This is a genomic window from Paenibacillus sp. J31R98 (assembly GCF_056269245.1).
This window is the reverse complement of record NZ_JBWDNO010000004.1, coordinates 287,234-402,576: the sequence shown is the minus strand read 5'-3', so window position 1 is coordinate 402,576 and position 115,343 is coordinate 287,234. Positions and strand designations below refer to the sequence as shown.

At 49.9% G+C, this 115,343-nt stretch carries 87 protein-coding genes and 2 riboswitches (2 of these 89 running past the window's edge); of the genes, 24 read left to right on the top strand and 63 right to left on the bottom strand.

Going from position 1 to position 115,343, the window contains the following annotated elements; genetic code table 11:
• A protein-coding gene (locus AC0YNX_RS18230; RefSeq protein WP_475817129.1) for a DUF4011 domain-containing protein crosses the window boundary here: on the bottom strand, positions 1-4,607 show its 5' portion. The gene continues 313 nt to the left of window position 1, outside the view; 4,607 of the gene's 4,920 nt are visible here — the first part of the coding sequence; its start codon is at positions 4,605-4,607; its stop codon lies beyond the left edge, outside the window.
• Positions 4,608-4,883: 276 nt separating this feature from the next.
• Between AC0YNX_RS18230 and AC0YNX_RS18225 the strand changes: the two genes are divergently transcribed.
• From AC0YNX_RS18225 to AC0YNX_RS18205, 5 genes are all read left to right on the top strand, one after another.
• A complete protein-coding gene (locus AC0YNX_RS18225; RefSeq protein WP_475817128.1) occupies positions 4,884-5,024 on the top strand; it encodes a hypothetical protein in 141 nt (46 codons plus the stop codon).
• 45 nt (positions 5,025-5,069) lie between these two features.
• Positions 5,070-6,431 carry a cytochrome ubiquinol oxidase subunit I gene (locus tag AC0YNX_RS18220; RefSeq protein ID WP_475817127.1) on the top strand — a complete coding sequence of 454 codons (1,362 nt, stop codon included), beginning with the start codon at positions 5,070-5,072 and terminating at the stop codon, positions 6,429-6,431.
• Complete coding sequence (locus AC0YNX_RS18215; protein WP_475817126.1) at positions 6,428-7,453, top strand: cytochrome d ubiquinol oxidase subunit II; 1,026 nt, start codon at positions 6,428-6,430, stop codon at positions 7,451-7,453. The genes AC0YNX_RS18220 and AC0YNX_RS18215 overlap by 4 nt, the downstream gene beginning before the upstream one ends.
• A gap of 21 nt (positions 7,454-7,474) precedes the next feature.
• On the top strand, positions 7,475-7,576 hold the full coding sequence (gene cydS, locus AC0YNX_RS18210) for a cytochrome bd oxidase small subunit CydS family protein (protein WP_475817125.1): 102 nt from the start codon (positions 7,475-7,477) through the stop codon (positions 7,574-7,576).
• Between the two features lie 81 nt (positions 7,577-7,657).
• Positions 7,658-7,798: a DUF6254 family protein gene (locus AC0YNX_RS18205; RefSeq protein ID WP_475817124.1), complete on the top strand. Its 141-nt coding sequence runs from the start codon at positions 7,658-7,660 to the stop codon at positions 7,796-7,798.
• Between the two features lie 310 nt (positions 7,799-8,108).
• On the opposite strand, the gene AC0YNX_RS18200 is transcribed toward AC0YNX_RS18205, so the two are convergent.
• The 3 genes from AC0YNX_RS18200 to AC0YNX_RS18190 form a co-directional block, all read right to left on the bottom strand.
• Positions 8,109-10,892, bottom strand: a complete 2,784-nt coding sequence (locus AC0YNX_RS18200) for a bifunctional diguanylate cyclase/phosphodiesterase (protein ID WP_475817123.1) — start codon at positions 10,890-10,892, stop codon at positions 8,109-8,111.
• Positions 10,882-12,651 carry an ATP-binding protein gene (locus tag AC0YNX_RS18195; protein ID WP_475817122.1) on the bottom strand — a complete coding sequence of 590 codons (1,770 nt, stop codon included), beginning with the start codon at positions 12,649-12,651 and terminating at the stop codon, positions 10,882-10,884. The genes AC0YNX_RS18200 and AC0YNX_RS18195 overlap by 11 nt, the downstream gene beginning before the upstream one ends.
• An 85-nt stretch (positions 12,652-12,736) precedes the next feature.
• Positions 12,737-12,825: riboswitch (cyclic di-GMP riboswitch) on the bottom strand.
• A gap of 188 nt (positions 12,826-13,013) precedes the next feature.
• Positions 13,014-14,093 carry a Gfo/Idh/MocA family protein gene (locus AC0YNX_RS18190; protein ID WP_475817121.1) on the bottom strand — a complete coding sequence of 360 codons (1,080 nt, stop codon included), beginning with the start codon at positions 14,091-14,093 and terminating at the stop codon, positions 13,014-13,016.
• A gap of 219 nt (positions 14,094-14,312) precedes the next feature.
• On the opposite strand from AC0YNX_RS18190, the gene AC0YNX_RS18185 reads away from it, so the two are divergent.
• Positions 14,313-15,128, top strand: coding sequence for a helix-turn-helix domain-containing protein (locus AC0YNX_RS18185; protein WP_475817120.1), 816 nt, complete (start codon positions 14,313-14,315; stop codon positions 15,126-15,128).
• Between the two features lie 9 nt (positions 15,129-15,137).
• Here AC0YNX_RS18185 and AC0YNX_RS18180 read toward each other — a convergent pair whose 3' ends face one another.
• From AC0YNX_RS18180 to AC0YNX_RS18160, 5 genes are all read right to left on the bottom strand, one after another.
• A complete protein-coding gene (locus AC0YNX_RS18180; RefSeq protein ID WP_475817119.1) occupies positions 15,138-15,902 on the bottom strand; it encodes a sugar phosphate isomerase/epimerase family protein in 765 nt (254 codons plus the stop codon).
• Between the two features lie 84 nt (positions 15,903-15,986).
• Positions 15,987-16,706: a response regulator transcription factor gene (locus AC0YNX_RS18175; protein WP_475817118.1), complete on the bottom strand. Its 720-nt coding sequence runs from the start codon at positions 16,704-16,706 to the stop codon at positions 15,987-15,989.
• 128 nt (positions 16,707-16,834) lie between these two features.
• Positions 16,835-18,643 (bottom strand): two-component system histidine kinase PnpS, encoded by a 1,809-nt coding sequence (pnpS, locus tag AC0YNX_RS18170; protein ID WP_475817117.1) that lies wholly within the window; start codon positions 18,641-18,643, stop codon positions 16,835-16,837.
• A gap of 47 nt (positions 18,644-18,690) precedes the next feature.
• Positions 18,691-19,512 (bottom strand): bile acid:sodium symporter family protein, encoded by an 822-nt coding sequence (locus tag AC0YNX_RS18165; protein ID WP_475817116.1) that lies wholly within the window; start codon positions 19,510-19,512, stop codon positions 18,691-18,693.
• 417 nt (positions 19,513-19,929) lie between these two features.
• Positions 19,930-21,474: a fumarate hydratase gene (locus AC0YNX_RS18160; RefSeq protein WP_475817115.1), complete on the bottom strand. Its 1,545-nt coding sequence runs from the start codon at positions 21,472-21,474 to the stop codon at positions 19,930-19,932.
• A 163-nt stretch (positions 21,475-21,637) separates the two neighbouring features.
• Here AC0YNX_RS18160 and yfbR point away from each other — a divergent pair, with 163 nt between their 5' ends.
• Positions 21,638-22,243 (top strand): 5'-deoxynucleotidase, encoded by a 606-nt coding sequence (yfbR, locus tag AC0YNX_RS18155; RefSeq protein ID WP_475817114.1) that lies wholly within the window; start codon positions 21,638-21,640, stop codon positions 22,241-22,243.
• Positions 22,244-22,342: 99 nt separating this feature from the next.
• Here yfbR and AC0YNX_RS18150 read toward each other — a convergent pair whose 3' ends face one another.
• Together AC0YNX_RS18150 and AC0YNX_RS18145 are read right to left on the bottom strand one after the other, a co-directional pair.
• Positions 22,343-22,903, bottom strand: coding sequence for a WGxxGxxG family protein (locus AC0YNX_RS18150; RefSeq protein ID WP_475817113.1), 561 nt, complete (start codon positions 22,901-22,903; stop codon positions 22,343-22,345).
• Positions 22,904-23,052: 149 nt separating this feature from the next.
• Positions 23,053-23,235, bottom strand: a complete 183-nt coding sequence (locus AC0YNX_RS18145; RefSeq protein WP_475817112.1) for a hypothetical protein — start codon at positions 23,233-23,235, stop codon at positions 23,053-23,055.
• Positions 23,236-23,414: 179 nt separating this feature from the next.
• Between AC0YNX_RS18145 and AC0YNX_RS18140 the strand changes: the two genes are divergently transcribed.
• Positions 23,415-24,614 (top strand): oxalate decarboxylase family bicupin, encoded by a 1,200-nt coding sequence (locus AC0YNX_RS18140; protein ID WP_475817232.1) that lies wholly within the window; start codon positions 23,415-23,417, stop codon positions 24,612-24,614.
• A gap of 296 nt (positions 24,615-24,910) precedes the next feature.
• On the opposite strand, the gene AC0YNX_RS18135 is transcribed toward AC0YNX_RS18140, so the two are convergent.
• The 3 genes from AC0YNX_RS18135 to AC0YNX_RS18125 all read right to left on the bottom strand — a co-directional run bounded on the left by AC0YNX_RS18135 (position 24,911) and on the right by AC0YNX_RS18125 (position 29,277).
• Complete coding sequence (locus AC0YNX_RS18135; RefSeq protein ID WP_475817111.1) at positions 24,911-26,140, bottom strand: MFS transporter; 1,230 nt, start codon at positions 26,138-26,140, stop codon at positions 24,911-24,913.
• Between the two features lie 42 nt (positions 26,141-26,182).
• Positions 26,183-28,141, bottom strand: coding sequence for a GTP-binding protein (locus AC0YNX_RS18130; protein ID WP_475817110.1), 1,959 nt, complete (start codon positions 28,139-28,141; stop codon positions 26,183-26,185).
• Between the two features lie 155 nt (positions 28,142-28,296).
• Entirely contained in the window at positions 28,297-29,277 is a 981-nt protein-coding gene (locus tag AC0YNX_RS18125; protein ID WP_475817109.1) for a diaminopimelate dehydrogenase, read from the bottom strand.
• A 244-nt stretch (positions 29,278-29,521) separates the two neighbouring features.
• Between AC0YNX_RS18125 and gdhA the strand changes: the two genes are divergently transcribed.
• A complete protein-coding gene (gdhA, locus tag AC0YNX_RS18120) occupies positions 29,522-30,898 on the top strand; it encodes an NADP-specific glutamate dehydrogenase (protein WP_475817108.1) in 1,377 nt (458 codons plus the stop codon).
• 552 nt (positions 30,899-31,450) lie between these two features.
• Here gdhA and AC0YNX_RS18115 read toward each other — a convergent pair.
• The 6 genes from AC0YNX_RS18115 to AC0YNX_RS18090 form a co-directional block, all read right to left on the bottom strand.
• A complete protein-coding gene (locus tag AC0YNX_RS18115; protein ID WP_475817107.1) occupies positions 31,451-32,197 on the bottom strand; it encodes an ECF transporter S component in 747 nt (248 codons plus the stop codon).
• Positions 32,179-33,873 carry an ABC transporter ATP-binding protein gene (locus AC0YNX_RS18110; RefSeq protein WP_475817106.1) on the bottom strand — a complete coding sequence of 565 codons (1,695 nt, stop codon included), beginning with the start codon at positions 33,871-33,873 and terminating at the stop codon, positions 32,179-32,181. Before AC0YNX_RS18110 ends, AC0YNX_RS18115 begins: the two co-directional genes overlap by 19 nt.
• Positions 33,846-34,739, bottom strand: a complete 894-nt coding sequence (locus tag AC0YNX_RS18105) for an energy-coupling factor transporter transmembrane component T (RefSeq protein ID WP_475817105.1) — start codon at positions 34,737-34,739, stop codon at positions 33,846-33,848. Before AC0YNX_RS18105 ends, AC0YNX_RS18110 begins: the two co-directional genes overlap by 28 nt.
• The gene (locus tag AC0YNX_RS18100) at positions 34,736-35,758 is read right to left on the bottom strand and encodes a DUF4430 domain-containing protein (protein ID WP_475817104.1); all 1,023 of its coding nucleotides are present in this window, start codon (positions 35,756-35,758) and stop codon (positions 34,736-34,738) included. The genes AC0YNX_RS18105 and AC0YNX_RS18100 overlap by 4 nt, the downstream gene beginning before the upstream one ends.
• Positions 35,755-40,869 carry an S-layer homology domain-containing protein gene (locus tag AC0YNX_RS18095; RefSeq protein WP_475817103.1) on the bottom strand — a complete coding sequence of 1,705 codons (5,115 nt, stop codon included), beginning with the start codon at positions 40,867-40,869 and terminating at the stop codon, positions 35,755-35,757. The genes AC0YNX_RS18100 and AC0YNX_RS18095 overlap by 4 nt, the downstream gene beginning before the upstream one ends.
• Before the next feature lie 208 nt (positions 40,870-41,077).
• Positions 41,078-41,277: riboswitch (cobalamin riboswitch) on the bottom strand.
• Positions 41,278-41,432: 155 nt separating this feature from the next.
• Positions 41,433-42,014 (bottom strand): ATP-binding protein, encoded by a 582-nt coding sequence (locus AC0YNX_RS18090; RefSeq protein WP_475817102.1) that lies wholly within the window; start codon positions 42,012-42,014, stop codon positions 41,433-41,435.
• A gap of 183 nt (positions 42,015-42,197) precedes the next feature.
• Between AC0YNX_RS18090 and AC0YNX_RS18085 the strand changes: the two genes are divergently transcribed.
• Complete coding sequence (locus AC0YNX_RS18085; protein ID WP_475817101.1) at positions 42,198-42,620, top strand: cupin domain-containing protein; 423 nt, start codon at positions 42,198-42,200, stop codon at positions 42,618-42,620.
• Positions 42,621-43,216: 596 nt separating this feature from the next.
• On the opposite strand, the gene AC0YNX_RS18080 is transcribed toward AC0YNX_RS18085, so the two are convergent.
• Positions 43,217-45,043 carry an ABC transporter substrate-binding protein gene (locus tag AC0YNX_RS18080; protein WP_475817100.1) on the bottom strand — a complete coding sequence of 609 codons (1,827 nt, stop codon included), beginning with the start codon at positions 45,041-45,043 and terminating at the stop codon, positions 43,217-43,219.
• A 114-nt stretch (positions 45,044-45,157) separates the two neighbouring features.
• On the opposite strand from AC0YNX_RS18080, the gene AC0YNX_RS18075 reads away from it, so the two are divergent.
• Positions 45,158-45,424 (top strand): hypothetical protein, encoded by a 267-nt coding sequence (locus AC0YNX_RS18075; RefSeq protein WP_475817099.1) that lies wholly within the window; start codon positions 45,158-45,160, stop codon positions 45,422-45,424.
• Between the two features lie 56 nt (positions 45,425-45,480).
• On the opposite strand, the gene AC0YNX_RS18070 is transcribed toward AC0YNX_RS18075, so the two are convergent.
• Together AC0YNX_RS18070 and AC0YNX_RS18065 are read right to left on the bottom strand one after the other, a co-directional pair.
• The gene (locus tag AC0YNX_RS18070; RefSeq protein ID WP_475817098.1) at positions 45,481-47,238 is read right to left on the bottom strand and encodes a Rieske (2Fe-2S) protein; all 1,758 of its coding nucleotides are present in this window, start codon (positions 47,236-47,238) and stop codon (positions 45,481-45,483) included.
• Between the two features lie 21 nt (positions 47,239-47,259).
• A complete protein-coding gene (locus AC0YNX_RS18065) occupies positions 47,260-48,492 on the bottom strand; it encodes an MFS transporter (RefSeq protein ID WP_475817097.1) in 1,233 nt (410 codons plus the stop codon).
• Positions 48,493-48,840: 348 nt separating this feature from the next.
• Between AC0YNX_RS18065 and AC0YNX_RS18060 the strand changes: the two genes are divergently transcribed.
• Together AC0YNX_RS18060 and AC0YNX_RS18055 are read left to right on the top strand one after the other, a co-directional pair.
• Entirely contained in the window at positions 48,841-51,750 is a 2,910-nt protein-coding gene (locus AC0YNX_RS18060) for a family 78 glycoside hydrolase catalytic domain (protein ID WP_475817096.1), read from the top strand.
• A 514-nt stretch (positions 51,751-52,264) separates the two neighbouring features.
• Positions 52,265-53,188: a phosphotransferase family protein gene (locus tag AC0YNX_RS18055; RefSeq protein WP_475817095.1), complete on the top strand. Its 924-nt coding sequence runs from the start codon at positions 52,265-52,267 to the stop codon at positions 53,186-53,188.
• Positions 53,189-53,247: 59 nt separating this feature from the next.
• On the opposite strand, the gene AC0YNX_RS18050 is transcribed toward AC0YNX_RS18055, so the two are convergent.
• The 5 genes from AC0YNX_RS18050 to AC0YNX_RS18030 form a co-directional block, all read right to left on the bottom strand.
• Entirely contained in the window at positions 53,248-54,288 is a 1,041-nt protein-coding gene (locus AC0YNX_RS18050) for an aminoglycoside phosphotransferase/kinase family protein (protein WP_475817094.1), read from the bottom strand.
• Between the two features lie 45 nt (positions 54,289-54,333).
• Positions 54,334-56,799, bottom strand: a complete 2,466-nt coding sequence (locus tag AC0YNX_RS18045) for a GH116 family glycosyl-hydrolase (protein ID WP_475817093.1) — start codon at positions 56,797-56,799, stop codon at positions 54,334-54,336.
• A gap of 219 nt (positions 56,800-57,018) precedes the next feature.
• Positions 57,019-58,062: a DUF4037 domain-containing protein gene (locus AC0YNX_RS18040; protein WP_475817092.1), complete on the bottom strand. Its 1,044-nt coding sequence runs from the start codon at positions 58,060-58,062 to the stop codon at positions 57,019-57,021.
• 64 nt (positions 58,063-58,126) lie between these two features.
• Complete coding sequence (locus AC0YNX_RS18035) at positions 58,127-59,050, bottom strand: RNA polymerase sigma-70 factor (RefSeq protein WP_475817091.1); 924 nt, start codon at positions 59,048-59,050, stop codon at positions 58,127-58,129.
• Between the two features lie 31 nt (positions 59,051-59,081).
• Positions 59,082-60,359 carry a phytoene desaturase family protein gene (locus AC0YNX_RS18030; RefSeq protein ID WP_475817090.1) on the bottom strand — a complete coding sequence of 426 codons (1,278 nt, stop codon included), beginning with the start codon at positions 60,357-60,359 and terminating at the stop codon, positions 59,082-59,084.
• A gap of 214 nt (positions 60,360-60,573) precedes the next feature.
• Here AC0YNX_RS18030 and AC0YNX_RS18025 point away from each other — a divergent pair, with 214 nt between their 5' ends.
• Positions 60,574-61,380, top strand: coding sequence for a methyl-accepting chemotaxis protein (locus AC0YNX_RS18025; RefSeq protein WP_475817089.1), 807 nt, complete (start codon positions 60,574-60,576; stop codon positions 61,378-61,380).
• A gap of 64 nt (positions 61,381-61,444) precedes the next feature.
• Here the strand turns inward: AC0YNX_RS18025 and AC0YNX_RS18020 are convergent, their stop codons facing one another.
• Positions 61,445-61,969 carry a P-loop NTPase family protein gene (locus AC0YNX_RS18020; protein ID WP_475817088.1) on the bottom strand — a complete coding sequence of 175 codons (525 nt, stop codon included), beginning with the start codon at positions 61,967-61,969 and terminating at the stop codon, positions 61,445-61,447.
• Positions 61,970-61,987: 18 nt separating this feature from the next.
• The gene (locus AC0YNX_RS18015) at positions 61,988-62,743 is read right to left on the bottom strand and encodes a DUF429 domain-containing protein (protein ID WP_475817087.1); all 756 of its coding nucleotides are present in this window, start codon (positions 62,741-62,743) and stop codon (positions 61,988-61,990) included.
• A gap of 100 nt (positions 62,744-62,843) precedes the next feature.
• Here AC0YNX_RS18015 and AC0YNX_RS18010 point away from each other — a divergent pair, with 100 nt between their 5' ends.
• Positions 62,844-63,107, top strand: coding sequence for a hypothetical protein (locus tag AC0YNX_RS18010; RefSeq protein WP_475817086.1), 264 nt, complete (start codon positions 62,844-62,846; stop codon positions 63,105-63,107).
• A gap of 96 nt (positions 63,108-63,203) precedes the next feature.
• On the opposite strand, the gene AC0YNX_RS18005 is transcribed toward AC0YNX_RS18010, so the two are convergent.
• From AC0YNX_RS18005 to AC0YNX_RS17985, 5 genes are all read right to left on the bottom strand, one after another.
• Complete coding sequence (locus AC0YNX_RS18005; protein ID WP_475817085.1) at positions 63,204-63,617, bottom strand: cupin domain-containing protein; 414 nt, start codon at positions 63,615-63,617, stop codon at positions 63,204-63,206.
• Entirely contained in the window at positions 63,605-64,873 is a 1,269-nt protein-coding gene (gene alr, locus AC0YNX_RS18000; protein ID WP_475817084.1) for an alanine racemase, read from the bottom strand. Before alr ends, AC0YNX_RS18005 begins: the two co-directional genes overlap by 13 nt.
• A 14-nt stretch (positions 64,874-64,887) precedes the next feature.
• Positions 64,888-65,964, bottom strand: a complete 1,077-nt coding sequence (locus AC0YNX_RS17995) for a D-alanine--D-alanine ligase family protein (RefSeq protein ID WP_475817083.1) — start codon at positions 65,962-65,964, stop codon at positions 64,888-64,890.
• Between the two features lie 94 nt (positions 65,965-66,058).
• Complete coding sequence (locus tag AC0YNX_RS17990) at positions 66,059-67,111, bottom strand: acyltransferase (protein ID WP_475817082.1); 1,053 nt, start codon at positions 67,109-67,111, stop codon at positions 66,059-66,061.
• Positions 67,104-67,982, bottom strand: a complete 879-nt coding sequence (locus tag AC0YNX_RS17985; RefSeq protein WP_475817081.1) for a D-alanyl-D-alanine carboxypeptidase family protein — start codon at positions 67,980-67,982, stop codon at positions 67,104-67,106. Before AC0YNX_RS17985 ends, AC0YNX_RS17990 begins: the two co-directional genes overlap by 8 nt.
• A 202-nt stretch (positions 67,983-68,184) precedes the next feature.
• Here AC0YNX_RS17985 and AC0YNX_RS17980 point away from each other — a divergent pair, with 202 nt between their 5' ends.
• Positions 68,185-68,886, top strand: coding sequence for a response regulator transcription factor (locus AC0YNX_RS17980; protein WP_475817080.1), 702 nt, complete (start codon positions 68,185-68,187; stop codon positions 68,884-68,886).
• 25 nt (positions 68,887-68,911) lie between these two features.
• Entirely contained in the window at positions 68,912-69,967 is a 1,056-nt protein-coding gene (locus AC0YNX_RS17975; protein ID WP_475817079.1) for a sensor histidine kinase, read from the top strand.
• A gap of 475 nt (positions 69,968-70,442) precedes the next feature.
• On the opposite strand, the gene AC0YNX_RS17970 is transcribed toward AC0YNX_RS17975, so the two are convergent.
• From AC0YNX_RS17970 to AC0YNX_RS17915, 12 genes are all read right to left on the bottom strand, one after another.
• Entirely contained in the window at positions 70,443-71,429 is a 987-nt protein-coding gene (locus AC0YNX_RS17970) for an ABC transporter permease (protein WP_475817078.1), read from the bottom strand.
• The gene (locus tag AC0YNX_RS17965; protein ID WP_475817077.1) at positions 71,426-72,958 is read right to left on the bottom strand and encodes a sugar ABC transporter ATP-binding protein; all 1,533 of its coding nucleotides are present in this window, start codon (positions 72,956-72,958) and stop codon (positions 71,426-71,428) included. The genes AC0YNX_RS17970 and AC0YNX_RS17965 overlap by 4 nt, the downstream gene beginning before the upstream one ends.
• A 119-nt stretch (positions 72,959-73,077) precedes the next feature.
• Entirely contained in the window at positions 73,078-74,187 is a 1,110-nt protein-coding gene (locus tag AC0YNX_RS17960) for a sugar ABC transporter substrate-binding protein (RefSeq protein WP_475817076.1), read from the bottom strand.
• Positions 74,188-74,463: 276 nt separating this feature from the next.
• Positions 74,464-79,731 (bottom strand): S-layer homology domain-containing protein, encoded by a 5,268-nt coding sequence (locus AC0YNX_RS17955; RefSeq protein ID WP_475817075.1) that lies wholly within the window; start codon positions 79,729-79,731, stop codon positions 74,464-74,466.
• A gap of 520 nt (positions 79,732-80,251) precedes the next feature.
• Positions 80,252-81,874, bottom strand: coding sequence for a glycoside hydrolase family 140 protein (locus AC0YNX_RS17950; protein ID WP_475817074.1), 1,623 nt, complete (start codon positions 81,872-81,874; stop codon positions 80,252-80,254).
• 42 nt (positions 81,875-81,916) lie between these two features.
• Positions 81,917-82,807 carry a carbohydrate ABC transporter permease gene (locus tag AC0YNX_RS17945; protein ID WP_475817073.1) on the bottom strand — a complete coding sequence of 297 codons (891 nt, stop codon included), beginning with the start codon at positions 82,805-82,807 and terminating at the stop codon, positions 81,917-81,919.
• 34 nt (positions 82,808-82,841) lie between these two features.
• On the bottom strand, positions 82,842-83,741 hold the full coding sequence (locus AC0YNX_RS17940) for an ABC transporter permease (protein WP_475817072.1): 900 nt from the start codon (positions 83,739-83,741) through the stop codon (positions 82,842-82,844).
• A 100-nt stretch (positions 83,742-83,841) separates the two neighbouring features.
• Complete coding sequence (locus AC0YNX_RS17935) at positions 83,842-85,542, bottom strand: extracellular solute-binding protein (RefSeq protein ID WP_475817071.1); 1,701 nt, start codon at positions 85,540-85,542, stop codon at positions 83,842-83,844.
• A 111-nt stretch (positions 85,543-85,653) separates the two neighbouring features.
• The gene (locus AC0YNX_RS17930) at positions 85,654-87,318 is read right to left on the bottom strand and encodes a response regulator transcription factor (RefSeq protein WP_475817070.1); all 1,665 of its coding nucleotides are present in this window, start codon (positions 87,316-87,318) and stop codon (positions 85,654-85,656) included.
• Positions 87,319-89,040, bottom strand: coding sequence for a sensor histidine kinase (locus AC0YNX_RS17925; RefSeq protein ID WP_475817069.1), 1,722 nt, complete (start codon positions 89,038-89,040; stop codon positions 87,319-87,321).
• A gap of 1,096 nt (positions 89,041-90,136) precedes the next feature.
• Positions 90,137-90,457, bottom strand: coding sequence for an HIT domain-containing protein (locus AC0YNX_RS17920; RefSeq protein ID WP_475817068.1), 321 nt, complete (start codon positions 90,455-90,457; stop codon positions 90,137-90,139).
• 1,082 nt (positions 90,458-91,539) lie between these two features.
• Positions 91,540-92,184: a DUF6199 family natural product biosynthesis protein gene (locus AC0YNX_RS17915; RefSeq protein ID WP_475817067.1), complete on the bottom strand. Its 645-nt coding sequence runs from the start codon at positions 92,182-92,184 to the stop codon at positions 91,540-91,542.
• 331 nt (positions 92,185-92,515) lie between these two features.
• Between AC0YNX_RS17915 and AC0YNX_RS17910 the strand changes: the two genes are divergently transcribed.
• The gene (locus AC0YNX_RS17910; RefSeq protein WP_475817066.1) at positions 92,516-93,046 is read left to right on the top strand and encodes a GNAT family N-acetyltransferase; all 531 of its coding nucleotides are present in this window, start codon (positions 92,516-92,518) and stop codon (positions 93,044-93,046) included.
• A gap of 804 nt (positions 93,047-93,850) precedes the next feature.
• Here the strand turns inward: AC0YNX_RS17910 and AC0YNX_RS17905 are convergent.
• Positions 93,851-95,347 (bottom strand): amidase family protein, encoded by a 1,497-nt coding sequence (locus tag AC0YNX_RS17905; protein ID WP_475817065.1) that lies wholly within the window; start codon positions 95,345-95,347, stop codon positions 93,851-93,853.
• Positions 95,348-95,481: 134 nt separating this feature from the next.
• Entirely contained in the window at positions 95,482-96,309 is an 828-nt protein-coding gene (locus tag AC0YNX_RS17900; RefSeq protein ID WP_475817064.1) for a PPK2 family polyphosphate kinase, read from the bottom strand.
• 591 nt (positions 96,310-96,900) lie between these two features.
• On the opposite strand from AC0YNX_RS17900, the gene AC0YNX_RS17895 reads away from it, so the two are divergent.
• The 3 genes from AC0YNX_RS17895 to AC0YNX_RS17885 all read left to right on the top strand — a co-directional run bounded on the left by AC0YNX_RS17895 (position 96,901) and on the right by AC0YNX_RS17885 (position 100,101).
• A complete protein-coding gene (locus AC0YNX_RS17895; RefSeq protein ID WP_475817063.1) occupies positions 96,901-97,923 on the top strand; it encodes an ABC transporter substrate-binding protein in 1,023 nt (340 codons plus the stop codon).
• Between the two features lie 70 nt (positions 97,924-97,993).
• Positions 97,994-99,046, top strand: coding sequence for a FecCD family ABC transporter permease (locus tag AC0YNX_RS17890; protein WP_475817062.1), 1,053 nt, complete (start codon positions 97,994-97,996; stop codon positions 99,044-99,046).
• Positions 99,046-100,101 (top strand): FecCD family ABC transporter permease, encoded by a 1,056-nt coding sequence (locus tag AC0YNX_RS17885; protein ID WP_475817061.1) that lies wholly within the window; start codon positions 99,046-99,048, stop codon positions 100,099-100,101. The genes AC0YNX_RS17890 and AC0YNX_RS17885 overlap by 1 nt, the downstream gene beginning before the upstream one ends.
• A gap of 85 nt (positions 100,102-100,186) precedes the next feature.
• Here the strand turns inward: AC0YNX_RS17885 and AC0YNX_RS17880 are convergent, their stop codons facing one another.
• The 8 genes from AC0YNX_RS17880 to AC0YNX_RS17845 form a co-directional block, all read right to left on the bottom strand.
• Positions 100,187-100,588 carry a hypothetical protein gene (locus AC0YNX_RS17880; RefSeq protein WP_475817060.1) on the bottom strand — a complete coding sequence of 134 codons (402 nt, stop codon included), beginning with the start codon at positions 100,586-100,588 and terminating at the stop codon, positions 100,187-100,189.
• Positions 100,589-100,711: 123 nt separating this feature from the next.
• Entirely contained in the window at positions 100,712-101,731 is a 1,020-nt protein-coding gene (locus AC0YNX_RS17875; protein WP_475817059.1) for a potassium channel family protein, read from the bottom strand.
• An 81-nt stretch (positions 101,732-101,812) separates the two neighbouring features.
• On the bottom strand, positions 101,813-102,040 hold the full coding sequence (locus AC0YNX_RS17870) for a GNAT family N-acetyltransferase (RefSeq protein ID WP_475817058.1): 228 nt from the start codon (positions 102,038-102,040) through the stop codon (positions 101,813-101,815).
• Between the two features lie 6 nt (positions 102,041-102,046).
• Complete coding sequence (locus tag AC0YNX_RS17865) at positions 102,047-102,529, bottom strand: DinB family protein (RefSeq protein ID WP_475817057.1); 483 nt, start codon at positions 102,527-102,529, stop codon at positions 102,047-102,049.
• 30 nt (positions 102,530-102,559) lie between these two features.
• Positions 102,560-103,432, bottom strand: coding sequence for a YwqG family protein (locus AC0YNX_RS17860; protein ID WP_475817056.1), 873 nt, complete (start codon positions 103,430-103,432; stop codon positions 102,560-102,562).
• Between the two features lie 61 nt (positions 103,433-103,493).
• Complete coding sequence (locus tag AC0YNX_RS17855) at positions 103,494-104,309, bottom strand: EcsC family protein (RefSeq protein WP_475817231.1); 816 nt, start codon at positions 104,307-104,309, stop codon at positions 103,494-103,496.
• Between the two features lie 425 nt (positions 104,310-104,734).
• Positions 104,735-104,959, bottom strand: coding sequence for a hypothetical protein (locus tag AC0YNX_RS17850; protein ID WP_475817055.1), 225 nt, complete (start codon positions 104,957-104,959; stop codon positions 104,735-104,737).
• Positions 104,960-105,184: 225 nt separating this feature from the next.
• Complete coding sequence (locus AC0YNX_RS17845) at positions 105,185-106,627, bottom strand: MFS transporter (protein ID WP_475817054.1); 1,443 nt, start codon at positions 106,625-106,627, stop codon at positions 105,185-105,187.
• 186 nt (positions 106,628-106,813) lie between these two features.
• On the opposite strand from AC0YNX_RS17845, the gene AC0YNX_RS17840 reads away from it, so the two are divergent.
• Complete coding sequence (locus AC0YNX_RS17840) at positions 106,814-107,731, top strand: AraC family transcriptional regulator (RefSeq protein WP_475817053.1); 918 nt, start codon at positions 106,814-106,816, stop codon at positions 107,729-107,731.
• 225 nt (positions 107,732-107,956) lie between these two features.
• Here AC0YNX_RS17840 and AC0YNX_RS17835 read toward each other — a convergent pair whose 3' ends face one another.
• A complete protein-coding gene (locus AC0YNX_RS17835; protein ID WP_475817052.1) occupies positions 107,957-108,328 on the bottom strand; it encodes a hypothetical protein in 372 nt (123 codons plus the stop codon).
• A gap of 349 nt (positions 108,329-108,677) precedes the next feature.
• Here AC0YNX_RS17835 and AC0YNX_RS17830 point away from each other — a divergent pair, with 349 nt between their 5' ends.
• Positions 108,678-108,827: a glycine zipper domain-containing protein gene (locus tag AC0YNX_RS17830; protein ID WP_475817051.1), complete on the top strand. Its 150-nt coding sequence runs from the start codon at positions 108,678-108,680 to the stop codon at positions 108,825-108,827.
• A gap of 123 nt (positions 108,828-108,950) precedes the next feature.
• Here the strand turns inward: AC0YNX_RS17830 and AC0YNX_RS17825 are convergent, their stop codons facing one another.
• From AC0YNX_RS17825 to AC0YNX_RS17810, 4 genes are all read right to left on the bottom strand, one after another.
• Positions 108,951-109,550, bottom strand: coding sequence for a hypothetical protein (locus tag AC0YNX_RS17825; protein ID WP_475817050.1), 600 nt, complete (start codon positions 109,548-109,550; stop codon positions 108,951-108,953).
• A 218-nt stretch (positions 109,551-109,768) separates the two neighbouring features.
• On the bottom strand, positions 109,769-110,569 hold the full coding sequence (locus AC0YNX_RS17820; RefSeq protein ID WP_475817049.1) for a hypothetical protein: 801 nt from the start codon (positions 110,567-110,569) through the stop codon (positions 109,769-109,771).
• Positions 110,570-110,589: 20 nt separating this feature from the next.
• Entirely contained in the window at positions 110,590-111,615 is a 1,026-nt protein-coding gene (locus tag AC0YNX_RS17815) for an ABC transporter substrate-binding protein (RefSeq protein ID WP_475817048.1), read from the bottom strand.
• Between the two features lie 130 nt (positions 111,616-111,745).
• Positions 111,746-113,290, bottom strand: coding sequence for an AraC family transcriptional regulator (locus AC0YNX_RS17810; protein WP_475817047.1), 1,545 nt, complete (start codon positions 113,288-113,290; stop codon positions 111,746-111,748).
• Between the two features lie 687 nt (positions 113,291-113,977).
• On the opposite strand from AC0YNX_RS17810, the gene AC0YNX_RS17805 reads away from it, so the two are divergent.
• The gene (locus AC0YNX_RS17805) at positions 113,978-114,811 is read left to right on the top strand and encodes an imm11 family protein (protein ID WP_475817046.1); all 834 of its coding nucleotides are present in this window, start codon (positions 113,978-113,980) and stop codon (positions 114,809-114,811) included.
• 108 nt (positions 114,812-114,919) lie between these two features.
• On the opposite strand, the gene AC0YNX_RS17800 is transcribed toward AC0YNX_RS17805, so the two are convergent.
• Positions 114,920-115,343, bottom strand: the end of a protein-coding gene (locus AC0YNX_RS17800) for an NADH:flavin oxidoreductase (protein ID WP_475817045.1). 698 nt of this gene lie beyond the right edge of the window; the window shows 424 of its 1,122 coding nt (coding positions 699-1,122); its start codon lies off the right edge, out of view; its stop codon occupies positions 114,920-114,922.

Sequence of the window (115,343 nt, the reverse complement as noted above, 5' to 3'; positions counted from 1 at the left end):
AATTCACCATCATTTTGAATCCCAGTATTCGAATTGAACTCACCACCGGTATGGGCATAGTATAAATAGGCTTTCAGTAATTGCGGTCCCTTCTTGTTCAACTTCGCATCATCCAGATCAGAATGTAGGATACTGGATACTAGCTTTATTTCATATCTCGCACGAGTCACAGCCACATTCAAACGACGTTCTCCGCCCGGTTTATTCAGTGGTCCAAAGTTATAATGAATGTTTCCATTCAGATCTTTACCATAACCAACACTAAAGAATATCGTGTCACGCTCATCGCCCTGAACATTCTCCAAGTTTTTAACGAAGAAATAGTCACTTTTACTATCGTCAAAGAATGATTCAATTCTAGAATCCTTGTATTGCTTACGTAATGAATGGATATGATCTAATATAGCTTGCTGCTGTGCTTCACTAAAAGCAATAACACCAAGGCTGCGTTCAGGTGACCGCCTAATATGATCAAACACCAGTTGTGCAACGGTCTTGGCTTCATTCAAATTACGACGGCTGGTGCTTCGTTCATACACGCCATCAGGAACATAAACCATAGATACACCATCATCCTTGGCATTGCTGGAACTCGGGAAGGTGTATAGCTCGTTATCGTAAATTTCACTGTTCGAGAACGCTATGAGCGATTCGTGTTTACTGCGGTAGTGCCAAAGAAGCGGCTTAACCCTCATGAATATAGATGCTTCTTCCAACACACTTTCGTAAGAATCATTGCTTTCATCATCTTCATCCATAAATTCCTCATCTTCTTCAATGGACGTTCCGAAGAATTTGGTTGGAGGCAGCTGCTTTTTATCACCCGCAATAATAATTTGTTTTCCCCTGAAAATCGCGCCTACTGCGTCTTCAGTACATAGTTGTGAAGCCTCATCGAAGATTACAGTATCAAACGAAATATTTGAAGGATCAATGAACTGGCTTACTGACATAGGACTCATCATTAAGCATGGCTTTAATGCAAATATTACTTCCGAAATTTCAGCGAATAACTTTCGAATCGGCTTATGTTTGGATTTTTTTGAAATCTCTCGTTTAAGAATTCCAACTTCATAAGTCAATTCAGAACTTGAAATCCGAGTTCTTTTGTTATTATTCAATATCGCATGGACACGTGATCCATTGGACTCCAGCTGCGATTTATCAAGTGATTTAAACTGTGTGATTAACTTGCCATGTTGATCAGCATTAAAGTGCTGTAATGCGGGTAATAAATCATAAGCATAGTCCAACCACAGCTTATAAAAGCGTTTCAGAAACACAGCTGAAAAATCTGTATGTTCGTTTATTTCCATTCTTTTAACTTCTTCTATAAACTCTTGAATCCCTAATTTATCCGCATCGGACAGAATTTGCTGAACAGCTGTCCATTCTTCTAATTTATACGAATCATTAGCCCAATTCTCCAAGCGTATTGAACAAGCCTTATAATCCACTTCTTTTAAGGTCTTCCCACCGAAGACAGTCGCTTCAGCTGGGAAGACAGATTGGAAGAATTGCAACAACGTCAAGCTATCGTAAATTCGCTTGCTAACTTTTTCTATTGTTTGGTTTGAGAATTCATATGATAGCTTACTTCTCGACTGAATGGCTTGTACGAGCTCTTCGGGAATCGTATCATCTACAACTTCCCTTAAACTTGTTGTCCATTCTAATGATTTAAGGATATTATCCCAATCAGTATCATAATCAGTAAACAAATCACCAAAGATAGATTTGAATAATGATTTATTCTCTTCAATTACATGCTTCGATTCCTTGTATTTATGAATGGATTGAAGATCATTGACCATCTCTTCATAGTTGTTAAACATCGTTTTGGTCGAATAAGAAAGTAAGGCTGACTTAGCATTTATAAACAAATTTGAAGGAACAATTGCTTTACCAATGACATTTCTCAATTCCACTATCGGAGCTTTATCGATTTCGCTCACAACATTCTTACTTAGCAAGCCTTTGGTATTTGAAGATACTTCTCTTACTACAGACATCGCACGATTTATCTTGTTATGGAGTGTAGATATTTGCTCCATTTCACTCATCGTTGCTTGCATCAACAGCAATTTGATCTTTTCTCCAGGTATGCGATTGACTGTAAGACAATGATTTAAATCTTCCATGAGAGCAATATTTGCTTCGAGTTCTGTCCAATCCGTATCCAAACCTTTATAGTTATCACCTAGCAACGAAACAATTCGAAGATGCTCTGAATCGATCCATTTTTTCTTTTTAAGAACTCGATCGATTAATTTTACATCTTGAAGCAAATCATTAAATTTCCGCTTTGCCGGTGATTTCAAATGGAAATTAAGAACCTTTTGATCGTTTCGGTACGAGCTTTTCAAAATTCTAAATACACTCGAATAACTCAACATAAAACGATCAAGCATCCCATTTAGCTCCATGCGATCTAATAGGTGACGTTCATATTTCTGATTGAAGAAGTTTATATCTGATTGATACTCCTCGATTATTGCCCGTGTTTCTAATAATGCGTCTTTAACTTTGTTAAATGAATCTACATCAAACCAATGCTCCGTAGGTCTAATACGTAGAGCAATTTTCTCTAAAATGGAATTAAATAAGCTCATACGCTCTAGATTAAAAGCATCCACATCAAATCCTAAAGTTTGAGACAAATCATTATTCATTTCTGCTAATTCACCTAGTGTGACGTTTAGCGAATTAAAATCAAATAATGTAGGCTGTGAATCCATAGTTAATTCATTTAAATAGCTTTCGTCAAGTAACTTAATTATTTCATCCCTAGTGTCCGCAAGCTCCGATACAACTTGATCAGAATCCAATTTCCAAACTTCTTCTTTATAATCAATTGCAATATTTTGTTTGGCTGAACGATAAATATCAAATTTCTCTATTGCTTCATTACATAATGTGTTTCTATACGTGAGATGCCCATCTTTCTTTAACCAATCCTCAGGTACAATCGGAATATGCTCAAGAAGATTGTTTAGCAATTGTAAATTAATAAAGTTATTTGGGCTTGCGTTCCATTTCAATCCCAAACGCTCAAAAAGACCGGTTAGCTCTTCGTTAATCGAGCCAAAAACACTGGCTAATCTCTTGAATTTAACGGTAATATCACTTTGTAACTCAAGAGTAAATTTCTTTACTTGCGAGCCGCTCCAAATATGGGTTCCGCTTCCTTTTAACACATAAGCATATTGACGCAAGCGTCCTAATAAGTCGTATAACTCATTAAGATTTGCGTTTGTAATGTTTCCTACCCCGTTAATTGCAAATGTAAGTTCTAAAACATCAACCATCTTGGAGAGCTCACCATGTGCCTGAAAAGCAGTTAATTGTAATGGTGGAACTTGTTTATGTAGTGCCTCCGTATACGAATTTAAATGCATTTTAATTTTATCAAATTGCTCAAAATTATTTTGTCCGGACTTAGGAGAAATTCTTTGGGTTAAAGTCCGATCCAACTCAGCGAGCACCGTCTTTTTATTCGTTGTATTACTATGAAGCTCTAAGCAAAAATCACCCAAATGTTTATCATCCAGGCGTTTTTTAACTACTTCTAATGCAGCTTTTTTTTCGCTGACAAATAGGACTTTTTTACCTTTAGCTAAACTCTCTGCAATAATGTTTGAAATTGTTTGGCTTTTGCCCGTTCCAGGAGGTCCGCTAATAATAAAACTTTTCCCGTTATTAGCAGCAAGGACTGCTTCTTGTTGACTGGAATCTGCGTCTAATATTTGAAACGATTCGACTGATTTTAAGTTTCGATCATGATACTCAATTTGATCTGCTTCTTTATTATCGTCACGATCATTTTCTTTCAACACTCCTGCTAATTTCTGTACGATCGGATGATTACTTATTTCCGATGTGAATTGTTCAAAATCCTTGTACATGACAAGTTTGCTAAAAGAGAATAAACCTAAATACGAGTCCGCAGTTACAGACCAGTCTTTATTCCCTTTAATTATTTCTTTTACATTATTTAAATACCCGATAATATCTATCTCGTTTTCATCCTCAATCGGAGGAAGTACAATCCCAAAATCACTTTTAATTTTATGGACAAGTGTTGGATTTAAGGTTAAGTCATCATCAAATCTCTCAAGAAAATATGGCCGATCTGAACTTTCTCTCCTTAAAGTAACCGGAAATAATAATAATGGCGATTTCATCTCAATGGTACTATCACGTGACTCTTTCCAGATCAATTGCCCGAAAGTTATGTATAAGGTGTTAACGCCTTTCTCATCAAGTGATGATTTTGCTTTTAGGCGTATACTTTGCAGTGCATTTTCTAATTTCTCAAATACAAATTGTTCAATGTCCTCATACTCGCCAACTTGTAACTCGTCCACTGCTGCTTTCTTTGCACGAGCCTTTTTTTCTTTATCAATAAATTTTTGAAGATCAACAATAGATCGGACCATTAACGCTTTATCATTAGATAAAGATTGATACATCATGTTTATATCGGTTTTAAACCTAATAACCGAAGCTACATTATCTTTAAAATTAATTAGTCTATTGCGTTTTGAGAGATCAATTAAATTAGTTTTCCATTTATGTATTTTTTTATTAAACGTTTCCGTTTTCACTCCATAAACTCCTTTTTGGTCACATATCCCCGATTATATCGATTGTCTATTCGACATTTTACTCATTTATTCCTCTGTTTCTAAGAATTCAATAGACCTGAAGATAGAGAGTACCTATGGAAGAAGATCAGGTACTCTAAAATAATTATGTTTCACCCTCCTGTCACAACTCAGAAATAAACAATTCAAACCTTCGTCACAACTATTGTGAAAATAATCACAACCGTTGATTATAATGAAAGCATAACTAAATTGAGACGAAGGAAGGGATGCGCTATGAGCAGCAATGACCTGGAACTGAAAGACCAAAATCAAAGCCGCAGACGTGTTGACAAACAAGAGAAGAGACTCATCCTGCTTTGCATCGGCGTAGCTGTCATTATGCTGCTGTCGCTGTCCCGCTACATTTTTGAATAGATGATCTTTATATACTTAGCACTATTATCTTGGGAGGGATAGCACATGCACACGCTGCTTAGCAGTTACGATCCGGTTATGTACAGCCGCATATTGACGGGGCTAACGCTCGCTTTCCACATTATCTTCGCAACTATTGGCGTTGGGGTGCCGCTGATGATCGCACTTGCCGAGTGGATCGGCATTCGGCGAAATGATGAGCATTATCTGCTCATGGCTAGGCGCTGGGCGCGCGGCTTCGTCATTACGGTAGCCGTCGGCGTCGTGACGGGAACGGCCATCGGGCTGCAGCTTAGCTTGCTCTGGCCAAGCTTCATGCGGGTCGCGGGCCAGTCGATCGCGCTGCCGCTGTTTATGGAAACATTCGCTTTCTTCTTTGAAGCGATTTTCCTCGGGATCTATCTGTACACTTGGGATCGGTTCAAGAACAAGCTGACTCACTTCTGGCTGCTCATCCCCGTCGTCATCGGTTCGTCCGCATCGGCATTCTTCATTACAGTCGTGAACGCGTTCATGAATGCGCCGGCTGGAGTAACTGTCAAGGATGGCAAAATCATCGATATTTCGCCGTTCGGCGCTATGCTAAGCCCAGCGATGCCAACGAAAGTATCGCATGTACTCGTCACTTGCTACCTCACTTGCGCGTTCGTTCTTGCTGCTATCGCCGCATGGTCGCTCTTGAAGGGCCGGAATCATGTGTACTATAAGAAAGCGCTCAAGCTGACGATGGTTTCCGCGTTCGTCTTCCTGATTGCAAGCGCCGTGATCGGTGACTTGTCGGGCAAATATCTGGCGAAATACCAGCCGGAGAAGCTTGCTGCAATGGAATGGCATTTCGATACGACGAAGGAAGCTCCGCTCGTGCTTGGCGGAATATTAACCAAAGACAACGAAATCAAATATGGGCTCAAGATCCCTTACGCCCTCAGCATCTTGGCTCACGGCGTGCCGAATGCGGAAGTGACCGGACTGAACGATATTCCGGCTGACGAACAGCCGCCGCTCTATATTCACTATCTATTCGATCTGAAAATGGGCTTCGTCGCGCTCATGGTCCTCATCGCAGGAGGATTCATGTTTGTATTGTGGCGCTGGCGCGAACGAGCTTTCCAGAACAAGTGGCTGCTGCGCGGTATTATCCTTGCTGCTCCGCTTGCGATGATGACGATTGAGCATGGCTGGATCTTCTCGGAGGTCGGCCGCCAGCCTTGGCTGCTCCGCGGCATTATGCGCACTGAGGATGGTGCAACCGTATCGGAACATGTGGATACGATGCTCTATGTATTCGCAGCACTCTACGTTGTACTAGCTTTCTCCTCCGTGACGGTGCTAATTCGCATGTTCCGCAGCAATCGGGCCGAGGATGAAATCGCCGCCAAAGGCATCAAAGGAGGCAGCGAGCTATGAGCTATGAAGTGCTTGGAATCACTGTATTGTGGATCTTCCTGTTCGGTTACTTGATTATCGCATCGATTGATTTTGGCGCCGGATTCTTCAGCTACTACAGCACGGTTACGGGCAAACGCCATCTGATCAACAACATCATCGAACGCTACCTGTCGCCGGTTTGGGAAGTAACGAACGTCTTTCTAGTGTTCTTCTTCGTCGGTATCGTCGGATTCTTCCCGGATACTGCCTATTATTACGGCACTGCCCTGCTCGTTCCGGGCAGCATCGCCGTCATACTGCTTGCAATCCGTGGCTCCTACTATGCCTTCAACACCTATGGCACGAACAAAAATAACCGCTTCTACATGCTGCTCTACGGTGCCAGCGGACTACTCATTCCAGCTGCACTATCGACGGTTATGACGATTTCCGAAGGTGGCTACATTGAGGTGAGCGAGTCGGGCAAATTGACGTTCCTCGTAGGAAAATTGTTCACGAGCACCTACTCATGGACCGTCGTTCTGCTCGCGCTCGTCAGCGTTCTGTACATCTCAGCGATGTTTCTCAGCTACTATGCGGACCGTGCAAATGACCGCGGCGCTTTCGAAGTTGTACGCAAATATGCGCTCGCTTGGAGCGGTCCGACCATACTGAGCAGTCTGCTCGTCTTCTTCGCGATCCGTGGTCATAACGCGGAGCATTTCAACCGGATGACTGAGCATGCACCTATGTTTGTAATCTCGTTCGCATGCTTCCTTGTCGCTGTTTATCATGTATGGACGCGCAAAAGGCTTGGCCTGTCGTTTATATTCGTCATCCTGCAGTTCGGCTTCGCGTTCTTCGGTTACGGGTCGGCGCATTTACCTTATATTCTGTACCCATATCTAACGATTCATGATAATTTCACCAGCCAGCCGATGGCGATTGCGCTTGTGTCGGTCTTCATCCTCGGCTTGCTGCTGCTCATTCCGTCGCTATATCTGCTGCTCCGTCTCTTCCTCTTCGATACGAAGTATGTACAAGGCAAACGGGGCAAATAATCCGCCAGGGAGGCATGCTTAATGGAAAACTTTCTGATCTTCGTCGCACCGCTGCTCGTGGTCGTTCTATCCGTGGGCTTCCTGTTCTGGTGGGGCGGGAAGACTCCGAAGAAGAAGTCATAACAATTGGCTTAATCGCACACGCTAACCAGGCAGTCTTAAGGCAACTCGGACTGTGACTTGTTAGCAAAGGAGCAATTAACGATGACATCCTCTAAGAATCGCCGTGAGAACGCCTGGAAAAGCCGCAAGCAGAACCAGAAGCCGCACGGAGAAGTGAAGTCACTCGCCGAGCTCGATCAAGAAAGCGGCCAGAGCACGACCGGCTACAGCAAGCCGGAGTAGTGGTAGCTTAGGGCTGTACCGTTGTTTCAGCACAGTGAAAAACCGACCTTGCACCCGTAGGCGCAAGGTCGGTTTTCTGCTTCTCTTTTCAAAAGGGGCTTGAGCGGAGAGGGAGGTATCGATTGTGGAGAAACGTTAGTGGTCGCCTAGGCGAAATGATATTCGTTGTCTACACTACGCATATCATTTGCGCCTTTGTCCCCGTGATACTACCGCTTCTACTTTTACATAATCAAAGTATCACGGGGACAACAGCGATCGAAACAACGATACCGAACTCGCAGCGGGAACGCCATCTTTAATGTAAATCCTATCCGATACGGTTCATCTCCCCCGTATACAGCGACTCAATCTGAGCCGCCGTGAGCGGATGAGACAGCCAGTAGCCCTGCATGTCCGTGCAGCCCTTCTGCGATAGAATCTGCAGCTGCTGCTCCGTCTCGACGCCTTCGGCAAGGACATGCAGCTTCAAGCTCTGCGCCAGCGCGATGATCGCTTCCACTATCGCCGTATCGCTGCCCGATAGGCTCAGGTCCTGCACGAATGACTTGTCGATCTTCAACGTATCGACCGGGAATCGCCGCAAATAACTGAGCGACGAATAACCAGTTCCGAAGTCATCAATAGAGATGCCGATTCCGAGCGCTTTCAACCGTTGCAGCTTATGAATGATGGAGTGATTGTTGTTCATGGCCATGCTCTCGGTAATCTCAATAACGAGATATTCCGGTGCGAGGCTTGTATCTTCCAGCGTCTTCCTGATCATCTCGACGATAGATTCTTGATTGAATTGCACCGCGGACAAGTTGACCGCAACGGGCACATGAACCATCCCATCCCGGTGCCACTGTCGAAGCTGGCCGCATGCCTTCTCTAATATCCATTCGCCAAGCGGAATAATGTGGCCGGTGCACTCCGCAACCGGAATAAATTCATCCGGTCCGATCAAGCCCATTGTCGGATGCGTCCAGCGCACCAGCGCCTCAAGGCCAATCATCTGTCGTGACCTCGCGTCAAAGATCGGCTGATACAGAAGATGGAATTGCCGCTCCTCCAGCGCTGCGGGCAGCGCCTGTTCAATTGCCAAGCGGCGGCTCTTCGCCTGCGTCATTTTCCATTCGAAGAACTGGAACTGATTCTTCCCGTTCTCCTTCGCCGCATACATAGCCGAGTCCGCATGCTTTAGCAGCACTTCAGGCGACTCGCCGTCGTCCGGATACTGTGCAATCCCGATGCTAGTCGTAATGAAGATCGTTTGACCATCCAGATCAATCGGAGCTGCCGCCTGGCAAATAATCGTCTCCGCAATCTTCACCACTTCGCCTCGGCTGCTGTTTGGCATAATAATTACGAATTCATCGCCGCTTAACCGCGACACAAGCTGATTCTCGCCGCCACCGCACGCGGAGAGGAGCTTCGAGAAATGCTGCAGCAGCCGATCGCCCATGAGATGCCCCATCGTGTCATTAATCAGCTTGAAACGGTCCAGATCAAGGAACATAACCGCAACCGACTGACCTTCTTCCTTCGCTTCGTGCAGAATCTCCGGGAAAAACATATTGAACCAGTTCCGATTCGGCAGTCCTGTCAACATATCATAATAAGCGAGCTTCTTAATCGTATTCTCATTGCGCTTCTTGTCCGTAACGTCCCGGGCAATCGTCTGAATCAACGTTTGTCCGCCATACTGCACCAGAATGGATTTCGCTTCGACATCGATCGGATTCCCGCACGCTTGAACCATTTTGAGCTCCATGGAATCCATTCTCGCTACACCGGCCTCTATCTCTTCCATCCACTGACGCGCCGCCTCACGATAATCGGCCTGAATCAAGTCCATGATTGGCTTGCCAATCATCGCCTGCTGTTCCACGCCGCCTAACATCTGCAGCCCCGCATCATTAATGAAAGTAATGAGCCCGTCCTTATGGACGATAATCGGCTCCGGCGAGAAGTCGATCAGCTTGCGGTAACGTTCCTCGCTTTCGCGCAGCGCTTCCTCCACCAGCTTGCGTGCGGTCAGATCGCGCAGATACATCGTGTACACCGGCAGCTTGTCCTTCTTAATACGGGTCACCGTAATCTCCACAGGAAACTCGCTTCGATCACAGCGCGAGAGAATCGTTTCAATCCGGGCGCCAAGCACCGACTTATCGCCCTTCGCCAGCAATCGATTCACAGGCTCATGCTCTTCGATATGCGCCGGCAGAAGAAACATGCTGATTGGCTTGCCAATGACTTCGCACCGCTCGACTTCAAACATGCGTTCAGCTGCAGGATTGAACTCGAAGACTAGCCCCCTATGATCAAACATAATGAGACAATCGATTGCCGACTCCAGTATCGAGCCCTTCAGCATCATCTGCTCGGACAGCTTCTTATCCGCGTTCATTGAACCGATCAAGCTGACCGCGAAGATGACGATTGTTCCAAACGCGACATAAATGGCAATCTCAAGGAAATTAACCGCTTGGAGCTCCGAGCTCATGTCCATCATATTCATCGGCATCGACATATGCGCTGCAGACATGCCCGTGTAGTGCATGCCGGTAATGGCAATGCCCATAATGAAACCGCTCATCCAATAACGGGTATTTTTGCGAAAGGCAAACCTTAGCGCAGTAATCGACGCTAACACCGCGATGATGATCGAGAGCGAGAACAGCATCGGATTGTAGGAAATAGCGATGCCAGTGAGCGCATACATGCCAATATAGTGCATCCCGCTAATCGCAAGCCCCATGAATATGCCGCCCGCAATAAGCATTGCTGGTCTCTGCCTCCCCTGACTGGCAAAGCCGAAGCCAACCAACGAACCGATAAAGGAGATTGCAATGGAGACCAGCACGGTGACTAGATCATAGGTTACCCCGACGGGCAGCTTGAACGCCAGCATCGCAATGAAATGCATCGACCAGATGCCGACTCCCATAATGAACGCTCCGCTTGCGAGCCATACTCTGCGCATCCAGCCTTCGGATAACAGTACTCGTCTTGCCAGATTGAGAGCTGTATACGAAGCAAACAATGCAATTATGAAAGACAAACAGACCAAGAACCAGTTGTAGCTGCCATGTATATCATTATGTGCCACTCGGATTCCCTCCCGGAAGAATAACCTGGAATGTTGTACCTTCGCCCTCTTTGCTATCTATTTGGATCGAACCTCCGTGATTCGTAATGATTTTGTTGCTAATCATCAGTCCTAGACCGGTACCTTGTACTTTGGTCGAGAAGAATGGCCGGCCAATCTGATCGAGCAATTCCTTCGGAATGCCGCAACCATTGTCTTGAATTGTGGTCACTATGCGATCACCGCTTTGTTCAGCAGCAACGATAATCTCCCCGCCTTTATTACTCGCTTCGATGGCATTCTTAATCAGATTGATGAACACTTGCTTAATCTCGCCGCCATCGCATTCAATATATAAGGGCTTGTCCCCAAGTTGACGCTCTATGCGGACGCTGCTCAGAATGGCTTGCGATTCGAGCAAAGTATACACATCGTTCAGAAGCTGGCATAAATCAATGCTCTGGCTGCGGTTCACTTGCGGCTTGGCCAGCAGCAGAAGTTCATTAATGATCGCCTCCATCCGGGTAATTTCTGAAGTAATGATTGAAATATATTCCGCCTTATTGACACCATTCTGAAATAGCTTCATAAATCCTTTAATCGCAGTAAGCGGATTTCGAATCTCATGCGCAATACCAGCAGCAAGCTGGCCGGCGAGTGAAAGCTTCTCAGATTCCAGAATAAACAGCTCATTCTTCTTACGCTGCGAGATGTCTGTAAAATTGACGACAGCTCCCGCCGTACGCCCCTTCTCGTACATGGGCGTAACATGGTACTCCACTGGAAACGCCGTTCCATCCTTCCTCAGAAACTGCTCCTCCGCTACATAGGTATATTCTCCATTACGAACCGCATCCTCTACCCGGCTATCCGTGCTTGCGCCTTGAGCGAATCGCTTCCGAATCGGCGTATCTAGCACTTCAGACGACTTGTAACCGGTTAGCTGTTCGGCAGCGACATTCCAGAATACAATATGGCTCTGTTCATCAAGCCGGAAGATCCCTTCCGCGACGGAATCGAGAATAAGCGAGTACGTAATATTCATTCGGCGAAGCTGCTCTTCGCTCTGCTTGAGCCGATTATCGATGAGAAGAACGACGATCGAGTACAAGAAAATAATGGTCACGACCGTACTAATGCTGATCGCTAGAAAGAATTGATTTTGTGTCGGTACGAGCCCTATACCGTGGTGTGCGAGTGAGAAGGTGTGCATGACGGGCATGTTGCTATAGTGTAGAAATTCGATCGATGAGGAGATCAGAAGGGCACATAGAAGCTGACGTTTCCAATTCTTATAGAAATGATGCATTTTATGGAAAATAAATCCAAACATAGCGGCAAGTACGAGTACGGAGAGTAATGAGAATGGTGAGTGGTAATGCTGACTCGCATCGGCTCTTATCGCTCGCATTCCGATGAAGTGCATAACGACAACACCGGCCGTCTGCACGAGACTCGCAATGACATACCAGAACAGACGCTTGCCATACACCGCCGCATAGCGGAACAGACATAAGGCTACGAAAGTGATCACAATCATAGCAGCCATCGAGAGGAACACATAACCAAACTGGTACATGACCTTCACTGGGAAGCGGTACGCCAGCAGAGCGACAAAGTGCATCGACCAAACGCCGATTCCGAATACAAACGCTGCGCTGGTAAGCCAGAATAGCTGACTTCGGCTCTCCGTATGCATTCGCTGGTAGAGATGCGTCACAATTAAGGTGGAGACGAATACGAGAAAGAACGAGATAATGACGAGTACGAGTGAAGCCATAGTTCCTCCAGAGCCAGTAACGACATATAAACATGAAAAATGACAATAAAAAAACCCACCCTGAATAATGGATGGATTCCATTACCCTGGCAGCCTTGTCTACCTTAGCATCGTATGATGCCTTAGGCCACGGCTTTGCGTCCTACTGTTTCCAGTAGTTTGCCTTTGTCAAGAGCATTAAGTTTTAATTGATCTAGGCTTCAACTTCCAATATCTTCAATATCATTTTATATTCTTTTTAAATAAATTGTATATAGCGAAAGAAGTAGAATGGGCGCTCATTTTGTCGAATGCAAAGAAATGTCGAATAAGAAAAAAGAAGCCAAGGATGCTGACCATCCTTGGCTTCTTGATGTCTAAACCTATTCGAAGTATACAGCCTTACCAGTTTGGGAAGACTCGTAAATTGCTTCAAGAATTTCGGAAACAACGAGCGCTTGCTCAGGCTTCACGAAAGTTTCTTTATCGTTCAGAACAGCGTCGATCCACATCGAAGCTTCAAGCACTTCTGCTGTTTCGGATGCGCCTTCGTAGAAAGCTACACCGCCACTGTTCAGTTCAATATTGTTTACATACAGACGGCTGTTTTTCTCGCCGTTGATGCGAAGACCGTCTTTCATGTCAGCGCCAGCTTTAGTACCGCTGAGGGATACTTTAGCTTCGTCCACTTCAAGAGTGTTAAGCGCCCAGCTGGATTCAAGGATAACAGTTGCACCGTTCTCCATTGTGATCATCGCGAAAGCGGAATCTTCAACTGTGAACTTCGCTGGATCCCATGGGCCCCAAGCGTTAGCTGCGTTCTCAGTTTGGGACAGTTTGTGGTATGCACGGCCAAGCACGACTTTCGGCTTGTAGTTGTCCATCATCCACAATACAAGGTCAAGTGCGTGAGTACCGATATCGATAAGCGGTCCGCCGCCTTGTTTCTCTTCGTCGAGGAATACGCCCCAAGTTGGAACGGCACGGCGACGAATCGCGTGTGCTTTCGCGAAGTAGATTTCACCAAGCTCACCTTCAGCGCAAAGCTGTCTCAGGTAGCGGCTGTCAGCGCGGTAACGGTTGTTGTAACCGATGCTAAGCTTCTTGCCAGTACGTTGTGCAGCTTCGAGCATCAAACGAGCGTCAGCAGCTGTTTTAGCCATTGGCTTCTCGCAAAGAACGTGCTTGCCAGCTTCCAGAGCGTCGATGGAAATCACCGCGTGGGAATCGTTTGGCGTACAAACGTGGATCACGTCGATTGTGCCGTCTTTAAGAAGTTCTTTATAGTCTGTGTATACTTTTGCTTCTTCAGTTCCGTATTTCGCTTTCGCTTGCTCAGCTTTCTCTACGATAATATCGCAGAATGCTACGATTTCAGCTTCTTTAACTTGAGCCAAGCTAGGGAGATGTTTGCCGTTAGCGATACCGCCGCAGCCAATAATACCAATACGTGCCTTTGCCATTAATTTTCTACCTCCATGAGCCGTGAAATGATATAATTTGAGTATGCATGTCCACACAGATAGAGTGGCACACAATAATAATAGTATAGTTCAACAGTTCCCCTAAAGTATAGTTGCCAAATAGGTAAGCTTTTATGTGATTTTGCTATTGGAAGGATGGAAACCGTGGAGTTCTATAATGAGAAGGTTGTCTATGAAAACCCTCTATTGTCTATAAAGGTGTATCAATCCAGCCGAGACAACGATTTATTCATCAATTGGCACTATCATCGCGAGATCGAATTGCTGCTTGTATTGAACGGCGAGCTCGATGTCAATATCGAGGATGACTGCATAAAACTTCAAAGTGGCGACATCGCGCTCATCGGAGCCAGACAGCTTCACCGTGATCGCAGTTTGGGCGGGCCGCTCAACTATATCGTACTGCAATTTGACCTGGAGCAATTTATTGACCAGAGCTCGATGCCATACATGAGATTCTTCTCCGAAACAAAGAACCCGCTTAGCCGTGCGAATTACATTTTCCAAGAGAATGAAGCGGCCAAAGAGGAAGCAGCCGATAGTATCCGTACTGTTCTGCAGGAAGTAACCACGAAGCAGAACGGCTACGAGCTCGCCGTCAGCATGCTGATCAAGAAACTGCTGCTCATCCTCATACGAGGAGATTCTCGCAAGGTGCTGGCCGATCACGTAGACTTCGACCGGGCTCGTCTGCGCGGCGTCATTGATTATGTCGAAGAGCATCTGGAAGGCCGCATTCAAGTCGAAGAAGTGTCCAAGCTTGCCAATATGAGCTACTACTACTTCGTGAAGTTCTTCAAGAAGGCGATTGGCCTGTCATTCACTGAATATGTAAACTACCGCAAGATTAAGTGGGCAGAACGCATCCTGCTGACGAAGGATCTCAGCGTCTCCGAAGTTGGCGACCGTATCGGAATGCCGAATATGGCGCACTTCTATAAGATGTTCAAGAAGTATAATGATTGCTCGCCGAAGCAGTTCCAGAAGCGCATGCTTGAGTGGAACCGAGCCTAGCTGGCTGACTTACAAGAACATCTTCTTCATGAAAGCAAGGCTTGCTGGCAGTTCTTTCTCCGGCTGATGAACCGTACACTCTGCAGAGATCATGCCGCTGTAGCCAGCTGCCTTCAACTGCTGCTCGAACGCCGCATACGGATATTCCCCTGTTCCTGGGGACAATCGGCCTGTATCCGCGATATGGATGTGCGCAAGCCAATCTTTGTGCAAGGTGATTGTCTCCAGCGGCTCTCCTTCTTCATCCATATGATAGAAGTCAGCAAGTACCCGCACAGACGGATGGTTGATTAGCTTGGCGAAGCTGACGGCTTCGGCGACGCTGTTCATCAGATTCGTCTCTTTCTTGTTCAGCGGCTCAATTGCAAGCGTTACGCCAGTGCCGGCAAATTCCTCGGCGATCCAGCTTAGCACATGCAGCATCTGATCCTCTGCTCTTGCCTGTTCGTAGCCTTCGGGAATGTGACGGGACCTACCGCTGCCTAGCACCGCAATGCTCGCACCGATCCGATTCATCGCCTCTGCACCGCGGTGGATATATCGGCGTACCCGCTCCGGGTCCAGCTCCGCACCTACGATACGCATATCTCCCGGAAAGAACAGATTAAATGCCCGTACAGGCAGCGGACTGTTCAAATAAGCAGGCAGCTTCTCGCGATATAACGCCTCGTTCTCTAACTGAAGCTGTTGAAGCCCGCATTCGATGTAATCAAATCCATATTCCCCCAGAAGCTCTGCATCCTCAATTCCTCTGCACCAACCGAAAGCAACCACTCTCTTGCACCTCCAAACCGTATTTAAGGTCATATTACCACTATTTGCTATCCATTGGGTGCAAAAAAAAAAAGCCCGGTCACCTTATTTCGGTGATCCGAGCTTTCTTGGCATGACTAGCTTGTAGCCGACGCCGCGGATAGATTCAATCTCAACGGATTGCTGACCGAGCTCCAGCTTCTTGCGCAGCGAGCTGACGTGCACGTCAACGGTACGCTGGCCGCCGATGTAATCGAACCCCCAGACGACATTCATGAGATCATCGCGTGTCACGACAACGCCGGGACGCTGCACCAGATAGAGCAGCACCTCGAATTCCTTCGGACGAAGCGGTACCGTCTCGCCGTTCAGAATGACCTCGTACCGTTCCGGATAGATGGACAAGTCGCCGGCAGTGATGACTTTGTCATTCGATTCCGTCAGCTGCCCTTCATCCGCACCGGTTCTGCGAAGCACAGCCGATACACGCGCCAGCAGCTCAGCAACACCGAACGGCTTCGTCATGTAATCGTCAGCACCGCGCTTTAACCCTTGTACAACTTCCTCTTCCGCATTACGTGCAGTCAGCACGATGACCGGAGTACGATTACCGCTTTGGCGCAATCGCGACAAGATTTCAAATCCATTCATTCCAGGCAGCATAATATCGAGAATAATAAGATCAAACGACCGTTGCAGCGCGACCTGCAAGCCTTCAGCCCCATGATCAATGACCGTCGTATCATAACCTTCCTGCGACAGGTTGTAGGATAACAACCTGGCCAATGTCGGCTCGTCTTCGATGACCAACACTTTCTGTGACATGTTGACCCCCAAACTACCATGCCCGCAACATGACCCTGGCATGGTTTCACGTTCTACAATTTCTTTTTTATCATAGCACTGTTTCTATTGAAGGGTAAACCCCTAAGGTAGAACTACCAGCCATCCCATTATTGGATAACCGGCAGTTCAATCGTAAAGGTAGAACCGATTCCGACTTTACTATCAACAGTAATTGTTCCTTTGTGAAGCTCCACGAGATGCTTGACGATGGACAAGCCGAGGCCGGTACCGCCTGAGCTGCGCGATCTTGCTTTATCGACCCGGTAGAATCGCTCGAAGATGCGCGGCAAATCTTTCTTCGGAATGCCCATACCCGTATCCGAAATATGAATGCGAATATGCTCATAATTATCTTCCAGCGTCTGCCCTGGTCCAAGAACCGGTTCGACCGTGATGGAGACAGAGCCGCCATCTGATGTGTAGTTTATGCCATTGGCTAACAAATTCATCATGATCTGCCGCAAACGATCCTCATCCACCTCAACATAGACGCCAGGATCCACTTTCGTCGACAACCTGATGTGCTTGCGCATCGCTTCAGCGCTCATGAGCTCCATCGTTTTCTCCATGAACGAAGACAGCTCAACAGGCGAGTACTGCAGCGGCACACGGCGCGACTCGATCTTCGACAGTTCCAGAATGTCGCCGATCAGACGATTCAGTCGATCGCTCTCATCATAGATAATCTGGAGGAAGGAACGCGCCGTCTCCGGATCGTTCACTGCTCCACCCATCAGCGTCTCAGCGAAGCCTTTGACCGCAGTAACCGGCGTCTTCAGCTCGTGAGAGACATTCGCGACGAATTCGCTGCGCATCCGCTCCAGCCTGCGAATAGCGGTCACGTCCTGCAGGACAAGCAGCACGCCCTCGAACTTGTTGTCCTCTTCCTCATCGAAGATCGGCACAAGGTTCAAGTCAAGCAGCCGCTCCTCTGGAAAATAGAACGTGATCTCATCGCGCAGATGCTCTCTGCGCTCCAGCGCTTCTTGAATAATCTGCGAAAGCTCATACTGCTGCTTCGCGGAAGCAAAGTGATGGCCGACCAGCTCTTTGGCAGAGAAGCCGAGGAACTCTTCAGCCCTGCGATTGAGCAGGAGGATCTTGCCGCTGCTGTTAATGCTTACAACACCGTTGATCATATTATCAAGTACGCTTGCCAGTTGGCCCTCATTCTGATGAATGCGTGACATCTGCTCTTGCAAGCTTTCCGCCATCGCATTAATGGCTTGCCCCAGCTCGCCGATCTCGTCCTGCCGCGTTACTTCGACACGCGCGCGGTAATCCAGGTTCTTAATCCGCTTGGAAACGCGCGTGATCTGCTCAAGCGGCCGCGTTAAGCCTTGTGCGACACGGAAGCTGATGAGCGCTGCGGCAATGAACAGAATGACAAGACCAACGATGAGCGCCGCCCATACGCGCTGAATGCTCTCATCAACCTTCTTCAAGCTAAGCGCCATCCGGATAATATCCGAATGCTCCGCATTGTTCGGATTAACCAGCATCGCCACATAAAGCAAGTTCTCATTAACCGTATCGCTGTGGCGCGTCGTCCAGCCAACGCCGCTCTTCTTCGCCTCAACAATTTCCTCACGCGTCAGATGGTTATCCATCGTCTTCGGATCGTGGTCGGAATCACCGAGCACGACGCCGTCGCTCCTGATGAAGGTGATACGGGTATCCGTGATGGTTTTCAGGCGCTGCGCTTTGCCTGTGTAATACATGAACAACGAATCCGGATCGCCGGATCGCCATTCCATCTGGTCCAGAATGATCTTCATCTCGCGCGTCATATTATCACGCAATGCGTCGAGATGGTTGTCCCGATACGTCTTGCCCATAAATAAACCGGCTGCCAATACTGCAAGTCCGATCATCGCGATCAGAATGAGGGTGAGCCGCATGCGAAAGCTGTTCATCTTCTTACCTCCAAAGCCGAATCGTTCATTCTCCATCCTACCTGTCCTTAGCTCCCTGCGCCAGCCGCCTTATTATTAAGTTTTTGTAAAACGTAGTGATGTAATGTAGCGAGCGGCTGTTGAATTAATATCGACAGGACGACCGGAACGGCGGCAAGTGGGCTGAAATAGCTCATCGCAAGCACGACTCCAAGCGAGATATTGCGCATGCCCGTTGCATAGGAGACCGTCACCTGCACCTCGCGGCTGCGGTAGTGCGATGTCCCAAAGTAGCCAACGGCATAACAGATGCCAACAAGCACAAGCGCCGAAGGGATGACACGGAACAGATCGCCGCGCAGCGCTTCGGTCGACGGTGCGATTGCCGCGGCATTCAGCATGACCACTGCGGTAAAGCACAGCTTCGACACAGGGGCAGCATAGGGCTGCACCGCTTTCTGTATGCGACCCTTCGACCATTCATGGAGCAAGACCCCTACAATGGTCGGCGCAACGATAATCAGGAGCAAATCGCCTATCATCGCTGTCGTATTCGCTTCCACAGATGTATGGAATAAGAGCTGGATGCCCGACGGAACGACGATCGGACTGAGCGCCGAATCGACGACGACCATCGCCAGCATGAGCGGCACACTGCCCTCGGACATGCCAACCCACAGCACCGTTGAGACGCCAAGCGGTATGATGGTGAACAGCACAAGTCCGACGACATATGGGGAATCGAATCCAAAGAACAAGCCGCCAAACCCGTATGCGATCAGCGGCGATATGATATGAGCGAGTGCGAATGTCCAGAGCATCACGCCGGGACGCTTCAGTACCGTCTTCAGCTGCTGCAGTCCGCAGCCGATCGCCATGGTGAGCGTCACGAAAGCGAAGCAGTACGGCACTGCCGGCACGAGCCGCTGAAGGTGCCCAGAAAAAAAGAATCCCAGGACAAGGCATCCCGGGATAATGAGAAACATCCATTGTTCAAACCTTCGATTGAAGGCGAGACCGAAGCTGCGTATAACGCATCCCTCGCTTTTTTTGTGCAAGATAAAAATACAAGGAAATAGCCGAGAGAACAACGCTGCGCGTGCTGATCATTTTTCCGATCGCTGTTGTCCTCGGATATCTTTGATTGTATACCGCTAGCGGTTGATATCCGAGGACAAAGGCGCAAATGATCTGCATAGCTTAAGCAACGCAAATCATTTCGCCTAGGCGAACGCTGACGCTTCTTCAAAACAATCGCACGCTACGCTTTTGTTCTTAGCTATTCTTTAATTTTACTTGCACATTTTTTATTTAAATACAGGCTCCTTAAACTGGGCAAGCTTAGCAAAGGAGTCTTTATCGACATCAGCATGCAAGCTGTTGCCATGCGAATCCATCGTTACGACAGCCGCGAAGCCTTCTGTTTGCAGGTGCCACATCGCTTCCGGAATACCGAATTCCATGAAGTCGACGCCATTGACGTTCTTGAAGCATTCCGCATAGTACTGCGCTGCGCCGCCGATTGCGTTCAAGTATACGCCGCCATGCTCTTGCAGGGCAGCAAGCGTCTTGGGTCCCATTCCGCCTTTGCCGATAACGGCGCGGATGCCGAACTTCTTCATGATGTCGCCTTGGTACGGCTCCTCGCGGGCGCTTGTCGTCGGGCCAGCGGCTTTTACCTTCCAGCCGTTCTCGTCCTTCAACATAACCGGACCGCAGTGATAAATAACGGCGCCGTTCAAGTCGATCGGAGCGTCATGATCCATCAAGTGATGGTGTATCGCATCGCGTCCCGTATGCATTTCGCCGTTAATGATAACAATATCGCCAACTTTCAAGCTGCGCACTTGCTCTTCCGTGAGCGGGGTGTTCAGCACAACTTCACGGCGCTCATCGTTCTCTGTTACCGCATTTGCCGCTTCATCAGCCGCTTGCGATTTCATCGGAGTATCCGAGCCGCTTGGGTAGATCCACGATTTGATCTCGCCTGTATCTGCTGCGAGCAGAACGCCTTGGCGGCGGTACGCCCAGCAGTTGTAAGCTACGGATACGAAGTAGCTAGCTGGCAGACGGTTCATGACGCCGACTTTGCAGCCGAGCAGCGTTACTTGGCCGCCGAAACCCATCGTACCGATACCGAGCTTGTTCGCGTTCTCCATTACATACTCTTCCAGCTTCGCAAGCTCTGGAATCGTATTGGTGTCGTCCGTATGACGGAACAACTGCTGCTTCGCAAGCTCATAGCCCGTCGTGCGGTCGCCGCCGATGCCAACGCCAATGAAGCCAGCGCTGCAGCCTTGACCTTGAGCCTGATAAACCGCGTGCATAATACATTTGCGGATGCCGTCAAGATCGCGGCCGGCTTTGCCAAGCCCCGGAACTTCCATCGGCAAGCTGTACTGAATGTTCTTGTTCTCGCAGCCGCCGCCTTTCAGAATAAGACGAACGTCGATATCGTCCTTCTCCCATTGCTCAAAGTGAATAACCGGCGTTCCCGGTCCGAGGTTATCGCCTGTATTCGCGCCAGTCAGCGAGTCTACGGAGTTCGTCCGCAGCTTGCCGTCTTTGGTCGCGCGTGCGATCGCACTGCGGATCTGCTGCTTCATGATGAGCTGGTTCGCGCCAACAGGCGTGTGCACGACGAATGTCGGCATCCCTGTATCTTGGCAGATTGGCGATACATTGCACTCCGCCATCTCAATATTATTAGCAATCGTCGATAGCGATAGGCCAGCGCGCGTTGCGCGGTCCTCTGCTTCCTGTGCCGCTTGAATGATCTTGCGGACGTCACCTGGTAGATTCGTAGATGTCTCAACGATGAGATTATAAACACTTTGTTCAAAATGCTGCATAACGCCTTATTGGCTCCTCTCTCTAGTCGCTTTTCGTCTTTCGATTTATAATAATAATTACAATATACTCACTATCATACCATATCCTCTCCCGCCGGGCATCCCGCATTCGGAAGGTATCGCATCCTACTATTACTAGAAGTGTAAAGGAGTAAGAGAGATAATGGACAGTCCTTTCATCGCTTATATGTACCGTCTACGATACATCGAACGCTGGAGCCTCATGCGCAATACGACACGCGAAAATGTAGCTGAACACTCGTACCATGTCGGCCTGCTCGCCCATATGCTATGCGAGATCGGCAATGCGGTGTTCGGCCGATCGCTGAACGCCGATCGGGCCGTCACGATGGCGTTGTTCCACGACGCCACCGAAGTGTTCACCGGCGATATTCCGACGCCGGTCAAGCATCATAACCCGAAGATGCTCGCGAATTTCCGCGAGATCGAGGCGCTGGCGGCCGAGCGGCTGCTTAGCATGGTGCCGGAGCCGCTGGCTGCTGCGTATGAGCCGCTTATAATCGGCTCGCAAGCGGCAGGCAGCGAACATGCGGATCTGCTCGCAATGGTTAAAGCGGCAGACCTGCTCGACGCGTACATGAAATGCCTGTCCGAACTATCCTCGGGCAACCGTGAATTCACTGTCGCCAAAGGGCAGATCGAGCTGAAGCTGGCGAGCCTCCAAATGCCGGAGGTCGACTGGTTCCTGACCCATATGGCGGATAGCTTCACCAAGACGCTGGATGAACTGTCCGAGAATGAGGCTTGAGCTGCATAAAAAAGCCCTTTGGGGCAAGAGTAAAGTCATCTAGATTTAATGACTTTACCCTTGCGCCCAAAGGAGCATTTTATTTTTTCAATTCATTAATTATGCTCGTTCGCGGTCCCGGTCATGATCCCTGCTCCGGCTGCGCATGCCTGCCAAGCCAAGCAGACCAAGCAAGCCAAGCCAGCCCCAATTCATGCCTTTATCATCGTCTACAGCTGTCGCACGAAGAGTGTTCGCCCGGGTTGTGCTTGTAGCGTTAAATTTATTTACTGTTGGATTATACGAATATGGGGTCAAATTCCCGTGTGCTGGTGTGCCGTACGAGTAGGAGTTCATGTTCCCATAGCCTCTCGTACCAAGGGAATTCGTGTTCATATTCCCGTTTCCATATCGATAATAGGCGTTCGTTCCATAAGAACCCGTTCTGTCATTTGAATCGCTATACTGTTTAGTGGTGCCCGGTATTCCATAAATATCAGGCGTGCCTGTTACTCCTGGCGTACTGAATACTCTGCTGCTGGTTCCGTTATTCGTCACCGTTGGTTGGCCATTAACGCCGCTGCCGGTACCGTTCATTGCGGTATCAGCCATTGCAGGAACAATGAGCAGTGTCGACAAGGATAACCCCACAACAGCACTTGCGATTGTTTTCTTCTTCAAATCGTCAACCTCCAAAGGATGTGATGATTGCGAAGTACTCCTATGGTTTCTCCGATAAGCCGCTTCTTCATCCTAGCTTTCAAGTGGTAATCGGAGCAGCTGTTTCTTTAAAAGCAAAAATCCGCGAAAGGTCCGCGGATTTTGCGCTCTTATTCAGTATGAACTTCGATAATATCATCTAATGCGGATGAATGCTCCTGACTTGCTGCGAGCACCTCTTGATCGGTATGATTCACGCCTTGTATTTCCGCAGCAGCCTGTGCTTGTCGATTGAGCTGCTTCTCCACTTGACCAATTCCATGCGCGCCTTGATGCCCACTGCTGGATGTCATCTGAATCCTCTCCTTTCTCGCTTCGCGATAACCTCAGTTGTCCCTTAAATGATTCCCCGAACGGTTTTTGGTTTATGCGTAATCGGACGAAACCAGCGAAATTGCTTGTTTATGAAGACATACATTCCATTCATATGAATACATTTAAGATGATTCTTTCACGAGAGGAAGATCATCTGATGGTATACGATCCACAAAATCCGCAACACCAGCAGTACTTACGCAATCAATCGGGACAAACGCACATTCCGCAGCCGATTCGGAATGACGGTACCGGCTGGTGGGACCTTGGCCCGCGCGACGTTATGCGTGATCTCGAGAATCCCGACTTGCTCGTGCCGCCTACTACCGATAACGGCACCATGCCGAACCTGAAATTCTCTTTCTCCGATACGCATATGCAGCTTAATCGCGGAGGCTGGTCCCGCGAGATCACCGTGAGGGAGCTGCCGATCGCGACAACCTTAGCCGGGGTGAACATGGCGCTCACGCCAGGCGGCGTCCGCGAGCTGCACTGGCACCAGCAGTCGGAATGGGCGATCATGCTGGTTGGTCGGGCACGAGTGACCGTTGTCGACCAGAACGGCAAGAACTACATCGCGGATATCGGCGTCGGAGACTTGTGGTTCTTCCCGCCAGGTATCCCGCATTCCATCCAAGGGCTCGAAGGCGGCTGCGAGTTTCTGCTCGTGTTCGACGACGGAAGCTTCTCGGATCTCAACACGCTCACAATCTCCGACTGGTTCGCTCATACGCCGAAGGATGTTCTGTCCTGCAATTTCGGCGTGCCGATGACCGCATTCTCCCAGATTCCGAAGGAACAGGTGTACATCTTCCAAGGCAGCATGCCAGGCTCCATCGAGAGTCAGCAGGTGCCGGATCCTAACGGCACCGTACCGAATCCGCTCACTTATAAGCTGCTGGCCCAGAAGCCAATCGTTACGCCGGGCGGTACCGTGCGCATCGTCGATTCCACGAACTTCCCGGCGTCGACCAGTATTGCAGCAGCGCTTGTCGAAGTCAAACCAGGCGGCATGCGGGAGATGCACTGGCATCCGAACAACGACGAGTGGCAATATTACATCTCGGGCACTGGCCGGATGACGGTATTCGCCGGCGAAGGTACAGCCCGCACGTTCGATTACCGCGCAGGCGACGTCGGCTATGTTCCTTTTGCATTCGGGCACTATATCCAGAACACCGGCAATACGAGCCTATGGTTTCTGGAGATGTTCAAGAGCAGCCGCTTCGAGGATGTGTCGCTTAATCAATGGATGGCTCTCACTCCTCACCAGATCGTGCAGGAGAACTTGAATGTCGGGCCGGAGCTCATGAATGCGCTAAGGAAAGAGAAGTGGCCGGTAGTCAAGTATCGTTAGGCAGGCGAATAACAAAGAAGAAGGCACCTCATCGATGAACCCATCGAAGGTGCCTTCTTCTTATGCTTATGCTAATGCTGAGAATCTAACGGATCTTAAACACTCTATTTGTCCATTTCCGACGCTCAAATATTTCTAACGGACTCCAGCGACGTTATTGACCACTTTTGCGACCGGAAAAGTCTAATTTCATCGAAATAACGTCTCTGAGATCTGTTACATTCCGAAAACCAGCGAAATTAGCCAAATAACGACTCTGGAGACCGTTAGCGCAAATAAGCGGATAACGAGATGGTCTATGCCCGGACCCGGTCATCCTTCGGCAGCAAGATCGCCAATATGCCCAGCAGCGGTAAGTAAGCCGTCAGCTTCATCATATGCTCGATGCTCGTGGAATCCGCAATCCAGCCGAGAACGGCCGAACCAAGGCCGCCGATACCGAACGCAAGGCCGAAGAACAGGCCGGATACGAGACCGACTTTGCCAGGCAACAGCTCTTGCGCGAAGACGACGATAATCGAGAACGCCGACGACAGCACGAACCCTGCGCAGACACACATGACACCGGACATTGCCAGGCTGCTATACGGAAGCAGAATGGAGAACGGCGCCGTACCGAGAATCGAGAACCAGATAATGTTTCGGCGCCCGTAACGGTCTGCGAGCGGTCCGCCGAAGAACGTGCCCGCCGCCGATGCTGCAAGGAAAGCGAACAGGAATAGCTGTGAATTCTGAACGCTGACTCCGAAATGATCAATTAAATAGAAGCTATAATAGCTCGAAATACTCGACATATAGATATGCTTCGTGAATACGAGAAACACCAGTACCGAGATCGCTGCAATGACTTGATTGCGCGTTAAAGCCGACGCCTTCTTCGCAGAGCCTGCTGTGGCTCTGGACTTTGATGCCACAGGACGCGGCTGCAGCGTATTCTGGCTGTACCAGCGAGCGACATAGGTCTGAATAATCATCGCGGCGATGGCAGCGATCGTGAACCAGAGCACGCTGATCTGCCCGAGCGGCACGAAGATCGCGGCACTCATAATCGGTCCGAGCGCACCGCCGATATTGCCGCCAACCTGGAAGATCGACTGCGCCAGCCCTCTTTTGCCCCCTGCAGCCATGTAAGCGACACGGGACGATTCCGGATGGAAGATCGCAGAGCCGATCCCGATCATCATTACCGACATGACGAGATACGCATATGCAGGTGCAAGCGCGAGCGCAATGACGCCGATCAGTGTAAAAGCAACCCCAACCGGCAAAATATACGGTCTCGGACGACGATCCGCAAGCAAGCCGACAAGCGGCTGAATAACGGCTGCGGTAACGTTCATTGCAAAAGCTATGAACCCGATCTGTTTATAGCTCAGATGCATCGAATCCCTCAGGATCGGGAAGAGCGCCGTCACGGTCGACTGCATCGTATCATTGAGCAAATGGACGATACTAATTGCGAATAGAATTGGAAATACGGTCGCCGCTCCAATCGGAACTGCTGATTTTGCTAATGCTTTTGCCAAGTTAATTCCTCCTTCAGCCTATCAATTCCTGTAATAAAGGCTCTATAATAAATGCATTTTCGCTTCCGCTTCTTCCCATGGAACCGAGTAACCGGCCCCCTTCGCGCAGAAGATCGAAGATGATGTGTAGAGCGGATCTGCATCCTTCTGATAGGCTTTGCGTTCAATGACTTTCTGCTCGTTGTGGCATCGGTCATAGCCGGCGAAGGCCAGATGAAGAATGCCTCTGCCATGCGTGTACGAAGCAAGCTCCGTACTGTAGTCCATGAAGGTTGCTACCGGAACTTTCCCCGTAACAACAGCATGCGTCGCGGTCGTGTGAGGCGGATCGAATTGCCCGGAAGCGCGCTGAATATCGGACAGCACTTTGCCCAGATAATCAATTTCCACTTTGATTTTGTACTCGTAGATGGGTTCCAGCAGTACGTTCTCCGCCTTCTCCAGCCCCTGCCTCAGCGCACGGAAGGTCGCCTCGCGGAAATCCCCGCCATGCGTATGCTCATTATGAGCGGCTCCTATCAGCAGCGTCACCAACAAATCAGTCAGCGGCATTCCGGTCAGCAAGCCGTGATGTTCGCGCTCGAAGAGATGCGTCTTAATCAGATTCTGATTGCCTATGGTGAGCACATTCGGATGGCACACCGTTTCGAACGCAATGCCGCTGCCCCGCTCTCCCGGCTCCATCAGCAGATGAACCTCCGCATAATGACGAAGCGGCTCGAAATGCCCATATCCTCGCATGGCTCCGGCAATCGTTTCTTTGTACAGAATTTCCGGACTGCCGAACGTGACATCGAGCTGGAATCGCTCCTTCACAAGCTGCTGCAGCACTTCCAGCTGAATGAGACCCATGACGTGAATATGGATTTCTTGCAGGCTCTCCTCCCAGACGACGTTCAGCGACGGATCCTCCGCGTTCAGCAGTTGGAATGCCTTTAGGACATCCTTCACATTCAATGCTGCTGCAAAATTCACCTTCGACGTCAGCGTCGGCACCATATCATACATGAGCTGATCCGTTAAACTGCCCAAGCCTTGGCCCGCATCAGCGGCAGACAGCCCGACAGCAGCAAACAGATCGCCTGCGCGGATCTGATCCACTGCCTGCATCTTCGTGCCGTTCACAAGCAAGAGACGCGTGATCTTCTCACATACCTGCTCGTCCCCGCTCCCGTAACATACCTCATCTCGAACCTTCAACTTGCCGCTCAATGCTTTGATATACGTGAGCCGCATGCCGCTCTGATCGTGGCGAATCTTATAGACGCGCCCGCCGAACGGAGCATCCATATCGATGTAAGGCGAGCTGGTCAATTCGTGCAGTTGCTCCAGAAAAGGCAAGACGCCGACGTCCTGCAAGGCCGATCCGCTCGCACATGGGAACAACCGATGCTCGCGTATCATCTCCTGCAGCTCTCGCAGCCATAAAGCCTGGTCGCCAGATCCTGCCAGGAACGTCTCCAGCAGCTCATCATCCCGCTCCGCCATCATCTCGATTAACGCCTCGTCAAGGTGTCCATCCGACAATCGATCCGTTATGAGGCACGCATCCGGGGTCAGATGCATGTGAATTTCTTCGAGTACCCGATTTACATCAGCGCCGGTCCGGTCGATTTTGTTGATGAAGAAGAACGTTGGAATGCGATGCTTATGCAGCAGCTGCCACACCGTTTCCGTATGTCCCTGCACACCTTCCACTGCGCTCACGACAAGAATGGCGTAGTCCATCATTTGCAGCGCGCGCTCCATCTCTGGCGAGAAATCGACGTGCCCCGGCGTATCGATCAGATAATAAGTCGTTCCTTTATAAGTCATCACCGCTTGATCGGCGAACACCGTAATGCCTCGTGCCCGCTCGATCTCATGGCTGTCGAGGTAGGCGTCCTTATGATCCACTCTGCCCCGCTCACGGATGCTGTTCGTATGGTAAAGCAGCTGTTCGGCGAACGTCGTTTTGCCCGCATCCACATGCGCGAACAAGCCAATCGTAATCGAATTCATCTCTATCCCTTGCTTCCTGTTCGGTATTCCGTACTTGCCAAGCTATCCACCCATCATAACATACGATCAACGTCCGTGAACGAAGAAATCAAAGAAGACCCGCGAGGCGGAACACTATGTATAAGTGCTCTTCTCGCGGGTCTTCTAGTTTGGTTTTAGAGCAGATCGCGTCTCAGTTCTTCAGCAGACTTCGGCGACAAGTAGGAGAACGGAACGTCGAATACCGTCTTCGCCCCTTTTTGTCCTTCGCGGCTCATACGAACGACCGCTCTTGCATAAGCGACAAGCACGCTCGCCGTAAATTCCGGATTGCTATCGAGCTTGAGGCCGAATTCGATGATTTGGCGTTTGCCTTGTCCAGTAACACCGCTGCGGATAACGAAGCCGCCGTGCGGCATTTCACCGTGCTCTTCGCGCAATTGCTCTTCTGTAATGAAGTTTACAGTTGTGTCGTAGTCGGAGAAATAGTTCGGCATCGATACGATAGCGTTACGAATCTCTTCTTGATTCGCGTTCTCTTCCGCAACTACGTAGCATTCGCGAAGATGCTTCTCGCGAGTTGCCAGCTCAGGCGTTTCGCCTGAACGAATGCGCTCGATCACTTCTTGAACCGGGATCGTATATTGCACGCCGCCCTTCACGCCAGGCACGCGGCGGATCGCGTCGGAATGCCCTTGGCTGACGCCTTTGCCCCAGAACGTATAGTCCGTTCCTTCAGGAAGAATCGACTGCGCAAGCAGACGGTTCAAGGAGAACAAGCCCGGATCCCAGCCCGTGGAGATAACGCTCACCTTGCCATTCTCTCTTGCTGCGCCGTCTACGACATCGAAGAATGCCGGAATATTCGCATGCGTATCGAAGCTATCCACAGTGTTGAACATACGCGCCATAACAGGCGTCTGTTCCGGAAGATCGGTTGCCGATCCGCCGCACATAATCATGACGTCAATAACGCCCATATAAGCGTCTGCTGCAGAGATATGTTCAAACTTCACTTCACCGAGAAGGGAAGCCATTTGTTCCGGTTGTCTGCGTGTGAAGATAGCGACGAGTTCAAAATCCGGGTTTTGTGCGATTGCTTGCTGAACGCCTTTGCCGAGGTTGCCATAACCTACAATGCCAACTTTAATTGTCATAATCGTGTCTGAACTCCTTAGTAATCGTATTTGAATGATTGAGAACGCTTGGTCTAGTATAACACGTCATGTCAGGTATCAATTCCAATTCTATACTAATTTGACGCTTTAACACAATAAAGGTTTTTTATCGCACCGACAAAATATATTGTTTACATAAATCGGAGAGTATCCATTAAGATAAGTTACAAAGTGCAAACAATGATCAGAAAAGTACAAACATCGAAGGGAGATTCACAAAATCATGCTGACTACAACTCAAGAAGTTAACCACCAAGAAGCAAAGGCTTATGCTCAATCCGTCTATGAAACGGTATTAAAACGCAATCCCAATGAACCTCTCTTCCACCAAGCTGTAAAAGAGATTTTGGACTCCCTTGTCCCTGTTCTCGCGAAACATCCGAAGTATATCAAGAACAACATCCTCGAACGGATGGTCGAGCCAGAGCGTGCCGTCATCTTCCGGGTGCCATGGGTCGATGACAATGGCAATATTCAAGTAAACCGCGGCTTCCGCATCCAATTCAACAGCGCGATCGGTCCATACAAGGGCGGACTTCGTTTCCATCCATCCGTAGATGCCAGCACGATCAAGTTCCTCGGCTTCGAACAGATCTTCAAGAACTCCTTGACCGGCCAGCCGATCGGCGGAGGCAAGGGCGGATCTGATTTCGACCCGAAAGGTAAATCCGATATGGAAGTTATGCGCTTCACGCAAAGCTTCATGACGGAATTGTACCGCCATATCGGTCCTGACATCGACGTGCCTGCAGGCGATATCGGCGTTGGCGGAAGAGAAATCGGCTATATGTTCGGCCAGTACAAGCGGATCAGAGGCGGCAATGAAGCTGGCGTCTTGACCGGCAAAGGACTTCTCTACGGCGGCAGCCTTACGCGCACGGAAGCGACAGGCTACGGCTGCGTGTACTTCGTGAACGAGATGCTGAAGTGGAAAGGCCAAAGCTTCGAAGGCCGTACTGTCGTCGTATCGGGAAGCGGCAACGTCTCGATCTATGCGATTGAGAAGGCGCAGCAACTAGGCGCTAAGGTCATCGCTTGCAGCGATTCGAATGGCTATATCTACGACGAGGACGGCATTGATCTGAGAACGGTCAAGCGCCTGAAGGAAGTAGAACGCAAGCGGATCAGCGAGTACGTGAAAGAGCATCGCAATGCGATCTACGTAGAAGACTGCAGCGGCATCTGGTCACTGCCATGCGACATCGCTCTGCCATGTGCGACGCAGAATGAGATCGACGAGAAAGCGGCTGCGACGCTGGTCGAGAACGGCGTCATCGCTATCGGCGAAGGCGCGAATATGCCTTCCACGCTGGAAGCTATCGACGTATTCTTGAAGGGCAATGTCCTGTTCGGACCTGCCAAAGCAGCCAATGCTGGCGGCGTTGCTGTATCTGCGCTCGAAATGGCCCAGAACTCGATGAGACTCGCGTGGAGCTTCGAGGAAGTCGATGCGAAGCTGCATGCGATTATGACAAATATCTTCGTTCGCAGCATGCAAGCGGCGGAGGAGTACGGTCATCCCGGCAACTTGGTTGTCGGCGCTAATATTGCCGGCTTTACGAAGGTTGCCGATGCGATGATTGCTCAAGGTGTTATCTAGTTTCGCAGGGAATTCGGAAGTGAATTCGGAAGCAAATATACAGGAAAGCCCCTCTGTTGGAGGGGCTTTCGGTGTGTCTGGAAGAAGGCGGCGGCGGTAACCTCGAGTGTACGATCCGCCTGCGCTTAGTGCGCACTAGCTCTACTGTTACAAGTATACCAACCTGCATTGCCTGCCGGTCTAACGGAACGTACAGCGCTTATTCGCCGTTTTTTCATCCATCTGCCGCTCTAACGGAACACAGAGAAGCTATTGCACCTCAATTGCCCCCAAATGGGTCAATTTGCTGGCAATAAGACTTCTGTGTACCGTTACATGTTTGAAACCGCCGAAATCTCCTAGATAACGTGTCTGTGTTCCGTTAGAGAAGGCAGCTCAGAAGTGCAAGAAGTAGGTTGGTTGGTTGGTTGGTTGGTTTATCAAACCTGGCGCGCACTCACCTTGTTGTTACAACTATACTAACCCACTCTGCCTGCAGGTCTAACGGAACGTACAGCGCTTATTCATCCGACAAAGATACTAAGCAGCGACCGAGGGTCTTTATCGACAAATCTAAGGCTCGACTAGCCCATACTTGCGCTTCACCCGCTCCAGCTTCTCGATCATCGGGCGCGCCAAGACGAAGAGGAAGAACACCGTTGCAGCGGCATGGACAAGATCGAACCAGAACCCCGATGCATACGAAGCAAGAACCGCTTCCTTCGTCAGTTGCGGCATGAACATCATAACGGAAGCAATATTCATAATGCCGCCGTAGATAACGAGCGTAACAAGACCACCGAACACGCAGAGCTGCAGTCTGCTGCGTCGCAGCCAGCCTTTCTGGAACAAGATGCCTGCGAGAAAACCGATGATGCCGAAGCAGAACATTTGCCATGGCGTCCACGGCCCTTGTCCGAACAGGAAGTTCGAGACGAATCCTGCTGTAGCCCCAACGAGAAAGCCCGCCTCCGCGCCGAAAGTAACCCCTGCGATGATGACGATTGCGACGACCGGCTTGAACTGCGGCAGCATGAAGAAAGCCGAGCGGCCGGCAACCGCGATAGCTGCCAGCACCGCGATAACAATCAGCTCTCTTGCCTGCGGCTTGCGGCGCTCGAATACCATCGCAAACGGAATCAGCGTGTACAGAATGATTAACAGGCTTATAAAATAATATTTGCGATCATCAAGGACAAGGATGCCTAGGAGCATGGTCGCTGGGATCACGGCTAGAATGAGAAATGCCGACAACCATGTCCGCCGACTAAGACGACGATTTCTACGCTCGTTCTCCTCGATTACTTGATGCTCAGACATCGCTGCACCACACTTTCAATCGTAATCGTCTCTTGCCAGTGCTGCCGCGAAATCCGGTTAGCCGCCGTTGTATAAAAGCTGTTGCCCGAGAAGAAGGCATTCGTCTCGCTTGAGGTAATGACTCCTCCATCGAAGAACATCGCGCACACATCTCCATATCTTGCACAGAACTCGATATCATGCGAGACCATAATTATCGTGACGCCACGTGCTTGCAATTCCTTTAAGAACCCGCCAAGCTTCGCTTTAAAAAATCCATCCAATCCCTTTGTCGGCTCATCCAGAATTAGAATCGTCGGCTCAAGCAGCATGACCTTTGCAAGCGCCGCACGCTGCTGCTCCCCTCCGCTTAAATCATACGGATGCTTGCTCAGAAGCTCCGTAAGCTCGGCCCACTCGACAACCTCGTCGATCGCTGCCTTCTTCTCTTCCTTCGACAGCTTTGAGTCAGACAGCATCTCATAGAGATCCAGCTCGACCGTCTTCTTCACGAACAACGCCTGCGGGTTCTGCGGAAGTACGCCAAGCCGATTCGTGAACAGCTCCCGAGCGTTCATCGAAGCCGGAGAGCGTCCTTCTATCAGCACTTTGCCACGATACGGCTTATGGATGCCGCTAATCATAGACATCGTCGTTGACTTGCCTGTGCCGTTACCGCCAACCAAGCAATAGAACTGCCCTTTTCTCACTGAGAAGGACAGATCCTTGATAATATCAGGTCCGTTCTTCTCGTATTTGAACCAGACATCCTTGAATTGAACGGCGATTGGCGCTTCGGATCGCTTCGTTAATCGCGGATTAGCCGCGTTAGAGACGGGAGTTCCTACAACGGTCTGGCCAATAAAGCGATCCAGCCATTGCCGTCCTTCTTTTACGGTAAGCGGCGTCATAGCTTCTGCATTGGCATAACCAGACGTCAATGCATAGATCTGCACTGCAGCAGGCATCGCGGCAAACATCGGATGCTCCATCGCATGCAGCAGCTTGCCGACTGCACGTGGAGCATCATCCGCAATCACTCTCCCTGCATCGAGAACGATGAGTCGATCCGCGACAGGCAGCGCTTCCTCCAGCCGATGCTCCGTCATTATAATCGTTGTGCCTAGCTCTTGATTGATGCGCCGAATCGTGTCCAGCAGCTCGATTGCCGCAATCGGGTCAAGCTGCGAAGTCGGCTCGTCGAGAATGAGGACTGATGGGTGCATCGCCATAACTGAGGCGAGATTCAGAAGCTGCTTCTGCCCGCCTGACAGCTCCGTCACCGGCTTATGAAACCAGGTCTGGATGCCGAAGAAGCTCGCCATCTCGGCGACGCGTTGCCGAATCGTCTGCTGATCAAGACCAAGACTCTCCAGGCCGAACGCCAGCTCATGCCACACTTTGTCGGTTACGATCTGATGGTCGGGATTTTGCTGCACGAAGCCGATTTCCGATGCTTGCTCACGTTCGCTAACATCCGCGATGGCTCTACCTTTATAACGAATTTGCCCGCTTCTTGCGCCATGCGGCGTGAGCGCAGGCTTCAGATGGCGGAGCAGCGTGCTCTTCCCGCAGCCTGACTTCCCTGCGATGATAATGAATTCTCCGCTGTTAACCGACAGGCTAACCTGCGACAGGGCGGCTTGACGCTGCTCCGGGAAAACGAAGCTTACATCCTCGATGCGATAGATTTCCATCTGACTTCCTCCACAATGGCTAGAATGACTGGCAGCATATACAGCAGGAAGCATGCGATGTAACCTGCGATGCCCAGCACAGGCACTGCGCTTACATGAATCGAAGGAAAGTAGCGAACCGTATTCGCTCCCGTTGCCGCCCCAGCAAGCACAATCCCAATCAACAACACCATAACCGCGAGCAGCAGCTTGTCTCTACGGTCTAGCCGGAAGAGCGTGAAACTTGTCCGCCTCGGCAATCCATAGCCGCGCGACTTCATGGAATCGCTCGTGTCGATCGCGGATTCCATCGCCCACGAGGTGATCATGGATACGATGCGAAGCCCGCTCCGTGCGCGCTGGATGATGCTGCCCTGCGTCATGTCTCTGCCGATGCAGCGCTGCGCCTGCGAAATTACTTTTATCTGGTGCAAGTACCGCGGCACGAAGCGAAGCGTCATCGCTAACACTAACGATAGTGCCGGAAGCGCTCTTCCGAGCAGAAACATCAGCTTATCCGACGTCATAACCGCATTAAAGCAAGAGAACCAGATGACAACCGTAATGTACATAAAAGAGGACGCGATGCCGTATAGCACCGATTCGAGCGTTATCGGATTGCCGTTCTTCAAGTAGAAGAGGATCGTAACGCCGGCGTGATTAAAGACCGGATTGGCCGCGGCCATTACGATAAGCAGTGGCAGCATATAGTACAGATTGAATTTTGCTGCTCCCACGCCTCTTAACAGGATTGAATAAGTCACCGCGGCGACAAGTGCGAACAGCTGCAGCAGGGGATGCAGGAAGAACATGCTGAAGCCAAGCACAGCTGCAAAGTACATCGCATTCACAACCGGATGGCACGAGTCAAAAGCATCCCTTCTCATCGGTTCCCTCCAGAAGCGGTCTGTGCGCCACCTATGTCTCTACCGAGATCACAGGTATACAGCCACTCGATTACATCGCCATCCTTCAGCTTATACCGGCTTGAGCCATAGTTCGGGAACCAGCCGTTCACGCGGTACATCCAGCCGCTAAGCTCACCGCAATCAAATTCATAAATATTATGAATGCCCTCGATATAGTTGCTGTTGTAGAGCGGAGTCATCTCAAACTCCATGTGAATCTTATGCTTCTTCATCTCCCGCAGCAGCACGTCGAATACCGATTCTCCCTCATAGAAAGTGACCTTCTGCTCAGCAAAAATAACGCCGTCCTCCGGCAGCACCTCCAGCTTATCCGTATCAAAATCGTCCATATGATCGAGTATCGTCTTGCAGCTGACGGACAATGTCACGGTGAGTTGCTTCTCCTTGTCCACCTTGGCGTCCTGCCACTCGACGGGGGCAGGCTTGCCAGCAGGCACTTTATCCGTGAGATAGGGATCTTTCTTACCAGAGTCTTTGTCGTCTGCGTTGGAATTAGCAGGCGGCTTGGATTCAGCAGGTGGCGCAGATGTCGATGGCTTGGTCGATGATGGCTTGCTGGATGGAGGCTTGCTCGACTCCGATTTGCTTGTTGATGGTGTGCTCGACGCTGCCTTGCTCGGCACTTCCAAGCCCGTCGAAGCGGCGCCATCCTTCGGCGCGCCTGCCGTCTGTGAATCGATGACAGCGGCTGGCTTGGTCGGCTTCGCAGGAGTCATCGGCTCCGATGACTCCGCCGATTGAACCGGCGGATCGGGCTTCTGCGCAGCTCCGGCGGCCGATTGCCCGACCGCCGGAGCCTGCACATTGGAAGCAGCGGACGAGCTCGCTGCTTCTGATTCCCTCTCTGCAGCATGCGAAGCAACTGCTGCACCACTGCCCTTAGGCGGCTGCTCGCCTCCGCCCCAGTAGAACGCGGCGGCGAGCACCGCGATTATACCAATCGCGGCGAGCCATTTGCGCGAACTGCTCTTGCTCATGATGCGCTTCTCGCATCCGTCATATCATAAAGCCTGGATTTGCCGTTCGCGTAACGGTCAAACGCAACGAGCGCGTACAAGGCCTGATCGGTCGCCATCGGGTCAACCTCGCCAGGCGAAGCGCCGCCATTGCTTGTGCCTCCGGATTTGACGTGATAGAATCCGCCGCTTTGAGCCGCATAGCTTAGCAGCGCATCAAGTGCGGAATGCCCGTTCTTGATGAATCTTGTATCCTGATCCGGATTAATGGCTAGACTTGTCAGCGCTACGACCACTTGCGCGCTGCTCTCCAAGTTTGCCGCGCCATTGCTCACGTACCCGCCGTCTGCTTGCTGATGGCTGGACAGCCAAGCAAGTGCTTGATCCACTGCCGTTCGCACAGCCGGATTCGATTGCACATACGGCGCCAAGCTCTGAAGCGCCATCGCGGTCACATCCGGATCCGCTTCCGTTGCTTTCTCACCTAGTGCCCAGCCGCCATCTGCGAGCTGACGCTTCAACACATACTCGACAAGCAGCTCCCGAGTTGTCTGCGTCTTTCCGCTAGCTGCTGCGGGAACACTATACGCCTTGCTGTCCAACGCGATCAGGGCAAATATCGGTCCGTTGATGCCCTGTTTCACGACTGTATCGAAGTCTGCAAGCCGCCCGAGCAAGTTATAGCCAGCGACGTTATCGACGCTTCTTCCGATTGCAGTCAACGCCAGAATGGCGCGGTCATACTCCGTGTATTTCACATTGTGGAGAACGCCTGATTTTTCTTTCAGCGTCTTCTCCAGATTGTTGTAGTACTTGGCAAAGTAAGAAATCGGCACTTGAATGTCCGAACGAGCAAGTCCAATAACCGACCATTCACCGCCGAGCGTTGAAACGATCGGATCTGTCACCGTCTGCTGGACATAAGCCGCTGTTAAAGCAAGCTGACGGTCGACCTTGTTGCCCGCTGCCGCGTCTTCCGAGTGCTTATTCTTGTAATCAAAAGCACGCATCGCCACGACGAACGACATTTCACGCGTAACCGGCTCTTTTGGATTGAAGTAATTACCACTGCCTGTCATCAGCTGCAAATTGGAGACTGTCTTCACGTCCGCTTGCGCCCATGCCGATACCTTAGCAATGTCCTTCACCGCAGTCGATTGTGCAACAGGCGCAATGTCTAGCGCACGAGCAACCATAACCGCCATTTGTTCGCGCGTAATTGTCTCATTCGGCTTGAACTGATCGCCAAACCCAGTAATGATGTTTGCCTCATGAGCAGCATTCACATAAGGAGCGAACCATGCTTGTTTCGGAACATCCTTGAAGCTGCTCGCTTTTGCCTCCGTCGTTTTCAAGCCGAGCGCACTGACCATTAGCTTCGTAAACTCCGCTCTCGTAACGGAAGCCTTCGGAGTGAGCTTATCTCCGCTGCCCTGAACGAGGCCTCGTTGCACAGCGGTTTGGATCGCCTCATAAGCCCATGTCGCGATTAGATTCGCATCTTGGAATTGCGTGCTCAGCTCTTCATCGCCCCGAGTGGTGTACATCACATAAGACGTAAAATGATTCGTCTTAATGATTAGATCATCCCCGGCAACATAGGCATACGTAACCTTTGCATCACCTTTCGTCGCTTGCGCCCCTTGCTCCTCGGAGTCGTAGACACGAATCGGCGTGAACACATCCCCTTCAATGAATCCGGCGAGCTGTCCTTTACCGCCTTTCACCGTAAGTGTCAGCGGTGTATCGAACCGATATGACTGATCTGCTGCCCCCATGACAAAAGCTTGCTCAATTGATCCAAGCGTCTTGCCCGCTGCAAGCTGTTGCTCAATTTGACTGTTCAGCTTCGCATCCTTCACATCAAGGCTTGTGAACAACTCTATCGAATCGCCGCCTTCGAGCAGCTTCGTGCCTTTCTCAATGGCTAGCGACAGCTTGCCTTTATTAGCCGTAACCTGCGGAAGGCCGTCTCTCGCAGCTGCGATATCGAGAATCACTTTCTGCTGGTTCGCTGGAATGTTGAGCGAGAACTGATCCGTATTTTGCTGATCATGCGTTAACTTAAGGACATAACTCTGCTGACCGTCGTTAGGCACTTCGATGATGTTGTCTTTAACGCCTGTCCCACCGCCATTACCTCCAGATTCTCCAGGGTCTCCGGGGTCTCCGCTCGGCGGGTCCCAGTCGCCCGGATCTTGGCCTAAATCAACACCGAGGTCTAGCGTATAACGCCAAGCTACAACGTCGTTCTGCTTCAGGTTGTACACGCCGGCGCTGTAATTCGGGAAGACACCGTTAACCGAGTACATCCATCCGCTCTCCGGACCGCGGTCGAATTCGCTCAAACCATCAATCCCTTGCACGTAGAGCGTCTGTCCCGAGCCAATTTTACGGACCTTGCCGGGCAATTCACGCGCAAGCACCGAATACGCCGTCTCTCCCGTTTGCAGCGCAACTTGCTTGGACTCAAGTATCGTGCCTTTCTGATCATCACCTGTTACCGACAAGGTGATATATTTGGTCGTCGGAGGTTGAACGACAGCCTTCTCCGCAACCTTCAGCGATTGAACCGTACGAACGACACTTGGCGCTTTATTCGCCAGATAGCCCGTAATTTCCATCGAATAAGTGCCAGCAGAAGCAATGCCGCTGCTGAACACAGCTACACCATTCGAATCGGTATTCACTTGCTTCGTACCGATTTTCACCTGAACGCCTGCCGCTGCTGAAGTAACGACTTCGCTGCCGCTATCGCTCCAGTTGAGCTTGGTTTTCTTTACGGTTACCCGGAATGTCTCGCCCGCTTTGGGCTCCGAAGGCGTGACTTGCACGGAATCAACGAGCTGCGTATCATCGCCGCCATAGTAGACGACGAGCTTGTCGGACTTCTGCAGATCATAAGCATCCATGCCGACAGCCGGGAAGCTCCACTTTCCGTCGCGGAACACGTCAAACAACCATCCGTCATATCCGCCATACTTGCCGGCTTCCACTCCGTTAATCGCGGAGACATATTTCCCATACTGAGAGTCCGTCACCGTGATCGGAACTTGATTTTGCTGCAAAAGCTCCTCAAGTGAAGCAAGTGCCTTCGTTCCGCTCAGCCTACCTGAAGCGATGGCGCCTTCCGGTCCTTCCACTTGAACTTGCACGTACGGCTGCGGCTTGCCGAACTGGTACAGCTTCCCTGTCCCATGGATGAACATTTCATAAGCGCTGAGCGCTTGCGATGCTTGTTCGGTTGCCATGAAATCGGTAGCTGCCTGCGGATCGATAACATGCGAGAAACCACCGTCAGCCTGCAGATAAGTGAACAGCTTGTCCAGCAGCGTAATGCCATTCTTCGTAAAAGCAGCGCTCGTCGGGTCAACTCCGTTCGAAGCCAGCGCTATGATCGCTTGCGCGACTCCTTCGCTAGAATCAACGCCGGAAGATAAGTAACCGCCGTTCGCTTTCTGATTCGCCGATAGCCAGCTGACCGCCTTTTGCCCTGCTGTCTGAACAGCCGATTGTGAGCGATATGGAGCTAGCGCCGTGAGAGCCATCGCCGTTATGTCGGGGTCACTGACATCGCCGAACAGAGCGAAACCACCGTCTGTTTTTTGCTTTGCGAGAATAGCAGCTAGTAGCTTGTCCCGATTCCACAGCGCATCTGCCGGAGTGCTGTACTCGCCGCTGTCGAGTGCAAGCAGCGCGAATATCAGTCCGTTAAGACCTTGCGCTTCCATGATACTGCTGTTGTAAATCTTCTCAACGAGATTCTCGCCGCCGTAATCCGTTGCATCCAGATGCAAAGCAGATAAGGCCATCACGATGCGCTCATAGTCCGTAACTAGCGCATACTCTGGATGTTGCTTCAAGAGGTTTAAGAAACTATCAACAGCGGTCAAGTAGCTGGTCGGCACCTCATGTCCGGCACGGATGACGGCAATCGCCTGCCATTCCCCGTCCGACCAGTGACCATCACCAAGTATCCAGTCCGTCGGCCAACCATACGCCTGTCGTGCGCCGAAATCATAGAGTCGGTCACCATCTTTGGCAAAAGAATCATAGGCAAGGAGTGCTTGCAGCGCTTGTTCTGTCGCCATCCCGTTCGATGCGCCTGTCGGCGTATGTTTGAAGCTTCCGTCCGATAGGCGGAAGGAGAGTAGCTTCTGCATGAGATTGACGCCATTCTTCGTAAATCGGCTTTCGGTCGGATCAATCCCATTCGACACAAGTCCAATAATCGCTTGCGAGACGCTTTCGCTCGCGTCTTGGCCATAGGACAAATAGCCGCCATTCGCCTGCTGGTGTTCGTTCAGCCAATTAACCGCTCCGTCAACAGCTGGTTTCACCTCATCTTGCCCAGCATAAGGCGCCAGCGCAATGAGCGTCATCCCTGTCATGTCCGGATCGCTGGCACCGCTGCCTAGGGCGAATCCGCCATCTTCCTTCTGTTTCGCAATAATTGCTGCGACGAGTTTATCACGCGTCCACAGCGCATTTGCTGGTACTTCATAGTTACCGCTGTCGATCGCGATAAGCGCATAGAGCGGACCGTTCAGCCCCTGATTCTCCATTCGCTCGCTGTTGTAGATGCGCTCAATCAAGTTGTACCCCGCGAACTTCGTCGCGTCTTGATGAGCGGCGGTAAGCCCAATGACCGTCCGCTCATAATCGGTTACGAGCGTGAAAGTCCCATTGGCCGCAACCAACTTCTCATAGAGCGCTGGAATATAGCTGCTCTGCAGCGGCTTGTTTGCTTTGGAAAGTCCGACAGCCTGCCAATCGTCAATTGTCGTGCGGCTCTGAATCGTCAGAGCCGCTGCTTCAATAGCAGCCTCAACGTCCTGCAGCATCGAATCAGCTGCAGTCGCTTCTAGCTGTGACTGCTCTTGCTCCTGCGGCTGGGACTGCTCCTGTTGCGGTTCCTGCTCCTGTTGCGGTTCCTGCGGCTGTGAATCCGACTCCGATTGCGACGGTGTCTGCAACTCCGACTGCTGAGGAGACGAATTCTCCTCTTCTGCCATCGCCGCCAGCGGCTGCACGAAACAGCCAATGAACACAGCTAGCGCTAGTAGAACCGCGAGTAGCCGTTGCCTGCTCCCCTTCCTGCGAAATGCGGACTCGAATAATGATGCCTGCATACCTTCACTCTCCCTTAAAAATAGTATTCGAATTGATATAAAGCGGATCCCGTATCGTTAGAAACGGTCAGCGAACAAAAAAAAGCCGCCCTCGTGGGCGGCTTTACATGCAGGCGGCGAAGAAGCGCTAATGTTCCAGCGCAAACTAAATAAAGCTGACAGCAATGTGTCAAGCTTCCGCTTCCAATTCTCACCTCCCGAAGAATTGGGAAACACTCACGCAAAGGCAGGTCTCCTGGCTCATGAATCATCGCTTCTCTAACCTTCCCAGTTCAGCTTACGAACCAGTGGCATTACTAGAGTCGCTCCTCAATTACAGTGGCGGGACCGCGTCGGACTTTTGACCGAACTTCCCTTTTAAGCAATCCTTGCTACACGCAAGAATGCACCTTTACGGATCCGATATTCAATTCATCGTTTCATCATACTGGCTTTTGCTAGAGTTGTCTATCTACGATTTGGCGGGTTGTGCATGCGATGTCGCGTGAATGATATTAATTCGGTTCCCATCCGGATCGAACACGTCGACTCACTCACCGGGATGAAGATACTTCCAATTCGGCTCAATGTCTTTTTTGCGCGGGCTCCGTCTCTATTGCAATTTGGATGATCTGTTCAATCGTTGGCTGTACATCGTCAGTGGATTGAATGGTGTACATAAAGTCAGCTTCATCAGCTGTAGGCTTATTCATGGCGTCTTTGAGTGGGTCCGCCTTCTGCCTGCGGAGCACTTCTTGGAAGGATGCAGCGGACCGAAAAATCTTTTTGCTGCGCTCGCTGCTTGCCACCCGCTCCTCGAGGATATGATCTGGTAGATCGAATTCAACGAGTACGGTAATGAAGCCCTCATGCTGAAAATGCTTCAGCAGCCGCTGACGTCCCTCTCGATCCCGGTTAGAATTGCACATAATGAGATGGTGATCGGTCTGGTGGATAGCGTAATTGACAATCGTTTGGGTCACGGCAAATTTGAGTTGATTCGGGCCTTCAGTTGGCTGAAGCTTCCTGTAATAGGAGTTGATGAACTCCGCATGATTGTCCTGGTCGATCACGACCGAACCCGTTAGCTGCTGCTCTAACGCTCGGGCGAAAGTCGATTTACCGCTATGGGTGAAGCCTACTGTGACGACTACTAATCTTGTCATGTATACAGCTCCATTCTCATGTTTAGGTGGGCTGCTATTTCTATTCTCTTGTAAGAGTGAAAATCCTGTGTTTGTTGCAGGATTTAAGGAAAATTTTGGGCGGTTATGTAGTGAGAGGTCGAGTTCTCTTAGGTGTGGAATAGGTTAGGAGAGGCACGGTTATTATGCGGGGAGGCGGGCTGTATGAGTAAAATTCCGGGGCAAGGTCAGTGCAAAGTGATTCGTACGACGAGCGAGAGTCAGGGGAAGCAAGGGTTTGATTATATGGAAGCCATCTCGGCAGAGAGCACCGGGTCGCGAGGAATCTGTATGCATCTGCTGACCATACCGCCAGGCGGACGCAGCAAAGCGCATTTGCATCAAGATCACGAGACGGCGATCTATGTGCTCCGTGGAAAAGCAGCCATGTGGCACGGCGAGCAGCTCGAGCAGTACGTCGAGGTGGAGGCAGGGCAATTTCTGTACATCCCGGCAGGCGTCCCGCATCTGACGTATAACGTATCCGATACGGAGCCATGCTCAGCCGTCATCGCCCGCACCGACCCCAACCAGCAGGAGAGCGTGACTCTTCTGCCGGAGTTGGAGGGGCAGCGGCCAGCTCCCTGAGTGTGGCGGATGAGAGCGGCTTTTCCCGCTCTCATCTAGGCTAACCCCTACTTTCGCGCGACGAAAGAGGCTTTTTCCGCTTTCAGTCCAGTAACCACTGCTCTTACTGAACTTGTTGCTCTCTGAGAGCGGCTTTTCCCGCTTTCATCTAGGCTAACCCTTACTTTCGCGCGACGAGAGAGGCTTTTTCCGCTTTCACTCCAGTAACTGATGCTTTTACTGGCTTTTTGTTCTTTGAGAGCGGCTTTTCCCGCTCTCATCTAGACTAAACCCTGCTTTCGTACGCCGAGAGAGGCTTTTTCAGCTTTCATTCTAGTAACTACTGCTACAAACCTACGGAACACAACAAAAAATGCGTTAGTTTGGTCAACATCGGCGACGAGAGCACATAAATGTTCTCTCAGCCAACTTTCGGCGTGTTTTGGATACTGAGAGCACGTATACGTTCTCTCAGCCACAAAAAATGGGTTAGTTTGTTCAACAACGGCGACGAGAGCACACATGTGTGCTCTCAGCCAACTTTCGGCGTGTTTTCGATGTTGAGAGCACGTATATGTTCTCTCAGCATCTTCGCCAGAAATGCCCCCACTATGAATTCACACACCTACAATCGATTTCCCCGTGCTCTGCACCCACACGTCCTTGAAATCGATCCAGCCGAGAGGCGAGACTGTAATGCCTTTCAGCCCCGGCTGGTATGCTGCGTTGTTCTTCCGGTGGATGAGGAACAGCACGTATGTCTCCTCGCGAAGCCGCTCCTCGATCTGTCCGAGCAGAATGCGCCGCTCGTCATCGGTCTTCGCGGCGAGTGCGAGGTCGATCTGCAGCTTGGACCATTCGAAGAATTCGGGGTGAAGGTGTTCCTTCAAGAAGCTGCCTTGCTGCTCATAGGATTCTACCTCGCATACCTCGTCTTGATCCAGCACAATGCTGTACAGCACGCAATCCGCCTCGCTCACATTTCTGCGCCTTATATAGTCGATGCCATCTTGGATCTGAATATTGACCGGAATTCCGTGCTCAGCACAGCGAGCCTGAATCCATGCCGTATCCTCCCGGTAGCTGCTGCTCGCAAACAACGTAATCGGCGTACCATCATACCCTGCTGCGCGAAGCAGCAAATCCGCTTCAGCAGGATCATACCGTACGCTCCGGTATGGTGTGTGCTCATCTGGACGGAATCCGCGCGCCGGATACATCCGCTCTTCGCCGAGATCCTCGATCATCCGTTTCCGGTCAATCAGCAGATCGATCGCTTTGCGAAAGAGCGGTGACTGCTGAGGACCTTGCCGCCTCATGTTCCACGTAATGAGCGTGCAGCCCTGGCTGAGAACCTCGACCGAATCCAGATCCATATCCGTCTGCTGTTCTTGACTGTTATGATCCACGAGCAGCTTCTCCCAGCATTTACGCGAGGATATCCCGTGCTCCGGAGGCATAAAGGCAATCTCGACGCCATCCAGATGCGCTCTCCCATGGTAGTAGCTCGGATTGGCCGCGAGCATAAGCCGGTCCTCATTCCACTCGGTAATCATGAATGGCCCCGTTCCTACCGGGCTTCGCCAGAATGCCTCTCCCTCCTTCAACACGGCATCCCGCGGTACAATGGAAGCCGTCGTTGAGCACATGAAACGATGGAAAATCCGGTTCGGCTTCGCAAGCTCAATGCGAATGGTGCGCGGCCCTACCGCTTCAATCTTCACGACGGAACGCAGCACCCAACTATGTGCCTTACCTGCTCGCAGCCGCTCGAGCGTAAACAGAACATCCTCCACCGTCAGCGGATGTCCATTATGGAAATGAACGCCTTTACGCAGATGGAAATGCCATACACTCGCATCATTATTGCATTCCCACGCGTGTGCGAGCGCTGGGACAACCCGTCCGGTTGCCGTATCCAATTCTACCAAGCAGTCGAAGACTTGCCGGACCATATGGGCATCGAACGAAAAATAGACTTCGCCCGGATCGAGCGTAACGATAGGATAAAGGACAGGCATTCGCAACGTATCGACGAGCCTCTTCCCATCCTCCACTTCGGCCCGATAGCCAAAATGATGATTAAGCCACTCCGTGAACCGCTCATTCACCTGAGATCCGATTCCATGCTTATGAATAAGCTCGAAAGCGAGTTTATAATCGCCTCGCTGCGCCATTTGCCGCGCCAGATCGAGCAGCATAGCATCCCGCTCTGACCGAAAAACAAGCCGCGACCGATTCCCGCGTCCCCGCCCCGGCAGCCATTCGATAAGCCCCTCGTCTTCCATCTTGCGCAGCACAAGCTTCACGTTGCGCGTCGTGCAAAAGAGCACCTCCGCAAGTTCTTCAAGCGAGACTTCAATTGGCGTGCCAATACCCATTGCATTCTCCCCTGCAAACCGCTTATATAAGTCCAAATACCGTTCCGCCGTACCGCTTTGCATCTCGCATGACCTCCATTCGCCATAAAAGGGGAAGTTTGTTACGAAGATTCTACTCTTTTTATCCCCTTTTAGCCAGCGCATAATAAATCTATAAACGGCAGAGGGGGAAACGACATGTTACAGCACAATAGCACTTACACAAATGAGAAATTGTGGCAGTACCAGCAAGAGGAGCTTGAGCGAAATATTCAACAAGCAGAGCTCATCCGTCAGGCAAAAGTACGCCAGCAAACGCAAAAAGCGAAGCAATCAGCTAGCGCGAAGCAATCGGCAGCCAGATTCAAACTGCCCAGCTATTTAAGTAAATGGCTTCTGGCAAACACAGATGCCACTCCCGATCGTTCAGAATGCGAGCGAGGTGAACAGCTTCATGCTGAATGATTGCAAAAGGCGGCTTTCCACTTTATAGAAAAGTGAAAAGCCGCCTTCTTCTTTTCTTACTCCTCGAACAATCGCTCGCCGCGATGCAGCCGCCATGCGATCTGCGCCGTATGCGGGAGCTCGCGGGCGGTTGGCGCATGCGCCGCCAAGTAGCGCGTACATGCGAGAAGCATCGTCTCTTGCGCACGAAGAGCGAAAGCATCCTGCCTTACCGACCAGCGCTCGTACTCCGCAACAGCCGCCTCGTACATTTGGAACGTATGGAACTCCGCATCCTCCCGAAGCAGCGCAGCGCCAAGCGTGTTCAACAGCGAGCCGACTTCCCCGCCGCGCTCCAGATAGTTCGCCGTCCATTGCGCCGCGCGATCGACTTGCTGGCGCTGATCGAGCAGCTGCAGCAGCTCCTCCGTGCTCGGCACAGCCGCGGTCTCGCCGCTGCCAGCCGTTGCCTTCGGACGCTTCGCTGCCGGAACATTCAAGAAGCGATCGAGGTAGACGCTGATCGCCCCGTGGAAGATCGCCCGCTGAAGCAGCGGTTCTTCCGAGCGCAGCAGCCGCTCATGCACGGCATGCGCATATGTGAATGTATGCAGCACCGCGACCCAATCGCGGAAGTCATTCTGCGTATGGAAGCGCACGACCCGCTCCGCTGCGGCAAGCGTCACGAGCTGGGCCAGCTTAGCTGGAGCCATGCCGGCTAGCAACAGATCCCTTACCAGCTCTATCGTTTGGAGCGGTTGTTCGCTTAGCAGCTGTTCCAGGATGAAGCTCTCATCCTGATTCACGCTTATACCCTCGCCTACGCCAGAACCACCTCGCTCCGCTAGCTGCCGCACCGCCTCTTGTATCGGCTCGACCAAGTTAACCGGCGCCTGCCAATGATGCTGCTCCTCGCTTCGCGTCGGGTTGCCCATCATATGCAGCAGCGACGTCAGGATGCGCTTCTCTTGTCCGTTCTCTGCAAGCTCAAGCGCTTCGAACGCCTTGTTATGGAAATCGAACACATGCCCGCCGTCGAGATAGAAATGATCCGTTGCTCCAATGAGCATCATATCCGCGAGCTGCTCCACACTCATTCCTTTGTCGATCGCGGTAATAACCAGCTTCTCCGCCCCTTGCGTATCCCGCACTTCAATGCAATTGCGATACCAGCCGGCAAGCCGCTCGAAGGATACGTCTGCTGACGGCAGCGCCCCCAACAGATGACGGCTGCTGCGGCCGGAGCTGTTTCGCGCGACATGAACAAGCCCCTGATAGAGTGCAAGAATCCGCCCCTGCTTATCTAGCTTCGGAATAATCCGGACCATCGCTGTCAGGATCGTCAGGCCTGAGTTCCATCCATTGCCGTTCTCGGTACCGAACCGAATGCCAATCCGCGCAATTTCTGCATCAGAGACATTCGCTTCAACGAGACCGACAACCGCTTTGGCGATGACGATGCTAATATTTTGCTGAAGCCCTTCCATTAACCGCTCTTTATATTTCTCAACATGATTCGCCGATCTTGGTCTCGGGTTGACATACACTTGCTCGTCTTCGATCTTCACCTCATAAGATGGCACATCGTCCGCCCACGGATCAAGCGTTCCGCCGCTGCAGACGTCGAACCGCGCATGATGCCAGTGGCAGGTCAGGATTCCATCGCAAAGGCTGCCCATATGAAGCGGAAAACCAAGATGCGGACAACGGTTATCGACGGCAAAGATCTGATTCTCATGAGAGAACACAGCAATACCGCCTCGAACGACGGCTGCACCTTTTTCCCGCAATTCTGCGACGCTGCCAGCTTGAATCCAATCTGTCTTCGTACTCATCTGGGCCATCTCCTCCGATTCTTATTCTCGTATTAACCAGAACAACAAGTATTGCATTGCAGCCGAACCTGTGAGCACAACCGGCAGCCAGATGGAGTCGAGATTCTTGGAGAAGCACAGCAGCAGCGTGATCGACAGGATCCGTCCTGCATTCAGAAACACCTCGCGCATGACGACCGACTCTACCTTCAGCTGCCCTTTTAGCGGAAGTGTGCCGATAAGCCTGTAATAGTATGAGGTCAGCGTGTTGACCGCAAGCGGGTTGCAAATCGAGAACATCATCATGAAAATAACTACCGTCCACGTCGAAACATCATAGAGCAGGAACACCGCCCCGAACAGAATGCCGGTCGTCGAGAACAGCACGTACTTCCGCACCTGCTCTTTCTTCGCTTTGCGAGAGATGACATAGCCTGTTCCAACGGTCAGCGCGGCGAAGAAGACGCCGAAGTAGCCGACCAAGTCCTCTCGTCCAACGGTTTGATAGAGTAATATATTCGGCAGAAACAGCATAATTCCTTGAAACAAGCCGAGCACGAAGAATGAGGCCAGCCCCTTGAGCCACACCGCGTTCTTGCGCATGACGATCCCCATTAAATTCAGATGGTATGCGCGATGATGCGTCGGAACAGTCGGTATTCGGAAGCTAATGACGGAGGCGAGCACGAACATAACGAATGCAAAAAGGAACGTAATAATATAGCCTTGAAGCCCCTCATTCAGGCGGATAACAAACCCTGCCAGTGCAGGACCGACCAGCCCCGCGCCGTTGAAGACGATCATATTAATCGCGAGAAAACGAATCCGGTTCGTCTCCGTCGACACATCGTATTGCAGCACGAGATACCCGGTCCAATAGAAGCCACTCGCCATGCCATGGAAGATCGCGAAGAGCATGTACCATTCCGCTACCTTCTCCTGTGCAATAATGACGAGCAGGTAAAATACCGCAATAGTCAGGATACCGAGTCGATAGGTGACCATCCGGTCCTTCCGCTTCGTAATCCATCCTCCGAGTGCGAAGGCGACAGGCGTGAATAAGAATACGATCATGTTATAGAAACCGTTAACTGCAAGATCCTGCGTGAGGCGCCATAGATACAAATTCAGAAACAGACCAGACATCGAGGCGCCGAACTGAAAACAACCGTGGATAATTAGCGCAATAATCGCTTCTCTGCCAAGCTGGCGTTCCTTCGGTACAGGAGCGCTCCGTAGGTTGTGGGGCCATCGAAATCCGAGACTTGCCTTCATATGCGAAAGGTCCTCCTCATGCAAGATTGCAGGTATCTGCTCATCCAATTGCTGACATTGTATCATAGCGGCCAACAATGGTAAGCGCTTTATTTTCCCCTCTCGTGCGAAAATAATTGATCTGCTCGGCCTACACCCCAATTCAGCGGCAAAATCAGCCTTTTTGCTGGGATAGGGTCGATTCGGGCTCTTATGCTTCACTTGACGGGGCTTTTGGCTCAAACTCGTATATACACATGTCTGAAATGACCCCTATAAATGTCTGAATCAAACCCTTTCAAGGAGGACATTCTCCATTACAATGAGGGAGATAACGATATGTCTACAATTGAAGGAGGCTGCTTATCAATGTGGCAAGCATCATGGATTTGGGGATCAGGAGAAGAAAGCCCGCGCAATGCGTGGCGTTGTTTCCGCAATAGCTTTCAATACGAGGCGGAGGGCAGCAGCAATACGACGGTGAAGCTGACGGCTGACTCTCGCTATGTGCTTTATGTCAATGGGGTGCAAGTTGGACGCGGACCGGTTCGGTCTTGGCCGTTCGAGCTTGCTTATGATGAATATGAGATCGGGCATCTATTGAAAGCCGGCAGCAATACGATTGCAGTTCTAGTGCTGCACTATGGTGTCGCGACATTCCAATATTTGCGCGGCAGAGGCGGCTTGCTGCTGCAGGTGGCTACTGTTGCTGAGAATGGAACCGAGCGCGTTATTGCTGCAACGGATGCGAGCTGGAAGACGACGGAGCATGATGGTTACGACGCGCGCTCCTCGCGTATTTCGTGCCAGCTACCTTTTGCCGAGCGATATGATGCAAGAAGCGTGAACGCTGCATGGACGGAATCGGCTTTCGATGATTCTGCTTGGGAATCGGCTGACGTTATCGGCAGTGCTGGTATGGCTCCTTGGACGAGCCTTGTACCAAGATCGATTCCCTATCTAACAGAGGAACCAATCTATCCTGCCCGTGTGGAAGAGATGAACTTCGTGAAGCCAGCTGCTTGGAATGGCGTGTTCGATGTTCGGACCTTGCTTGTGCCGGAGAGTGTTAATCATGCAAATCCGCTTTCTTTCGTCGGGTTTATGGCAACTGTGGTTACACTGTCTGAGGCAGCAACCTTCACAATTGGCAGCGTCGATAACGGCCGAATTCCGCTTCGGGTAAGTGTGGATGGCAAATGGTTTGATTCTACAGACTACTATGGCGAGAATCCGCAGCAGTTCGTATCGGCGGAGCTTCCTGCCGGCGAGCATTTCCTGCTGTTCGATCTGAGCCGGGGCTCGCATGGTCATAGCTATCACCTCGGCTTCCACGCGGATGTGGCGTTCGAGGTACGTTCTCCGCTTGCAGGCGGCGAGGGCGCGTCAGGTGGGGCAGGCGGGTTCAGCTCCGTTCCATTCGCTGCAATTGGACCATTCGACTGGGCCGAGCATATCGACCATCAGCCGGATACGTCCATCCGCAAGGAACAACCGGAGCACCAAATCATGCTCGGGGTTGGCTCAGCCGAACAGCTGCTAAGCAATCACTCGGAATGGGTGCGCGAGGTGCCGGAGGATCTGTTTACGAGAACCGATGTGTACGGCGAGTCCGTGTGGCATGTTATTGAACGGCCGCTGCCTGTGCCGGTTCAATTGCAGCAAGCCGTGCTTGCTAGCGGCAACTCCGCTGTTGTGCCTGTCCATGCAGAGCTGGACACCGAGCTTGTCATTGATTTTGGCAGGGAGCTCTCCGGGTATATTGCCTTCGAGGTCGATGCAGCTGAAGGCACGGTTATCGACGGCTACGGATTCGAATTCATGCGTGACGGCTGGCGCCAGCACACGTATGAGCTGGACAACACGTTCCGCTACACATGCCGTGAAGGCAGACAGTCTTATGTATCTGTCGTGCGCCGCGGTCTGCGGTACTTGGCGATTACCGTGCGAGGTGCCTCGCGTCCTGTGAAGCTCGTAGAAGTGAAGCTGCTGCAAAGCAATTTCCCTGTCGCAAATGTCGGCGTGTTCCAATCCAGCAATGCGATGCTGAATGAAATTTGGCGAATTAGCCGGGACTCGACGCGCCTCTGCATGGAAGATACGTTCGTGGATTGCCCTGCATTCGAGCAGACGTACTGGGTCGGCGATGCGCGCAACGCTTCTCTAATCAACTATTATGCATTTGGCGATGCGGATATCGTTGAACGCTGCTTGCGGCTTGTTCCCGGTTCTGCGTTCCAATCGCCGCTCTATGGCGATCAGGTGCCAAGCGGCTGGAGCAGCGTCATCCCGAACTGGACCTTCTTCTGGATCACCGCTTGCCTGGAGCATTATCAATATACGGGCAATGAACAGTTCGCGCGGGATATGTGGCCGCATGTTCGGTTCACGCTGGAACATTACTTGGAACATATTGATGCACGCGGACTTCTCTGCAAGCGAGGATGGAACCTTCTCGATTGGGCGAACTTCGAACAGCCGGGCGATGGCGTCGTCACACCGCAAAATATGTTCCTCGTCAAGTCGCTCCGCGATGCGGCTGCGCTTGCTTCGGCCGCAGGCGATGAGGCTGGTGGCACGGATCTGCTGGAGCAAGCCGTGCAACTCCGCAGCGCGATCAATGCGCACCTGTGGGATGAAGGCCGCGCCGCGTACTTGGATTGCATTCACATTGACGGACGTCCATCCTCAACGGTGAGTATGCAAACGCAAGTTATCGCGATGCTCTGCGAAATTGCGGATGGCGATCGTGCTGAGGTGCTGGATGGTTATGTCGTTGAGCCTCCGGCTCATTTTGTCCAGATCGGCAGCCCGTTCATGTCCTTCTTCTATTACGAAGCGCTTGCGAAGCTCGGGCATCAGGATACGATGACTGCGGACATTCTGCACCAATACGGCGCGATGGTCGACAACGGTGCAACGAGCACGTGGGAAGTGTATCCGACAAGCGGCATTACGCATAATGCGAAGATGCTTACGCGCAGTCATTGCCACGCTTGGTCCGCGGGGCCCGCGTTCTTCCTCGGCGCCGAGGTGCTCGGCGTTCGCGGCGCAAGCCCAGGCTGGACGAAGGTGTCGATCGCACCGAAGCCGGTCGGTCTCACTTGGGCGCGCGGAAGCGTTCCGCTGCCAGGCAGCGGCCGCATCGACGTAAACTGGACGCTGGATACGGCGGCGAACGTCATGAAGCTTCGCGTCGTCGCGCCTTCGCGAGTCGAGCTGGCGTTCGAGCAGCCGGAAGGCTATGAGCTTGAGATTGAAGAGATTCGAGTCGGTTAAGGAATAAAGTGGTGGGAGTCTACTCTATGGGGACTCTCACCGTTTTTTTGTTATGCGTGTATGTAGTAGCAACGAGGGAGCCTGAGAATTTTAACGGTTGTGACCGTGCTTATTTGCGTAATAATAACCACTTTTAAATTCTAACGGTTGCCAGAGAGGTTATTGAGCCCATATCTGAAGAACTCGTACCCCAAATCGCCGAATAACGTTGCTGGCAACCGTTACAAATTCAAAAGAGTGATTTTAGGCTAAATATCCCCCGCGACAACCGTTAGCGTTAGCGTATGCGAGGGGCCCCGTTTTCCGCCAATGTGGAGTACCACATACCTCTCTTTCCACCATTTCGCGCAATTTTTCGCTAATAGAGTACCACGTACCCCTCTTCCCGCCATTTCGCCGATTTTCTGCCAATGTGGAGTACTACGTACCCCTCTCCCGTCCCTAACTGGAAGGGATTCCCACTGACTGCGTTGAATCTAACACTTACACATCCACCTTTGAAAGGAGCCTACCCATGCAACTCACCGATATTCATGCTTTTATCCCTCAACTTCGTACAGCGACGGCTGTTTCCAAGATCCATAAAGGCTTCTCCTATGACGGCAAATACCTCATCTACGAGAACAGCGACAATCCGACCTATGTGCTCCGCACTGCGCCGATCAGTCAGAGCGAACAGAAGCGACTGGAGTTTGAAACGTTAGGTCGCGTCTACCGGTACGGAGTTAGAACCTCTGAGCCTGTTGTCTTCGGCACAGTCGAAGAGCTCCAGTTATGTTACATGGTGCTGCGTTATGTCGAAGGGGAAGATGCGTCTGAGAAACTTCCGTCCATGTCGGCAAACGAACAGCACGAAGTGGGATTTGCAGCTGGTCAGGAACTGCGTATGATGCACGAGGTAGAAGCACCTGAGCACTTGGAACCGTGGTCAACACGCAGGATTGCGAAGCACAACCGCCAGATGGAGGAGTATTTCCGCTGCGGGGTTAAGCTTCCAGAGGAAGATGCGGTTATTGCTTTTATCAATAGGTACCTGCCGCTGCTTGAAGATCGTCCGAATCGGTTTCAGCATGACGACTTCCATCCGGCCAATCTGCTTATCCATCACGGCACGTACGCGGCGGCAATTGACTTCAATCGTTATGATTGGGGAGACCCGTATCATGATTTCTTTAAGGTCGCGTATTTCAGCCGAGAGGTCAGCATTCCGTTCTCGATCGGGCAAATCGACGGGTATTTCAGCGGCGAACAGATTTCCACGCAGTTCTGGAACCTATACGCGCTCTATGCGGCTATGACCATATTCGGAACAATCACTTGGACGCTCAAAGTCGTACCGGAGCAGATTGATTCCATGATGGATCGCATTCGGATTATTCTGGACGATCACCGGAATTTTGCAAGCGCCATACCAACTTGGTACGAACATAAACACTAGTCCAGCACAAACAATAAGAGAGCTGCCTCCCCTGAAGGAAAGCAGCTCCCGTCCCTAACCTATAAATCTAAATAAAAATCTCCGACCATCGAAGCAAGCGCTTGACGGAAGCTTCCTTCATAACCACTGCCATCTGAATCAAGCGCATGCTCGCAGCGTGCAACATATGCCATGCAATACGTAGTCGCAGCGGAAGCTTTCGCCCACTCCTCATCCGCAAACGCTACTCCGCGGAATCGCTCGTATTCTTTGGCGAACGCATAGGATTCCTCTTGGGATGGCGTCACTTTCACAGGGATATCCCATGTGGTCGTGAACGTAGCTGCCGCAATTCCGAGCATGTTCAGCTCATCCTCCAGCTTCAGGCTATCCCAGTCATAGACCATCGCTACATGGTCGCCGTTGAATCGAAAATGTTTCAATGACCAATCCAGGTGGCCGAGCACGAGCTTGCCGTTAATGCGATTGACGGTCTTTTTGGCCCTATTCGCGATGGCGTCAATCCACTCGGCTCCCTTCGCTGTCCGCTCAAAGTTGAATAAGTCATTATGAGGAATCGGATAGAGCGATTCACTCGTGCAAAATCTCCCGGTCTCTAAATTCGGCGTGTCCTTGTACGGCTCGGTGCTCTTAATCAATTGAGCCAGTGTTTGAGCAATAGCTGCTCGAATTGCTGGCTCATGGGCATCCCGCAGTTCGCCAGGCGCGGCGAATGCATCGACGGTTGCGATTCCAGCACCTAACTCCGTAGGCTCCAATAATACGCGAGGACAAGGAAAGCCGCTCACCGCAAGAGCTCTCTGCACACTCGAAACAGCAGTCAAATAGGGCTTGCTAATGGCAGTTATCGTATCGGCTGATGTAGGCTTATGGAGCTTCACAAAGATTTGATTGCCATCCTCCAGCTCAAAGCCAAATGAAGCGCCGACGCTGAAGCTAACGGACAGACATGATCGGATCGGGCTATTAAGATGGCTTTTGCAGAAATGATTCATGTCTGCTGTAATTCGATCGGCGTCCGACATACCGAGAATAGAGTTGCATAGTAGAACATTCTCCTCATCTTCAAAGGAGCCAAGCAGCGCTTCTCGAAAATCCACTTCCTTCAATCCCCTCGTCTCATCATGCTGGCTTCATGCTGCTATTTATCCCTTCAAACGCACATTTCCCGCATCTCCATACAGCACATCCAGCGACTTCGTAAACTCGCCAGTTACAGCGTTTCGCTGCTGACGGTACGTGCCCCAAGCCGTGCCCGTGCTCCAGAAGCAGCTGAAATCATCCTGTTCAATAACCGGCGCGAAGCTGATCGTCCCTTCACGCATATCGTAGGTGAAACCGCTAAGCGACAGCAGCACGGCCCAGCTTGCCAGCGATCTTGCATAGTGATAGCCGCACTCTTCCTCCGCCCACGGGTTGCGGCGATAGCCGTCATGGCGGTCGCGGACCGCTTTGACAAGCGTCAGCCCTTCCTCAATCATGCCCTCGTAGATGAGATGAGCGGCAACGTGGTACTCAATGCCCGTCCATACTTCGTCCGCGTAGACGAACGGAACCTTCGGGCGTCCGCCATGCGGCCACGAACACAGCAGCAGGCCCTGCTCATCATTAAGCGTATACGTGCGCTGCACATTGGCATGTCCGTAGAAGTCCGTGCGGAAGTTGTAGTTGAAGATCGAGGCGACAGCTTGCTTCACATGCGCTTCCGGCAAAATATACCCAAGCCCCGCAACATGCGCGAGGAACTGGCCGAACACTTGGTCCGACAGGCAGCCGATGCCGTACTGATACAGATGCGCGTTCACATCGTCGATGCGCTGCACATAATATTCGCCGTTCCAGAGCAATTCGTCGACCCGCTTCTGCCCACGCTCGAATGCCGCGGTGTAACGTTCAGCCCGATCCGTATCGCCGACGAACGCCGCCATCTCTGCGCCAGCCTTCAACGCTGCGAGGAAGAGCGAGTTAGCGAGCGAGTTCGGTCCAAAGAACTCAATATCGTACGTATTATGCTGCTCGCTATCCAGCACGCCGTCGCCGTCCGAATCCCAGTGCCCGAATGCAAAATCAAGCGCCAGCCCTGCCTTTTCCCACAATTTATGCAGGAAATCATGGTCCCCGCTAAGCTTCCACTCGCGGTACAGCCGGACAATCGTGCCCATCTGCCCATCCACAGCCGGCGGCATATTGTGACGCCCCATGCCGAAGGTCTGCTGCGTGCGGAAGGCCATATTGCCGGTCTCGTCTGTCTCGACGAGAAACTCGATATTCCTCGCGCTCCGCTCCAGCTCAGGGAACAGGAATGCCGCCGTCTGCGCATAATTCCATACATGCGTGCAGGTTCCATGGCAGCTGCCATGCTGCGAATGGCTTCCCTCGAACGCGTAGAAGGTGCCCCCTTCGACACGGAAGCAGGTCGGGCTGCGCAGCACCGTCATGTTCGCAGACAGCGCATCAATCACATAAGCAGGCAAGGTGCTGCCGAACAGCGCTTGATGGAACGAACGCGTGCCTTGCTCCAGGCGCTCCAGCTCTTCTATTAAATAACGTCCAGCGTCCCAAGCATCAGCAAACTTGGTCGCGTAATGGTTGCGAATAATCTCCCCCGGCTGAAGCTTGAAGTCTTCATCCCAATGCTTCGGCCGATTCGGAAAATGCCACGCCAGCACGAATTCGAACGTTTTCTCTTCGCCCGGTAGGACTGTCGCATAGCCGCCAATGGAGCCTACGCGCAGCCGTGATTGCGGCGCAATTGCGACTTGTTCGTTATCGACAGGCGGTATTTGATCTAACCTGCCATCCTCGGCAAAATCATCCCAAAACTCATGCGCTCCATCCCACCAGCTGCCGATCTGCCAAGTCGGCTTCGTCGTCACATCATCCGACGTTGTGAGGAGGCTCATGCTGCCATTACGCAGATGGTCCGCAGGAAGCTTCGGCGATGTGAAATGAACGCCGGTCATTCTCCCTTCCTTACGCAGCTCATTTATGCCAACCTCGTCAACCAGCGTGTTATCGAACCGGTCGAGCCCTTGCCAGCCGACTGGATTGGACAAGCTGCCTACAATGGATACATCGACAGGCAGCGAGGACGGATTACTCACCTTGTAGCGAAGCACGGCAGCGGGAATGCCTGAGTCGTCCGCATTGAGCGGTATAAAAGGCGTAAACGCTTCCAATTTCACGTTGACTGGAAGCGACGCATCTTCAAACTCCACCTCGGCCAGCGGATACTCTCCGCGCAGCTTCGATGCTTTCAGCCGCGGCAGCCCCGCCATCGTGCCGGCGTGATACCCTTTGCCGTTCAGCCCATACGGCGGCTGCAGCTCGGCTTCCAGTACCTTGGCGACCGGCTCGCCACCGCCATGCGCCTTCGCCCAAATCGCGAAGAAGCTATAGTAAAGCTGATTGCCTTTGCCCGGACGATTGAAAAGTTCAAAATCTCTGAGCTCGCCGCGCGCGCCGAGCGAAATATTGCCAGTACCGATACCGCCAAGCAGAAAAGCCGCTTCCTTCGCATCATGCTTGAACTCGCGCTGCTCTCCACGAGCGAACAGCACTTCGCTTGGATACACTTTCGCTTTCGCTTTCGAATCCACTTGCTTCTGCATTCAATTAACCCCTTTGCTTTGGTAGCGTTGATTAATTAACGGAATCATGTAGTAATTCGGAGCGGATGAGGGATTTCCTTCTGTAGCAAAATGCAGACTATGTGCTGGCGTAGAATTGGACGCGTGAGCCTGGATGTTGGCAGATGTATTGAAACTGAGAGAGCGTATTCGCTCTCTCAGCTAAAAACCCGCCGTCATCCAACATGACGGCGGGTTTCCTTATTCAGCGCGATGATAGAGCGCCTTCAATGCTTCTCGTGTTGCAGCCGATTGAGGCATGTTGCGGACATCGGTATTGTCCGTGATCTGGTCGATGCTGCCGATTGGGCGGTGCTCCGCCAGCCAGCGGATATGGCTGTCTTGGAGGCGTTCTCGGAGCAGAGCCGCAATGTCGCTGCCATTCATAACGTTGAATGGACGAGTGAAGAACGGAGTCGCTTCCTCCCCTATCTTCACATCCGTTAGCCCCAAATCATTATGCATCCGAGCTAACACGCGGTACACACGGTTTAACGCAGCTTCCCGCACTTTCCAGCTGGTGGCCGCTTGCGCTTCCAACAGGAGAGGCAGCAACTGCTCTGCGCAGCCCAGCTGCTTGAACGCGGTTCCGAACCATTTTGGATAAGGCGCGTACTTTCGCTCCATTAGGAAGCACAGATTCATCACATCACGAACGATGCGAGAGCCCATGACGGCAGAGCCTAGCTCATCGCCTACATATCCCGCGCGGTTCATCAGATGTTCTTCTTGCCCGATCCGCTGCCAAGTGCAGATCATCAGATAGAGCCAGATATCATCTGGATAGTAAGCGAATCGCCCGCGAAGCTCCTTTAGCTCTCCCGCTCCGTCCTTGAACACAGCTCCACTTGTTAGCTCAAGCAGCGTTTGCGATGGGAAAGTAAGCCAGTCTAGCAGATCGACTGCTGCATTCACGTCTAGCCCGAGTCTTCTCTTCAGATATGCCGGCAATGTTGTGATCAAGGTCATACCCGTATCCACCGGAAAACCATGGAACTGCTCCGACGCCCTCTTCTCAAGCAGCGCACGCAGCTCTTCTATCGCCTCTGCCGGATAGCTAGCTCCAAGGAACACGCATACGCGCGGTCCCCAGTCGTGATCCTGCGACATCTCGGTATCGAAGCCGAGTACTTCGCTGCCTGGACCAATCAATGCTGCAGCGTAATCGTCCGATGCCGAGTGTTCCCGCATCATCGGTTCTACGATTTCGTGATAGAACCTCCTGCTTAATTCAATCCCTTGCATCTAGATTCGCCAACCCCCATGAAATCGCATTCATTCCTGTATTCATTCATGATACACGTATTATTCAGCTGTTCATAGATGCTAAGTGCTTCAGCTTATCCGGATTGACGACAATATAGAAGGAAGAGATCTGCTGCTGTTCGTTCACATCGAATGTCAGTACAAAATAAGGCTTTCCTTCTGTATATCCAATTACGCCTGTTCCGCCATTCACCGCTGCGAAGTCGAAGCGGTTATCTTCAGGCAGCTGCTTCTCCATAATGCCGAGGAAGTACGCAGCAATGCGCTCTGCCCCTTGAATGGGCCGAACGGCAGCCTTTACTTTTCCGCCGCCATCCGGGTAGAGAATAGCGCCTTCTTTCACAATGCTGAGCAGCTGCGGCATGTTGCCGGATACGAGCGCCTGCACGAACTGCTCGACGAGATTCTTCTCTTTCTGCTGGGCATTCGCGCCAGCAAGCTCCCGCTCCTGCTCTGGAATGCCGCTGATCGCCACCTTCGCCCGGCGGAAGATTTGGCGGCAATTCGTGCTGCTCTTGCCGACAATATCTGCAATCTCATCGTAGTCATATTGCAGCACTTCTCGCAGCAGGAAGACCGCCCGCTCCACCCAGGAGAGCTGCTGAAGCAGCAGCAGGTAGGCGGTCGATAACGATTCCTTCTGGGTATAGGAGCTGAACGGTTCATTACCCTCCGATTGACTTGCATCCACTAACGGCTCTGGCAGCCATGGCCCGACATACACCTCGCGCTGCTTGCTGGCTGAGCGGAGGCGGTCGATACAGCGGTTCGTGACGACTTTGCACAGATACGCCTTCGGATGACGGATATCCGCCAGCTTCATCTCGCTCATCGCTACAAAAGCCTCCTGCACAATATCTTCCGCATCCATAACGCTGCCGAGCATGCGATAAGCTAGCGCGAACAACAGCGGTTTATAGGTTTCATAGGCTTCAGTCGCAGCTCCATTACCTTCTGTCTGCTCCATTGTAAGCCCCTCCTTCTTATTCTAGGTGTCGTTAATGGCTGAGTATTGCCTCGGCCGCTCTTCTGGCGCTTGCCGCTGAAGCGTCCGCGAGCAGCTCGCCGTGACTTACCCAGTCTCCTGCCACGTACAACCCTTGAATCTCCGGTACTGCCGGACCTACTGCTCTGTGCTTATTCCCGCGGTGCGGATAATCATGCACGACAGTGATGTTCGGCAAGAACTGCTTGGCAACGACCTCTTGCTCCCATCCAGGCTGGAGCATGGACATCGTCTCGAGCAGCAGTTTCTCATCCGACTTCGGATCGGACGTACCCGGAGTATTATATTTAATTAAATGGACGACGACTTCGCCATTATCGCTGAGCTTCGCGCTCACCGAATGCTCGGAGAAGAAAACCGGCTGATCAAGGCCAAGCGCAACATGCCGCCCTGGTACAGGAAGCTTGCGCAAGCCCAGGTCCATGCATGCCGCCGTCACAGGTCTCGCCTCTGACTTCCAGCGGTGCAGCGCCGTCGCTTCTGCGCCTTGCACCAGCTTCGCGCTCTCCGCTGGCGATGCGGTGCTGATCACATTCGAGACGGCAAGCTCCTCGCCATCCGCGAAGACGAGCTTCTGCACCCGGCCATTCGCATGTTGCAGCTCGCGTACGGACTTGCCGCTTACGATATGCGCGCCTGCTTGCTCCGCCTTCTGCCGCAGCTGCTCAATCAGGGTTTGCCAGCCGCCATTGAGATATTTCACGCCGCCCTTCAACGCCCGCTGCACTTGCGCAAGCGCCGGCGCAGCAAGCTGATTATCGGGATCATGCGTATACGTTGCCGTTCTGCACAGCGCGTAGAAGACATGCCTCACCTTCGGATCGGCCACTTCCCCTTCCGCCCACTCGCGCACGCTCATTGTCGCAGGCAGCCGCTTCGCGTTCAGCCTGCTGAGCTTCAGCATAAGACGCATCAGGTTTATTTTACCAGAGAATGTCAGCAGCTTCGAGGTCAGCATATTGATCGGATCCGGCGACAGCGAGTACAGCTCCTTATCCCAGATCACATTCGTCTTCGTGGAAGGCGGTCCCCCGTCAAGACGTATGCCATGCTCCTGCAAAATCTCATAAGCCCGCCCCGTCTTATACAGAGCATGGCCCCCCATATTCAGATGAATACCATGCTGCGTATTCGTCATCGCCCGTCCTCCGAGCCGCCCCGACTTCTCAATGACAATAACCGAACGCCCCTTCTTCGCAAGCTCCAACGCTGCGATTAATCCTGCCAATCCCCCGCCGATTACGGCTGTATCATAATGTTCCCTCTTCATCTCAATCACCCTCCTGTTGTGGTCTTCATGAAATAAGGCGGATGAGGAGGGGATTTTGTGACAAATGAGCTGAAAAAAAAGTCCGTCGAACCTAATTAGATAAACATGGCGAAAAATGTCATTTTTTAGTGCTGTAGGCACTGGTTTATACGCATTCTAGTAACATATGCTGTATCTATCAAGTATGAAACTCTACTAGCGGAGGATTTTCCAGATGCACACGATTCTTGAGCAATATGTTTCGCTCGCCAAAGGCATGCAAGCTTTGTACCCAGACGATGCACACATCGCTATCTTTGATGCAGAGAAGCTTATCCATAGCTTGCCTGGCACTACGGTTGATCTTGGTTTGCAGATTGGCATGCCGATCAGCGCATTCAAAGGACTTATTCCCGAGAAAGTCATGCAGACGAAGACTCGCCAAACGGAAGATGTACCAGTTGGCAAGCTTCCCGTACCTGTCAAATCGGTCGGCATTCCGATCTTCGATGAGAACGAGGAGATGATTGGAATCGTTGCGATCATTTCGTCGGCGGTACAGATGTACTCGCTTCGGGATGCGTCGTCGAAGCTGATTGAGCTGCTGTCGGGGATGTCGGAGACGACGAACCAAATCTCGCTCGGTTCGAATGAAATTACAGAGCGGCTGCATGAAGTGTCGGAATCGACACAGGTTGTGAAGAATGACATTCATCAAATTCAAGAGACGCTCCTGTTCGTCGAAGAAGTCGCTTCCCAATCGAACCTGCTTGGCCTCAACGCTGCGATTGAAGCTGCACGCGCGGGGGAGCATGGCAGAGGCTTCAATATCGTCGCTACCGAAATTCGCAAAATGGCCGATAAGAGCAAGGAAGCCGCACAGACGAGCAAGGATCAGCTGGAGCTCATACTGAAAGCCTACCAAGGCTTGAATGATTCCCTGCAGCAAATCGCCGCCATCACAGCCGAGCACAGCGCGGGACTTGAAGATCTCAATGCGACGTTCTCGCATATTGAAGGCATTACAAGCACGTTGAAATAATGCAAAAAAAAGAGCCTGACAGCCGCTTGGCTTGATCAGGCTCTTCCTATTCACTTACTCCTATTCACTTACCCTTATTCACTAACACTTCCCCGTCCATCTCAGGCAATATGCCGACGATATCCGTATTGCGCTTCACAATGTAACGCTTCGCTAGATACGTCTCCGTCAGCCCCAAGATGCGCACCATATTATCCCGTTCAAAATTACGGTTCCAGCCAAGCATCTCCCGTAAATTGCTTAATGATTGTTTGTAGTTGCATGCTTCAAGCCCTAGCCTCGTCTTCACGAACCGCTTCAGCGTCCGCATGTTCTGCATGACTAACGGCGCTCGAATAATGAAGATGTAATCCGCCTCCGAATAGCTGATCGTCCCCCACTTGTGATGCACGCCTTCGATAATCCAGGACGGTTGCCTCACGATGTCCTCCAGCATCTTGTCTCTGATCGCTTCTGGATACTTGGAATCATCGCTTCGATCCCAGACGAGATTATCAGTCTGAATATGAGGAATGCCATAATGCTTCGCGAGGCGCCCCGCAATATAGGTTTTGCCGCTGCCGCAGCCACCGACAATTCGAATTTTCATATCCGCAGCTCACCACCTTTAACAGTAGCTAATGTTCATTTCGAGTTCTCCCGCGTAATCAAACTGCTCGCTCGGAGACACTTTCAGTTTCGGCCGGATTCCGGAGCTGATGCTGTACGCCGCTAACGCAAGGATGGCAGCGTCCAATATATCGTCTTTCGCGACTGCATTCGCTTTCGAATGCAAGAGCATGGATTCTATGACTGCTGCGGGAATGCCTGCTCGATGCAGAATAAGGGAACGCTCCATGATCCCTTCCTTCGTCTTCTTGTTGTGCTCCAGCGCCGCATTCCCATTAAACCGCTGAAAGTTCAGCTCCGGGTGTGACTCTTCGATCAGATGCTGGATCCCATGTGGCAAATTCGCTTTCATGAACAAATCCACTTCTCTAATCTTCGGAATGATGTTCTCGGACTGCTTAGACAGCTTCTTCTGCACGATGGCATAATTCGTCTCCGATGGCGTCTCCGAATACGTCGCCTGTCTGGTCGGCGTGTTGAACACGCTGCTCTTGCGCTTCACAGGCAGCAGCTTCCTGCAATCGGCATCGCTTATGCGCTGCGAATGCGTATTATTGCTGCCGTGCTCGCCTTCCGGCAGACCGATCGGCATATCGATGAAGATGAGCATATCTTCGCGGCGCTGTGCCTGCAACAATGCCCATAGCTCCGTGATATTCGGAGTGAGCAGCAGCTCGGCTGTTGCTAGCTCACTCTCGATGATGACTGCCGCCCAGCCTGATCGGCAGCCGTCAATCCCTATTCCTGTTGGCATTTGGAGTTCCCTCGTTCCCTTCGCTTACACCAGCATATGCACGTTTTCTATGAATCTAGCATTTACTATAGGGATCCTACTTGAAAGGGGGAACCCTATTATGGTTCGTACGAAAGCCGTTCAACAGCCTGATCTCGTGCTTATTACTTGGTCACGTAACCCTCTCATTCCCGGTTCTGCGCGCAGAATCGTCTCTTTCCGCATAGTCGGCAGCGCTTATCCTTGCCGAAACAGCCTTGTTGTCGGAGGTCTCGTGGCTAACGCTTTAGCCTGCTTGCTTGACAACGACATTGGCTTCAAAGTTGTATACCGCAAGAAAACTTCCGACATCAGCGGGATCATCCTGCTGAAGCGCAATAAATAAGAATGGCAAAGAGCAGCGTCTTAAGCTGCTCTTTCATTTGGGACAGGTTGGTAATGCGATATGTACGGCAATGGTGCCTCAAGCCGAAGCCGAAACTTACAACAGCTCCGACTCGTATTCGCTGAACAATGCCTTCATCTTATCCCAGCTTCTGTCGGTCGACCGATGGATTTCTTCGATTAGCGTGTTGATCGTAGCCGTCATGACGAGCAGATAACGCGCTTCTTCCGGAGCCGGATTCCAGTAAGTATGCGCCTTGCCGCTCGGTACGATGACAGCTTGTCCCGCACCTGCTTCAATGATCTTATCATCGATTTGAAAAGCTAGCCGTCCCTCGAGTACATACCACGCTTCATCATCAACCAGATGCCGGTGCAGCGGCGCAATCGGCATCGGATCGCTGCCCTCAGGCGTACCTTCGGCTTTCCAATCTGCAAGGACCGTCTTCGCCCCGGAAGGTTGGAATGGCTGGCCGTTCATTAGGGATGAGATGAAGTTCATATCGGACATGAGGCATGTTCTCCTTCGAGTAGCGTTCTGAATGGAAATATAAGTCTGCTTGGATATTCGATGTGCGTGAAAGGTGTTCCTGCTTGAGAAACCTCCAAGTTCGTGTCCGAGTCTAATATTCCTAAATTCACGTTTGGTTCGAGAGCCGGACCATCTGAGAATGTTCTCGTGATGCGCGAAGAAAGTGAAGTGGACAGTTCCTGCTGGGCGCAGCCGAGAGGTTCGGCGAGCTCGGCGATCGTAATGCGATCTTCTCCCTGCCGTCCGATCAAGGTCACTAATGTTCCTTCCGGGTATGATCTCGGAAGCTTGATCATCAACTGATCCATGCAGATCTTGCCGACTATCGGTGTCCGCTTGCCATCAACCAGCACTTCCGTTCCTTGCATCCGCTGATTCCAGCCATCAGCATAACCGATCGGTACTGTTCCGATCCACTCGTCTTCCTCTGCCTGGTATGAATTGTCGTAGCCGAGATACTCGCCTTTTGCCAATTTCTTCACATGAATCAGACGGCTATGAAGGCTTAGCGCCGGCTCAAGTTGTACGGAATTCACAAGCTTCTCCGGATAAAAGCCGTACATAGCCGCGCCAATCCGCACCATATCCATTGCCAGATGAGGAAACCGCAGCGCTGCGGCACTGCCCGCACAATGATAATGCCGGATCGAGAGGCTAGACGATTGCCCCCATTCCTTCATCTCTATGAAGCGCGAGACCTGCTCCTCCAGAAATTCGGTGTTGGCTTGCCCTGCCGTCGCGAAATGCGTATAGAAGCCGTCCACTTCAACATCCTCTGCGCGCAGCCATGGAACGAGCTCGTCCCATTCTTCTTGCGAACGGATTCCAATCCGCCCAAGTCCCGTGTCCATTTTCACATGAACTCGAAGCTTTCCCGTATCCGAATAAGGCATGAACATGCGCATTTCAGCAAACCATTTGGCATTCGTGACGGTTAACGTGATGTCAAGATCAAGCGCGATTCGTACAAACTCCGGCTTAATAGGGGTCAATATGAGAATCGGCAACTTCAAGCCTGCAGCACGCAACCGGAGAGCTTCCTCCAGGTAAGCAACCGCTAAATAATCGGCCCCGGCCGATTCCGCTGCCGCAGCTGATTCGATATCTCCATGTCCATAGCCATTCGCTTTCACTACAGCCATAAGCTTGACGGAATGATGCAAGGAACGTCGAATGGTCTGCATATTCTCGCGAATGCGGCTCAAACTAATCTCAGCCCATGTTTCTCTTAGCATCCCTTCCACCTCACTTATTTCGAATATCGAATCGTTTGTTTGTTCTCGTGACGGGAGATCGCATGGTCAATCAATTTCTCAACCAGCTCTGCATAAGTGGTGCCGTCGGTACGCTCCCACATCACCGGATACATACTGAAATTGGTGAATCCAGGCAGAGCATTGATCTCGTTAAGGAACAACTCTCCTTCACTGCCAAGGAAGAAGTCGACGCGGGCAAGTCCTGCGCAGCCGTGAGCTTGATAAGCCTGAATCGCCAGATCCCGGATTCGCTCGGTCAATCCGCCTGGCAGCTCAGCGGGAATCGACATCTTAAGCCGCTTATCAAAGTACTTGGATTCGTAATCGAAGAACGCGTGGTCATGAATGAATTCTCCGGGCAATGAAGCTAGAGGCTTCTCGTTGCCGAGGACGGCCACTTGAATTTCTCTGCCGGCCACCTCGCGTTCAATCACCAGCTTCTTATCGTAGGAGAACGCTTCTTGGATTCCGGCCAGCAGCTCTTCTCGGTTTGAGCATCGGCTGATGCCAATGCTCGAACCGAGGGAAGCCGGCTTCACATAGCATGGATAGCCGATGTTCTCTTCGACACCGCGAAGAATTGCCGCTTCATCCGTTCTCCACTCCTCATGGCGGCACACGAGATAATCCGTTTGGCGAATGCCAGCTTGGGCCAATATTTGCTTCGACATCGCCTTGTCGAGCGTAAGCGCGGAGGACAGCACGCCGTTGCCAACGTAGGGAACGTTCAACAGCTCCATCAATCCTTGTACTGTTCCGTCCTCCCCGTTGGAGCCGTGCAGAAGCGGCAATACAACTTTGGGTCCGGGCAGCGCCAGCACGCCTGTCAATATTTCACCGATTGAACGAGCTGTATCCTTGAATGCAGAACGCACGACTAACTTCTCGACCGTCAAACCTTCCTTGGAAAGATGTCCGGGCGTACACCACAAGCCATCGCGTGTAATGTAGATGGGATAGATTTCAAAGCGGCTTTCATCTATAGAAAGAAGGACGGTAACGGCCGTCTTCAATGACACTTCATGCTCGACGGATTTGCCTCCGTATAGTAGGTATAGCTTTGTTTTCATGGGTAATGCCTCCTCGTTTGATTCTTGTCCGTTGCTCTATCTCTAAGATAACGCCCCCAGGCTGGGGAGGTTATAACATGGCTTAAAGGATTTCTTAAGAATTTCTTATTTGTAGCTTCTTCGAGCCTATTCGGAACTTCCGTTTGTTCTCGGTAAACCATACCGTAACCGCGGACAGCGCGATCGACACCAGGCATACAGCGGCAAAATGAAGCAGGCTATTCGCGATAAAGAGCTTGTCCAAACCCGCTATCTCTGCCGCTCCGCGAACGAGCACAATGGCAATGGGGTGCAGAATATAGACCCATACCCGCCACTCGCGGAAGGTTCGGTTAGACCGGACTTTCCACTGCATCGCCCATTGAAACAAGAAGTAAGTCGCGGGCAGCGCAAAGATATACATGCTGTCATGCCTCGGAATCGCAAAGGCGTGCAGGATCGATCCTTCAAGAAACATCATGCCAAGGGAACACGCAAACATGGTTGCATTGGCAATCGGCGTTCTCTCCGGAAGCGGCCGCAACGCTGCCCAAGCACCGAGAGCCAAGAAAATCGGGGCGTAGAACAGCCCGTTGCGCGTGTAATCGAACACGGTGAACATACCCGCATACAATTGCGTAATGCCTGTGCCGCTTGGCAAGATCCCATAATAGCTATCTCCCAGCAGCCCTACGATGTACAAGACACCTGAAATAGCCAGCATGGCGTTCATGGACCTCGTCCGATAGATGTAGTAAGTGATCATCAAACCCAGCATTAAAGCTGGCAAATACCACAGATGATAGAAAGTACCGTCAAACACAATATCCTTAATGAAGGAATAAATCGTGAAGGAATCCGAAAAATATCCCGTATAGAGATTTAGCGGAAGGTACAGCACAATCGCAATCAGATATAACTTCCCGGTTCTTCGCATGTAGGCACGCAGAGCTTTGCGATCCGCTACATGGTCCCCTGTCAGCTTACGGAAGAATAAGAACCCCGCCGTCATGAAGAAGACCGGAACGGCAATACGGGTAAGCAAGTTGCTTAGAAGAAAATCAGCAGTGGTGCTATAGGAGTGAAATGGTCCCGTATGATTGGCAACGACCAGGATTGCGACGATGAATTTCAGCCAATCGAGACCGCCGAAATTTGGTTTAGACATATCCTTGGCTTCCTTTATCCCGAAATGCGGTAACAATGAACCCATCGCTGTTATTTCCTGATACAAGGTAACGATCGCAAGCTACTAGGGAAATCGTCGTAGAACTCCCCGGATCCGCCGCTACATAATAAATATCTGCGAATGACCATTCATCCTCGAACACAAGATGGTCTCCCTCAAACGGGAAGCTTCGGAGCTGGTCGATATATTCCTCCAAGCACCAATCGTTCCGCTCCATAATCGATGCGTGGGGATAGCCGATATAACGGAAGTGCCACGGCTCGCATGAAATATGCGTGATGGCTTCCTTTCCTTCCTTATATCGTTGGATGAAACCATAAAGGGCCGCAAGCTGCTTGAACCTCAGATAGACATTGCTATCGGGGAAAGCCGGCGCAATGAAATCCACGTCCTTGTTCAGCTTGCCGACGTCAATAGCTAGTCCCGTCTGATGCTCGCTCTGGCCAGGCAAGGCCACATAGCGTGCCGTGTAGTCGGGGCCATTATCAACTAGCGAGGAAGCATAGATCTGCTCCTGCTCCAACCTTGTCCGGTACCCACTGACGGCAATAATATCGTTCATTCCTTCGCAAGCTTCCAGTAAGTTCACCAACTGCGACAAGCAGGTCTGCTCCAGCAGCATGTCCTCGCTCAGTGTATGGATCGCCGAGATCGAACTCAAAGGTGATAAACTTTCGGAAGAAACCGTCTGCTCGATCGGGTTCTCACGATTGATTAAGACCAGATAACCTTCGTGAATCTCAGAATTAGCCACTTGCACGTAATTAGCAGCTTGCACGTAGTTAGCCTTTCTATCGCAGCCTATATTCTGTTCGGCTTGTTGTTGTTGTTGTTGTTGTTGTTGTCCCATCTCGCACGAACCTCCTTGTTATCGTTAAATGTTCTAGCAACTCTAAGATAACGTCCAGAGCCGAGGAGGATTATAAATCGCCATAAAGGAAACCTTAAGAAATTCTTATTTGTGGTTTCATACGGTAGGTTGTGGAGACGATATCTGATAAGCTAATGCTGCAAATGAAATATTTTGACCCTAAGAAAACGGGAGAGATTCTATGCATTCGATTCAAATTCTGATCGCAGACGATGACCTTGAAATCGCGAAGCTGATCAAAATCTTCTTGACCAACGAAGGCTATCAAGTGCTGACCGCAAGCAATGGCCTTGAGGCAATGGAGTTGATCGCCAAGGAATCGGTCCAACTGATTATCCTGGATGTCATGATGCCGGAGATGGATGGCCTGGAGGTTGTTCGCGCGGTTCGTGAGGAGTATGGCATTCCAATTCTAATGCTGAGCGCCAAAGCGGAGGACATGGACAAGATCATGGGGCTGACGACTGGGGCCGATGATTATATGGTTAAGCCATTCAATGCTCTTGAGCTGCTGGCTAGGGTAAAGTCGCTGCTCCGCAGGTCCATGCTGTTGAATACACAGAAGCAAACGGCTCAGAACCAAGACGAAATCCAGATTCAATCTTTAAAAATCATCAAGAAACTGCATGCCGTTACAGTAGATGACCGGAACGTGAATCTGACGTCGACGGAATTCGATATCTTGTATTTGCTGGCAAGCCATCCTAAGGAGGTCTTCAGTGCGGAGGCAATCTTCGAAGCCGTGTGGAAGGACAAGTTCATGGAGTCCAACAACACCGTTATGGTTCACATAAGCAAGCTTCGCGATAAATTGGAGAGCGAGCTGGGCGGTGTCAAGCTGATCCAGACCGTATGGGGAGTAGGATATAAAATTGATCCATAAACCGTGGAAGAGCCTCCGTTTCAAAATGTTGTATTTATTCGGTTTAAGCGCTCTGGCGTCCGTCATGACGATCAGCTTCCTGGGCATGGTCGCACTGGTCGCGTACAGGCTGGATTTTCCTTACGTCGCTCCTCTGCTAAAACTAATAGAATCGAAATTCGACGTTCCGGTCACATTTGTTATAACCGGCCTTATCTTCTTTATCATTTATTTCTTCGTTTTCAGCCGTTCGACCATCCACTACCTGATGGAAATTTCGCAAGGCATCGAGCGAATCTCCGATGGGAATTTCGATACTCGCCTTCCGATTCGAGGAGATGACGAGATCGGCGTATTGGCGGGCAATCTTAATCGAATGACGACCCAGCTGAAGCTGTCCATGGAAGAAGAACGGCGTGCCGAGCGAACGAAGGCCGAGCTGGTAACGAACGTTTCCCACGATTTGCGTACGCCGCTCACATCCATCGTCGGGTATTTAGGACTGATCGATGATGATCGTTATCAGGATGAAGTCGAGCTGCGACAGTATGTTCAAATCGCATACCAAAAATCGATGCATCTGAAATCAATGATCAATGACTTATTCGAATTTACGAGGACAAGCGGGGGCATGAAGCTGCGGCCCTCTCCGATTAATCTCGTCGAGTTGATCGGACAGTTAGCGGGCCAGTTCCGTTTGCAATTCGAACAAGCGGAGATGGAATGTCACTTGGTTCTCCCGGATCATTCCCTTGTCATCAACGCAGACGGGGACAAGCTTGTCCGAGTGTTCGAGAACCTGATCGTCAATGCCATTCAATACGGGAAGCGCGGCCGGCGTATCGACATTACGACTCGGAGCGACAACGGCCAAGCCGTCGTCGAAATCGCGAACTACGGCGAGCCTATTCCGGCAGCCATGATTCCGTTATTGTTCGAACGGTTCTATCGCGGCGAGCACTCCCGCTCGCGGAATACTGGCGGCGCAGGACTCGGTCTTGCAATCGCCAAAAACATCGTCGAGCTGCATCACGGCAAAATCTCCGCGGCAAGCGACGATGGGAGGACCTCATTCGAGGTGAAGCTCCCTCTAGCGAAATGACAAAAGCGAGGCAGAGAAAAAGCCTGGGACGTTGTCCCAGGCTAGAATGAAGAGAAACCAATGAAGAGAAACCAACGTTATTTCATCAAAACGGTGGGTTTCTCTTATTTTAAGAATACAGCCGATATTTCGGCAGCTTGGCGATGCTGAGAGTGCAATTTCCGAACTCTCAGCAAGGAAATCGGCGGTTTGCTGCTCTGAGAGTGCAATTTTTGAACTCTCAGCAAAGAAATCGGCAGTTTGCTGCCCTGAGAGTGCAATTTTTGAACTCTCAGACTGGGATGCAGCCGATTTCGGAAGCGCGGCGAAGCTGAGAGTGCATTTTTCGAACTCTCAGCATGGAAATCGGCAGTTTGATGCTCTGAGAGTGCAATTTTTGAACTCTCAGACCGGGATGCAGCCCTCAGACTCAGACTATCTAGGCGTTCTCGGCAGCCTGAGCCTGGGACCCTCTCCCAGGCTTTACGTATAACCGTCAACCCCTGCGCCGGTTGAGATGAATGAACGTGACCGCCAGCGCCAGCACGAGCACCGCGCCTTTGATAATGTCCGTGGTGTAATATTCCACGTTCATCATCGTCATGCCGTTGACGAGGACGCCGATCAGAATCGCGCCGAAAAACGTGCCAATGACGTTCGGGCGTCCCGCTCCGAAGACGGAGTAGCCGACGAACACGGCGGCCACCGCCTCCATGAGCATCGGCGCGCCGGCGTCGACTTGGCCGTTTCCAACCCGGGCGGTGAACAGGATGCCGCCGATAGCCGCGAGTACGCCGGATGCCACGTACGCGAGTGTACGAACACGCTTGACGCGCAAGCCGGACAAGCGAGCTGCTTCCTCGTTGCCGCCCATCATGATCATCTGCCTGCCGAGGCGCGTGTATTTGAAGAACAAATGCGCCGCGACCACTGCAATTACCATGAGAATGACGGGGAACGGCACGCCAAGCCATTTGCCTTGACCAATCCAGAGGAATTGCTTCGTGATCTCGCCAGGCGCCTTGCTTCCGTCCTGCATCTGCATGTTGCTGTAGATGGAATAGCCCTTGGTATACGTCTTATGCACGCCGCTTACGATATACATGACCGCCAGCGTGGCGAGCAGATCCGGTATGCGGACCTTTACGATCAGAAATGAATTGATCAGTCCGACGAGTGCTCCGAATGCGATCGGCACGATAATGACGACGGCGAGCGGCATCTGGTACCACACCATCAACGTCGCCGACAATACAGTGGCAAGTGACACGGTAGACCCGACGGACAAATCGAAGCCGTCGACGGTAAGCGAGATGGTCACCCCGATGGCGACGAACGTCACGATGGAGATGGAGCGCAGGATATCCGCGATATTGTTGTACGTTAGAAAATACTCGTTATAGAGTGAGAAGAACAGCAAGACGATTCCGATGAATATAATCGCTCCATACTTAAACGAGAATTGCAGCAACCGATTGTTCATAACATTTCCTCCTTACCTGCACTCGCAAAATAAAGCAAATCTTCCTGCGACGCTTCGCCCCGCAGGAACGAGCGGACGATCTTCCCGTCACACAGGACGAGAATCCGATCGGCCAGACCCAGCGCTTCCGCAAACTCGCAGGTTAAATACAAGATGCCTTTCCCTTGTTGCGCTAACTCCCCGATGATCCGGAAAATATCCCGCTTCGCGCCAATGTCGACACCTTTGGTCGGCTCATCGAACACGAAAACACGCGCATCGGTGCTCGTCCATTTGCCGATTGCCACCTTCTGCTGGTTGCCGCCGCTTAAGAACGCCGTCGCGATATCGGGATGCGACGCCTTGATCCCGAGCCGCCCGATTACATCCGACCCGTGGCGTTTCTCCTTGGCGCCGGAGATGAAGCCGAGCTTGCTGAGCGAGCGCAGAATGGGTAAGCTCAAGTTGTGCAGCACGGATTCCCGCACGAGGATGCCTTCCTTGCGCCGCTCTTCAGGCACGAGCACGATGCCCGCTTCCACGGCATCGGCCGGCGAACGCGGCACGACCATCTTGCCGTCCAGTGCGATGGTGCCGCTCTCCAAAGCGTCCGCGCCGAACAGCAGGCGCGACAGCTCCGTCTTCCCAGCACCGACAAGACCGACAACCGCGACAATCTCGCCGCTTCGTACGGTCAGGTCGACGCCGCGCACGCGGCGTCCCGCAGCCAGCCCGCGCGTCTCCAGAATCGGCTCCCCGATCACCGCCGGCAGCTTCGGATATTCTTCCTCGAAGCTCTTGCCGAGCATCGCGCGTATGACGTCTCCGGCACTTGTCTCGACAGCCGATTCGTTCATGACGACACCACCGTCTCGCATGACCGTGATCCGGTCGCTAACCCGGAACACTTCCGGCAAGCGGTGCGAGATGAAGACAATGCCGATGCCAGCCGCCTTCAAGCCGTCCATCAGACCGAATAACCGGTCTGCTTCCTCCATACTGAGCGGCGCAGTCGGTTCGTCGAGAATGACGAATTTCGCATCTTGCGCGAACAGCCGAGCAATGAGCACGAGCTGCTTCTCCGCCAGCGTAAGCTCCGACACGCTGCTGTTAATATTGATGCCAAGCCCGAGCTTACCTAGCACCTGCGCGGCTTCCTGCTTCAGTTTGCTCCAAGAGATCCAGGCGCTCCCTTCCGATGCGGCCAAACGGTCGAGCATAATATTCTCCGCGACGCTTAGATGTTGCACAAGAGACGTATCCACCTCCTGATACACGCAGTGGATGCCGTTCTTCTTCGCGTCCGCCGGCGAGTGGATGATTAGCGCCTGGCCGTCGATTTCGACCGTGCCATTGTCGCCTTCGTATGCGCCGGATAAAATCTTCATCAGCGTGCTCTTGCCCGCGCCGTTCGCGCCGAGAAGCGCGTGTACCTCGCCGCCCCGCAGCTCGAAATCGACGCTCTTCAGCGCCGCCACCCCGGCGAAAGACTTGCCGATGCCTTTCATGCGCAGCACGCTCGTCGCTCGCGACGGTTGTTCAGTTACCATGATCGCTCAACTCCCCTCAGAAGCTCTTTGCGGATCGCAAGAAAACGGCGCGGAAGCTCCGCGCCGTTTCCTGCTGATCCTTCGTAGCTGCGTATCGCTATGTCGCTATTCGAAGGCGCTTATTTTGCGCCAACTGTTTGCTCCAGTTCTTTCAAATAATCCGTGTTCCCTTGCTCGCTCTTGCCCCAGCCTTCAACGTATTCGCCGAGATCGGCTGTCGTTACTTTCTTGTCCGTTGGAAGCGCATCGCGGCTGACGAATACCGGTTCGATCTGTACCGTCGCGTCCGTCTTGTCCCCGTGCAGCTTCTGGTACAGATAGCGTACTTGCACTTGGCCGATCGAGGACGGATCAGCGCCCGCCGATGCAACCCAAGGGCTAGTCGGATCTTGAATAAGCGCGAGATCCTCGTCGCTAAGATCGATGCCGTAAACTTTAATCTCTGTACGTCCGGCTTGCTTGATCGCGTTCGTTACGCCCTTCGCGAATTCATCCCACGAAGCCCAAACCGCCGTGATGCTGCCCTTCTCCGGGTATTTCTTCAGAATCGCTTCCATGCGCGTTTGCGCATCCAGCTGCGCTTTGCTTGCATCGCCGAATTGCGCGATTTCCTTGATATCCGGGTTCGCCTTCATGAATTCAGCGTACTTGATTTGACGCGATTCCATCGGCGGGAAGCCAGCTACCCATACTTTGACGATGTTGCCTTTGCCGCCGGAGTCTTTAGCCAGCGCCGCAAGCGACTTGTCTGCGAGCAGCTGATCGTTCTGAGCCAGGCTCGTTACGCCGTCCACGCTCAGTCCGGAGTCGAAGGCAACGACAGGGATGCCGGCTGCGACCGCTTTGTTCACGCCGTTCGTCAGCGCATCGGCATTGCCGTGATCGAGCAGAATGCCGTCGTATTTCTGGTTGATCGCCGTATCTAGATTGGAGACCATTTTATTCAAATCGTTATCGGACGCCATTACGGTTACTTTGCCGCCGAATTTCTCGACTTGCTTCGTTACGCCGTCGACATATTGTGCCGAGAACGTGCCTTGGTTGAATTGCATGACGAGTGCGATCTTCTTGCCAACAAGCGAATTCTCCGCCGTGTTGCCGGAGGTTGCAGAATTCCCAGCATTGGCGCCTTTATTGTCATTGCTCTCTTTGCTGCCGCAAGCGGACAGCACGAGCGTCAATGCGAGGATGAGTGCGAGCGTGAGGCCCGCGTGTTTCCGGATGTTCATGATTGTGTTGCCTCCCTATATCTAGTTATCTTAAATTTGAATGATTTTACTATAAAAGCAAATCCCGAGTATGTCAATCGGAAAAATAAAAAATTAACATATCTAGCTTTTCTCGCACAAAAAAAACGACGCTATGCGCGACGTTTTTTTTGTGCGTTTGTTGCGTCTACGGACGCCTATCGTTCATGGTCTATTTGCAAGAGGCTGCCGACACTCGGCAGCCTCCTTTGCGTTGAACTATCGTACCGTTCTATCAGAAAAATTGTCTCGCCTTACTTATCCCTGATAGAGGTTATACAAGAACACGGCTGCTTCCGCACGGCTTGCCACTTGCTGCGGATTCAGCTTTCCTGCCGAGCCGTGAATCAAGCCTGCCTCGACCAACGAAGCCAAGTTCTGCAGGGCATAGCCGGACACTTTCGCTTTATCTTTGAACGCATCCAATGCCGCCGCGGATCGTGGTGCTTCCAGCTTGCCGAGCTTATCTAGCGCCCTTGCAGCCATGACCATCATATCTTGCCTTGTAATCGGAGCGTCCGGATTGAACCGGTTATCGCTGCCGCCCTTGATGATGCCCAGCGCTTTGGCTGCGTTCAGCAGCTCATAGCGGGAATCAGCGGATGCGACATCTTCGAAGGCTCCCTTCGATTGCGCCGACAATCCTAACGCTTTCATCAAGGACACTGCGAAGTCTCCTCTTGTCATCGGAGTGCCCGGCGAGAACTTCGATTGCGATACGCCGTCGATGACTCCCTTGGAGGCGAGCATCTCCGCTTGTTTTCTCGCCCACTCGTAGCCCGCGAGATCCGCGAAGCTCTTCTGGACGAATACGACGGCATACTCGCTAAAGTGAGTCGTCGTAAAGTTTACGCTGCCAGTTGCCGAATCGTACTTCGCGTTCGGAATGGCAACGGCGTTGCCTTGACCGTCGATGTACCAGATCGTGATGTGATCCGGATCAGCCAATTCGGTCGCGGAAGGTTGATAGGGAACGGATACGGATACCGGATGGTCCGGATCATTCCATGCCACGGCTTTGCCGTCAAGCTTCAACGACAAGTCAACGACTGGCCGATCTCCGATCGACGCCTTCAAGCTGTCGCTCAGGCCGTCTTTCGCCACGGTCTTAATAGTCAGCGCAGCGGTTGTCGCGTTCGCAGTGTCTATTCCGTTCAGCATGCCGGTCGGAACGGTGATTGATCCGGCAGCGGTTTGAATGACGATTGCATTGCCTGTTGCCGCATCCGAATGCAAAAACGATGCAGGAAGGCTGATGCTATAACTCTGTGCCCCGGTTACGGCCGGAACGACGATCGTCGCTTGGTTCGTGCCCGAGAGCAAGGAGCTCAAGGTAGACGATTGAATCGTCACGGAAGCTTCACCCGTAGCAGGGTCGAGAATCGGCGTCACGTTGCTATTGCCGTTTCCATTGTTGCTGTCACTAGTTCCGCCGTTGCCACTACTATTTCCGTTACTGTTGCCATTTGCTTTGGTCGTCTTGGCTGTAGTTGTTGCAGGCTCGGAATGAGTGCCAGCCGCGTCTACAGCAATGACCGTAAATGTGTAGGATGTATTATTCGCCAAGCCCGTTACATTCAACTGCGTTCCCGTCACGTGATCGTTAAGGATCGCATCTCCTTGCTTGACGATATAACTGACCACATGGTCTGACTCCGATGCGGCATTCCAAGACAATTTCAGTGACGTGGATGCGATGTTGGACGCGGTCAGACCCGTCGGCGTTGTCGGCTTATCGGTCGTACCTCCGTCATCCTTCTGCGAAGCAAATTGAAGCATACCCCAAGGATTGCGGTTCTTCGAGTCGGAGTCGTTACCATTCCACGCATATTGCGAGTAGCGAGTGCCGCCTGCGCCAGATAGATCAAAGCCCATATCATAGCGAATTTTAGTGCCAAGGGCAACACTTCCGTCCGTGCCGAAGGCTTCTGCAGGCAAGCCGATTGCGGAAAGCGGAATCGCCGCTTCCAGAATCCAGCCCGAACCGTCAGGCGCTAATTCCGCCTTCACATTCACAGGTGTCTGCGCAGCGAAGCTCGGGCCATTGACCCAATAAGCGGCTGCCGAAACGCTGTTGTCCGTGTTCTTATTCACGCCAAGGAGCAACTGCGAGTCAGTACCCAACATGCTGCCAGGAGTCGCCTCAACATCCTGTGGACCGAAGTATAGCTCAACGCCGTCGCCGTTCCACATATCCGCGCCATTGCCCGCTACGCCTCCATTCGCGACCCTGTTGTTTCCGGACGTTACGTGAGCTTGAAGATAGAAATTATCGTTGTCCCAGGTCACAGACATATTAGCCGAAACGTTCGGATCCGGAATTGCCGGTCCTGCTACTTGATCGATAGCTGTTAGAGCCGCCTTTTTCGAGAAATCACTCCAATCTGTGAAATCACCGATAACAGGCGCTGCCCCAGCTTGCGGCACTGCCAGAAGTTTGTGGGTGTCACGGTCGGTTGCCGCACTTCTGTTGGGAGCCGCATAAGGTTTAATGCTTCCATCGAGCAGTTTGTATACGTTGTAATGGGTTTGCTTCGCATACTCATCGAACGCTTTAACTGGCCTGTTAGTCACATCGACAAAACCGTACGCTCCGGACTCGCCGTTGTTAGGTCCGTTGAAGTAACGTCCTGTAGGCGCCTGATCGAGCCAAGTGAACCAGTCGCTGCCTACCACGACGCCAGTTGCGATCGCATTTTCTAAATAATCGCTATACATCTGGCCCTTCGCTGTTGGGCTAGACACCGGTTGGCTGCCGTTTGGCAACACGCTGGTGTCGGAGTAGTGCCACTCAGAGAGGATGATCGGCGTGTTGCCCGACCAGTCATAGATCTGCTTAAGCCAAGCTGTGTCTAGCGAGTTGGTGTAGTAGTTGTACGTTATGGCATCCACGTTGCCCGCAGTCGCTTCTGCCAAGTCCTGTGCGAGAGCAGTGTTCCGCAGAGATCCTGCAAACCAGCGGTCACCAAGCTGCATATGATCCGGGTCATATTTCTTGCCCGTTTTATAGATCGTGCTATATTCGGTTTTGAGATAGTACTTGGTAAAGTTGTTGATATCGTTCGAAGCGGCCGAAGTGTTCATTTTCAAGGTTCCGCTCGCGAGATCATTGAAGCTTGTGAAGCTCGTCTTCCACGCGGCGTTGAATGCGCTGATATCACTGCCATACTGCTCGCTCATCCACGTTGCCAGCTCATTGCGAGTGCCGCTGCCAACAGAGGACGAACTGAGAATGGTGCTGTTAAACGAATCATAAGGGAGCTCGTTCTCAAACATGTAGCCGATCAGCATCTTATCATTCTCATGGCCGGCTATAGCCCCGCCGTAAGACGCGTCCAAGCTGCTCTCCCAATCGGGACTGAATACATCGAACAGTCTGGAGCCTCCGATGTGCGGAGTTTGCGCCATGGCAGAATCAAGCACCTCGAAATATGGCGTCGTTGTGCTCGCACCGCCGGACCACATGCCTAGGGAGTTGATGCCGAGCTGCTTCTCGTTATAGATCTGATCCTCTCGCCAAGCGTTGATGTCGAAAGGTTTACCTGTTTGCTGCTCGATGTTATACACATAAGGAGAAAACGTATTCTCTCCCCTCCATGCAATGCTGTTCGGATCGTAGGCAGGAAGCTGGTCATACTCCCACTTGATGCCTGTGAGGTCGGCATACGTTTCGTTCGGGTCGGTCACTGTCGCTCCCAGCTGGAAGTACAGGTTACCTAGCGGATCGACCATAGCCGCCTCAAGGGTTCCGTCATTGTCGACATCCGCGTGGCTCGTGTAGAAGTAGCCAGTCGCCGCGAAGCCGTATTGATCTTTGCTACCGACCAATCCGCCATAACTATCTCGGTCAGTCGGAGGCGTTAGTGAACTGAAGTACGCCTCATTCTGCGCTGGAACCGCCGCAAGCTCGGCATCGCTGGTAATCTTCGCGTGCGGAGAATTGTCGTTCGGCGTATAAGGGGAATCAATGATCTGTCCGTATTTGTCCACGAGCGGGGTAGCGTTAGGATCGCTGCCGCTCGCTCCGATCCTTGGAACGATGGTGAATATGGAACCGTCAGTAGTGGTATACCATACACCGTCGCCTGTTCCAATAGCGGGAGCATCGATCACATTTTCAAAATCTTCCTGGAATAGTACCGTATCGGCGGTGGTGTCCGTGATGACAATGTTGTCCAAGTACACATCGCCGCCTGATGCTGAGTTGACGACAAGGGTGTAATCGTTCTGATCGTCATTCGGAGCAACGAAGGTCGTTGATGCATTCTGCCATGTGTTGCTCGCTTCCACCTCTATCTGCGAAACCGTCAGCCACGACTTATTCTCGATGTTGAGGTCAGCTGAGCTATGGCCGATCCCCTCGAGGTTAAACGTGTACGTATCGCCTGGAACCAGCTCGCCCAAGTGCGCCGTCACATTGCCATTGCCTGAAGTGAGTTTCAACACTTTGCTGGATGTACCGGCAGCCTCGCTAATAGGAACCACAGAGAAGATTCCGTTCGTACCGGTGTACCAGTTATCATTGCCTTTGCCAATAATCGGCTTATCAGGCACATTCTCAAAACCGTCCGCGAATACAGTGCCCTCATTGTCGGTAACGGTCATGTTGTTGATATAAACTTCGCCGGCCGATGCGGCATCAATAAACATATAGTATCCTGCGCCATCCGCCTGGCTCGCCGGCGTGGTGAAAGTCGCCGTGTACGTGGTCCAAGTCGTAGATGGTCCAATAGTGATTGCCGATCCGGTAAGAGTGGACCAAGGCGTATCGGACTTCTCATCGGTCTGGAAGTTGATGTTCGTCGTTCCGGAGCCCATTGCCTGGAAGGAGTACGTGTATGTGCTCCCCGCAGCAAATGCTTGCGTACCCCAGCTCATTTTCCCGCCGCCTTGAGCGACTTTGAGAGCATAGTCATCTTGGACAGCCGGAGGCGTGCCAACGGCATCGCTACTAGGGACGACCGAGAATATACCCGAGGTTCCTGTATACCAGCTATCGTTTCCTTTGCCGATTACCGGCGCGTCCGCTATGTTGTTGAAGTCATCCGAGAAATACGGATCACTCGCGGTGGTGTCCGTGGTGTCTGTGATTACCACGTTATCCACATAAACGTTACCACCCGCCGCAGCGCCGAAGTAGAAGTCCTCACCGCCCTCTTGGTTATCGGGCACGGTAAATGCTCCACTGTAGGTGGTCCATGAGGAGGAAGGTTCTATCGTGATCCGCGAATCAGCTAAATCTGTATACGGCTTTGAATCGCTCCACTCCCAGTTATACTGGACGTAGGCGTCAGCCGTCCCTGTACCCTTAGCTTCGAAGGTATAGGCATACGTATGGCCTGCAACGACGTTGCCCGCATCCCAGCCGTGGCTGATGACACCGGATCCCACGCCGAGTTTCAATACGTTGCCGGTGGAGTCTGCATATGCCGACCTGAGCCCGCCTGACACCATCGACAACAACATGGTCGCAACCACCAAGGTGGCGGTCAGTTTATTTGTCCTAGAATTGAATATCCGAATCATTCGTCAATCCTCCAACCCAATTATTAGTATAAAGCGCTTACAATTGCACTAATGAGCGACATTAACTTTCAGGGAACCGTTCTATCGTTCTATCGGTCATCGACTTCCCCCTTTTTTTGGGATGGTATGACTTTTATCATTTTCATTTTAGAACGATGTAAGCACTTTCAATAGGTTACGGTTTTATGATTTGGTGCACTAATCGATACAATTCAAAAGGAGCGGTTGCGATCGCTGATGAAGGGTGCTAGGTACCCCTCTTGAGCGATAATCGAGCTGATTTCGTCAAAGAGGAGTACTGGGTACCTCTCTTAAGCGATAATCGAGCCGATTTGGCTAAAGAGGAGTACTGGGTACCCTACTTGTAAAGTGACGCTGCGAGACACGCTTAGGTTGATTGGTTAGTTTTTGGAAGGGGTCCAGCTGACCAGCTACATCGGCGAGTAGAGAAGCCGATGTAGCTGGTCTGAACAAAGAAAAAGCCACATGGAGTTGTTACACTCCCATGTGGCAAACCCTTCTAGCGTATGCGGTGCAGAACCAGCACCCAATCGCTGTCCTCCAGCTTATCCATGGTCCCCGGTGATGTGAATGTTAACGACTCGCACGTCGCTTGCTCCGTTGACTTTCCGATTCGCGGATTATACCAGTAATGAACATAGCTATCCGCAGAGGCTAGCTTCATCGTGCAAGAGCCTCTAACAGACATGTAGACAGCAATATTGTCTAGACTCTCGTCGGCCAGACACAAAGCCGGGCTTTCAAGCTCCAGCATCCCAGCATCCGATTGAATCAATTCCTCCTGCGGAACTTTGTCAACGAATGGGAAAAGCTCCGTCATAAACCGGTTGTAAGGCAGCAAATACTTGGTGCCATCAGAATCGCTCTCCAGCGTCAAGTTCGGTCCCCACGTATTGTTAAAGCCATGGACAACAGCGAATCCGACAAAGCCGGATTTCCACATGCCGCGTCTTGTATGGTGCTCGTCATAGCGCTCGTGGGCATCCACTGTAAACTGACCGCCTGCGCGTTCGTAGCCGAATTCACTGCACATGACCGCCTTTTCCCGATTCGGAGCATGGTAACGAAGCTGGTCTTCGATCCACAGGCAGAGTGAAGGATCGCGGTCGTACTTCGACAATTCTTTGAACCAGTCGGATTGAACCAAATAGATATCAATCGCTTCGCAATCCCCAAGCCGTTCATGCAAGGAGATATCCTGCACCCATTGATGCGCGCCGATCGGATGGCGGTAAGGGTCCAGCTCCCTAACTAAACGTGCGAGACGCTTGAACCACCTGTCTGCCTCGCGGACATACGCCCGATCCGTTCTGCCTGGATATAAGTCATACTCGTTGACTGGGCACCAGACATATAAGTTCGGATAAGCTGCATACCTGGACACGATATACTGAATCCAGTGGTCTTCATGCTCTGTTAAGAACCGACTCCTGTCATTAAACGGAAACTCAAGCATCCACGCTTCCAGGATAAGCTCAAGTCCAAAACCCAATTTGCCTGCCAGCGCAACCGTCTCATCGACAGAGCGGAAATAATCGAGATTAAAGCCGAGAAAGTCCGGCCACTGCGCGCTGCCTTGCCAAGGCCAGCAATCTTTATTCTGCCAGTTGTTCCGCTTCGGTACATGGAAGGGGCTTACTTGCATGCGTGCCCGGATATAGTTGACGCCTTGCGTGCGACGGTGCTTCAGTATTCTCTCAACGTCTATACCGCAATAAGCGCCGCCGAACAAATTGTAAATGGTATCCCCAAGCGGAAAGAATGGCTCACCGTTGTCAAATTCAAAGCCCCATGTCTTACCCCCATGCGCCCTCATGAATCCATGAGCACCTGGTTCTTCCTCTAGTACGGTAACAGTCATTTCGCGCTTGAAGCCTTCCAATTGGGGGCGACTTTCAATTCGGCACTGCCACTGCCCAGTCTGGGATGGCGTCCAGCGGAACTTCCATTCATTTTCTCCGCTATCATTGGTACCATCGTAAAATCCTCTTACCAGCATTTTGGCGCCGCTCTCCGCATGCACGAATTCGGCAGTCGCCGTCACATCCCAGAAAGGGAGTTTGACATTCTCCGAGGTGGTTGCCGAAATCTCCAGCATCGTCCATTTACGTATGTTTAGCATTCTGTTAGCTCCCTTGTCGCTTGAGTCTCTCTTCCTCATCTCTTAACCTTTTACGCTTCCAAGCACGATCCCCGACATAAAATACTTCTGCAAGAAAGGATAGACGCTCAGAATAGGCAAAGCCGCCAGGAAAATTTGGGCAGACTTGGTCGTCCGATCGTTGATTTCCTGCAAAATGCCAATGTCGCCAGCGGTCATGTTCGTCAATCGTTGCTCAATTGTCGTGACGATCGTCTGCAGATAACTTTGAAGCGGATAGTGGCTCGGATGATTCATGAGAAGTAGGCCGTCGAACCATGAGTTCCAATGATCGACAGTCGTAAACAAGATAATCGTGGCAATCGCGGGCATGGACAGCGGAACCTGAATTCGCCAAAGATTGATCCAGTGGCCTCCTCCATCGAGGAAGACAGACTCCTCAATCTCTTTGGGCAGCTGACGAAAGAAATTCATAAGCAGCAGTACGTTGAATACCGGAACGGCGCCGGGCAGCACAAGCGCCCAGATCGAATCAATCAACCCTAGCGATCGTACCGTCATATAGAAAGGAATGAGTCCGCCTCCGAATAGGATGGTGATGATGAAATACCAAGCGTACGCCGTCCTAATCCGAAGATCTTTCTTCTCCTTAGATAGCACATACGCGGAAAGAATGATCAGAGCCATGTTAATCGAGACGCCCAGCACGACCCTCTTGAGGGATACGACCAGTGACGTGAGAAACTCAGGCTTGTTTAAGACATATTCATAAGAGCTCGTCGTAAAGGCAACTGGCCATAATTTTACATCCCCGCTCGCCGCTGCCCAGCTGCTGCTGAAAGATATGGCTAGCACGTGAACCAGCGGAAACAAGCATAGAAACGACGTCAATGCTAAAAAGGCGTAGTTGGCAGCAACAAACAATTTTCTTCCCATCGTGTCCCTTATAACCATATTACAGTCCCCTCTTGCTTTCCGTATCATGTTCTTAGAAAACTCTGTAGCCGGCGAAACGATCCGCAATCTTGTAAGAGGCGAGGACGAAGACAAACGAAACGATAGATTTGAATAATCCCGCAGCGGACGCTACGCCGAATTGAGCTTCTTTCATTCCGATTCTGTAAATCATCGTATCTACAATATCACCTGTCGAATAAACGGCAGGTCCATACAAATTGAATATCTGGTCAAAACCCGCATTCAGTACGTTACCCAAACTGAGGATGGTCATTAGCACAACGATAGGCAGCACCCCAGGAATGGTCACATACCAGGTTTGTTTCCATCTTCCTGCGCCATCGATCACCGCGGCTTCGTAATATGTCGGGTCTATTGATGTCAACGCTGCCAAGTACACAATCGTGGAGAAGCCGAAGCCTTTCCATACATCCGTGATGACCATGATGTAAGGGAACCAATGTTCATTCCCTAGAAAAAAAATCGGTTTGATTCCGATTGCGGAAAGCACCATGTTCACAATCCCTGATGACGGCGACAGAAGGTCGATGATAATGCCGGACAGGATGACCCATGATAGGAAGAAGGGCAAATAGACAACAGTCTGTACCGTCCGTTTGAAAGCCTTGATTCTCACTTCATTAAGCAGCAAGGCGAACACAATCGGCACGACAAGACCAGCAACGATCTTCATGAACGCGATATAGACCGTGTTGAACAGGACACTCATCGTATCTGGCAGCTCGAGCAAATATCTGAAGTTATCTAGCCCGACCCATTTCGAACCCAGGATTCCTTTCGTTGGAACGTATTTCTCGAATCCGATTACGATCCCAAACATTGGAATGTAGACGAATATGAAAAGCAATACTAGAGCCGGCAGTATCATCAGATGCAGAGGCATCTCTCGTTTCAATTTCACATTGCGCATCCACGTTCCCCCTCCATCCGCTTCTATCTCTTGATACAGAAGAAGTGAGACCTCCTCGCATGATCTCACTTCATCTGCTCTTGATCCTGTAGCGAACTACTTACTTGTTAGCTTGGTACCATTCATTAACTTCCTTGGTCACTGCGTCGCCGCCGATTTTCTTCCATTGCTCGACGAATTTATCGAATTCGTCAATCGGAGCAGCGTTCATGATGATCTTCGTGAACACCTCGTTCTCGAGCTTCATCATTGTCGCCGATTTCTCGACGTTCACCGGTCCAGGAATGCCGTAGAATTCGTCATAAATCACATTGCCGCTGTCCAGCTGATCTTTGGTCACCTGCATGCCGCCGTTCTCTTCATACCGGATTTTGAAAGCTGGCCAGCCGTTTACATCGCCCTTAAGGAAGTTATTCGCTTCCTTATACTCTTGTTTGGAACCCGAGAGCTTCAGCTTGCTCTCGTCATTGCCCGCCTTGGCATCTTGGACTTCTTGAAGCATCATGCGGTTCAAATCTGGTGGCTCCATGCCAATGACTGGGTATTTAAACGTTTGAAGATCCTTGTACTTGTCGCTGAACGCAATCTTGCCCCATTCGTCCATCTTGCTGCCGTAGAGATTCTCGAATTGCAGATTCAGCATTTTGACGACCGCTTCTGGATTTTTGCATTCTTTGCTAATGACAAAGAATTGATCCACTTTAGCGTTCGCTTGTGTCAACGCTGGATTGTTGTCAGCGGACATGATCGGATACGCTTTCCAGTCGGAATTCGGATTCTTCTTCTTCAGGTCAATAAACGGCCATGCCGGGTTCCAGAATGCGCCAACGACCATGCCGACTTTCTCTGATCCGACGTCTTGCGCGATTTTACCGCCATCTTTGACCGAGAATTCTTGGTCGATAACGCCCTTCTTGTACTGTTCAGCAAGCTTCTGCAGCGCTGTTTTCATCTCCGGTTGAATGCTGCTATATACGAGATTGCCGGAAGCGTCCTTCTGCCAAATATCTTTATAAGCATGGAACATGTTGAGCCAAGAGTTGAATACACCGAGATTCGTACCGACCAAGCCCTTGTCGAAACCGAAGCCGTATGTATCCGGTTTGCCATTGCCGTCCGGATCTTTCGTCGTGAACGCATCTGCGATATTCAGTAGATCGTCAGCCGTCTTTGGCTCGGGAAGGTTCAGCTTCTTCATCCAGTCAGACCGAATCCAGACGTCGTTCATTTGGAAATCCATTGCATAAACACTAGGGATTCCGTACATTTTGCCGTCCAGCAAGGAAGCTTTATACACCCTATCGTTGGACTCGATGGCATTCTTCGACATTTCGGAAGCGTATTCATTAAAAATGTCAGTCATATCGTAGATCAAATCAGCTTCCTGGAGCATCTTCATTTGTTTGGTTGTGACCAACATCAAATCCGGTATTTCGCCCGATGCGATAACGACGTTGACTTTGGCATCGTATTGCGTTTCGTCTACAAGGAACTCATTCTTGATGTCGATGCCTAATTTGTCCTTGTACTCGCTAGTCCAGATGTTGTTGTCGAACGATTCTCCGTCTACGAACTTGTAAGAACTGTTCGTTGAACGCCCAACGCTGATCGAGATTGGCGAATCATACTTGCCGAATGGATCAGCAACCGCTGCCGCCTTACCGTTAGCATCCGAGGAAGCCGAAGAATTAGATTCACTTGCTCCATTATTGTTGCTATTGTTGCTTGAGCAAGCTGATACGGCAATCATCGAAGCGAGTAGTGTACCAAGTAAGACTTTTCTGCTCTTGACCCCAGTCATTGAATTACCCCCATGTAATAGGTTTAGAGAAGAGTATATCTCTCGTTCTCGATTATAAATCTAGGCTCGGGCAGCGAATACGCCATACATATCCACATCGTTAGCATTTATCTACTTGTTGCTTATGCTAGGCTTCATGGTGGACTCCCGATACTCTTGGGGGGTGATTCCTGTCGCTTTCTTGAAAAACCGAGTAAAGCAAGGCGCAGAGAAATAACCAACATGCTCGGCGATCTCGTGTACTCTCAGCTTGTTCTGTGCGAGTAATTCCTTCACCTTGCTGAGCTTCACCTCCGAGATGTAATCGGAGAGATTCGATCCAGTCACTTGCTTGAACAAGCGTGACAGATATTTGGGGTTGAAATAGACCAAGTCTGCGAGACTGCTAAGCGAGAGATCTCCCCCGGGATGCTCCTGGATATGCTGTTGCACCTTCAGCATCGATGCCACAGATCTCTTCTCCATATCGATATTTTGCAGCTCCAAGATGCGGACAGCCAGCTGCTCGAAGTAATGATAGGCTTCTTCAAGTGATCCGTGTCGCTCGAACCTGGTCAGCTTGTCATAATCTGCTGAAGAATCCTCCCATATGCCATGCCGATTCAAATACGACAGGAATAACAGAGACAGGGAATAGAAGATCTCGGCGGACACCGCAGCGCTGCCTTCCTTGTAGGCGAGAGCCATCCGAATGTCCTGGAAGGTCTGAAGGAAAGCGTCTCTCTTGCCTTGTTCCAGATACGTTTCTAGCGATTCCAGCTTCTTAAGTTGAAGTTTGACGCTATGGACTGCGCCCGCAACAGGAGCTCGGCTGCCAATCTCGACAACCAACTCTTTGTCATCTACCAGCACGGCCTCCATGCCGGTTTCGCTGCAGGAATTAAGGACGCCTCTAAGATTGGTAAATCGCTCGGCTATGCCCGTCCATGATTCAGATGCTCCGGAAATGACGAACGAAACGTTCAATTGCAGCGTTTCCCTGCATACGGCCTGAACGGATTCCAGAATGCCCCTGAAATGAGCGATTGTGTGCTTGCCTTCGGTGCTCGCTTCCCCGTCCGTTTCTTCTTGCACGATCCACAGCAAATAATTGCGATAAACGGAGAACGCGATGTTCGCATAAGGAGATAGATGCTTATCCAAGATATAATTAATCGCGTAATGATTGGTCTTATCCTGCGATCCTCCCAGATGTTGCGCTCCCCCCGCGATGGCGAGCCCCGCGATTAGGATGACCTGCGAACCCGCCTGCAGCGGCAGCTCAAGGTCATTCAACTGCTGCTGGCTTACAGCTGGAGAAATCCCTGCGGAAAGCTCGTTCAGAAACTCCTTTTGCAAGACAGGCATTGCCTTCTCCAGTCGGAACTTGGCCTTCTGAACCCATTCTTCATCGATCATGCTTTGGCTGATCTGCTCCAAACAATCGCCGACCGTCTCCGCGATCTTCTCGTAGCTCTCGGTCTTCAGCAAATAGTGGACACCTTCGAACTGCATCGCTTGATAGATATAATCGAACTCGTTATAGCCCGTCAAAAAAATCACCTTACAGTCCGGCCAGTTCTTGCGGATTCGTTGCAACAGTTGCAATCCATCTATGCCGGGCATCCTGATATCCGTAATGACAACGTCGATCCGCTTCTTCATGAACCATTCCAACGCTTCCGCACCTGAATACGCTTTGAAGACATCGACGGAATAACGATCCCATTCCTTGAACATTTCATACAATCCGTCAACGATAATCGCTTCATCATCCACGACCAGCAGTTTATACATTCAGCTTCCTCCGTTCAGCTTTAATCGTATGACGACTTGAAGCCCGCCTAGCTCGTTGCAGGATATACGAAGGCCGCTGTCTTCTCCAAACTTCAATTGCAGCCTCTTATGAATGTTCACAATCCCAGTCGTTTCTTCGACATACTCGTTGTTCCTTAGCACATTCTGCAGCGCCATTAAATGATCAGCAGACATTCCGTTCCCATTATCATTGATGACAATGCTCAACTCATCGCTTTCTTCCAGGAACTGTATAGTCAGCAGCCCTTTCTCGACTTTATCTTCGAGCCCGTACTTGAACGAATTCTCAATAATCGGTTGAACGATCAATCGGGGAACCGCTACGGCTGCGAAGCGAGCGGGAATCTCATCGAACTCGATGGTGATGCGTCTGGAAAACCTCAAAGCTTGGATATTGGTGTAGGTGCGAGCATGTTCGATTTCTTTGTACAGGGGGACTTCTTCCTCGGCATTCCGAGTGATGAACTTGAAGTAACCGCCTAGCTGCTGAAGAAACCTCATCGTGCTCTCGTAATCCTCCGCACGAACGATTGAATAGAGAACGAAAAAGGTGTTGTAGAGAAAGTGGGGATTAATCTGCGCCTGAAGCTGCTTTAACTGAGCGTTCTGAATTAGGATTTTCTGCTTATACGTCTGATCGATCAGCGTATCCAGGTTCTCGACCATCACATTGAACCGTTGGTACAGATATTTGAATTCGTCGTTGTGTCGATGCTTGATATAGATCTTCAAGTCGCCTCGCTCGACATTTTTAAACGCTTTCACAAGATTACGGAGTGGTTTGTGAATGAAATTGTAAATGGAGAATGAGAAGAGCAGCACGAAAACCAATGCGATCAACGCAACCGTCCACAACCAGAATTGATAATGGTTCACCTTGCTGAACATAACGCTTTCGGGAATATAACGTGCGACACTGAGACCGAGGTAATCTGAGGTCGCGTAGACGACCATATATTTCTTGCCATCTGTCGCTTCGTCGTAGACGCCGTTCTTCGATCCATCCAGGTTTCGTATCAGCAGTTCACTCACACCAACCTTCGCGCCATCCCCGTCACGCTTGACAAGCAAGAAGCTTCCATCCTTGTTCGTCATTAGAGTCGCGCTGTTGTCATACGTGTTGAACTGCGCCAAATCGTCCTCAAATACATCTGTCCGCAGCTTGATATGGATCATGTAGACGATGTTCTTCGTGCTCTGTTTCACTGTCATCGGATACGTGGCATTCAAATATAAACTGCCTTGCTGCAGGATCATCTGAGATTCGGGTGCTGTAAAATTCCGACTGACTTCTTGTCCACCATCTTCCGGAATGATTGGCACGATCCCCTGGTTGGCCGAAACCGTCAGATTCAAGGAAACGATGCTCGCGTTCACATCGTCGATATAGGGGCTGCTTCTCTTAATGGCGATCAGCCGCCTTTGCAGCCGAAGCATCGCTTGCGATTTCTCGTACTTATTCATAAGTTCCGAGGCGAGCGCAAGGTCGTTCAAGTCTTCGTCAGAAATACATTCATACTGTAATAACTTGATTCTCTGAATCTCCGTATCCAGTCGTTTCAAGTAGAAGGACGATTGAGCAATCACGGAGTTGTTAATCTCGTTCTTGATCGCTCCGACGCCCCAATTGTAAATACTGACCCCGATCGCAAAAATCGGAATCATGATAACCAGGAACATCAAGAGCAGTCTTAAGAACACGGAGTTATTCCATTTGTTTCTCAGGTGCCATGCCTCCTCGTGCTATCTCCGATGAAAAGTCGCTCAGGACTCCTCAGATAGTCATGATGATGTTGTTGTTGAAGCATACGTCAGATTATAGGAAGTTCATGGGGGTTTGAATATGTAACAGATTTATAATTTGGTGCACTATTCGATACTGAATGCGAGGGGAGGAGTGGTTGATAGAGAATAGAAAAAAAGCTGTTCCCTTGGGGAACAGCTTCGGAGTATCGAGAAACCTCGGGTTTGGGGAAGCTGAGAGTACAATTTTCGAACTCTCAGACTGGGATGCAGCCGATTTCGGCACCATGGGGAAGCTGAGAGTGCAATTTTTGAACTCTCAGCAAGAAAATCGGCTGATTACTGCTCTGAGAGTACAATTTTCGAACTCTCAGACTGGGATACAGCCGATTTCAGCACCATGGGGAAGCTGAGAGTGTAATTTTTGAACTCTCAGCAAGAAAATCGGCTGATTGCTGCTCTGAGAGTACAATTTTCGAACTCTCAGACTGGGATGCAGCCGATTTCGGCACCATGGGGAAGCTGAGAGTGCAATTTTTGAACTCTCAGCAAGAAAATCAGCTGATTGCTGCTCTGAGAGTACAATTTTCGAACTCTCAGACTGTCGAGACTTTCTCAACAGCGAGATTCTTTTTTTGATTTTGCTATTTGCCGCGTTTAATAAACCGCGCTATCACAAATGTATATACACACCAAGCAATAACGCCTAATAACAACAAACCTACCAGAACGGAAACAAATATATTGATAATGTGTTTAACGCTATCGCTCTCAATAGCGCCAAGCATTACCAATACCATTAATAGAAGAAAGCCCAAGATAATGTACGACAATCCATTAACCACAATCTTAATCATGTTCTTCTTCGTAAACGTTAGCTTATTCACAGGCGATGTAACCTCCGATTTGAGCGTCTAATCAACGAATCTCTTCTCACTATATTCGAGAAAGCATTAGACAATCCTGCCGGTTCGTTGAACGAAAAAAAGGAACAGTTGCCATTGCAAACTGCTCCTTATCATTCAGCTATCGTTCCTCGTTCGTATTATTAGTATTATTCCCATCCCTTGATATGGTAATGGAGGTGAAACACGTCCTGTCCGCCTTTTTCTCGGCAATTCGTATTCATACTCATTCCATCGAGGTTGAATTTGCGGTACATTTGCTGTGCAATCTTGTGAATGCGTGCAATAACAGGCAAGTCTGATTCTTCTACGTCCATCACGGTTGGAATATGTTTTTTGGGGACGGCTAATAAGTGGATAGGGGCGCTGGGGTCTTTACAATGAAATACGATGACTTGTTCATCCTCATACTCCACTCTCGATGGAAGTTTTCTGTCGATAATGTTACAAAAGACGCAGTTCGACTCCATTTTTCTCACGCCTCCATTTCATTCGATTAATCTCCAATTAGAAACTCAATACTTAATTACTAATCCGATCTGTTGGACTATATACCAAATTTTCACTTTCGAGTTGCGGTATTCTATACTTCCCAATATACAGAAGAAATTCGCTAATAGTTATTGTAGGGTCATAAAAAAACAAGGTTTAGCTTGTTGTGTTCTCTATTAATTGAACGACATACATAAATTAATTGCCCCGATAATTATCATTACAACTCCTAATAGTCCAATAAGCAATGCCCATATTCGAGAATTCGTAAATGCCAAATCATAAAACAAATCATGAATTGCCTCAAAAACGGTTACCCAAAATGTTTCAGGATTACTTTTCTTCCAAAGGTAACGAGCAAACAAAAGCAATAAAACTCCAATTATCAGTATTACAATTCCATTCAACAAAATGAGCTCAGCCCCGCCTTTAACCTATACAAATCTTAGTACCATTATGACCTTTATGATTGCTCAATTAAACTGCTCGTTAGCTCAAAAGGCTACCGAAAATCGGCAGCCTTTTGTTGTGCTATTGCCATTTGTTCAGTGGTTCGCTTACCTAATAAGGCGTTGAGTTAAGTTTTCCAATCAACCCACATTTGAGGTTTCTTTTAAAGATTATGTCTTCTAAACAATCTCTTGATTGTACTATTAAAGGTACTTTCAATCTGCTTAGCATATTTAATAACAAAGATTAAGAATATGATCTCCAATAGATCACTTATTACTTTTTGATATCCGTCATCCTTATAAACATTAAATTCTTTTCTGAAATATAAAACAAAAAAAGAAATAACCGTAATGAGTACACAGATAATGCGGATTGTTTTTAGAGACTTTTTATTCTTAATGATTCTATCGAAAAGCCAGATTGAAATGGTCATAAATATTAGTGGAGAAAGAAACATAATATTTTCAATATGCTTATGAAAGTAATGTATCATTTCGCTCCTACTACTCACTTCTCTGATTTATTATCTTTCTCGTTACCGTGTTTAAAATTCCCTGTTATCTTAGCCATTACCAATTACCAGACGGCGTAGCAGGCCTGCATGCGCCTAGTAAGCTTTGAAAGCGATGAAAATCGAACCGATCATCACGACAATACCGCCGACCTTGCTCATGAAATAATAGAAGTCGCTCGGCTCGGGGTTCTCGTACATGAGCCGCTGCGGAGATAGACGGAACATTAAATCTTGGAAGCCTTGGTACCGGAAGCTGCACCAGCCAAAGATCAACAGGCCGAGGGCAAGATACAGAAACCCGGGCATGCCTCGATTGACATGGTAATCGGGGTAAGCCGCGCTTACGAGCGCCGACGGCGGAAAATCTTCTTCCCCTTCCTGCTTGATCCGCTCGCCGTTGGCGTACGCCTGAATAGCCATTACGATATTGCCTTTGTCATCGTAACTTAAGAGCATGCCGTTATTATCCTCGACGCTGTAGACATGGCCGTTCGGATAGGTCACGTGGAACTTGGTCGAGTAAGGGACGCTTTTGTCCGCAATCACATAGGACTGTGCGCCGATGATCACCATGCGGTGCAGCTCGTCGTCGGTGCGTACTTGAACGGGACCGGCCGTGCTGCTGTTATAGGTGACGAGACGGTCTTGCTCACCTGCGAATTTATACGTATCCTCGTACAGGTAGAAGACGCGGTCCGTGAAATAGGGCTTCGACAAGACGCCCGTCAAGACGGACACGAGAAGCACGGAGACGAAGAAAATAGAACCAGGCGTTTTTATTATTCGGAATAAAGCCGCTCGGGTAGAAATATGCGCTCATCCTTTCTGCTTTATCCCTTTTACGTCCTTATGAGAGAGGTGGTTGCACGCATTTATGAAAGGATATGACGTGCTGAGGGCAGCTGTTTTGTTTTTGAACAAAAGTCTTTCGTTCGGCGTTTCTTTCAGTTCGATGGCAATCTATTAACTCGACCATAAGCTACTTGCATTCAACACCGAAACTAGGCGAAAATATACGTAAAGCTTACTGAAAGAAGGCATACACTTGAACAATAAATCGAAAATTGTGATGAGAGCGCTACAACCCGAATGGATCGAGGATATAAGTATAACAAACGAGCCGTTTCATCTGTTCGGAAGAATTGTTCCCCAGTTGCAGAACGGAGCATGGACCTACGAGGAACTCCTATTTGATGAATCTAAGGAAACCTGCTTCCCAGAGGATCGATTGAACTGGAACGACTACATTGGCCAGGAGAACAAAGCATTGTTCTTGGCCTATGACGGCCAGTCGTGTGTCGGACAAATCCGGATTGTTCGCGATTGGACCCGATTCGCTTATATCGAGAACATCGCAACGGTTCAAGCTTACCGGCGGTCAGGAGTCGGCAAGATGCTGCTGGACCAGGCAGAAGCATGGGCCAAGGACAAGCAACTGATCGGTTTGTCCCTTGAAGCGCAGGACGACAATCTCGCGGCGTGCCGCTTTTATGCCAAATACGGTTTCGTTCTCGGCGGCGTGGACACACTTAAGCAGACAGGAAATCCCAACATCGGTACAACTCTATATTGGTACAGAATCTTCGGTCAGGAATGCTAGGGTAACAGAAAGAACAAGACAACTTATTCATGTTTATTGAGATTCCTCGGTAGAATAACTTGATTTCTTCATACGCATTGAGGATATGAAATACAAGATAATGACTATGCAAAAGAGGTTAAAGATACTTGGTATCGATGCAACCCCCAAATAAAGACAATACGGAAATGACCAGATAAACACGATAATCATTAACATTCGAATTCTCATTAGTGATGCTAAAATTCCTAGACAAGCCGGGAAAATCAACATTATTAGTATGATTAGAATTGTATCTTTGCCCAATGGTGTCCCTGAATACAGGTTCAAAAAAAAGAGAGTCGCACATAAAAAAATGCACATGGCTGAAGCAATTATACCTGTATAGGATTTTTTCAAGACTAGCCCCTCGCCTCCATTTTACAAATATGCCCATATTTACAGACGTGAATGCTCAACATAAAGTTGCGCTATTCTGCCCGTTAGGCAACATGCTGCCGGATATCTACCTACCTCATGTCCTTTCTTATAAACCAAAAAAAGCTATCCTGAAATTCGGATAGCTACTGCGGCAGACTTATATTTTGCATAGCCTCTGCTTCTATTTATTTCAACATTATGGTAAATGAGAAATTCCTCTCCCCATCCAACTCGTTCCTTTAGTTCAAGAAATTCCTCATGTGTCAAAATAAATCGCTCCCATTACCGATTATGCTGCAGCCTGCAAGCGATATCCCGACGGAAAATGTTCATTTTGACTGGGACATCATCGCAGAGCAAAAACGAGATAATCTCATGACAGAGATGATCTCGTTTCGTTTATATTTAATCTGACGGATCATTTTTCGCAATAAAGCTCTTCAAAGACGGCGGCCGCCGAAATTTGGTCCCCTGTTCGAACGCATAGGCGAGACGAATCAGCGTCGGTTCCTCGTAGGCTCCCGCCGTAAACGCGACGCCGAACGGGGGGCCAGCTGCCGTATAACCTGCCGGTACGGCCACGGAAGGATAACCCGCTCGGGCTGCTAACCGCGAACCGAAATCCGCCGGGAACAGAAGCGCATCCAAGGTGTGTTTCTTCATCGTAGCGTCGATGCCTTCATCCTTGCACAAGCGGATATCCGTGGCGCGGTCTCGCAGATAGCGAACATCGGTCAAAGACCCGGATGAATGGAATTCTGCGTTGATCAGCGTCTTCTGCCCGTATTTCAACGTCTCGACCGGATGCTCGTTGTTGAACGAGATGATGTCCTTCAGCGTCCGCATCGGTGTGCCCGGACCGCGCTTCGAGAGATAGGCGTTCAGCGAGACTTTGAATTCATTCAGCAGCACGGTCGAATAGGCGATGGTCCGCGCCGTCACGATATTCGCCGGATCGACGATCGTCGCTCCCATGTCGCGCATAATCCCGACCGCCCGATCGAAGATCGCCAACTGCTCATCGGTCAGCTCTTCGAAGTAGTAGTCACGCGGGATGCCGATGCGGGCGCCTTTCAACCCGTCCGGATCGAGGAACGCGGAATAGTCCGCCGGCTGTTTGCCGATGCCGCCTCCCATCGCCGCGTCGCGCTCGTCATAACCCGCCATCGCTTGCAGCATAATCACTGCGTCCGTAATACTCCGTGCCATCGGGCCCGGTGTATCCTGCGTGTTGGACAGCGGGAGAATACCCGTCCGGCTCAGCAGGCCGACCGTCGGCTTGATGCCGACAACCGAACAGAGGTTGCTAGGGTTCAGAATCGAGCCCGATGTCTCCGTTCCGACGGCTGCCGCGCAGAAATTCGCCGCAACCGCGACGCCCGATCCGGCGCTCGATCCTCCAGTCGGCGTCGATATATTGTAAGGATTCATCACCTGACCGCCCCGGGAGCTGTACCCGGAGGGCATGCCTTCCGTCATCATGTTGGCGAATTCCGTCATGTTCGCCTTGCCCAGGATGACCGCTCCCGCTTCCCGCAGCCTCTTCACGATGAACGCATCCTCAGAGGCAAAGCTGTCGGCAAGCGCTAGCGAACCGGCGCTCGTCGGCATTTTGTCTCCGGTGTCGACATTGTCCTTCAGCAGAACGGGAATGCCGTGCAGCGGACCTCTTGGTCCTGTCGTTTCTCGTTCCCGATCCATCGCTTCGGCGATGAACAACGCGTCGGGATTGATGGCGAGCACTGAATTGAGCAGCAGTCCGCTCTTGTCATGGTCTGCAATCCTGCTCATGTACATCAAAACCAATTGCTTGGATGTTAGCTCACCCGAAGCAAACGCCGCTTGCATATCCGAGATTGCCGCTTCTTCAATGTCGAATGCCACACCCATCACCCTTTCCATTTAGTCCCATCTTATAATAATTTGCTAAGCTTGTCCGATAAATTTAATTCAAACTAAAAGAGCCCGCTCATGGTGCTCATGGCAGGCTCATCTGGAACAATCGCGAAAAGTTAACGTATCGTGCAAAGCTTTTATTAAGATAAGGAGGCGCTCGATTGAAGTTGCTCCAGAAGCTTTCGTGTCTCGATGTTCGGTTCAGGATAAGAGAGGTCCAGCTTCTCCATGGAACTTACTATAGTCCGAAGCACCAAGTAGTCGCGGAACCAGCGTACATTGGCTGGGACGATATGCCACGGAGCGTGATTGGTTGCCGTATTTCGGAAGGCATCTTCGTATGCGTCAATATATGAATCCCAGTAATGCCGCTCCTTGAGATCACTTGGATCAAATTTCCATAGTTTCTCTGGGTTGCTCAGCCGTTCTCGGATTTTCTTGAGTTGAAATTCAGGTGAAATATGGAGGAAAATTTTGATCAGCAATACGCCATTGTTCGTTAGAAGTTTCTCGAAATGCCGAATATGCTTCATCCGAGTTGCTGCTTCCTCGTCCTGAATCGAGCCGTGCACCCGGGTAATGAGCACATCCTCATAATAAGAACGATTAAATGAAGTGATATAGCCTTTGGCAGGGACAACCTTATGCGTTCTCCATAAGAAATCATGAGCAGACTCTTCAAGAGACGGTTTCTTAAAACTCTCCGCTCGAAAGCCCTGAGGATTCAGGTTGGACAGTACCTTCTTGATGACGCCGTCCTTCCCACTGCAATCCATTCCTTGGAACAAAACGAGTACACCATTTGTCTTCGAAGCAAACAACTTGTCCTGCAGATTGCGAAGCTTCCGTTCCATCTGATCAAACTCATCTTGAATCTCTTCTTTGCTTACAATGCCTCCTGTATCGTTCGGATCGAAGTGGCTCAGACCATGCTTGACTGCTTTGGTCAACCGATAATTTTTCAACATAAGACACCTCCTCAGATATTCGAAATGATAGCATCATAACCCTCATGTTCAATAAGCTTTCCAAAGCTTTTTTTAGATAATTATCCCACAGTTCGCATGTAGGTATTCAGCGATGATGAGCAGACCTATTTCATTTTGATTCTGTTATTTTAAATATCCCATTTCCTTTACTTATGTAATTTCCTTCAAGCCAGTCCACCTCTACGGATATAGGAGTTAATACACAACTAAACTTTTAACCGTAACATCTCCTGAATTCTGAAATTCAATGTCATATCCCTGTTGACCAATAGAATTGATTTTCGGTATCATCGATAGTTTCCAATGTTCTAACCTTCATCTTCGTTAACTCTATATTTACAGCCCGAACCTTTAATCAGGATCCAAATATGGAAAATCAATACTCGATTATACGCTCCAAAATCTGGGTAGTTGCGTTCTCCTACTCTTTTACGCAAAGAAGGCTGCCGGATTTGTCGGTTGAATCCGAATTGAAAGAAAGTATTGACAATTAATGCTGATGTCTATAAAATTCTGAAAAGAATATGATATTGATAATCATTATCAGCAAATTAAAGCAGGAGGAAAAGAATGAAGAAAAGTATGAGTAAGATTATAGGTCTCGGATTAATTCTGTGTATGATGGCAGGTTGTTCACAAAAGGCTTCAGAAAACAAGGTTTCAGAAAACAAGAATGTAGAAACGTCCGGAGCGGAGTCAACTTCTGAAAACAAAAATGCCGAAACAGCGTCAACTGCCGAAAGCGCGTGGCCGAGAACGATCACGGATGATTTTGGACATACCGTTACTTTTGAGAAGGCCCCTGAAAGAATAATTCCGGCTTATTTCGGACACATAGAAACACTCATAGCGCTTGGTGTGCCGCCGATTGCAGCACCAAGAGCAAAGTCGTTTGTTATGACTAGAGAAGCGCTCAAGCCGATGGCAGATAAACTGAACATCACAGAATTGGGTGACTCACAAGACTATGAGCAAATGTTGGAAGTCTCTCCAGATTTGATTGTAGCAACAGGTAATGATAATGCTGATTATGAAGCATACCATAAGGTTGCACCAACACTGATCTTTGACTCTAAAACTTGGCAAGAACTTTTAAACGACTACGCTAAGGTCCTGGGCAAAGAGAAAGAAGCTGCGGCAATCATCGACGATCTAGAAAGCTTAATAACGGAATCCCGTGAAAAGTTGGCTCCATACATGGACAAAACATCTGTTGTTATGGCCGACCAGGGTAATAATACCTTTGGCCTTGTTGGCTCCGGTCCTACTGATCGAACCGCATGGTTTGATAAGACTGCAGGGTTTGGCTTGACCCCTCCGAAAGGTTACCCTCAGGAATACACCCAGGTATCACTAGAAGGATTGGCAGAATTGGATCCGGATTACATTTTCTTAGATAATATTGACGGTGCGGAGAAAGACAATTATGCGCCAACCTGGCTTATGCCTGGTACAGCGGACACTACAATTTGGAAGAATTTGAAGGCTGTTAAAGCTAATCATGTTTTCAATCTTCCTCCTGGCTCTATGTCAGGTGCCCCACTAAGCCAGAAGCTTGCTATAGAAAAAGTGGTAGAGAGCATTGTTAAATAGAGAATAAAACCGCATAAGAAATCGGGCCGACTCTACCAGTCTCCCGATTTCTTGTGTTATATCCAGTAGAATGAGGGCGTTCAGTTTGGTTTCTAAATCCGTTGCTACATCTTCCGTCATTCATAATAAAAATGGAATGACGGCTTTACTTATTATGCTTGTTGGGAGTATCGCGCTGCTAATGTTGATGGCATTTTCTGTTACACAGGGAGCCAAAAATATTCCGCTTTCAATGATCTGGGAAGCTATCTTCCACCTTGACCGCAACAATATGTCACACATCATCATTGTAGACGTACGCCTCCCCCGTGTGCTTGCTAGCGCTCTTGTCGGCTCTGCTTTTGCAGTTTCAGGCGCAGTCATGCAAGGCGTAACACGCAATCCCATGGCTGATTCCGGACTCTTGGGTCTTAATGCCGGCGCTGGCTTGGCTCTGTCCGTTTGTTTCGCGTTTTTTCCGCAAATTGGATACAGTAATATCATTGTTTTTTCCTTTATCGGTGCATCGATCGCCTACTTAATGGTCAACGGAATCGCTATGTTTCGCCGCAGTGCTGCAGCGCCCATGCGTATCGTGCTGGCAGGCGCAGCTGTCGGTGCTTTGTTTACCGCGCTAAGCCAAGGCATTGCGCTTTATAACAAAGTTGCGCAAAACATCATGTTCTGGATGGCGGGCGGTATTGCTGGTGTCACGTGGGAACAGGTTATTCTCATGTCTCCCTGGATCTGCATCGCATTGATTAGTGCTATTGTCCTTTCTCGGTATATAACGCTCCTTAATCTGGGAGAAGATGTTGCAAAGGGCTTGGGCTTAAATACGAAGCTGATAAGCTTGCTATGCACACTGACTGTGCTTGTTCTAGCCGGAACCTCGGTATCAGCTGTAGGCGCGGTAGGTTTCGTGGGGTTGGTCGTACCACATGTAACAAGATTTCTGGTAGGCGTTGATTATCGCTCGATTATACCTGCATCGGCCGTATTAGGAGCAATCCTGATGGTGAGCGCGGATTTGGGTGCGCGTATGTTAAACCCACCGTTTGAAACACCTATTGGTGTGTTGACTGCGCTCGTTGGCATTCCATTCTTCCTTTATTTATCGCGCAGGCAAAGGAGGGCGATATAATGGATGATCTGATCAAAAAGCATCTAGCGCACAAGAAGAAGGTGGCGTTTCGAAATATTGCGATAATTCTCCTGTGTGCGTGCGCACTTACAGTTTCCTTTATTGTTAGTATGAATACGGGTTCCGCAAAGCTCTCCGCGCTTGATACCCTGCGCACTTTATTCGGGGGAGGAACGGAGAGGGAGAATGTAATATTATTCGGTTTCCGGTTGCCGCGAATAACCTTATCCATACTTGTAGGTGCTGGACTCGCTTTATCTGGATGTACCATTCAGGGTGTAACCAAAAACGCGTTGGCGGATCCTGGGCTGCTTGGTATATCGGCAGGTGCAGGGCTAATGGTTATTCTATTTACCTTGTTTGTTGGCACGGCATCCTTCCTTTCTATATTTACTCTGCCTTTTTTAGCTTTAGTAGGTGCCGGGTTGACAGCTATTCTGATAAATGTCCTTGCTTACAAAAAAACAGATGGCATTGCGCCTATGCGATTGATATTAACAGGAATTGCAATGCAGGCGGGAATCTCTGCCCTGACCACCGTTCTAGTCATCAAGCTAAGCGAGGAACAGTACGACTTTGTAGCCGTGTGGCGGGCAGGAAATATATGGGGCAGTAACTGGAAATTTGTATTAGCCCTGCTGCCGTGGCTTCTTATCTTGATCCCCTACTTAATTTATAACTCGAGAAAACTAGATGTACTGAGCATGAGTGAAGACACCGCATACAGCGTAGGTGTTTCGGTTGTGAAACAGCACAGAAATATGTTAATGGTTTCTGTGGCTTTGGCGGCGTCCTGTGTGTCTGTCAGCGGGAGTATAAGCTTCGTGGGACTGATTGCGCCTCACCTTGCCAGACGGTTAGTAGGCTCCAGACATATTATCCTGATACCCGTGTGTGCGCTGGTTGGGGCAGTGCTAGTGTCTGTTGCGGATACGATATCCAGGGTTATTCTACCGCCTGCCGGTATCCCCACAGGAATCATTGTTGCCATTATTGGAGCACCCTATTTTCTATATCTCTTAGCTACTGAAAATCAGCGTTCGCGCAGGGGGTGACGCAGGAGCGCGCGCGCCGTCCTCATAAAATCGAAACGGCGCGACCGCGCGATGCCGCTCTTTCTTGAAATACAAGAATCAATAATTATTCTATTAATGTTATATGAATTCGATTTCCACTCCAACCATCCATTTTAGAAAGATGTACGTCATATAAGGTTTGTATGTATTTAAATTGAAAATTGTTTTTTTCTTTTTCTTCAAACGATTCCGATATGACTTCATAGAATTTTTTTATTCTATCTTCTGTTTGATTGCAATAATATACAATTTCTCTTTCAGCACCTTGAAATTGAAAAATTGTTTTATTGGGCAATTTTAGTGCATTCCCGTTCTTGTCTTTAATTTTACTTTCAGACTCGGTGGTCGTAATTAAATCCATCTTCATTCTAAAGTTAAAATTTGAGTAGTAATGGTAGATAAAAACAGTAAATGAAGTGAAAATGAAAATCACTAACAAAAAATAATATATTTTTTTAGATTTCATTGTTTAATCAAGGCATCCCCTCTTTTTATGACTTTATGTGGTTTCTCGAAACACAAAGAAAAAGACGCCTCCGAATTCGTTTCGTTGTCGTCTTTTCCAATAGTAAGCGAGTTGGGTAAAATCTCATTTCAAGCTTTTGATCTTCTGATAGGTGACTTCATCGGCTACCACATATAGCTTAGCGTCAGCAGGTATAGGCTGGTTCATCTTGCGATTAATCCCCAGGTCCCCTCTATCAGATAGCAATGTGGCACCATATTCTAATAAGCCTTGAAAAGCGTCTCTATAGGTTTTCCATTGCTTGCTAACCGGAACTTCATAGATGTCGTCCCCAACCTCGCGGTTGATCAGTTGGTTAATGATTTCCACTCCCCCTTGCTGGAGAGCTGATCTCACTGCAAGCCTGGAAACGGCGTCATGTGATAGTACGAACTCATTGACGTTGGCATATCGGAAATTTTGTATGTTTTTATCTTGCGTAATTTCGACCGTAGTATGGATACCAGGATGAAGGCGTTCAATGCTTGATGCGATTAGGAGCGTTTTCCCATCAGAAAGTGCCGGCTCGTCAATCCGCGTGTCTGCGAAGATGATAACAGCCCTAGCCGTATGAACCATTGCCCGTTCAAGTACATCTTCCATAGAGGGATCTCCACTTACAAAGTGAACGGATCGTTCATCTATGACCGGGTGCTTGCCCGATTCATCAATAATAACGATATGAGTGGAAGAAGAATACGAAAGGATCTCATTTATCGCATACTGCGCTTTCTTATTCCAGTTGATAATAATGATGTGGTCTCTTCCGTGAAAATTCAATTTTCCAGCCTCCCAGTTTCTATAGATAGTGGAAAATGAGTCTAGGATTTTGCCGATGATTAAACTAAGTATCCCAATCCCAAACACGTAAATGTACAAGGTAAATGCTTTCCCAATAAATGTTTTCGCATAATAATCGCCATAGCCTACCGTCGCCATCGTGGTCATGACCCAATACAAGGCGTTGAACCATGTTCCGAATGTGGATGGCTCTATCAGATAGGCAATGGTACCGCTGCTGAGGATAAATATCGCTGCTACGATGAACACCGTTGTTTTCGGTATTCGAAGAACTTTCATCATCGCTCGGACGATGATTGGCAAGTTGAGTCCCCCCATTCATATGATGATCTCGTGAACTTTGTGATGTCACCTCACTGATCGTCTTCACCAGATTCCTTGTAATCACTTCATTAAGCTCATGAAGTTGGTCGTTACTGGAACTTGTTTAAATCCCCATTTTTCGTAGAACATCACTTTATTATCTGCACAAAATAAATCAACGCGTTCGATGCCCTTTATTAGTGTACTATTAACGACCGTTTCGATTAGCAACCTTCCAAATCCTTGGCCTTGGTATTGCTTCAAAACAATAACGTCATATATCGTTGCTCGGAAAACGTAATCCGTCACAAATAATTAAGGTTTTTGCTTTTTCAATAACATCATTTGCCCGATATGATACGCATTATGGATGCATAAATTCGAAATGACACCCCACCATTGAGCATTGAAGTAGGATGGTATTCTTCTTTCCAGTTTTGACATCTCACAATTCGTGATAACGTCTCGCCATTCTGAGAAACCATTATTTAATCGCTGTTTCGTTTCATTCCAACCTTCTTCATTCATCTTCGTATGATCCAATTCAAATGTTTCATCATTACTAATATTAATTTCCTTAAATAGATCATCGTTAATAAACCGTCTTAGCCACATTTCATTCCAAAAAATCAGATGGTTCGCGATCTCCCAGATGGAACTTGAATTACCCTCTGTTTTCCAGATTGCTTCAACGAAAGATATATCATCTAAAATCGTATTAGACGATTTAAACCAGCTTTCATCGTTATGACATGCTGCCAACTGATCGAGTAAAACTTCCCTCACGCTAGTCATCATTTACACTCCTAGAAAGAAGATTCTTATTCACTAGCAGCACTGCATCTCGCAAACAACCCGGTCGAAACGCAGCTCCGCGAGGTCGTCCTCTCGGATCCAGAAATAAATGCGTCCGACATCTCCGAACATGATACCGGTTTTCTCTTCTTCGGAATCGATCTGAAGCAGCAGTCTCCACTTCAAAGCGGACTTAACCGCACGTTCATTCACTCCTGGGTCACTGAGCACTTCGTATGTAAGCTCTGTAGTCATAACCTCGCACGCGACTTGCATATCTCCTTGTATTTGGTCCGGATGGCCGAACAAGCGATGCACCGTATCACTGGCATTGGTCATTTCACGATACTTCTCAAGAAAGACTTCCCAGTATTTATCGAAATGTTCACGGTCTCCGTTCCATCCAAGCCCCATGCTCTCCAAATAGGCCGATTCTGATGCAGGTACTGAAAGTGTCGGCGAGAACGTTGCTTCATTCGGCCTGAAGATGGCTTCTTCCGTAAGTTCAGGCAAAGGTCTGCGAGCAAGTCTTGAAAACTCCTCGACCGGGGTAAGAATGACCCGGCAAGTGTTTGGATCATTATAGAAGTCTTCATCTTCATACATCGGATCTACCGCGTAGAAGAAAGAAAGGAGCCCTCCTTGCTGAAACAGCGTAGGATCGGGCAAATCTGCAAGATTGATTTGTGCGACGAAGGACATGTCATACTCTTTCCATTTGGGCCACTCAGCGTCAGCCGCCAAATCCGGTAGACCGCCGATTTTACTCGCACCTAAAGAGAGGTTTACGTCTTCCTCGGGTTCCAAATGAATCTGATAGGATGAAAAGATCAAGGGATCGAATCGGTCTTTGTACGCTTCAAGGCCGGACGAAACTAGCAGATCGAGAATTTCATTCTTCTTCATACATACCTCCATTAAATGTCCTTTTTCAATTAATAATGAGTATGTCTCCCAGCATTGTCCACTACATATGATTTATCGTCATCAACTTCTCAATAATTCTGCGCTTCCGATACATCATTTTACCGGTTTCAGCGACATCCTTAAGGGTGGAGCGGTTCAAAAAGGCGCCGAACAACATACCTGCGATCGGAATCATCTGAAACAGCTTCTTCCATCCAAAGTTGTCCCTGTACGTAAGCATGACCTCGCGCCAGCCCTGCAGCTGAGACATAACCTGACCGCTTCTCTCCCCCGTATGGAATACGGCAAGATCATCAAGAATGGCTTTCTTTCCGACGATGTCGGAGGAGGAAAACTGCAGGCACTTCACGATAAAAATCCGTTCCGATTGCTCAGTTGGGTCATAGCCATAGCTTATTGCGATATCCTGCAGCGCTTTAAGTGAAATGCCAAGCAGGAGCGGTATATCAATAGCGAGTGTAAAAAAGCCGCCAAATCCCGTAGTTGCGCCTTGCGCCGTCGCCATCTTACTGCTTGAAGCGGTAATGCTGTCGGACACCTTATCCATGCTGCCGAGTGGAAGCTGACTGATCCGGTTCAGGGATACTTCTTCAACCCACTCTTCATTCGGGAAATATTTGCGATATATCTGCTCCTTGTTGATCAAGTACCGTCCGCCGCTTTGGACATAGCTGCCGAGCTCGTCGAGCGCAGTTCCTATCTTTTCTTGAAGGAACTTTGGAGTGATCCGGTCCAACAGGGCAAAGGGCAGCCTGCCGAGTTTTTCCCAGAAGAATAGCCCCTTCTGATCTTGCTCCCATTGTTCGATTTGTTTCAATTCGGACCTTAAATAATCTGTTGTATCTGTATTTGTCATCATGGAAAGGACTCCTCACTTGAAAATGACCATTTAGTCATACATACTGAAAAATTACAGTGAAGTTTCAATAAATACCCTGAGAAAGTGTCCAACCACCAATCTATAAAAAAAGTTGTTCCCAAAGTTGCGTTTCAACGCTTGGTAGATATTCCTGGGGATGTAAGAAAACTGCCAATATTATGCTTAATAATATGGCAGTAATCCACAATAAACAATTGAATAGCCTAGATTTCAATTTGCGTGTGATAAATAGTATCAATATCAAAAAAGTAAAATTAATAAATAAAGTTACAGGAATGCTCACAATTCTTCCAAGACCTGTGTAAGGGTAATATTGGACTAATAAAAACAAGGTCACAATGCTTGGAATCATGGCTAATAAGAGCATAGATGCTGACTTCTTCATGTTGTCTTCTCCAAGATTAAAATTCTCTCTTCGCTAAATCCATTGCTACTGCTAATTTAATTTGATCCATTTTGCTTAAACCATTTAACCAGTGAGCAATGGAATATTTATTTGTAGTCGGATTCACAGTATCATCATAGCGATCCAATTCAATTTGTATAATGCAGTCCGTATCTACAAGAAAAGTGACGATATCTTCCCCTTGTTCCGGTATCCAATTTACACAGTATGCTGTTTGCATGTCGGGAGAAGTCACTCGAATAATGTTCAGGAACCAGCTTCATTTCTCACTCGTCCCTCCTAAATTCTCCAAATATACACGAGGAGCTATACTGCCCGTTCGGAAAAAGGCTGCCGATGATTAATCGGCAGCCTTTTGTTAATTGTGCTATCGTTCCTCGTTCCACTCACACCTATTCCTCATATGAAGCCAATTTGATCTGTTATTCGATTCAACTGCGTAATCTTAACTTGCTCGTCCCTTGGAGACAACCGCTCTGGTTCCTGAGCGACTGCGCGCAGCGCTTGCTTTATCCGCTGGCAGCAGCAAGATCAAGACAACAACGAGCGAAGCCGTCAAGAAAATGACCGAACCCCAGATCGAGACGGAGATCCCATGGGCAAAGGAAGCAATCGAAGAAGCGGACTCCCGGCTCGCCGCCTCGAAGACGGCAATCAGAACGGCAAGTCCGAGCGATGCGCCAGTCTGATGAGCGACGTTGACCATCCCCGACGCCGCTCCTGCATCCTTGGCGTCCACGCCTGACAAGCCTAACGTCGTGAAAGGCTGAAAGATCAAACCTGCACCGCCGCCCATGACGATCAACGGGAAGAATAGGTCAGGGAAGAAGCTCGAATCTGCAGAAATGAAGGTAAGCCAGCTCGTTCCGGCGATCGCGATTCCGAGTCCGGCGATTAATACTTTTACATTCCCGAATCGGGTTACGAGCGAAGGCATGGCGTACATCATCGCGAACTGAACGACCGTGAACGGCATGATCGCGAGCCCCGCTTGCAATGCATTGAAATGAAGAACATTCTGTAAAAATTGCGGAACGAAGAAAAAGATCGGATAATTCCCGCTTATGAGTAATAATCTACCCAAATAGGCTCCGGAACGCAATCTGCTCGCGAAGAGGCGCAGCGGCGTAATCGGCTCTCGGGCCCGCGCTTCTATCCACACAAAAGCCGCTAGCGAGATCCCTCCTAGAGCAAGCGAGCCCCAAACTTCCGGCGCTTGCCATCCGGCAGACGCAGCTTGAACGAAGCCGAATGCCAGCGCCGTCATGCCGATCACGGATGTCATGGCTCCCCATATATCCAGACGGCCCGCTTTCATCTCCGTCTCCCGCAAATATCGGGGTATCATAAGGAGCAGTGCAATGCCGATAGGAACATTGAGGAACATCCCGGCACGCCAAGAGATCACATCCGTCAGCAATCCGCCGATAATCAGGCCGACGCTGCCACCAGCTCCCGTTGCGGCACTATATACGGCGATCGCCTTCGTCCGTTCCCGTGCTTCCGAGAAGTTCACGGATAATAATGCGAGTGCTGACGGCGTCGCCATCGCTGCTGCCAATCCTTGCAAAGCGCGTGCACCAAGCAGAAGCGAGGCGGAAGGCGCCAAACCAGCCAATATCGATGCCAGCAAGAACAAAGCAATCCCGGCGCTGAATATTTTTCTCCTTCCTAGGATGTCCCCGGCCCTGGCACCTAACAGCAAGAAGCCACCGAAGGCTAAAATATAAGCGTTCTGCACCCAAGTCAAAGCAGTTGTCGACAGATGCAGTGTGCGGCCAATTTCGGGCAATGCGGTAACCAAGACGGAAGTATCGAGCACCATCATCAGCTGACAGGCGACGATCATCATCAGAATAGTCCGTTTCGACTGTTCATTCTTTCTCAAGAGGATAACCTCCCTTTCATGTGCTACGGTCATTATGACGCGAAACGACATCCGGAAGTAGTTCGTTCCTGCTTAAAATTTGCTCGATTCTGCAAATCGATTTATTTACGATCCGATAATCATGATGGCGATCTTAATAAAGTGGGGTTATAATTGGAGAGGAACACTGGATGAGGGGGCTTTCCCATGCATACGAAATTAGATCAATTATTAGAAATGGCGGCTACCTTCAATCTTGCTGAAGGCCGTACGGAGACTTCAGTCCCCTTCTTCTCTGTAGTAAGGCGCAGCCAGCCGACTGCGATAGTCCCCGGCGTCCTCACCCCCTCCTTTTGCCTGATTCTACAAGGGGCTAAGAAGCTTCATCTCGGTCAGGACACGATTCATTATGGTCCAGGCGACTATTTAGTTTCTCTAATTGATATCCCCGCCTCCGGCCAAGTCGTCGGAGCTACCCCGCAATCGCCGTATATCGGCTTGCGAGTGGATCTAACGGCCGAAGAAATTGCTTCTGTCATGACGGATTCCGGAATCGATGTGAAGCCGCTCGACCAGAAGCTTGGCCCTGGCGCCTACGTAGGTAAATCCGATGACCATATACAGCTTCTATTCATCCGGCTGTTGGAACTGAAAGGGAAGCCTGATGCGGAAATCCGTTATCTCTCTTCGCTGATCAAGCGCGAGATGATCTTCCGCTTGCTTACGGGAGATCACGGTCACTTGTTTATCCAACGCGTATTCATGGATCAACAGAACGAGGGGATCAGCAGAGCCATTGAATGGATCAAGGAAAATTACAACAGAACCTTCTCAATCGAAGAGGTGGCGAGATCGTCCAAAATGAGCGTCTCCGGACTTCATCACAAGTTCAAAGCTGTCACAACGATGGCTCCCCAGCAATATCAGAAACAGCTTCGCCTCCAGGAGGCGAGACGGCTTATGCTGAACGGATCTGCGAACGCAACCACCGCTGCGCTGGAAGTCGGATACGAAAGTCCGGCTCAATTCAACCGGGAATACCGCCGGCTATTCGGGCTCCCTCCGCTTCAAGATATTAAAGCTTTTCACAGAAAACCAATACCGGAATCGTTCGAGAGCAGCTAAGAACCTATATCCTCTGTGCTTTTCATAAGTGCTCAAGCATAAGAAAAACGCCAGGGCACAATGCCTTGGCGTTGTATTTATCGTTGATTTAATGCATACTCTCTTTGTCAGCACCTACAGATGGTCCGACTTACAGGATTTATCATGAATATCAGTTAAACACAATCGATAATATGATTCTATTCTAACCAATTTCACAAGTAATATACATTGCTTTCAAAATACTTATCTGATGATACGACCGAGACTATTTCGGTTATACATAATCGGAGCGTTGTTGCTGCCACTCGCTTGCTTTTGCAAGACTTCGTTCAGACGCTCCGTCAACTCCGCGAACCATTCTTCGTCACGCGTGGCCAGCGCCAGCTCGATAAAGTCTAGAATCGGCTCCTCGTAGTCCAGTGCATGCACCGAAGGCTGCTCCTTGAGCCATCTGCTCAACACGGAGACCGTAGTGCCGACCGCCGCATCGTGATCCGATTGAACGACATAAACGCTTGCAATGTTATAGTTTCCGTTCATCGATGTAATAAATCCTTGAATAAGTTCCCCGTCCTTCGTTCTGCCTTGTACCCAATCACTGATCGCAAAGCTCATCGTCAGCACCACCTGTCATTAGAATGGAAGTTCAAACTGTATCTAATTAAGTTACAGTTAGGTTAAAAAAATAGGACATTGCATAAGCAGGTTGCCTGGCTAGCCGTCCTTGTTACTGTAATTATATGAGTTACAGTTTAAATTGTCAAGGAGTCCAATTTCGACAATAATGATGTAAATTCAGGTCGTTAGTTGAGCAAAGACTGCCACATTGGCAGTGCTTAGTTGGACGTTCCATTAGCCATCAAGGTGAAACTTCAAGAAATTTGAAACGTATTATGTTTCATTTCGTGCCACAGCAGCAGTGACGTTTTTGGAATGAAGTAAAGAAATGGAGTGATCTATTGAAATGAAAGGTGTCGGAATCGGTGTTTTCATAAGCATTGGAACTGCATTTGGAGTCGCGTTTGGAGCAGCATTTAATAATGTGGGTCTTGGAATGGTTTTCGGAATGTTAGTCGGATTAGTAATCGGGTTGATTAGAAATAGCAATAAATGAGTTCCACGCGGCAGAATTTCGTGCGTCAATTCTTTTGATTTGGGAAAACTTTACACATAGGTTGCGTTAACCTGCCCTTCAAAAGGAAAAGGTACCTAGAAAGGGCAGTCGCAACAGATGCTGTTATCGCCGGCGCCTTCTCACTATGATGACCAGCAAGATGAACAATGTTAGAGAAACTACAAGAACTAAAGAGATTATTACTAATCGGTCCTCTGTTTCTTTTTTAAAGGAGGATTTTTCTAAAGGTTCCTTTTGAGCGAGTGTTACCTTAGTGGGTTCATATCCTGCTCCTAATGCTTTAAGCTCATTTTGCGCAGTAGCAAGCGTTTTATTGCCTTCACAAAGTCCTGTTTCAAGTCGATCTGGATCGCCGTAAGCAAAAACGATATATTCTTCGTTCACTTCGAATCCTTCATATCCACAACTTGCTGAACTCAATGCTGTGTAAACAGTTGTTTGAGTACTCAATTTTCCTTTCCATACCGTTTTCACTTCAAATTGAGCTTTTACAGGATCTGCCGAAGACCAGGTTTTACCTTTAACAGGTTTGGTCAAACTCAATACTTTGCCAGTAAAAACTGCAGTTTTTCGATCTAACTGATCTTCTATGCTTGGGGGTTCAGCACATGAGCATGCACTGACAGTTAAAGGCTTCACTAGAATCAACGTACTGAACATGAACAAATAAATGAGCAAGACTATTGTTGTTCTTCTCCACATTTATATCACCTCCCGAACTGGTTATAATCCCCATATATGAATAGACGGAACTCGCCTAATATTGTTGCGAAACCCTGCCCGTCAGCGCAACAGGCCGCCTTTTAGTTCACCTATGCTAAAGCAGCAAATTACAATTCGGACAAAAAAATTGCACCTCCAATTGTTAGATGATATCTAACAATTGGGGTGCAATCAAAGTGAAGCTATGGTAGTTTTGGTCAGTACTGACCATTCGCTTTCATTAGCTCTCGATCTTTCTCTTTGAGACGCGGGCACGTATAGCAATAGTTGAATGTCTGCTTGAGGCGATGAGGAAGGCAATATGCTAAGCAGCAAGCCGTCTTCAATGCCATCTTCTTGTTCGAATCTGCAGGATCTTCAATATAGCTGCGTTTCGTTGCAAATGGATTCTTCAGAAGTCCGAATGCGCTGGCATCGATATCGGTTAGACGTGTCTGGTAGTGATGAATGATTGCCTGCCTGCGTGCCTCGTCCGTAACATCGCCGAGCTCCTCGTCCATTTGATCATAAGCGGCATTCACAATTTGCCCCCATAATACAATTGGTTTCACTCGAGCCAGACGCGCCAGCAGTTGGATCAAAGGCGTTACTTGTTCCCTGTAAAAGGAATCCAATGCTTTGTTAAGCCAAGCTCCGCGGTCCGCACTTGGAATTTCTCTGTATTGGATATGGTTGAGATGAAATGAAAACAGCGGGTAGGATTCTTCGACAACTAATTGAAGGGTCAAGTTAGAGAATGACACATCTAATACAGTGTCAGGCCAGTGAAACAACATATGCTGCAACGCACCGCACACGCCCGCATACCAGCTGATGAACAACGCTGCCGCTTCTGGCCGTTCTTGTGCTTGGATCAGCGGACCGTATGTATTCAATACATGCAGCAGCCTCTCTTCGTTTAATAAATCTGCCGCGGGCATGATGAGCACGGTACTCTCCGCCTCCCTCGATGTCAGAAAAAACTTCTCCTCGAGTTGTCCCAAGTCAATCGTACTCATGGCATACCCTCCCTATCATCTTATTTTTTTTCAAATGCATGAATGACTTCGTCAACGGCGTTATTATCGGCAAGCGGAGACATGCCCAGGTTAAACCATTCCTTGCCGCCCATGAGATAAACTTGGTTCTTCTTTACCGCCGTCATATGCTTCCATAAAGAGCTGTCTAACATTTCTTTATACCGATCCTGAATAACTTTGTTAGACTCATCGCTCATATGCACAATGATATGATCCGGGTTATATTCAGGAATTTTCTCCAGTGAAATCGAAAGGCTGTTCTCGCTCTGCGGAATATTCTTGATAGAGCTCAGGCCAAGCACTTTATGAATAAACTTGCCGCGATCGCTATTCTCACCGTAAAGGATGATTTCCTTATCCATAATTTCCATATAGAGCACGGTCTCATCGCCGACTAATTGATCGAGTTTCGCCTTGGCTTCCTCTTCCTTGACTTGCAATTTCTGAATGACCGTATCAGCCAGCTCTTTTTTATTCAGGACTTCGGCAATATCACGTAATTCGTCGCGCCAATTATCCCGCTCTGGCAGAAGAACAGTAGGGGCAATTTTGGAAAGCTGATCGTAATCCTTATCAGACCACCATATTGGCGCAATAATCAAATCCGGCTTGGACGCTAAGATGGCTTCAAAATCAGGTGTTCTTGCAATGCCCATTTTGATTGCATCTTTAAAGGCATCTTTCAAATAGGAAGGAAAATCCAAATGGTAGTTTTGAACGGCAATCGGCGTTACGCCAAGTGCGTACAAAAACTCCGGATAAACGACAGATAGGCCGATTATCTTGTTGGGCTCGGCCGGAATGCTGACGTCCCCTTTCAACGTTTTCACCACGCGCTGTTGATTATTTTCATCTGCAGTTGTGTTACCTGTGTTTGCTGTATTACCTGTGTTACTCGCGTTACTAGCATTCTCGGCAGTCGTATTGGACTTGTTCGTCGATGTGTTATTCGCTCCGCAAGCCGTACTTACCATAATGAGTAATACGATAACTAATCCTCTGACCCAAACTATGTTTCGTTTCATTTCCCCGGTGCTCCTCCTGATAAAACGAGTTTAGATAGGATAACCTCTAATTAAAATTGATTATCATTATCATCTATTAGGAGTATAAATGAATTTACAATTTCGGAATATTGATGATAACGACATAAACTTATGCACGATTCCGCCAAAGCTTGAGCGCCTCGTCGAGCATGAGCTCATGCGTAAATGCTGTGTATTCAATCCAAGGATACGCGGGAATGAACGCTACGCGATTATTACCAACCGCCTCCAGCCTGTTCCAATCTTCGGAATTTGCAAGTGTTTGCCACGTGGATTGGGATAGCGAATCTTCGTCCACGACGAGCAAGATTCGGTCGGCCGCGAATGCCGCTAGCTGCGCCGCATTCACTTGTTGGTCTTCTCTCATGCGATCAACACCATGCGCGGGCACCAGATGCAGATCATCGTAAAATACCGTGGCAAGACTTCGCTTAGCCAACACGATGCAGCCCTCTCCTGTAATTCTCAGGATGAGAATACGATCATCTTTCACCATATCCCGGACTTCTTCTCTTACGAAACGAGCTTTACGATCATAATTATTCAGCCAAACCTCAGCAATGGGAGACATATCAAGAAACTTCGCGATTAATCGCAAATGCATGCGCCAGTCATTCTCCATCCAAGGCACGAAATACGCCGGTGCGATCTCCTTCATCTCGTTCTGTTCCTCGACTGAAGCATGGATATCGATCCCGATGATGAAGTCAGGCGCTGCAAGAACAATTTCCTCTTTCTTTACCTGTTCGACCGAGCTGAGCGGTATGACAGCATCCGTCTCATATTTTCTTCTATAGTAATCGGTCCATGGATGATCAGCTGGCGCGGCGTAAGGCGTAATTTGAAGGGCAATCAGTTGCCCAATATTCGCGTTATGATAAGCAATGATCTTCTTTCTGCTATTCTTCATAAATGCCGCAGGCGGTATACCTGAGACCTGTTTGAATTTACGCCGGAAATAAATATCATCTTGATAGCCGACATGCCGTGCAATATCTCGGAGCCGATCCTGTCCGCTTGTCCGTATGAGCTGCTGTGCCTGTTTGATCCGGAAAAAAGTCAAATAATCAATCGCGCCGCTGCCATACCTCTTCTTGAACAATCGCATAAAATGACGCGAACTGATCCCTACCAAATTGGCCAAATGTTCGATCGTCAGTTCCTGCTGAAAGTGCTGCTCAATATACCCTTTTGCATAATCCAAAGCTGCGTCCAAGCCAATTTCTTGAACGAGAAGCGCTTCTTCCAGAATCGTTTCTATTAATTCTTGGAACAGAATTTGGCTCCGGAAGCGTTTTAAAGGTTCTCCGCTCTTCATGTGTTGGTCAATGGTCCGGCATGCAATATGAACAGAAACCGGCGATGAAACGATAACCTCTCCTTGCAACGGAAATGGACTGTTCCGTCTGACCTTCTGAATCGCATGCGAAGACGTAGGATCCTCACTGAAAACATCGAATCCCAAATTATAAAACCCGCGTTCATCAAGCGAATGAATTGTGGCTTCAATGAGGTGGCCCGGCTTTAGCACATACACGCTGCCTTGCCGAAGTTCCACGAAATGTCCATCTATATGAAGATGGCCTTTACCGCTGGCCATGACGAGCATCATATGTTTGTCGATAAATTGAAGCTTAAGATTCCATTCATTCATGTGCTGCTTAATATGCGTGATATCTCGAAGCTTAAATAGCAGGCCTTCCAGCGAGGCATATACATTGTTTTCATTATTCGTGTTTCTATCATCCAAAGTAAAACCACCGCCCTTGTACACTCTAAGAGCATTTTAGCTCACAAGCATGCGGACCGCAATTTCAATCCACGCTCTTTGGGGGGGCAGCTGCCTTACGTCACCAAAAAAAAGAGACCCACAGCAACGGGCTGCGGGTCTAAGTTATATTTATTAAAGGGGGTTGAGATTTATTATAGACGCACTTCATTAAAACAAGATGAAGATCGGATTTCAATCATGTTACAATTGTCTATCGCTATTAATTGTTTGTGCTAATGAAGAATTGGAAGATACCAATTAGAATCAGTAAGACCACGAACACGATAATAAAACTTAAGCAAAACCTCAATAAATTTGATGTCTGAGGTTTGTTTTGAACTTGTTTTTCTAGAGTAGATATTCGGTTTCTTAGTTCTTGGATCTCCTCATCTTTGTCCACTGGTCTCCCCCTTATTAGAAATGGCGCTAACTATCACGCATAAGTACAACATCATCTACAATTAGACGGTTACTAGTCAATAATGTTGCAGTAGTCTGCCGTTAACTCTGAAAGCAGTGCTATACTGAAAAGGATTGAGAATGTAAATAACTTGAAATTGAGGTGTTTGTTTGAAAGCTTGGTGGCTCGATTATCATCCTAGTTGGAATACAACCGAATTTATGGATATGGAGACCTACACTGAAATGCGGGAGTCTTTCCGTGAGGCAAAATCGCTTGCATCTCATTGGACCCAGCGCGAGGTAGAAGTTCAGGATATGGGCAAACCGGCCGATTTCCTTCGAGAATTAAGCGGTGCTCTAGTAGTAAGCAAACGAGCGAGAGACACCATAGAACTGCTTCCAAACTTGGATGTGGAGTTCCTGCCGCTGAAGAGCAAGGACGGGGATTTCAGCATTCTGAACGTACTCACCGTGTTGGACTGTATCGACATGACGGCTTCCAAAGTAAAAGGTACTCTACGTACAATCTATGATATCGAAGGACTTGCCCTGATGGAGGGCATCGTTCAAGGACAGGATATTTATAAAATGAAGATTCCCGGAAGTGATCGGATTCTCCCGCAGATATTCGTATCGGACAAGCTTAAGGAGATAATAGAGAGTCAGCTTGAAGGCTTTCAACTCATTGACATGTGGGACTCCGAGTTTTCCTGGCAGCAGCAAGAAGCCAAGTTTGTTTCAATGTGCCAAGAGGTCGATGCATCTTTGCAGACGACATTCAGCTTCGACAAAGCGGCCAAGCACGTAAAGAAGCATATTGAGGAAATGGCCTATAGCGGAAAATGGGCGATTAAGGCGGATGAGGATCAAAATATTTGGTTAGGCGATCTTATGCTGGACGGTACATATTCGTGGATGAGCCCCATCTACTATCCACCCATCATTCTGGGACTCACTTGGGGGATTAAAGAGAAGAAGAGATCATTATTCAGTTGGCGATAACCATGGAATAACAGCCTAGCTTTCTCATCTATTCTTCCCATACATAGCAGAGCAAAAAAGAGATGACACATGCCATCTCTTTTTTGCTCTATGCTTTAATCCTTAGAATTAATACAACCGTCCCAACGCCTCAGGGGTAAATGGAAGCAGTTCATCGAACCGTTCGTCCCGAACCTTATCCGCCCATTCAGGATCAACTAACAAGGCGCGTCCGATTGCGACGAGATCGAATTCGTTCTGTTCTAACCGGACCAGCAGCTCTTTAATGTCAGAGGTTCCTGCGCTTTTGCCTCTGAATGAGCCCATGAATTCATCATCGAGACCGACGGACCCTACAGTGATCGTAGGCTTGCCCGTTAACTCCTTCACCCAACCTGCGAAATTCAGGCTAGATCCTTCGAACTCGGGCTCCCAGAACCTGCGAGTCGAGCAGTGGAATATATCCACACCCGCTTCCACGAGAGGAGCGAGTAATTGACCGAGCAGTTCCGGCGTAGCAGCGAGCTTCGCCGTATAGTCGGACGATTTCCAC

What these genes read in the sequence shown, in the direction of transcription:
- AC0YNX_RS17945 (WP_475817073.1), bottom strand. Translation starts at nt 82,807, where the DNA reads ATGGTTATAAGGGACACGATGGGAAGAAAATTGTTTGTTGCTGCCAAC.
- AC0YNX_RS18220 (WP_475817127.1), top strand. Translation starts at nt 5,070, where the DNA reads ATGCACACGCTGCTTAGCAGTTACGATCCGGTTATGTACAGCCGCATA.
- AC0YNX_RS18040 (WP_475817092.1), bottom strand. Translation starts at nt 58,062, where the DNA reads ATGCAAGGGATTGAATTAAGCAGGAGGTTCTATCACGAAATCGTAGAA.
- AC0YNX_RS17835 (WP_475817052.1), bottom strand. Translation starts at nt 108,328, where the DNA reads ATGAGCTTTGCGATCAGTGATTGGGTACAAGGCAGAACGAAGGACGGG.
- AC0YNX_RS17965 (WP_475817077.1), bottom strand. Translation starts at nt 72,958, where the DNA reads ATGGTAACTGAACAACCGTCGCGAGCGACGAGCGTGCTGCGCATGAAA.
- AC0YNX_RS18085 (WP_475817101.1), top strand. Translation starts at nt 42,198, where the DNA reads ATGAGTAAAATTCCGGGGCAAGGTCAGTGCAAAGTGATTCGTACGACG.
- AC0YNX_RS18070 (WP_475817098.1), bottom strand. Translation starts at nt 47,238, where the DNA reads ATGAGTACGAAGACAGATTGGATTCAAGCTGGCAGCGTCGCAGAATTG.
- alr (WP_475817084.1), bottom strand. Translation starts at nt 64,873, where the DNA reads ATGCTAAGAGAAACATGGGCTGAGATTAGTTTGAGCCGCATTCGCGAG.
- AC0YNX_RS17880 (WP_475817060.1), bottom strand. Translation starts at nt 100,588, where the DNA reads ATGAAATCTAAAAAAATATATTATTTTTTGTTAGTGATTTTCATTTTC.
- AC0YNX_RS18020 (WP_475817088.1), bottom strand. Translation starts at nt 61,969, where the DNA reads ATGAAAATTCGAATTGTCGGTGGCTGCGGCAGCGGCAAAACCTATATT.
- AC0YNX_RS17890 (WP_475817062.1), top strand. Translation starts at nt 97,994, where the DNA reads ATGAGGGCGTTCAGTTTGGTTTCTAAATCCGTTGCTACATCTTCCGTC.
- AC0YNX_RS17920 (WP_475817068.1), bottom strand. Translation starts at nt 90,457, where the DNA reads ATGGAGTCGAACTGCGTCTTTTGTAACATTATCGACAGAAAACTTCCA.
- AC0YNX_RS18030 (WP_475817090.1), bottom strand. Translation starts at nt 60,359, where the DNA reads ATGAAGAGGGAACATTATGATACAGCCGTAATCGGCGGGGGATTGGCA.
- AC0YNX_RS17910 (WP_475817066.1), top strand. Translation starts at nt 92,516, where the DNA reads ATGAGAGCGCTACAACCCGAATGGATCGAGGATATAAGTATAACAAAC.
- AC0YNX_RS17865 (WP_475817057.1), bottom strand. Translation starts at nt 102,529, where the DNA reads ATGATGACTAGCGTGAGGGAAGTTTTACTCGATCAGTTGGCAGCATGT.
- AC0YNX_RS18080 (WP_475817100.1), bottom strand. Translation starts at nt 45,043, where the DNA reads ATGCAAAGCGGTACGGCGGAACGGTATTTGGACTTATATAAGCGGTTT.
- AC0YNX_RS18105 (WP_475817105.1), bottom strand. Translation starts at nt 34,739, where the DNA reads ATGAGAAGGGATGCTTTTGACTCGTGCCATCCGGTTGTGAATGCGATG.
- AC0YNX_RS18125 (WP_475817109.1), bottom strand. Translation starts at nt 29,277, where the DNA reads ATGACAATTAAAGTTGGCATTGTAGGTTATGGCAACCTCGGCAAAGGC.
- AC0YNX_RS17900 (WP_475817064.1), bottom strand. Translation starts at nt 96,309, where the DNA reads ATGTTGAAAAATTATCGGTTGACCAAAGCAGTCAAGCATGGTCTGAGC.
- AC0YNX_RS18100 (WP_475817104.1), bottom strand. Translation starts at nt 35,758, where the DNA reads ATGAGCAAGAGCAGTTCGCGCAAATGGCTCGCCGCGATTGGTATAATC.
- AC0YNX_RS18035 (WP_475817091.1), bottom strand. Translation starts at nt 59,050, where the DNA reads ATGGAGCAGACAGAAGGTAATGGAGCTGCGACTGAAGCCTATGAAACC.
- AC0YNX_RS17825 (WP_475817050.1), bottom strand. Translation starts at nt 109,550, where the DNA reads ATGTGGAGAAGAACAACAATAGTCTTGCTCATTTATTTGTTCATGTTC.
- AC0YNX_RS18160 (WP_475817115.1), bottom strand. Translation starts at nt 21,474, where the DNA reads ATGCAGCATTTTGAACAAAGTGTTTATAATCTCATCGTTGAGACATCT.
- AC0YNX_RS17860 (WP_475817056.1), bottom strand. Translation starts at nt 103,432, where the DNA reads ATGAAGAAGAATGAAATTCTCGATCTGCTAGTTTCGTCCGGCCTTGAA.
- AC0YNX_RS17955 (WP_475817075.1), bottom strand. Translation starts at nt 79,731, where the DNA reads ATGATTCGGATATTCAATTCTAGGACAAATAAACTGACCGCCACCTTG.
- AC0YNX_RS17840 (WP_475817053.1), top strand. Translation starts at nt 106,814, where the DNA reads ATGCATACGAAATTAGATCAATTATTAGAAATGGCGGCTACCTTCAAT.
- pnpS (WP_475817117.1), bottom strand. Translation starts at nt 18,643, where the DNA reads ATGAACAGCTTTCGCATGCGGCTCACCCTCATTCTGATCGCGATGATC.
- AC0YNX_RS18045 (WP_475817093.1), bottom strand. Translation starts at nt 56,799, where the DNA reads ATGCAGAAGCAAGTGGATTCGAAAGCGAAAGCGAAAGTGTATCCAAGC.
- AC0YNX_RS18075 (WP_475817099.1), top strand. Translation starts at nt 45,158, where the DNA reads ATGTTACAGCACAATAGCACTTACACAAATGAGAAATTGTGGCAGTAC.
- AC0YNX_RS17970 (WP_475817078.1), bottom strand. Translation starts at nt 71,429, where the DNA reads ATGAACAATCGGTTGCTGCAATTCTCGTTTAAGTATGGAGCGATTATA.
- AC0YNX_RS18215 (WP_475817126.1), top strand. Translation starts at nt 6,428, where the DNA reads ATGAGCTATGAAGTGCTTGGAATCACTGTATTGTGGATCTTCCTGTTC.
- AC0YNX_RS17975 (WP_475817079.1), top strand. Translation starts at nt 68,912, where the DNA reads ATGTTGTATTTATTCGGTTTAAGCGCTCTGGCGTCCGTCATGACGATC.
- AC0YNX_RS18190 (WP_475817121.1), bottom strand. Translation starts at nt 14,093, where the DNA reads ATGGCAAAGGCACGTATTGGTATTATTGGCTGCGGCGGTATCGCTAAC.
- AC0YNX_RS17850 (WP_475817055.1), bottom strand. Translation starts at nt 104,959, where the DNA reads ATGCAAACAGCATACTGTGTAAATTGGATACCGGAACAAGGGGAAGAT.
- AC0YNX_RS17960 (WP_475817076.1), bottom strand. Translation starts at nt 74,187, where the DNA reads ATGAACATCCGGAAACACGCGGGCCTCACGCTCGCACTCATCCTCGCA.
- AC0YNX_RS18225 (WP_475817128.1), top strand. Translation starts at nt 4,884, where the DNA reads ATGAGCAGCAATGACCTGGAACTGAAAGACCAAAATCAAAGCCGCAGA.
- AC0YNX_RS18055 (WP_475817095.1), top strand. Translation starts at nt 52,265, where the DNA reads ATGCAACTCACCGATATTCATGCTTTTATCCCTCAACTTCGTACAGCG.
- AC0YNX_RS17940 (WP_475817072.1), bottom strand. Translation starts at nt 83,741, where the DNA reads ATGCGCAATGTGAAATTGAAACGAGAGATGCCTCTGCATCTGATGATA.
- AC0YNX_RS18145 (WP_475817112.1), bottom strand. Translation starts at nt 23,235, where the DNA reads ATGACATCCAGCAGTGGGCATCAAGGCGCGCATGGAATTGGTCAAGTG.
- AC0YNX_RS18175 (WP_475817118.1), bottom strand. Translation starts at nt 16,706, where the DNA reads ATGTCACAGAAAGTGTTGGTCATCGAAGACGAGCCGACATTGGCCAGG.
- AC0YNX_RS18130 (WP_475817110.1), bottom strand. Translation starts at nt 28,141, where the DNA reads ATGAATTCGATTACGATTGGCTTGTTCGCGCATGTGGATGCGGGCAAA.
- AC0YNX_RS18025 (WP_475817089.1), top strand. Translation starts at nt 60,574, where the DNA reads ATGCACACGATTCTTGAGCAATATGTTTCGCTCGCCAAAGGCATGCAA.
- AC0YNX_RS17995 (WP_475817083.1), bottom strand. Translation starts at nt 65,964, where the DNA reads ATGAAAACAAAGCTATACCTACTATACGGAGGCAAATCCGTCGAGCAT.
- yfbR (WP_475817114.1), top strand. Translation starts at nt 21,638, where the DNA reads ATGGACAGTCCTTTCATCGCTTATATGTACCGTCTACGATACATCGAA.
- AC0YNX_RS18110 (WP_475817106.1), bottom strand. Translation starts at nt 33,873, where the DNA reads ATGGAAATCTATCGCATCGAGGATGTAAGCTTCGTTTTCCCGGAGCAG.
- AC0YNX_RS18060 (WP_475817096.1), top strand. Translation starts at nt 48,841, where the DNA reads ATGTGGCAAGCATCATGGATTTGGGGATCAGGAGAAGAAAGCCCGCGC.
- AC0YNX_RS18015 (WP_475817087.1), bottom strand. Translation starts at nt 62,743, where the DNA reads ATGCCAACAGGAATAGGGATTGACGGCTGCCGATCAGGCTGGGCGGCA.
- AC0YNX_RS17950 (WP_475817074.1), bottom strand. Translation starts at nt 81,874, where the DNA reads ATGCTAAACATACGTAAATGGACGATGCTGGAGATTTCGGCAACCACC.
- gdhA (WP_475817108.1), top strand. Translation starts at nt 29,522, where the DNA reads ATGCTGACTACAACTCAAGAAGTTAACCACCAAGAAGCAAAGGCTTAT.
- AC0YNX_RS17930 (WP_475817070.1), bottom strand. Translation starts at nt 87,318, where the DNA reads ATGTATAAACTGCTGGTCGTGGATGATGAAGCGATTATCGTTGACGGA.
- AC0YNX_RS17815 (WP_475817048.1), bottom strand. Translation starts at nt 111,615, where the DNA reads ATGAAACGAAACATAGTTTGGGTCAGAGGATTAGTTATCGTATTACTC.
- AC0YNX_RS17905 (WP_475817065.1), bottom strand. Translation starts at nt 95,347, where the DNA reads ATGGAAAGGGTGATGGGTGTGGCATTCGACATTGAAGAAGCGGCAATC.
- AC0YNX_RS18005 (WP_475817085.1), bottom strand. Translation starts at nt 63,617, where the DNA reads ATGTCCGATATGAACTTCATCTCATCCCTAATGAACGGCCAGCCATTC.
- AC0YNX_RS17830 (WP_475817051.1), top strand. Translation starts at nt 108,678, where the DNA reads ATGAAAGGTGTCGGAATCGGTGTTTTCATAAGCATTGGAACTGCATTT.
- AC0YNX_RS18115 (WP_475817107.1), bottom strand. Translation starts at nt 32,197, where the DNA reads ATGTCTGAGCATCAAGTAATCGAGGAGAACGAGCGTAGAAATCGTCGT.
- AC0YNX_RS18140 (WP_475817232.1), top strand. Translation starts at nt 23,415, where the DNA reads ATGGTATACGATCCACAAAATCCGCAACACCAGCAGTACTTACGCAAT.
- AC0YNX_RS18090 (WP_475817102.1), bottom strand. Translation starts at nt 42,014, where the DNA reads ATGACAAGATTAGTAGTCGTCACAGTAGGCTTCACCCATAGCGGTAAA.
- AC0YNX_RS17885 (WP_475817061.1), top strand. Translation starts at nt 99,046, where the DNA reads ATGGATGATCTGATCAAAAAGCATCTAGCGCACAAGAAGAAGGTGGCG.
- AC0YNX_RS17935 (WP_475817071.1), bottom strand. Translation starts at nt 85,542, where the DNA reads ATGACTGGGGTCAAGAGCAGAAAAGTCTTACTTGGTACACTACTCGCT.
- cydS (WP_475817125.1), top strand. Translation starts at nt 7,475, where the DNA reads ATGGAAAACTTTCTGATCTTCGTCGCACCGCTGCTCGTGGTCGTTCTA.
- AC0YNX_RS17980 (WP_475817080.1), top strand. Translation starts at nt 68,185, where the DNA reads ATGCATTCGATTCAAATTCTGATCGCAGACGATGACCTTGAAATCGCG.
- AC0YNX_RS18095 (WP_475817103.1), bottom strand. Translation starts at nt 40,869, where the DNA reads ATGCAGGCATCATTATTCGAGTCCGCATTTCGCAGGAAGGGGAGCAGG.
- AC0YNX_RS18195 (WP_475817122.1), bottom strand. Translation starts at nt 12,651, where the DNA reads ATGGCTTCACTCGTACTCGTCATTATCTCGTTCTTTCTCGTATTCGTC.
- AC0YNX_RS17820 (WP_475817049.1), bottom strand. Translation starts at nt 110,569, where the DNA reads ATGAGTACGATTGACTTGGGACAACTCGAGGAGAAGTTTTTTCTGACA.
- AC0YNX_RS17855 (WP_475817231.1), bottom strand. Translation starts at nt 104,309, where the DNA reads ATGACAAATACAGATACAACAGATTATTTAAGGTCCGAATTGAAACAA.
- AC0YNX_RS18065 (WP_475817097.1), bottom strand. Translation starts at nt 48,492, where the DNA reads ATGAAGGCAAGTCTCGGATTTCGATGGCCCCACAACCTACGGAGCGCT.
- AC0YNX_RS17990 (WP_475817082.1), bottom strand. Translation starts at nt 67,111, where the DNA reads ATGTCTAAACCAAATTTCGGCGGTCTCGATTGGCTGAAATTCATCGTC.
- AC0YNX_RS17985 (WP_475817081.1), bottom strand. Translation starts at nt 67,982, where the DNA reads ATGGGACAACAACAACAACAACAACAACAACAAGCCGAACAGAATATA.
- AC0YNX_RS17810 (WP_475817047.1), bottom strand. Translation starts at nt 113,290, where the DNA reads ATGAATGAATGGAATCTTAAGCTTCAATTTATCGACAAACATATGATG.
- AC0YNX_RS18205 (WP_475817124.1), top strand. Translation starts at nt 7,658, where the DNA reads ATGACATCCTCTAAGAATCGCCGTGAGAACGCCTGGAAAAGCCGCAAG.
- AC0YNX_RS17895 (WP_475817063.1), top strand. Translation starts at nt 96,901, where the DNA reads ATGAAGAAAAGTATGAGTAAGATTATAGGTCTCGGATTAATTCTGTGT.
- AC0YNX_RS18010 (WP_475817086.1), top strand. Translation starts at nt 62,844, where the DNA reads ATGGTTCGTACGAAAGCCGTTCAACAGCCTGATCTCGTGCTTATTACT.